Raw genomic sequence first — 114461 nt, forward strand, 5'->3', positions numbered from 1 at the left:
CGGCCCCGGCACGGTGGCGACAATCCCGGCATTGGACAGCGACTGCAGGTGCTTCAGAAGATAGCTCGTGGAAACGCCGTGGAATTCCGCGAGCGCTGCTGCCGACAGCACACCACCTTCGGAAAGCCCCGCCAGCATGCCCACGCTGTGAATGGCCTGTTCAACGCCGTCTCCGAGTTTCATCGGTCTTTCCCACGCTATTGCCTGACTATCATGGATATTATTTATCCATGATTATGTTTTCCTGTCAAGCGGAGGCGTTACGCTCTTCTTTTTCGCAGGTTTTTCACTACCTTGCAGGGGTGAAACACGCCGAATCCCCAACTTCCGGCACGCATGTCGGCACCCTGCCCCTTCCATTCCAGAAATGGTTTGCAGAAAAGGGATGGTCTCCGCGCGCCCATCAGCTGGAGCTGATGGCCCGGGTGCGCGGCGGTGAGAACATGCTGCTGATTGCGCCGACGGGCGCCGGCAAGACATTGGGCGGTTTCATGGCCTCGCTTACCGATCTTGCCGAACGCGGCAAGGTTCCGCCTGGCGCCGGTTTTATCGGTGTGCATACGCTCTATATCTCGCCTCTGAAGGCGCTGGCGGTGGATATCGAACGCAATCTCACCAGACCCGTTTCCGAAATGGGCCTGCCGATTTCCATCGAAACCCGGACAGGCGATACGCCGCAGGGCAAACGCCAGCGACAGAAGATCAAGCCGCCGGATATTCTCCTGACGACGCCGGAGCAGGTTTCCTTGCTGCTCGCCAACAAGGAGGCCGAACGGTTTTTCCGTGACCTGAAATATGTGGTGCTCGACGAATTGCATTCGCTGGTCACCTCCAAGCGCGGACATCTGCTGTCGCTGGCGCTCGCCCGGGTGCGCCGGCACGCTCCGAACGTGCGTTTCATCGGCCTTTCGGCCACGGTGGCGGAGCCGATGGATCTACGCCGTTATCTGGCGCCGCAGGGGCAGGGCGAGCCGCCCGCCGGGCTTATCACGGTCGAAGGCGGGGCAAAGCCGGATATTTCCATCCTGCATACGGAAGAGCGCATTCCATGGTCCGGCCATTCGGCGCGTTACGCCATGAAGGATTTATACGCCGCGTTGAAGGAGCATCAGACAACGCTGATCTTCGTCAACACCCGCTCCCAGGCGGAGCTGATCTTTCAGGAACTCTGGACCATCAATGACGACAATTTGCCGATCGCGCTGCATCACGGCTCGCTGGACACGGCCCAGCGCCGCCGGGTCGAGGCGGCCATGGCCGAAAACCGGCTGCGCGCCGTCGTCGCCACCTCCACGCTCGATCTCGGCATAGATTGGGGCGATGTCGATCTGGTTGCGCATGTCGGCGCGCCGAAGGGCGCAAGCCGCCTTGCACAGCGCATCGGTCGCGCCAACCACCGCATGGACGAGCCGTCAAAGGCGATCCTCGTTCCCGCCAACCGGTTCGAGGTGATGGAGTGTCGGGCAGCGCTGGATGCCAATTACATCGGCGCGCAGGATACCCCGCCGATTGCCGAAGGCGCGCTCGATGTTCTCGCCCAGCATGTGCTTGGCATGGCCTGTGCCGAACCCTTCGATGCGGATGAGCTTTATCGTGAAGTAACGAGCGCCTCGCCCTATGCCGACCTGCCGCGCGCCACTTTCGACCGGGTGGTAGATTTTACCGCGACAGGCGGTTATGCGCTGCGCACCTATGAACGTTATGCCCGTATCCGCCAGATGAAGGATGGCCGCTGGCGTGTCTCCAATCCCGCGGTCGCGCAGCAATATCGCCTCAACCTCGGCACCATCGTCGAGGCGGCGGAACTCAATGTCCGCATGGTCAAGCGTAATGCCAAGGGCACGGTCGGGCGTGGCGGCATGTCGCTCGGCAAGGTCGAGGAATATTTCCTCGAGCAGCTGGTGCAGGGTGATACGTTCCTCTTTGCCGGCAAGGTGCTGCGGTTTGAAGGCATCCGCGAGAATGAATGCCTGGTGTCGCAGGCCTTCTCCATGGATCCGAAGATACCCTCCTATGCCGGCGGCAAGTTTCCGCTGTCCACCTACCTCGCGGATCAGGTGCGTTCGATGCTTGCCGATCCTGCCCGCTGGCATGCTTTGCCGGATCAGGTCCGCGACTGGCTGGCGATCCAGAAGGAAAAGTCGATCATTCCCAAGCGTGAAGAGCTGCTGGTCGAGACCTTTCCCTTCCGCAAGCGCTTCTTCATGGTCATGTATCCCTTCGAGGGACGGCTGGCGCATCAAACACTTGGTATGCTTCTGACGCGGCGGCTGGAACGAGCGGGCGCAAAGCCGATGGGTTTCGTCGCCACCGACTATTCGCTCGCCATCTGGGCCATGGAGGATATCGGCATGCGGCTGAAATCCCGACGCCTGTCGCTGGTCGACCTTCTCGATGAGGACATGCTGGGCGACGATCTGGAAGCGTGGCTCGACGAATCCTTCATGCTGAAACGCACCTTCCGCAACTGCGCCGTCATTTCCGGGCTGATCGAACGCCGTCATCCGGGAAAGGAAAAGACCGGCCGGCAGGTCACGGTCTCCGCCGATCTTATTTATGACGTTCTTCGCAGCCATGAGCCGGACCATATTCTGCTTGAGGCCACGCGGCGCGACGCGGCGGCGGGACTTTTGGACATTGGCCGTCTTGGCGATATGCTGAAACGAATCAAGGGCCACACCACCCACCGCGCGCTTGAGCATGTCTCGCCGCTTGCCGTTCCGGTGATGCTGGAAATCGGCCGCGAGACGGTGGCGGGCGAGGCGATGGACGATGTGCTGGCCGAAGCTGCCGACGAGCTGATCGCCGAGGCCATGTCCTGAGATACGCAATGAAGGAACGATCACAAAAGTGCTGAGCCGGCTGACATTGAGCGACCGATTTTCAAATGGCTTCGAATGCCTTGGCAGCGAAACCGCCATCAATGGCGTTGCCGGCTGGTGCGATCCTTTGGGCGGGCTCTACCTGCCGGACCTGTCACTGCTCGTCGTCTCCGATCTGCATCTGGAAAAGGGCGCGGCCTTTGCCCGGCGCGGACACATGCTGCCGCCCTACGACACCATCGCCACCCTCAAGATTCTCTCCTCCCTCATCAGCCGTTATGACCCGAAGATCGTCGTCAGCCTCGGCGACAATTTCCATGATCGCGTCGGCTCCGAGCACCTGCCGCTGCCGCTGCGTGAACTCATCCGCGAGATGGCCCGTGGCCGCGAATGGATATGGATCAACGGCAACCATGATCCCGACGGTACGGTCGATCTGCCGGGCTCGTCGGTGGATGAAATGTTTTATGGCAATCTCGTTTTCCGCCACGAGCCGAAGCTCGGCGATGCCGCCGGGGAAATCGCCGGGCATCTCCATCCCTCCGCCACCGTGCGGCGGCGCGAAAAGACGGTGCGGCGCCCCTGTTTCGCCACGGATGGTTCGCGCCTCTTGATGCCGGCATTCGGAGTGATGAGCGGGGGCCTGGACTTGCGGCATAAGGCCATGCGCGGCCTGTTCGATCATACCGCTCTCGTCGCGCATCTGATGGGGAGGGACCGCATCTATTCGGTGCGGTTTGCAAATCTGCTCGGCTGAGCGCGTCGACGCTGTTGTCTCTTTGTTTTACGCATTGTCCGGACGTAAAACCGCTACGCACTTTTACTGGAAATGCTCTATTGCCGGTAAACCAGCACCGGTATCTTCGAGTTCTTCAACACCTTGGCCGTGACGCTGCCGAGCAGCATTTCCACGAAGCTCCGGCGCCGGTGTGAGGCCATGGCGATGAGATCGCAACCGCTCCTGTTGGCGGCTTCGATGATCGCCTCGTCGGGCCTTCCCGCCCGCGCCAGCAGCGCTTCGCAATCCAGCCCCATGGACGTTGCCTGCGCCTGCGTATCCCGCAGCAGATGTTCCGCTTCCTCGCAGCGGTGGAATTCTTCTTCGGCAATGGCGGCAATGTCCTCGACATCGCTGGCAATTACGTGAAAGGGTTCCGATACCGTCACGACGGTCACCTTTGCGCCTGCCTCCTTGGCGAGAGCGAACCCTTGGTCGATTGCGATCTGCGCCAGCGGCGAGCCATCGGTGGGAATGAGAATGTGCTTGAACATGACATTTCTCCTTTTCATCCCCGTTACAACCGCACCTACCGCCATAACCTGCGTGCGTGATTGTAACGCCTTGAATTTTACCGCAAAGCGATGACGGAAGCGAATGCTATCTTTGGCGGAAAGGACGGCCTGCGCCCGATTTTGCGGGATGAAAACGATCAGTCCTTGCGGAAGATGATGCTGGCGCCCCAGCCGGTCACGACGGCGAGCAGAACGCAGAGCGCGCCATAGGCAAGCGGTGTCTGATGCGCCGCATCGGTGATCGCCTGCTCCATGCCGGTCTTGACGACGCGCAGTTTCAATTCGCGCTGGGCGATGAATTTGCCGCTCTTGAAGAGATAGGCGCGGGCGGTGTGCACGCCGTTCGGCACGTTGGCGGGCAGGCGAAGCGTCGCCCAGAACAGGCCGGTGCGTTCCAGCCGCACCCCGGTCGTATCATTGCGATAGATGCCGCTTGAGAGCTTGAGCCGACGATAGGCTTCCTGAAAATCGAAGACATTGTCGGGCACGCCCGAGAAAACCGCGCTCTTGAGCGAAAGATGGTCAACGCCGAGCCCCATGGCGCGCAGTGTTCCGGGGGAGGCTATATCGCTGATATTGCGCGTGCTGGCCATGGAATAGGATTCCGGCAGCGGCGTGAAGGTAATGGCGCTGGTATTGATCCAGATGCCCGCCACACGCTCTTTCTTGCGCACGGTCATATAGTCGCTCGGCCCTTCCAGCGTCACGACGATATCATACTGCCCAATGGCCAGCAGTAGCTGGTCGGTATTATTGAGCGCGCCGAAGAGGGTGAAATCCGCCCCGCGAAAATCAGATGCGATGGGAATTTCGGTCGTCGATGCGCCGATTTCAATGTTTTCCTGCAATGGCCGTTGTTGCGGACCGGGCGGCAGGGCAAGCGGCGGCGTCTGCGCCGAGGCTGTTTCGCCAAGGGCAAGGAAGGGCAGCAGAAGAAGTGCGGCAAGCAGCGGGCGGAAGGTCAATAGCCGAGCCCCCCCACGGCCACCGAAAACAGGTCCTCCGGCCGCACCACCAGCGATACCGCAAGGCGAAGCGCGACGGCGAGGACGAGAAGGGCAAGCAGCGCGCGCAGCTGTTCGCCGCGCAGTTTCTGGCCGACGCGCACGCCATATTGCGCGCCGATGACGCCCGCCACCATCAGGATGAAGGCCAGCACCACATCGACGGAATAGTTGGTCGCGGCCTGAACGACGGTCGTATAGGCGGTCACGAAGATGATCTGGAACAGCGAGGTGCCGACAACCACGCTGGTGGGGATGCGCAGCAGATAGATCATCGCCGGCACCATGATGAAGCCGCCGCCGACACCCATGATCGAGGTGAGGATGCCAATGCCGAAGCCGAGGGCGACGATGGGGATGATGCTGAGATAGATCTTCGATTTCTTGAACCGCATTTTCAGCGGCAGACGATGCACCCAGTTGTGGTGACCCGGCCGGCGCAGCGTCACCGTTTCATTGCGTGCGGCGCGGCGAAGCGCCGAAATGCTCTCCTTCAGCATCAGCCCGCCAACGGTGCCGAGCAGGATGACATAGAGCAGCGAAACGATGAGATCGAGCTGGCCGATGCTGCGCAGGAAGGAGAATATCCACACGCCGACCGTCGCCCCGACCAGACCGCCGACAAGCAGCACGCTGCCAAGCTTGACGTCCAGCGTGCCGCGCCGGAAATGCGTGATCGAGCCGGAAACGGAGGAGGCAACCACCTGGTTCGCGCCGGTCGCCACGGCGACTACGGGCGGAATATTGTAGAAGATCAAAAGCGGGGTGATCAGAAAGCCACCGCCCACACCGAACATGCCAGACAGAAAACCGACGGCCGCGCCCATGCCGAGAATGATGAAAATATTCACCGACAGTTCTGCGATCGGCAGATAGACAGTCACGGCTCGGACCTCGGGCAAATGGTTCCGGGCGACAGGGCCTGTCCGGGTGAGGGGGCCGCGCCGCGATTTACACTTTCTGTCTGAAAAGACCGGATATCCCCGGCCTTCATCCGTCATGCCCGCGAGGGCCTGACCTGTCAACATTCAACGGTAAATACGTTGATAATTTGGAAAGATAGCGGCCGTGTGTCGGCAACCGGCCACATTCCTGCGGCGGGTAGGGCAAAAGCGGCCAGGGGGCCGCTTCACCGGTTCTTCAAGGCTTATTTGTTGCGGGAGAGCAGCGCGGTCACCAGCTCGTTGGTGATGCGCCCGTCCGGCGTCTGGCCCACGGACTTCTGGAAGTCCTTGATGGCCGTAACAGTGTTCTTGCCAAGCTTGCCATCCGGCTGGCCGGCATCGAAACCGTTCTTGTTCAGGATCGCCTGAATGTTGCGGATCGCCTTTTCCATATCCACGGAGGCGGTCTTCACGCCCTCCTTGCCGGCCCATTCCTCAGGCGGATTGACGCTGTTGGCGTCTTCCGAAAGCGGCTTGACCTTCCAGCTGTCCACCTTGACCTCGGCGCTCTGAAGCTGCTGCGGGTTCATTGCTCCCGCAACCTCGTCGCGCTTCTGGGCGGCGTCCGCATCGCCATCCTTGGCGGCGATGGCGAACCACTTGTAGGATTCCTCGATGTCCTGCTTCACGCCGCTGCCGCGGGCGTAGAGAATGGCGAGGTTGAACTGGCTGTCACGAACGCCGAGTTCGGATGCCTTGATGAACCATTGGGCGGCGGCGGCGAAATCCGGCTGGCCGGCCGCGTCGGAGGCGAGCAGGACCGCGAGATTGTGCATGGCGCCGGCATTGCCCTGTTCGGCAGCCAGCGTGTAATAGCGCTTCGCTTCCGTAAGGTTGCGCTCGACACCGTTCGCCTTCTCGTAAAGGTTGGCGAGACGATATTGCGCGGGGGCAAGGCCACGATCGGCAGCCAGCTTGTACCACTTTGCCGCTTCCGCACGGTCGGCGGTAACACCGCGGCCGTCAGTGTAACGTGCCGCGATCTCGAACAGCGCCTGGGTGTCGCCCTTGGCGGCCGCTTCGGCAAGAGATGCTGGTTCGATACCGGCGGGAACCGCGATGGCGTCCTGCGCAGGAATAGTCGTGGTGGCAACCGCAGCCGGTTTCGGCAGTTCAGTCTGCGCGACCGTGTCGGACTTTGCGGGGTCCACGGCGGGAACATCGGCAACCGGCGGCTCATCCGGCAGCGGCGCACCGCCGATGGTGCGGTTATCGATGGTGTTTTGCGCCGGCGCGGCGTTTTCAATGCTGTCTGCCGATGCGGCCTGTTCCGGCTCGATGGCAAGATCGGACGGAACGGTCACGGCCTTGTTGCCGGTTTCGGGAAGCGCGGAAACCGGGCCATTCTCCATCTTGTGCTCGATGACCGGCGCGGGGGCTTCCGCGCCGCCGATCAGCGTCTTGACGAGCGGCATGGCCATCATCGCCAGAAGAATGGCGCCGATACCGAGCAGCAGCGGGCGACGATAGCGCGAAAGCGCCGACGTATCGGCCTTGCGGCTCTTCTTGCCGGTGTCCAGCTTCTCCGGCGATGTTTCCATGGCGGCGGCCTGGGCGGCGCGGCGGGCGGCGGCGATGAAATCCGTCCGTCCTTCCGCATCCACGGCCTTGCCGGTGGCGGCGACCTGGCTGGCGCGCACGCGTTCGAGGATTTTCTTGATATCGGGTGCACCCGAACCAGGCTCCAGAAGTTCGTTCTCCTGGCCAGCCGGCAGAACATCGATCGGATCGAGCGAAGGGGCGGGTTCCACCTGCGTGCGGGCGGAGGAGGCCGATACGGGTTCTTCCTTGGCCTTTGCGGGCTTCGCCGTGCTTGTCTTGAAACGTTTCGTCAGGCCGGCGAGCAGGCTCTTTTTTTCCGCCTTTGCTGGCTTGGCAGCAGCCGGCGGTACGATCGCGGTCGCGTCGTTTTCGCTGACATCATCGAGAATGGCCTGCTCTTCGGCGATATAGCCTTCTTCCGGGAAAACGGCGGCCGGCATGGTCACGTCTTCACGGCTGGCGGCAACCGTGTGCTGCGCGACGTTGCGGGAAGCGTCCTGGCGGTAGGCAGGCGCGCTGTCGAGATTGTCCAGACGGCCGGCAATCTGCACCAGCGTCTCATGCAGCGCCTCGAAGGTGCGGTGCGTGCGCTCTTCGGTGTTGCGGCTCAAGGCTTCGAGGCTGCGCAGATCGGTCGCAAGATCGGTCAGCATCGTCATGTCGGCGAGGTTTGCGCCGGCCGAGAGATTATTACGGGTATAGGCGTCGAGAACGGCCTCGGCTGCCTGCCGCGCCGCTTCGATGATATATTCGTCGTTCGACGCCATATAGTCTTCGATCGCCGCCATGCGCGCGTCGAGTTCCGGCGACATGCCGGCTGCCTGCATCTGCACCGGCTGGCTGATCAGCGTGGACAGATGGGCGATCTGGTTTTCGAGGCTTGCCAGCGCATGGCTGTCGGCTGGTGCGGCATGGGCGGTTTCGTCCAGACGGGCGGCGATAGTGCCGAGCCGCTCTTCCAGACGGGAAAAGGCGCTTTCACTCAGGCCCGAAGCCGATTGCGGCTGGCTGTAACGATAATCGAGGTCTTCGATCCGCCGGGAGAGCAGGTCGAGCCGTTCGGCCAGACCGTCATTGACGGCACCGTGATCCAGCGCATCGATCTTGCGGGAGATATCGCTGAGGAAGGACGTCAGCTCCGCCTGCTGGGTGGGGCGCTGCGAGCGCTCCAGCAGCAATGACAGCTGGTCCAGCCGGTCGTGCAACTGGGCGGCGTCGCGGGCGGTGCTGAGCTCATCGATCTTGCCGGAGAGCGCTTCGAGGCGGGTGGTGAGATCGAGCGCCGGTTCCGGCTTGGCGGCAGCGAGGCGATTGATGTCGCCGAGCTGTTCGGCAAGGCCGTTCAGCCGGTTTTCTAGCCGCTGCGCCAGCGCATTATCCGTTGCCTGTGCATTGGCGCGCGTGCCGGTTGCGGCAATGGCACGGCTGATTTCGTCCAGCCGCTGGTCGAGGCCGGAAAACTGCTCGGTAAAGGCGGCTTCGTTGGGCTGCATATGCTTGCCGAGCTGCTCCACGGCGCTGGCAATGGTGATGAGCTTTTCCTCGAGCACGCGCACGGCGGGATTGTTGCTCATGCCGCCGAGCTGCGTCTTGATGTCATCGAGACGATAGGCGAGCGAAACGATCTCATCCTGCAAGGAGGCCGCGTCGAAACCGCGCAGCGTGTCTTCCACATTGTTCCAGCGGCTTTCGATCCGGTGCACGCTGTCTTCGCGCGCAAGTTGGTCGATGGTGAGGCGCAGGTCCTCGAATTCGTTGCGCAGCCCATAGGCGTCAGGAGATGCCAGATTGCCGAGCTGGTCGATGCTGCCGGCAAGCCGTGCGATGTCATCGCGCAGGTCGCCGATGAATTGCTGGTCTTCCGCCACCGCGCGGATATTGCGTATTTCGGCGCGCAGGCCCTGCGCTTCGCGGGCAACGCCCTCGGCAATGTCGTGCTTCAGCTCATGACGCAGATTGACGAGCGCCTGCGCGATCTCCTGCAGGGCTGCGTCATTGCGCTGCTGTTCCTGATAGGGCGGAATGGCGCGGGCACGCGGCGCGGGAGCGGCGGCCTGCTGAGGCTCTCTCTGGCGATATTCCGGCGCGAGCGGCCGGGTAATCGTCCGTTCCGGTCGGGTGGCGGGTTCCTGCGGGCGCTGGAAACTTGCTTCGAGCAGGCGCTGGCGCTGACGGATTTCGTTGACGGGGTCGAGCTGCGGCGGCGTGACGGCGGCGCGGGGTTCACGCGGCGCGGCATAGGCCTCGCTTTTCGCTTCCGGCTGGGTGCTTGCGGCCCGCGGGTCGCGCGGAAACTTCTGGCTCATCAGCCCTTCGATACGGGCTTCAAGGCCTTCAATGGTGCGATTGAGAGCATCAAGAGACGATCTGTCGCTTGGCTGTTGGGTTTTCGATCGCAATCCGTTCATCTTTTCGCTCGCTTCGCTTCCGCCCGCCGTGCCCGGTTATCTGTCGCGACGTTGCCTGTCTGGACACGCCGTCGCCGCAACATGCAGCAATTCCAGAGCCGCCATTTGCCCCCATTGAGGAAAATGCGCCGGAGTACGAAGCAGTTACCTCTTGTCGGGAGAATTCACGAAACGTGGTAAAGAAGTGGTTAACTATGGTCGGAATTTTTTAACTTTTATGGCGGGGACCGAGTTGGCGCCGGGCCGGGCATTGGTTTTGCCAAAAAGGGAGGGCGATATTCCGCGGAAATTTGTTTGACGTTTACGCGCACGTCAAATATTGTCATGCCATATCGGCCGGATTGGCTCCGGCGCCCACGATGCGGAGGAACATCGGTAATGCCTGTTTACAAGGCCCCAGTCAAAGACACGCTTTTTATCCTGAACGACGTTCTCGGCCTGGAGCGGTATAACAACCTGCCCGGCTTCGAAGATGCAACCCCCGATATGATCGAGGCCATCACCGGCGAGGCAGCGAAGCTTGCCGAAGAGCGGCTTTTCCCGCTCAACCTTTCCGGCGACCAAGAGGGCTGCAAGCGCGCCGATGACGGCTCCGTCTCCGTTCCCGATGGTTTCAAGGATGCGTATGACGCCTATTGCGAAGGCGGCTGGATCGGCCTTGCCGTTCCGCCGGAATTCGGCGGGCAGGGGCTGCCCTATACGCTGCATGCCGCTATCGGCGAATATATGTCTTCTGCGAACCTGTCGCTGATGATGTATCCCGGCCTGACGCAGGGTGCGATTGCCGCCATTCTCGTGCACGGCACGCAGGCGCAGAAGGACACCTACCTGCCGAAGATGGTGGGAGGCACCTGGTCCGGCACCATGAACCTTACCGAACCCCATTGTGGTACCGATCTCGGCCTTCTGCGCACCAAGGCGGTGCCGCAGGCTGACGGCAGCTACAAAATTTCCGGACAGAAAATCTTCATCTCCGCCGGTGAACATTCCATGACGGAAAATATCGTCCATCTGGTGATCGCCCGCATCGAGGGCGCGCCTGAAGGCACCAAGGGCATTTCGCTGTTCATCGTGCCGAAATTCCTCGTCAAGGAAGACGGCACCCCCGGTGAACGCAACGGCGTTACCTGTGGTGCCATCGAACACAAGATGGGTATTCATGGCAATGCCACCTGCGTCATGAACTACGATGAGGCGACGGGTTATCTGCTCGGCGCGGAGAACAAGGGCCTCTCGGCCATGTTCGTGATGATGAACGAGGCCCGCCTCGGTGTCGGCCTGCAGGGGCTTTCGGTAGGCGAGATCGCCTATCAGAACGCCGTCGAATATGCCCGCGAGCGTATTCAGGGCCGCTCGCTGTCCGGTGCCAAGTTCCCGGACAAGAAGGCCGATCCGATCATCGTGCACCCCGATATCCGCCGCACGCTGATGACCATCAAGGCCTACAATGAGGCCGGCCGCGCCTTCCTTCTGTGGACCGCGCTGCAATCCGATATCGCCCACCGTGCCGCTGACGAGAAACAGCGGCAGGCGGCGGATGACCTGCTCGGCCTCGTCACGCCGATCCTGAAAGGTGTCTTGACCGACAAGGGCTTCGACCATGCCGTGATGGCGCAGCAGGTCTTCGGCGGCCATGGCTACATCGAGGAACATGGCATGAGCCAATATGTCCGCGATGCGCGTATCACCATGATCTATGAAGGTGCGAACGGCATTCAGGCGCTCGATCTGGTCGGCCGCAAGCTCGGCATGAATGGCGGCCGCGCCGTCATGGCGCTGTTCAAGGAAATCGGCGATTTCTGCGAGGAGAACCGTGCCGACGAAAAGCTCAGCCTTTACACCAAGGGCTTGAAGAAGGGCTTGAACGACCTGCAGGCCGCAACCATGTGGTTCATGCAGAACGCCATGGCCAAGCCCGACAATGCCGGCGCCGGCTCGACCGACTACATGCACCTCTTTGGCATCGTGGTGCTGGGTTACATGCAGGCGCGCATGGCGAAAGCCGCGAGTGAGGCGCTTGCGGCAGGCAGCGCTTCGGACGAGGATTACCTCAAGACCAAGCTTGTCACGGCGAAGTTTTATATGGAGCGCATCATGCCGGAAACGGCGCTGCGCAAGGCCCGCATCGAAACCGGCGCGGACACCATGATGGAACTGGCTGCGGAAGCATTCTGAGACATCTGGCGTTCATAGCGCCACAGGGAGAGAGTTTATGACCGACGTATTTATCTACGACCATGTCCGCACCCCGCGCGGACGCGGCAAGAAGGATGGCAGCCTGCATGAGGTGCCTTCCGTTCGCCTTGCCGCCAAGACGCTGGAAGCCATCCGCGACCGCAACGGGCTCGACACCTCTGCTGTCGATGACATCATCATGGGCTGCGTCGATCCTGTCATGGATGCCGGCGCGGTGATCCCGAAGGCGGCCGCCTTCGAGGCCGGTTATTCCAACAGGGCGCCGGGCATGCAGATCTCGCGTTTCTGCGCCTCGGGTCTCGATGCCATCAACTTCGCGGCCGGCAAGGTCAAGGCCGGTTCGGACGATATCGTCATCGCCGGCGGCGTGGAAAGCATGTCGCGCGTCGGCATGGGCATGTCGGGTGGCGCCTGGTACATGGACCCCTCGGTCAACTTCCCGGCCTTCTTCATGCCGCAGGGCGTGTCGGCCGATCTCATCGCCACCAAATATGGTTTCTCCCGCGACGATGTGGACGCCTATGCCGTCGAAAGCCAGAAGCGCGCGGCGCATGCCTGGGACAAGGGCTATTTCAACAAATCAGTCGTTCCGGTGAAGGACCAGAACGGCCTGACGATCCTCGACCGCGACGAACATATGCGTCCCGGCACGGACATGCAGGCGCTGGCTTCTCTCAACCCCTCCTTCCAGATGCCGGGCGAAATGGGCGGCTTCGAAGCTGTCGGCATCATGGCACATCCGGAAGTGGAGCGGATCAACTACGTGCACCATGCCGGCAACTCCTCCGGCATCGTTGATGGTGCTGCCGCCGTGCTGGTCGGCTCCAGGGCTGGCGGCGAGGCGATGGGTGTCAAACCGCGTGCTCGTATCAGGGCTTTCGCCAATATCGGCTCCGATCCGGCGCTGATGCTGACCGGTCCGGTGGACGTCACCGAGAAGCTTCTGAAAAAGACCGGAATGTCGATTGCCGATATCGATCTTTTCGAACTCAACGAGGCCTTTGCGGCCGTCGTGCTGCGTTACATGCAGGCCTTCGACATCGACCATGGCAAGATGAACGTCAATGGCGGCGCCATCGCCATGGGCCATCCGCTCGGTGCAACCGGCGCGATGATCCTCGGCACGGTGCTGGACGAGCTGGAGCGGCGCGATCTCAACACCGCGCTCGTCACGCTCTGCATCGGCGCGGGCATGGGCACGGCGACGGTTATCGAGCGCGTTTAAGGCAGCGGCAACACTCCCGCTTCCGTCATCCTCGGGCTTGACCCGAGGATCCATGCCAGAGGTGCTGGATGGTCGGGTCAAGCCCGACCATGACGTAAAGGTAGAGTTCGCCGCGTCGCGAAATTCAGGGAAGAGGAATCCCAAATGAGCACTTACACCAATTTCACCATCGAGACGGATGTAGACGGCATTGCGCTTGTCACCTGGGACATGCCGGAAAAATCCATGAACGTCTTCACGTCCGGGGTGATGGACGAGCTGAATGCCATTGTTGACGCGACTGTCGCTGATAGCGCCGTCAAGGGCGTCGTCTTCACTTCCGGCAAGAGCACGTTTTCCGGCGGCGCCGATCTTTCGATGATCAAGTCGATGTTCTCCTTCTACAATGACGAGAAGGCGAAGAACCCGGATCAGGCGGCGGCAAAGCTGTTCGAACTGGTCGGCCGCATGACGGGCCTGTTCCGCAAGATCGAGACCAATGGCAAGCCTTGGGTCTCGGCCATCAACGGCACCTGCATGGGCGGTGCGTTTGAGCTTTCGCTCGCCTGCCACGGCCGCGTGGCCTCCAGCGCCAAGAACCTCAAGATCGCCCTGCCGGAAGTCAAGGTCGGCATCTTCCCCGGCGCCGGCGGCACCCAGCGCGTGTCGCGCCTGACGGATGCTCAATCCGCCTTGCAGATGATGACCACCGGCCAGTCGCTGACCGGCGCGCGTGCCAAGGCCATGGGGCTGGTGCATCAGGTGGTGGAGCCGGATCAGCTGGTCGCGACCGCAAAGCAGATGATCAAGGACGGCCTGAAACCGGTCGCACCCTGGGATGAAAAGGGCTTCAAGGCCCCCGGCGGCGGCATCTGGACGCCGGCCGCAGCCCAGCTCTGGCCAGCCGCCCCCGCCATCCTGCGCCGCGAAAGCGCCGGTAACTATCCGGCTGCACTTGCCATCCTCAAATGCGTTTATGAAGGCCTGCAATTGCCCTTCGATACGGCGCTGAAGGTGGAGCAGCGTTATTTCACCGAAATCCTTCGCTCGAAGGAAGCCTTCGGCATGATCCGCTCGCTGTTCGTGTCCATGCAGGAACTGGGCAAGGGCGCGCGCCGCCCGGCCGGCCAGCCGAAGACGGAGTTCAAGAAGGTCGGCGTCGTTGGCGCGGGCTTCATGGGCGCTGCCGTGGCTTACGTCACCGCCGCAGCCGGCATTCCCGTGACGCTGGTGGATCGCGATCAGGACGCGGCCGACAAGGGCAAGGGCCATTGCGAGGAAAGCGTCAAGGCTGCCATCGGCAAGGGCAGGCTGACGCAGGATGAGGGCAAGGCATTGCTCGACCTCGTCACCCCGACGGCGGATTACGAGGCGCTCGCCGATGCGGATCTCGTCATCGAAGCGGTCTTCGAGGACCGCGACGTGAAGAAGGCGGTCATCGAGGCTGTGGAAGCCGTGTTGCCGGAAGGCGCGATCTTCGCCTCCAACACCTCCACTTTGCCAATCACGGGGCTTGCCAAGAACTCGAAGCGCCCGACCGATTTCATCGGCATCCATTTCTTCTCGCCGGTCGAGAAGATGATGCTGACGGAAGTGATCCTCGGCAAGGAAACCGGCGACAAGGCACTCGCCGTCGCGCTGGATTATGTCGCGAAGATCAAGAAGACGCCGATCGTCGTCAACGATACGCGCGGCTTCTTCGTCAATCGCTGCGTGCTGCGTTACATGGCGGAAAGCTACGACATGCTGATCGAAGGCGTGCCCGCCGCGATGATCGAAAATGCCGCCAAATTCGCCGGCATGCCGGTTGGCCCGCTGGCGCTGAACGACGAGGTGGCGATCGATCTTTCCTACAAGATCCTGAAAGCCACCGTCGCCGATCTCGGCGAAAAGGCCGTCGATCCGCGCCATATGGAGCTGGTGAAGAAGCTGGTGGAAGGCGAGGGCCGTTTTGGTCGCAAGAACGCCAAGGGCTTTTACGATTACCCGCCAAAGCCCGCCAAGAAATCCCTCTGGCCCGGCCTGAAGGATCTCTATCCCCAGCAGAAGCCTGAAGACGTGGATATGGAGGTGCTGAAACAGCGCTTCCTCGTCACCGTGGCGCTGGAAGCCGCCCGTACGGTGGAGGAAGGCATCGTTACCGATCCACGCGAGGCGGATGTCGGCTCCATCCTCGGTTTCGGCTTCGCGCCCTATACCGGCGGCGCGCTGTCCTACATTGACGGCATGGGCGTGAAGAACTTCGTTGCATTGGCCGAGAAGCTCAGCGAAGCCTACGGCCCGCGCTTCAAGCCGACGCCGCTGCTGAAGGACATGGCCGCAAAGGGCGAGACCTTCTACGGTCGTTTCGACCCCTATGCCAGCGCCGCGAAAGCGGCATAAGACACCAAGGCGGACCATGGAACAGGCCCTTCGGGGCCTGTTTTATTATGCGGATGCCATCGCTTTTCGTGCATCCTTTGCCGGGCTGAGGCGTTGAAAAGCGTGACCGGGCAAAACGCCCACAGCCACGCAATCAGCACGCCTCAGGAGACAGCGATGAAAGCACCACTGCGATCCCACGGTTTCGACAAGCCCTCGGACCTCGATGACCATCTGGCCGAACTGGACGAAGAGGCTGAGGCAAGGGCTGCGGAAGCACAGGCGGAAAAACCCGCATCAAAGAGAACGCGTGCTGCCGATGCCATCGACCCGAAGCTGTGCGCCGAACTGGATGAACTTCGCAAAGAGGTCGACAGGATCCGCCGCGATGTCAAACGGCTGGAGGCCGCCCGGCATTCCCGCCACAGGCCCGCACAGCCGCAGCATGAACGCGACCGCGAGAACTCCCGCCTGATGACCGTGGTGCGCTCCGTCGCCGTCACCTCGCTCGCCAGCCGCATCTTCGCGTCCTCGCCCGTCATGGCAGCGCTGGTGGCCGTGGTGCCGTTCGCGCTTGGCCTCGCCATCCGGCGCAGCGAAGGGGCATAGCCGCCACCGACGCGGGCGCCCGTTCGCCCGGATCGGTCTTGCCCGCACCCGGCTGCGGGCGGATGCGTGAGGCCCGGCGGATGCCCGATAGCGGATTTTCCCTTGCAATCCGGCCTTTGCAGGGCACACATTTCAGCCATCCACAGGCACCGTGAAAAAACTGTCAAAAAACTTCGCGATGGCGCTTGCCATGTCCGAACAAGATGTTATAACCCCGCTCACTTTCGGGGCGCCAAACAGCCCTGACCGCCAAAAGCGGAGGTTCTTCAAGGACCTGAAGTGCCCGGATAGCTCAGTTGGTAGAGCAGCGGATTGAAAATCCGCGTGTCGGTGGTTCAAATCCGCCTCCGGGCACCATTATTTCCTCGAAAATAAATTACTTCAGTTTGAATGTTGACTGAATTGCGTTCGTGAAGTCTCCAGCTTTCGCTTAAAAAATTTATAGTTGTTGTTGGCCAAATTCACCCGAGAAAGAAAGCGTCGCGATTAGCTAGAAGCGGTCTATTCGTCGAAGCCTTCCACGTCGGGCGGTATGATAGTCCATTTCCCCCATTCTCTCGGGATCATACGCCGAATCATTTGATGGTCAGCGTTCTTGAGTTCGGACCGGCTGAACGAGCGTTGTGGGGCGTGCTTCGCTAACGCGATAACCTCTTTCATCTGGCTGATGAGCCCCGTATATTTCGCTTGCTCAGTCACAGGGGGGTTCGGGGCCGTCGAGAGACCGCACTGCCTCCATAGACGCGTAGTTAGATAAGCGTCGTCGTTAGGCGGGCTGGAGGCGACCCTGAATAGGCCCTTTTTTAGCTCTTCCTCGGGCACTGCGGAGAAGTACTCATCAAGCTTTATTAGGTCCGCCTTTAGTTCTGCGCCTTGAACCATGAACTGATCCTTCCGCATGAAGAGCGGGGCTATCCGGCGGTGGAGTCTGTCCTCCGATACGAACAGCGTCGAGAAAGGCAGGTAGTAGAGGTACGCTACATCCGTGCGATTGCTTGGCCTGTCGGGCGAAATAATCCTCTTTGTCATGAGGAGATTGAAGAAGATGTCTACTGTCAGGCAGTGCGTAAAATACGGGGCGTAGTCCGGGATTGATTGGTGCCCCTTAGCCTTCCATCTTGCTTCAACGATGCGCCAAAGGTTCGGATCAAGGCCCAAAAAATGGTAACCAAGCTTGAGGTTGAGAAAATGCTGTCCGTCGCGGGTGAGGACATCCCTTGCGATCTCCAAAGCGTGCTCGTGGTTCTTCGGTGAATCTTCGATCTGCAAAGACTTTTTGGTGAGCGTCGCCAGCGCGCCGTTGTCGAAATCCTTGAGCGCAGCGCGCCAGTCCTTCGCGAACTCTCGCTCGACGTCATGGAAGCGTTCCGCCTGCCAACGGTCGAACGCTTTCGACTCATCGGACTGCTCCTTCACCAGTGCAAGCTTACCCTTGTGCATAACAGGCTTTCCGCCGTGGATCGTCGGGAATCCGCGCTGCTCTACTGGAAAGCCTAGCAACTCGTTTAAACAAAGCGTTTGATGCGACACGTTCGGATAAGAGTGAATGACAGGGGTCTTCTTAGCGACGTCGGCGACTACCTTTTCGCGCGTCCGAGTTTTCGGGTCGTCTTTCTCCAAATCAGCGAGAACTTCGACGTAGAATATTGGCGAGATCACCGTCGAAAACATGAGGTCGAACATTGCCGCTTGATCGACGCTGAGCATTTCTATGAAGGACTTATCGAATAACGTTGCTGGTCCCACGCCTCATCCTCCGGATATTTAGCCTAAAGATGCTCCCGATTATCCGTATTCTGCTCCGCCCGGTCCCGATAAAGCGCCGCGCGCCCCAGCAGCATCAGGGAAACCGGCGTCGTCACCGTCATGAAGATGCCGATGAAGATTTCGTGGAAGGCGAAGCGGTCGCCGGAGACGGAGAAATAGATGATCGAGGCCATGACGATGCCACCGGTGCCCCAGCTGGTGCCCAGCGTCGGCGCATGCAGGCGCTCATAGAAGCTGTTGAGCCTGGCAAAGCCGATGGTGCCGATCAGCGTCAGCGAAGCGCCCAGGAGCACGAAGAAGGCCACGAGAGTGGCGGCCCAGAGCGGAAATTCTGCAGCATTGTTCATTCGATCACCTCGCCACGCATCATGAATTTGGAAAGGGCGACGGTGGAGACGAAGCCGAGGATGGCGATGAGCAGCGACGCTTCGAAATAGATGTCGTTGCCGGTGCGCAGGCCGAAGGTCAGAAGAAGCAGCATGGCGTTGACATAAAGCGTATCCACGCCCAGCACGCGGTCCTGCGCGCGCGGGCCGATGGCGATGCGGTAGACCGAGATCGCCATGGCGATGGCGAGCATCAGCTGCGCCAGCGAAAAGGACCAGAAAAGGATAATCGAACTCATTCGAATATCTCCATCAGCAGTTTTTCATATCGGTTCTTGATGAGGCTTATCCACGCCGCCTCATCCACATCGTCCAGAACGTGAAGCAGCAGCGTGCCCTGGCTGGAATTATATTCGAGCCATGCGCTGCCCGGCGTCGAGGTCAGGATCGTCGCCAGAACGGCAAGCGCCATGGGATCGCGAATCTCGAGCGGCACCGCCAGGAAGCCGGATTTGCGGTTTCTTTCGCGCTGGAACAGGATGATCTTCGCGACTGAGAGATTGGACCGGACAATATCGTAAAGCACGATCAGGATCAGCTGCACCAGCCTGTGCCAGTTGCGGATGCGCGGCTTGGCCGGCCGAAGCGACGCCATCGCCCAGGAGGCGATGAGGGCGACACAGGTGCCGAGCAGCAGGTGCCCCGGCGAAAAGCTGTTGATCGTCAGCCAGAAGAGGATCAGCGAGACCGTCAGAAGCGGGTAGGGGAGGAGACGCCTCATCATGGCTCTGCCTCCGGATTGCCGCCCGCTCGTGGCGCGGAAATGACACCCTGAATATAACTTGCGGGCAGGTCGAGAATACGCGCCGTCTCCTGCATGTAACGCATCACCGGTCCCGCCTGCACGGTCATGGCGAGCGTCAGCCCGAGCAGCAGCATGATGGGCGCGATTTCGATGACGAGAACACGCGGCACCGTTCCTTCGATGGAGGCCCAGAAGGTGCGGATGCCGGCGCGGGTCATCGAGATCAGCGAAGCGAAGCCGGAAAAGACGATCAGGAAGACGATCCACCAGGAGAGCGTGGAAACGCTGTCATTGGCACCGAGCCCGGAAGGATTGAGAATGGCGGTCAGCATCGAGAATTTGGCGATGAAACCCGAAAGCGGCGGCAGGCCGGCCAGAAGAATGCCGCAGGCGGCAAAACAGGCACCGAGCACCGCCATGGTGGCGGGCATGGTTACGCCGACTTCTTCCTCCTCTTCTTCCTCGTCGCCTTCACCATAAGCTTCCATGGTCACGGCAAGAACGTTCGCGCCGGCATCCTGCCCGCGTTCGACAAGTTCGATCAGCATGAAGAAGGCGCTGATGGTGAGGGTGGAGCTGACCATGTAATAGAGCGCGCCGGCCGCGACCGTCGGATTGCCGGTGCCCATGGCGGCGAGAAGCGTTCCCGACGATACCAGAACGGAAAAACCGGCCAACCGCCCTAACGCCTGCGACGCCAGAACCCCGATGGCCCCGAAGATGATGGTGGCGATGCCGCCGACCAGCAGGGCGTCATGGCCGAAGCCCGCGGATTCGCCTGCCGTCTGCCCGAAGAGCAGGAAGGACAGGCGGGCGATGACATAAATGCCGACCTTGCTCATGATCGCGAACAGCCCACCAACGGGTGCGGAAGCCGCGCCATAGGCGGAAGGCAGCCAGAAATTCAGCGGCCACATGCCGGCCTTCACCAGAAATGCGATACCGAGGATGGCCGAGCCGGTTTCCAGCAGCATGCGCTGGTCGGGGTTGAGGCCCTCGATGCGGTGGGCAAGATCACCCATGTTGAGCGTACCGGTGACGCCATAGATGAGGCTGACGCCGATCAGGAAGAACAGCGCCGCAACGAGGTTGATGGCGATGTAATGCAACCCGGCCTTCACGCGCTGCTGGCCAGAGCCATGCAGCAGCAGGCCATAGGAGGCAGCGAGCATCACTTCGAAGAAAACGAAGAGATTGAAGAGGTCACCGGTCAGGAAGGCGCCATTGACGCCCATCAGCATCATCTGGAACAGCGAATGGAAATGCGCGCCGGACTTGTGCCATTTCGCCATCGAATAGATCAGTGAGGGAATGGCGAGCAGCGCGGTCAAAAGCACCATCAGGCCGGACAGGCGGTCTGCCACGAGCACGATGCCGAAGGGTGCCGGCCAGTTGCCGAGCAGATAGACACCGCTCGAGACCACGGCCGCGATCTCGGTATTCACCGTCGAGTTCACCTCGCGGAACAGCAGGATCGCGACCACCAGCAACAGCACGGTGGAGGTGAAGCTGATGGCGGCCTTTGCGACGCGCTGGCGCTCGTCGAAGAACAGCAGCAGGGCGGCGGTGATCAGTGGCAGCAGAATGGGGGCGATGACGATGTGGAAGGGGAACGACATCATTTCGTCTCCCTCCCGTCCACATGGTCGGTGCCGGTGAGGCCGCGGGCGGCAAGCAGCACGACGAGGAAAAGTGCGGTGGTGGCAAAGCCGATGACGATTGCCGTCAGCACCAGCGCCTGCGGCACGGGGTCGGCCAGCGTGGAGCTGTCAACGCCGTTCACCAACACCGGCGGTGCATTGGTCTTGATGCCGCCGACGCCGAAGATGAAGAGATTGACGGCATAGGACAGCAGCGAAAGTCCGACGATGACCTGATAGGTACGCGGGCGCAGCACCAGCCAGACGCCCGAACCGGTCATGATGCCAATGCCGATTGCAAGAATGAGTTCCATTACACGTCCTCCGCTTTTGCGGCGTCAGGCGTGCGAACGCGGTAGTTACGCAACGATTGGTGTGCCAGTGCTATCAGGATCAGAACGGTGGAGCCGACGACCAGCGAGAAGACGCCGAGATCGAACAGCAGGGCGGATGCCGTCGGCATTTTGCCGATATAGGGTATCTCCGTATATTGGAAATAGGAGGTCAGGAACGGGTAGCCGAAATACCAGGAGCCGATACCGGTGGCCGCCGCCATCAGTAGGCCGAAGCCCATCCACCGCAGCGGCAGGATGCGGATGCGGTCTTCCGCCCAGCGCGCGCCGCCGGCGAGATATTGCAGCAGGAAGCCGATGGCCATGGTGATGCCGGCCGCAAAACCGCCGCCGGGCATATCGTGGCCGCGCATGAACAGGAAGATCGAGAAGGTGATGATGACCGGGAACATCCACTGCATCACGATCGACGGCACATAGAGATAGTCGCGCACCGTATCGCCATTGCTGCGGTCCGGCCGTTCGGCATCGAAGGCGTTCTGCATCTGCTGCTGTTCTGGCAAACCGATGCTTTCATGCGCGGGACGGAAACGGCGCAGCAGCGCGAAGACGGTGAGCGCCACGATGGCCAGCACCGCAATTTCGCCGAAGGTGTCGAAGCCGCGGAAATCGACCAGGATGACGTTGACGACATTGGTGCCGCCGCCTTCGGTATAGGCGCGCTCCAGGAAATAGGTCGCAATCGCGTTCGGCACCGGCAGCGTCATCACGGCATAGGCGATAACGGACATGCCGATACCGCTGGCAGCGGCCAGCAGGAAGTCCCGGGCGCGGCGAAGCTGCGCCGGCAACTCATCGCTGCTGTCGACCTTTTCGAAGCGTTTCGGCAGCCACCGGAGACCAAGCAGGATGAGAACCGTGGTGACGATTTCCACCAGAAGCTGGGTGATGGCGAGATCCGGCGCGGAAAGCCAGACGAAGGTGAGGCAGGTGACAAGCCCGGAAACGCCGAGCATGACGAGGGCGGCAAGCCGGTGATATTTCGCCTGCCAGGCGGCGCCCATGGCGGCAATCATGCCGATCAGCCACAGGATGGCGAAGATCGGATCGAAGGTCGTCACGCGCGGCAGCGACAGGGAGAATTCCGAAAGGAACAGAGGCGAGAAACCGGCAAGAAGCGCCACGAGGATGAGAAGCCTCAGCTGCGGCTGCAGACGCCGCGTGCCGAGCCTGCTTTCCAGCCACCGCGCCCATTTCCAGGACACGGTGACGAGAATGCGCTCGAAGATGCGCTGGCCCCGCAAATGCCGGAAGACCGGCGGACCGTCATCGCAGCGCGAGAAATAACCACCGAGCAGGGCATAGATCGTCACACCACCGATCAGCGCCACGATACTCATGATCAGCGGCAGGTTGAAACCGTGCCAAATCGACAGGCTGTAGACGGGTGTCTGCGCGCCGAGCACGGACAGCACGGCCGAATGCAGGAACGGGCCGATCGAAAGGCTCGGAACGATGCCGACGATCAGGCAGGCGAAGACGAGGAACTCGATCGGAAAACGCATCCAGCGCGGCGGCTCGTGTGGATGCGGGTTCGGCAGATCGACGGGCTTCGGCCCGAAGAAGACCGTGTGGATGAAGCGCAGCGAATAGGCGACGGCGAAGGCGCCCGACAGCGTCGCGACATAGGGCAGAGCCCGGTCCAGAAGAGAGTCCGCGTGGGTCTCGACCGCCTCGGCAAAGAACATTTCCTTGGAGAGGAAGCCGTTGAACAGCGGCACCCCGGCCATTGCCGCGCTCGCCGCCATGGCAAGCGTCGCGGTCGCGGGCATATAAGTATAAAGCCCGCTTAAGCGCCGCATGTCGCGGGTGCCGGTCTCATGGTCGATGATGCCGGCCGCCATGAAAAGCGATGCCTTGAAGGTGGCGTGGTTGACCATGTGGAAGATGGCCGCCACCGCCGCCAGCGGGCTGCCGAGGCTGAGCAGCGTGGTGATGAGCCCGAGGTGGCTGATGGTCGAATAGGCCAGAAGCCCCTTCAGATCCTGCTGGAACATGGCGAAATAGGCGCCGAGCAAAAGGGTTATGATACCCGCTACGCCAACCAGCCAGAACCATTCCGGCGTACCTGCTAGAACCGGCCAGAACCGCGCGAGCAGGAAAACCCCGGCCTTCACCATGGTTGCGGAATGCAGATAGGCGGAAACGGGTGTGGGCGCCGCCATGGCGTTGGGCAGCCAGAAATGGAACGGAAACTGCGCGCTCTTCGTCAGCGCGCCGCCAAGAATGAGGATGAGCGCCGGCACATAAAGCGGATGGGCGCGAATGGCGGCGCCGGCCTCGATGATCCTGTCGAGATCATAGCTTCCCGCCATGTGGCCGAGGATCAGAAGTCCGGCCAAAAGGCTGAAACCGCCGATGCCGGTCACGGTCAGCGCCATGCGGGCGCCGTCGCGCGCGCCGGCATTCTGATGCCAGTAGCCGATCAGCAGGAATGAGAAGATGCTGGTCATCTCCCAGAAGATCGACAGCAGGATCACGTTGCCGGACAAGACAACGCCGAGCATCGAACCCATGAAGGCGAGAAAGAAGGCGAAAAACCGAGGAATCGGATCTTCCGCCGACATGTAATAGCGTGCGTAGAGCACCACCAGCAGACCGATGCCGGTGATGAGCATCGCGAAAATCCAGGCGAAACCATCCAGCCGCAGGGTAAAATTCAGTCCGAGCTGGGGCAGCCACTCCGCATCATATTTCAGCACGCCGCCGTCGCTGATGGTCGTATAAAGAAAGATGCTGCTGGCGAGGCCAAAAAGGGCCACGGCGCCTGCGACGGAGGCCGGTCCGGCGGCCGCACCCTCGCGCGGCATGAAAGCCGTCAGGAATGCGCCGACGAAGGGCAATGCGACAATAAATGGAAGAATGGTTGCAAGTGTCATATGCGGCGGCGGTTTTCTCTGAAATGGGAGCCTACGGCGGGTTTCCGACGACTCCGATCCCTCAAGGCTCATGGTGAACCGAATGATGAGGACCGCCGGAATGACTAATACATAATATGCGGAGGCGCGCGTGGAACCACGCTGGCAAAGTCTCGGAAAGCTTGTGGCACGATGGCAACAGCGACAAGCAAGGCCTTGGCACTGTCGGTGATGTCGAGGGTCGAAGAGGGGAACTCGTCGGGCCGAAGCCCTGAGGTGGCAAGGCCGGTCTTGCAGGCATAGTCGTTACCGCTACCGCAATCCTTTTCGCGAAGGGAAAGGGAACGGCTGAGATCGACGGTCTGCAATCGCTCCAGGCGGCTGGTCTTGGAAAGGGCCTTGACGCCGGATGGAGCCTGGAAGCCAATCATGACGAGCAGGCTGGCAACCACGAGGCCGATCAACACTTGCGGATGGTGCCTTGAACTGCGGCTTTTCTCCATCCTTGGCAAGTTGGCATCTCCTTGATCGAAAAGGTCTCTTTAAAGCATCACCGTTGAGCGAATATCCTGTTGATTTGTTTTAGGGGAAGGCGCACGCGCTTGTCCAGCGCACGGGCCGGAAAAACCGCCTGAAGGGTCCGATTCCTTTTCGCTTTTGCCAGTTTGCGGCAAAGTGAGGGCGGTAACGGCTAAAAGCTTTTACAAATTTTACCGTTTGACGCGGGCGGACAGGTTTCTTAACTTTCAAGCAAGGAATTAACCATAAAGATTGGTAGTATTTCCACGGCGGAATGGGGTTCTCTCCCCTTCCAGGCATGACGCCGCACTGCCGTACCGGGGCCGATCCGGTATTTTCGTTTCTTGGTTCAGGAAAGTCTGGCAAGCGTCGATGCCGCATCGTCCGCGATGGGTATGTTCGTTCAAAAATCCCCAAAGGGTGCTGACGTTCTGAACCTTGGCCAATTTGGCCGGGTTTTACCGGCCGTCATGTTGTTGGGGACGTCGGTTGGGGCAGGATTTGCCATCAGATCAAGCGCGCAGATCGGCAGGCGGAAGCCTGTCGGGACGGTTGCGTTTTGCTGGCCTCGATGAGACGCAATCCGATTTCCTGCGCAGTTATCGCGGCATGCTGGAGCCTTACGTCAAGGCCGGCCTGCGCGACGTGATGACCCGTTTCCAGTCCATGCCGGACTGTTCCCCGTCCTTTGAAAGCGAAAACCAGCTTGATCGTCTGCACGATCTGCAATCCTCGCACTGGAGTGTGCTGACGGATGCGCGTTTCGATGCGCTTTATGCCGAGCGGGTGAAGGTTCTTTCCGATAATGCCAGCCGCATGGGCCTCGATCCGCGCTGGCAGATCGCCAGCCACGCGGTCGTTCTGGAACATCTTGTCGGCGGGCTGGTGGCCGAACACGCACCGCGCTCCATCCTGCCGGGCAACCGCAGGAAAAACCGCGAGCTGGCGGAAGCCGTGAAGAATGTCGTCCGTCTGGTGATGGTCGATACCGAGATCGCCGTGTCGCTGCGCTTCAACGAACTGCGCCTGCGCCACGGCCGCGAACTCCAGGAACAGCGTGACAATGACCGCTCCGAAGCGGCAAATCTGCTAGGCACGGCACTGACAGCCTTTGCCGCAGGCAATTTGCAGGCCCGCATCGGCAATGACGTGCCCGAAGCCTATCGGGACGTTGCGGTCACCTTCAATACGGCGCTCGAGACGATCGGTGCATCGCTGATATCTGCCCAGAACGGTGTAGGTGAGGCCGAGGCGCTGAGCGCGCGTTTTGCCGATATCGGCCGCTCCATTGCCGAGCGTTCCCGCCAGCAGGCCGAAGCCCTTACCGAAACGTCCCGCGCGCTTCAGGCGATGATTGCGCATGTGGCGGAAAACGGCGCCCGCATATCGGCGACGGAAAAGGCGGTTTCCAGCGCCCGCGACGCGGCCGTCGAAAGCGGCAGGGCAATCGGCGAGGCGATCGACGCCATGTCGGACATCGAGCAATCGGCCGAGCAGATCGGCAAGATCATCGGCACCATCGACGAGATCGCTTTCCAGACGAACCTTCTCGCCCTCAATGCCGGCATCGAGGCGGCGCGGGCGGGGGAAAGCGGACGCGGTTTCGCCGTCGTCGCGCAGGAGGTCCGCGCGCTTGCCCAGCGTTCCGCCGATGCGGCAAGAGAAATCAAGAGCCTCGTCGGCTCCACCAAAACGCAGGTCGAGGGCGGCGTGCGCATGGTCAACCGTACGCAGGAGGCCATCGGCGGGGTGGTCCGGCAGGTGTCAGGCATCAACGACATGATCGCCGAAGTCTCCCGGCATACCGCCGATCATGCCGGCGAATTGCAATCCGTCGCCGCCGATATCGACGAACAGCAGCGGCAGGTCGGCCGGAATGCGAAAGATATGGGCGCCAGCGCTTCCGAAGCCGATGCGCTTCACACCGTCATTCTGGAACTCGGCCGCACCGTTCGCGAATTCCGTATTGCCCGTCAGGAACATTTCGCTGCGGCCGCCGGTGCGGATCGGCAGCACTCATCATTTATGGCCCGTGGGGATAACCGCACGGATAGCAGCCAGGATTACCAACAATTCAGACGTCAGGGAGTCATGTAATGGCAGCCAGAAAAGCAGCTGAGGCGACGCTGAAACTGTCACCGGTGCTGGATCTCAACGAAGCATCGGCGCTGCACGGCAAGCTGATGACGCTGAGAGGAGCACCCTTGTCGGTCGATGCGTCCGAGGTGGAGCGTATCGGAGCCCTTTGCGCCCAGGTCCTCATGGCCGGCGCGAAATCCTGGGAGGAGGACGGCAAGCGGTTCGGTTTTGCCAGCGTGTCCGATGCATTCGACAAGACCATGAAACTGATAGGCGTCGATATCGATCATTTGCTCCTGAAGGAGATGCAAAAGTGAAGAAAAAAGTTCTCACCGTGGATGATTCCCGGACGATCAGGAACATGCTCCTAGTCACCCTCAACAATGCCGGTTTTGAAACCATTCAGGCCGAAGACGGCATCGAAGGCCTCGAAGTGCTGGAACAGAGCAATCCCGATGTCATCGTGACGGACATCAACATGCCCCGTCTCGACGGTTTCGGCTTCATCGAGGGCGTGCGGCGCAACGAGAAGTACCGCGCGATCCCGATCCTCGTCCTGACGACCGAAAGTGATGCGGAAAAGAAGAACCGTGCCCGCCAGGCCGGTGCGACCGGCTGGATCGTCAAGCCGTTCGACCCCGCCAAACTCATCGATGCCATTGAACGCGTAACCGCCTGATACGGGACATTTCACGATGGATATGAACGAAATCAAGGAAATCTTTTTCCAGGAATGCGAGGAGCAGCTCGCTGAACTGGAATCGGGGCTTCTTAAATTGAATGACGGCGACCGTGATCCGGAAACCGTCAACGCCGTTTTCCGTGCCGTTCATTCCATCAAGGGCGGGGCCGGTGCCTTCGGTCTCGATGATCTCGTGGCCTTCGCCCACGTTTTTGAAACGACCCTCGACTGCGTTCGCTCCAACAAGCTGGAGCCGACGCAGGATGTTCTCAAAGTCATGCTGCGCTCCGCCGATGTGCTGGCAGACCTGACCAATGCCGCAAGAGACGGCGGCAGCGTCGATGAAAGCCGCACCCGTGGCCTCGTCAAGGAACTGGAAGCGTTGGCCAACGGCGAAGCCGTTCCGGCATCCGCGCCGGCTCCTGTCGCCGTGAAAGCGCCGGAACCCGTCAAGGCCAAGCCGACGGATGAAAGCGGCTTCGAGCCGATCCCGTTCTCCTTCTCGGATTTTGCCGACGAAACCACGCCATTGATGGAAGCGCCGTCCTTCCAGATCACGTTCAAGCCGCACGCGTCGCTTTATTCGAAAGGCAACGAGGCGGCCCTTCTCCTGCGCGATCTTTCGCGCATCGGCGAGATGAGCATCAATTGCGATACGTCGGAACTGCCTTCACTCGACAAGCTCGATCCGGAAGCCTCCTATTTCTCCTGGACGGTTTCGATCAAGACCGACAAGGGTGAGGAAGGAATCCGCAGCGTCTTCGAATTCGCCGAATGGGATTGCGATCTGGAAATCACCCCGATTGTTTCGGATGCTGCCGTGGAAGAAGAACTTCCGATGATCCCGGTTCCGTTCGATCTGTCTGCTCTCGATAACGGACCGGAAGAACAGCCCGCCGTCGAAGCAGCTATGGTGGAAGAACCCTTTGTTGCAGCAGCCGTCGAGGCGGCCGTCGCGACGACGCAGATCGCCCAGAGCGTCAATGCCGCCATTGAAAAGCGCGAGGCGGCGGCCGCACCCGCAGCCGCGCAGGCAAATGCCAATGCGGCCGCCAATGCGAGCGCCGGCCAGACCATTCGCGTCGATCTCGATCGCGTCGACCGCCTGATCAACCTCGTCGGTGAGCTCGTCATCAATCAGGCGATGCTGTCGCAGAGTGTCATCGAAAACGATGCGAGCGGCACCTCCGCCGTCAATATGGGCCTCGACGAACTGCAGCAGCTGACGCGCGAAATTCAGGACAGCGTCATGGCGATCCGCGCGCAGCCGGTGAAGCCGGTCTTCCAGCGCATGTCGCGTATCGTCCGCGAAGTCGCCGACATGATCGGCAAGCAGATTCGCCTCGTCACCGAAGGTGAGAACACCGAAGTCGACAAGACGGTCATCGACAAGCTGGCCGAACCGCTGACGCATATGATCCGCAATGCGGTCGACCACGGCATCGAAACGCCGGAAAAGCGCGAAGCCGCGGGCAAGAACCCGGAAGGCACGATCAAGCTTTCGGCCAAGCACCGTTCGGGCCGCATCCTCATCGAGCTTCAGGACGATGGCGCCGGCATCAACCGCGAGCGCGTACGCCAGAAGGCCATCGACAACGACCTGATCGCCGCCGATGCGAACCTGACCGATGAGGAGATCGATAACCTGATCTTCGCGCCGGGCTTCTCCACGGCGGACAAGATTTCCGACATTTCCGGCCGCGGCGTCGGCATGGATGTGGTCAAGCGCTCCATTCAGGCGCTTGGCGGCCGCATCAGCATCTCCTCGCGTCCCGGTCTCGGCTCGACCTTCACCATGAGCCTGCCGCTGACGCTTGCCGTTCTCGACGGCATGGTGGTGACCGTTGCCGGCCAGACGCTGGTTGTCCCGCTGACGGCAATCGTCGAAACCCTGCAGCCGGAAGCGAAGAACATTCATTCCTTCGGCGCCAACCAGCGGCTGATCTCCATCCGCAATTCCTTCTGCCCGCTGGTCGATGTCGGTCGTGTCCTGAACTTCCGCCCGACCCAGGCCGATCCGGTGGAAGGTGTCGCCCTTCTGGTGGAATCGGAAGGCGGCGGCCAGCGTGCGCTGATGGTTGATGCCATCCAGGGCCAGCGTCAGGTCGTCATCAAATCGTTGGAAGCCAACTATACCCATGTTCAGGGCATTGCCGCCGCCACCATCCTCGGCGACGGGCGCGTCGCTCTCATTCTGGATGTCGATGCCATTGTCAGCGCCTCGCGCGGACAGCCCCTGAAGCAGGAAATGTCGCTTGCGGCGACAGGTTGAAAGCGGATCATCCATGGCAGCACTTAATTTCAGCGACCAGCGCCAGTCTCCCGACGAGGTTCTTGCCAGCGGTGAATATCCGCTGACGAGACGCGATCTCTCGGAAATCGCGGCGATGATCTATGCGGATGCGGGCATCTATCTCAACGACACCAAGGCGTCGCTGGTCTATTCCCGCCTGTCGAAGCATATCCGCAATCTCGGCCTTTCGGGCTTCCGCGAATATTGCGCATTGGTGTCCTCACCCGACGGTTCGCAGGCGCGGCGGGAAATGCTGTCGCACCTGACGACGAATTTCACGCGGTTCTTCCGCGAGAACCATCATTTCGAACATCTGCGTGACGAGGTCCTGCCGGGCCTCATCGCACGGGCAAAGAGCGGCGGGCGTGTCCGCATCTGGTCGGCCGCCTGTTCCGACGGGCAGGAACCCTATTCGATTGCGCTCACCGTGCTCGCCATGTTCCCGAATGCGGCCGATTACGATTTCAAGATTCTGGCGACGGATATCGATCCGAAGATCCTGGCGCAGGCCCGCGCCGGCGTTTACGACGACAATGCGCTCGAAACCGTGTCTCCCGCCATGCGCAAGCAATGGTTCACGGAGGTCGATGCCGGCGGTCGCCGCAAGTTCCGCATTGACGACAAGGTCAAGCGGCTCATCACCTTCAACGAGCTGAACCTGATGACGCAGTGGCCCTTCAAGGGCAATTTCGACGTCATTTTCTGCCGCAACGTCGTCATCTATTTCGATGAGCCGACGCAGATGCGCATCTGGTCGCGTTTCGCCGGGCTGCTGCCGGAAGGTGGACACCTCTATATCGGCCATTCCGAACGTGTGTCCGGTGATGCCAAGAACCTGTTCGACAATACGGGCATCACCACCTACCGCTTCATTGGCCACGCATCCGGGAGGAAGGCATGAGCGCACTCGCACGGGTACTCGTCGTCGATGACAGCCCCACCATGCGCGGCCTGATTTCGGCCGTCCTCAAGGCTGATCCGGAGGTCGAGGTGGTCGGGCAGGCCGGCAACGCCATGGAAGCACGCGCCGCCATCAAGCAGCTCAATCCCGATGTCGTGACGCTCGACATCGAGATGCCGGAGATGAACGGTCTCGAATTCCTCGAAAAGATCATGCGCCTGCGGCCCATGCCGGTGATCATGGTCTCGTCGCTCACCCATCGCGGCGCGGATGCCTCGCTGGCCGCGCTTGAAATCGGCGCTTTCGACTGTGTCGGCAAGCCGGCGCCGGGCGATGCGCGCCCCTTTGGCGATCTGGCCGACAAGGTGAAGGCCGCCGCCCGCTCGCAACACGCCGCATACCGCGCAGCCCGGCCGGAAGCCGCTGCCGCGCCGCAGCCGGTTCCGATGAGCGAATATCGGGCAGGCCGCAAGGTCGTGGCCATCGGCTCCTCCACGGGCGGCGTCGAAGCACTGATCGCGGTACTGCAGAAGTTCCCCGCCAATTGCCCGCCGACCGTCATCACACAGCATATGCCGCCGACCTTCACCAAGAGCTTTGCCGAGCGGCTGAACCGCATCTGCGCTCCCGTGGTGGAAGAGGCGACGGACGGCGCGCGCCTGCAGACCGGCAAGATCTACCTCGCGCCGGGTGGTGAGCGTCATCTGCAGATCGCCAACCGGTCCGCTCCCTGCTGCCGGCTTCTGGATCGTGATCCCGTCAATGGCCATCGCCCCTCGGTCGATGTGCTGTTCGATTCGGTGGCCGAGCTTGCCGGACGCAATGCCGTTGGTGTCATTCTCACCGGCATGGGTCGCGATGGCGCTGCTGGGCTTTTGAAAATGCGCCATGCCGGTGCCCGCACCGTCGGCCAGAACGAAAAAACATGTGTCGTCTATGGCATGCCCCGCGTGGCCTATGAGCTGGGCGCGGTCGAACAGCAACTGCCCCTGGCCTCCATCGGCGAAGAAATCCTGAAACTAACCACTGCCCGCAAAGAAGGTGCTGACTAATGTCTCTCGCAGAAAAGATCAAAGTTCTGATCGTTGACGATCAGGTGACCAGCCGGCTGCTCCTCAGCGATGCGCTGACACAGCTCGGCTTCAAGCAGATCACCGCCGCCGGCGACGGCGAGCAGGGAATGAAGATCATGGAGCAGCAGCCCCATCATCTCGTCATCTCCGACTTCAACATGCCGAAGATGGACGGCCTCGGTTTCCTGCACGCCGTGCGGGCGAACCCGACCACCAAGAAGGCCGCCTTCATTATCCTCACCGCGCAGGGCGACCGCGCGCTGGTGCAGAAGGCCGCCCAGCTCGGCGCCAACAACGTGCTGGCCAAGCCCTTCACCATCGACAAGATGCGCGCGGCCATCGAAGCGGTTTTCGGATCGCTGAAATGATTGAAGCTGCGGCCAAGCGCGTACATATCATTCAGGGCGAGTATAAGGTCGTTGGTGATCCCGATGTGGTTCTGACGACGATACTCGGTTCGTGCGTGGCCGCCTGTCTGCGAGACCCCGTTGCCGGCCTGGGAGGGATGAACCACTTCCTCTTGCCGGGAACGGGCAATGTGACCGGCGGAGATGCGACGCGTTACGGCGTGCATCTCATGGAACTCCTGATCAACGGCCTCTTGAAACAGGGGGCGCGGCGCGACCGGCTGGAAGCCAAGATTTTCGGCGGTGCGAAGACGATTGCGAGCTTTTCCAATGTCGGTGAGCAGAATGCCATCTTCGCCATGAAGTTTCTGAAGGACGAAGGCATTCCGGTCATAAGTTCCTCCACGGGCGGGGAACATGGCCGCAAGATCGAATTCTGGCCGGTCTCGGGCCGTGCGCGTCAGCATCCGCTCAGCGGCGCGGAAACCCAGAAGACGGTCGCCATGGAAACACGTCCGGTGCCGGCTCCCAAACCCGTCGCCAGCGATATCGAATTTTTCTAGTCACGGAGTTTCCAATGCAGCTTGCAGAGCACACCGCCACCACTCCGTTCGAAGAAGCCCTGCCGGATGTTCTGATGCGGGTGGTATCGGAGCTGCACGATGTCGCCTATCTCATCGAACGCATCGAGCCGCAGCTGCTCGAAGTGACCAGCGGTCAATTGTCGAGCGAAGGCGTCAAGCTGTTGCAGGGCATCGATCTCGCGGTCCAGAAAACCCGCGGCCTTGCCGAATTCATCGATACCATCACCGGCTCCATCCCCGCGGACTGGTTCGTGGATGTCTCCACCGCGCTCAGCCTCGTCAAGCTTGCGGAAATGCAGAAGGCGCTCGGCGCGGCCTTCCGCCATGGCCATTCCCAGCCGCTCGACAAGGCTTCCGGCGACTTCGACCTGTTCTAGACCGCATTTCCGCCGATGTTCCTTTCCTTCGCGGGATGCGGAGGAAGGCAACGCTCGCGCAAGCTTCGCACCCTATTGTCACTACGGGGCCAAAAGGTCTCGGACTCTATGAATGACGGTGCGGAACAGAATGAATCTGTTAAATCAAATCCCTCAGGTCTTGAAGAATGTCGCGTCTCTGGGCCAGACACGGCTGCTGATGCTGGGCGGCGTGGGCGTTCTGTCCATGGCCATTATCCTCGCAGCAGCGCTTTATGTGAACCGTCCTGCTTACGAGACCCTCTATGTGGGTCTTGAAAAAAGCGACCTCAACAAGATCAGCATTGCGCTCGCCGAATCGGGTCTGGACTTTCAGGTGGGGACCGATGGTTCCAGCCTTCAGGTTCCCGTTGGCCTCACCAGCAAGGCGCGGCTGCTTCTGGCCGAACGTGGCTTGCCCGACAGCGCCAATGCCGGTTATGAACTTTTCGACAATGTCGGTTCGCTTGGCCTGACCTCCTTCATGCAGGAAGTGACGCGCGTTCGCGCCCTCGAGGGTGAGATCGGCCGCTCCATCCAGCAGATCGACGGGATTGCGGCCGCACGTGTCCATATCGTCATGCCGGATGTCGGCAATTTCCGCCGCGGCGAACAGAAGCCCACCGCATCGGTCATGATCCGCGCGAGCGCCTCCGCCGGCCGCAAGGCCTCCGCCTCCATTCGTCACCTTGTTGCCTCGGCCGTTCCCGGCCTCGAAGTCGATGACGTGACGCTGCTCGATTCGACCGGCCAGCTTCTGGCTTCCGGTGACGACGTCACCAACGCGGCAATGAACCGTTCGCTGACGCTGGCGCAGAACGTTCAGCAGGAAATCGAAACCAATATCGACAAGGCGCTGGCACCTTTCCTCGGCATGGACAATTTCCGCTCCAGCGTGACGGCGCAGATCAATACCGACAGCCGCCAGATCCAGGAAACCGTCTATGATCCGGAATCGCGTGTGGAGCGTTCCGTTCGCACGGTGAAGGAAGACCAGAAATCCCAGGAAACGCAGCCCGACACGGCCGCGACGGTGGAGCAGAACGTGCCGCAGGCCGCGCCTCAGGGCGGCGGTGGCGGTCCGCAGTCTTCCGACCAGTCGGCCAAGAAGGAAGAGCAGACCAACTACGAGATCAATTCCAAGACGGTCGCCACGGTCAAGAACGGCTATACCGTCGAGAAGATCTCGGTTGCCGTGGTCGTCAACAAGGGTCGCATTGCCAAGATGGTTGGCGAACCCGCCGATCAGGCCAAGGTCGATGCCTATCTCGCGGAAATGCAGAAGATCGTCACCTCGGCGGCGGGCATTTCTTCCGATCGCGGCGACATGGTCACGCTGACGGCGATGGACTTCCTGGAAACGCAGCTGCTTGACGAGGCTGCCAGCGGACCGGGCATCATGGAAGTGCTGAGCCGCAATTCGGCAGGCATCATCAACTCGCTCGCCTTCGTCGCTGTTGCCTTCCTCGTCGTCTGGCTCGGTGTACGTCCTCTGGTTCGCACGGTTACCGGCAATGGCGCGGCTGCGGGTCAGCTCAGCCAGGAAGCCGCCGGTCTGGAACTGCCGGACTTCTCTCCCGGCATGGATGCGGGCGCGGGCGGTCTCATGGAAGGTTTCGGGGCGGACTTCGGCTTCGACAGCACCGACGATCTTCTGGCGGGCGGCGACAGCGAGGGCACATTCAACCGCCGGGTTCGCGAAGGACCGGAACGCAGGCTCTCCCGCATGGTGGAAATCAGCGAGGAGCGAGCCGCCAAGATCCTGCGCAAATGGGCGATCGAAAAAGCAGCATAATGACAAAAAGGCCGGTTTTACCCGGCCTTTTTTCTGTTTTTGGGGTTTTTGCTATGCTTGGCGGGCACATCGTGGCAATCTCGTTTCGGGACAGTGTTTACAAAAAATTCAGCAACGATACAGTTTGCTGGGAATTGGCTGAGAATGCCGTTTATGGATTGAACAGCTTTTCAGTATGTTTTTTTAGCAATAGACGAACAAGGAAATACGTGGAAAGGCTGTTGTCAGGTAATGGCAAATTCCGGTCGGTTCCATAAAATGAAATGATTCGGTCTCCGGGGGCGCGCCATCCCATTTTGGTAAGCTTCTTGAATGGAATGATTCCATCCCGATGTATAATCTCCCGCTGGGAGCAAGAGGGCGTAGGCGATTGAAAGTCGATGTTGATATCCGCAGGCTATCTGCCAAGCCTATGGAGGGCATGGGTAAGCCCTTGCCGCGCGATCAGCTTGCCAAAAACGTCGCAGCCACGGCTGCTGCCGGTAACGTTGCAGGCGCACTGGATCTGCTCGTAACCTATGCCGGCGCCTCGCATTATCTGCTGGCGCGGGACGATCTTCTCGAAGAAACCGGGCTGAAATTCATCGTCACATCCGACTGGCCTTTCGATCTGGTCCGCAGGCTTGGCATTGAACTCGCCAACAGCCAGAACCGGTCGAGCGAAATGGAGAAATGCCTTTCGCTCCTGCAGCCGCGATTGCTTTTCCTTCCGGACGATGTTTCCGTGCCCTACGGCATCGACAGGCAATATTCGGCGCTCTCCTTCTGCGTGGGTCGTATCCGTCTTTCGCTTCTGCTGCTGTTTCCGGAAGAGGCGGTTCCTTCACCGGAGCGCCTGCGTGAAATCGCCCTGCTGACGGGTTATTGCGTCAGCTTCGGCATTGCCAGCGAAGCAAAGGCCGTGCGCGATATCGATCTCACCGAGCGCGAACTCGAGTGCCTGTTCTGGATCGCGGAAGGCAAGACAAGCGATGAAATTGCGATGATCCTTGGCATTTCACGCAATACGATCAATAATTACATCACAAGCGTGATGCGTAAAACCGCCACAAAAACCCGCTCGGAGGCAATTGCCTACGCCGTGCGCAACAACCTGGTATAATGGTCGGACGGATGGTACAGACGAAAGACAATGAGGGTTCAGGTCAAACGGGCATGTTTTACCGCAGCCCTGTCGTGACGAGCCGGTCGGACCTGTTTCCGAAGCTCGTCGCCATGCAGAAGCTGGTCGGCGCGCGCAATTTCGTGGTGACGAAGGCTGCCGCTTCCGGTTTCCCGAACAAGAAGAAGCTGACCTGCGAGCTGGAAAACTGGGGCATGAACGCCGCCGAGCAGAGTGCGCAGTTCATCCGCGCCGTCGGCGACATTCTTCTCGATCATATCGAGACATCGCTCCTGCCGGTCATCTGGCGCAACAAGAATGCCGGCGGCTTTGCCGATCTTCCCGATGTGCCTGCACTCCTGCGCCGCATCGAGAACGACACGTTGCCCTATGCGGGGCTGGCGCTGCCGGTGCGGCTCGGCACCATCGGCAATGGCTACATCGTTTTCTGCGGCACCAACCTCGTTCTCGACAATGAGGTCGTGATTGAACAGCACATCAAATGCTGCGAGATCATGGTGGACATGCTGGCGCTCGACGAACGCAAGGCGGCTCCCTCGGAAGCCCTGAGCGAGAGGGAAATCGCCTGCCTGCAACTGGCGGGAGATGGTCGTATCAGCGAAGAGATCGCGGTGAAGCTCGGGCTTTCGGTGCACACCGTCAATGCCTATCTCGGCTCGGCGACGATCAAGCTTGATTCCGTCAATCGCATCCAGGCGATCGCCAAGGCCATCCGGCTCGGTTACATCCATTAATGGTGGACGGGGTTCTCCCGTCCCCTTAAGCCGGTCAAACGCCGGCTGGGCTTTTGCACTCCCCTAAAAGGCGCCATCGGCACTTCGCGTTTTTTTAACAGTTGCCAACTAGAACTTTTTATAAGTTTGGCTTTGGGGAACTGTTTCATGCACAACCGGCTCTTTAAGTCCGTTGCTGGTAAGGTCGTCGTGCTGACGATCGGTTTGATCACGCTCAGCGTGGCGGCAGTTGGTTTTTCGACCTATATTCGTTTGAAGGATAACATCATCACCACCGCGCTGCGTGATACGCATGGCGCGATGCGCAACATGGCCATCCTTTACGAAATGAAGGTCGGCGGCGTTGCTCTCGAAATGGTGGATGGTGACCTGAAAAGTGTGGGCCGCGCCAGCATCGGAACGATGCGCGACAATGATCTCGTGGACCGCACCGCAGCCGGTAACGGCGGTATCTCTACGGTTTTTGAAGCCAAGGCCGGCGAATTCATTCGACTGACCACCAATCTGAAGAACGAGAAGGGTGAAAGAGCAGCGGGCACCAAGCTTGCCACCGATCATCCGGCTTTCGAAAAAGTCTCCAAGGGTGAGGCTTATTTTGGCACCGCCACGCTGTTCGGCACCAGCTACATGACCGGTTACATGCCTGTCACGAACAAGACCGGCGCACCCGTCGGCATCCTGTTCGTGGGCGTGCCCATGGATGTGTATGATGCCCAGATTTACAGCCTGCGCGATATGATGCTGCTGTGCGGTTCGCTTGCGATGCTTGGCGTCGGCTTGCTCGCCTATTTCGTCATCAAGCGCACGCTTCAGCCGCTCAGCAAGCTGACCGACGCGGTGAAATCTCTTTCGGACGGTAATCTCGAAACACCGATCCCCTATGCGACCAACGTCAATGAATTCGGCAATATCGCCCGCGCTCTGGTGATTTTCCGTGAAAATGCGGTTGAGAAGCTGGCGATCGAGGGCAAAAGTGCTGAGGAACGCTCCGCGGCCGAGTCCGAACGTTACCGCAACGATACCGAAAAGCGTGAACTGGACAGCCAGATCGAGTTTGCGGTGGGCGAGATTGCCTCCGGCCTCGGCAGGCTTTCACGCGGTGATCTGAGCCGCACGATCGAGACACCCTTCTCCGGTCGCCTTGACCGGCTGCGCACGGATTTCAACGAATCCCTGCTCAACCTGCGCGATGCGCTGGGACAGATTCGTGAGCGCACGCTCGTCATCCAGCATAGCGGTCTTGAAATCGAACAGTCGTCCGTCGATCTGTCGAAGCGCACCGAAAATCAGGCCGCTTCGCTGGAGGAGACCGCCGCCGCTGTCGAAGAAATCACCGCAACCGTCAGATCGTCTGCCGAGCGGGCGCGTGAGGCCAATGAGGCCGTGCGGGCCACCAAGCAGAGCGCCGACAGTTCCGGTTCGGTCGTCAGCAATGCCGTCGACGCCATGGGTCGCATCGAAGACGCTTCGCGCAAGATCGAGCAGATCATCGAGGTCATCGACGATATCGCCTTCCAGACCAACCTTCTTGCGCTCAATGCCGGCATCGAGGCGGCGCGTGCGGGAGAGGCTGGCAAGGGCTTTGCCGTCGTGGCGCAGGAAGTACGCGAGCTTGCCCAGCGCTCCGCCGACGCGGCCCGTGAAATCAAGCAGCTCATCAATCAGTCGACCCATGAAGTCAGCTCCGGCTCGAAACTGGTGCAGGAGGCGGGCACGGTTCTTTCCGCCATCAGCCGGCAGATCGTGACCGTCAGCCAGCATGTCGAAACCATCGCGACGGCAACGCAGGACCAGTCCTCCGCGCTTCACAATGTCAACGGCTCCGTCAACCAGATGGACCAGATGACGCAGCAGAATGCAGCGCTTGCCGAGCAGTCGAGCGCCGCCAGCCGGGTGCTTTCCGGCGAAGTGGAAGCGCTGCTCGATCTGGTACAGCGGTTCCAGATGGAACAGGGGTCTGCGGCCGGTTCCGCTCGATTGAACCGGGCGGCCTGATACGTCTGTTTTCGAAGGTCAATGCGGCTCCCGGATCGCAAGGTCCGGGAGTTTCTATTCGGCTGCGGCCCGGGCCGTGCTGGATATCTGGTTGATATAGGCACGCAGGGCCGCCGGCTTGACCGGCTTGTGCTGCACGGAAATCCCGTATTTTTCGGCATCGCTGCGCACTTCCGGGCTGCGATCCGCCGTCACCAGGAGGGCAGGGATCGCCTTGCCGTAAAATGTCCTGATGAGGCGGATGGCGCTGATACCGTCGCCATCGCCCAGATGATAGTCGGCGATGATGACATCCGGGGCTGCGGCCAGAGTGAGGAAGGGTTCTTCCAGCGCCGCCACGGAACCAGCGGGCAAGACCTCGCAACCCCATCCCGTCAAAAGCAACGTCATGCCCTCGAGGATTTTCGGCTCGTTATCTATGCACAGCACCCGGATGCCCTGAAGGCGGTCGCTTGCTGCGGGGCTGATTATTCCGCCCTCTGCTCTGACAGGAGCAAGACGGTCTGCTTCGCGCGGCAGATGGATGCGGAAGGTCGTGCCTTTACCGGGGGTGGAAATGAGTTGCACCGGATGGTGCAGCATGCGCGACAGGCGGTCGACGATGGAAAGACCGAGCCCGAGGCCTGAAGCGGTTTTTGCGCCTTCATCCAGGCGGGCGAATTCCTTGAACACAATACGGAATTTGGAGGCGGGAATGCCGATGCCGGAATCCGTCACCTGAATGACGACTTCGTCGCCCCGGCGGCGCGCGCCGACGACCACCTTACCCTCAAGCGTATATTTGATGGCGTTGGAGACGAGGTTCTGTATCAGCCGCCGCAACAGATTGGGGTCTGAGCGCACCGTGAGCGAGGTGGGCATGACGACGAGATCGAGGTTCTTCTCCTGCGCCATCGGCGCGAAATCGGTCTCGATGCGTTTCAATAGCTCGTTGAGCGGCACGGATGTCATGCGCGCCTTCATCGAACCGGTGTCAAGGCGGGAAATATCGAGAACGGCGCCGAGAATGGTTTCCACCGATTCCAGTGCCGAATCGATATTGTGAACGAGATCGCTTTCTCCCGAGGCGCCAAGTCGTTCGACCAGCGAGGAGGAATAGAGGCGGGCGGCATTCAGCGGCTGGAGAATATCGTGACCGGCGGCGGCGAAGAACCGCGTCTTTCCAATATTGGCCTCATCGGCCGCCGCCCTTGCTTCCGCCAGCGCACGGTTGACGCGGGTCAGTTCGACGGTGCGTTCCTCCACCCGCTGCTCCAGCGTTTCATTCGCCTGTTTCAGCGCCTGATCGCTTGCCACACGCTGGGTGATATCGGTGAAGGTGGCGACGATGCCCTTGTCCGGCATGGTGTTGGAGCGCACCTCGATGATGCGCTCACCACCCGCCAGCACCAGTGAAAAGGGCAGGTCCATGGTCAGGAAACTGGTGATCAGCTCATTCGTGTCGCCGGGGGGCATGTCGCCGCGCTCCTGCAACATGGTGACGATGTCTGTCAGCGGCAGGCCCACCTGCCCGAATTGTTCCGGCAAGTCCAGCAGGGTGCGGAAACGCCGGTTCCAGATGGTCAGCTGCTGCGAACTGTCGAAAACGGCAATGCCCTGATCCATCTGCGCCAGCGCCGTCTGCAGCATGTCCTGATTATATTGCAGGGCTTCGCTTGCCTGATCGAGCAGCCAGGCCGTGTCCGCGCTCGTATCTTCCGCCTTCTGGAGAATGATCGAGAGGACGAGGCGGGCGGAGGAGGAGCCGATGGCGCTGCCTAGCAATTGTTCGGAGAAATGGATCAGCGCCATATCCGCCGGCTGCTCGTCATTCAGTTTCCTGCCCGCCGTCTTTTCATAGGTCGCAAGCGAGCGCAGCATGCGCTCTTCCCCGAGATAACGGGCAATCGCGCTTTTCAGGTCGCCGACGCTGACGCGGGTTTTCCAGCCGCGCGTGGCGAATTGCGATTTCGAATGGCGCTTGACGAAAATGCCAGACTGGATGCGTTCCACCGGCCGGGGATTACGCGAGAGCGAACCCAGCACGAAGGAGAGGCTGTTGACGAGCAGGCTGAGGATGACCGCATTCACGAATGGGTCAGCCTCTGGGCCGTTGAACACCGTGCTGCCGGAGAACAGGAAGCCGAGAATATTCGCCGCGACCTCGGAATTGTCAGGTCCGCCGAAGCTCGGCAGGAACAGCAGATAGGCCCAGACGAAAAAGCCTGAACTGAGACCCGCTATTGCGCCGCGCGCATTGGCACGCCGCCAGAACAACCCGCCGAACAGGGCAGGGGCCATCTGGGCGATGGCGGCAAATGCGAGGAGCCCGATGGAGGCGAGCCCCGTGGCGCTGTCTGCGGCGCGGTAATAACCGTAACCCAGGAGCAGCACCGCAAAGATCGCCGTCCTGCGGATGTTGAGCAGCGTCTTGGCGAAGTCGTCCCGGTGCGGCGAGCGGTTCAGCAGCTTCTGCCGCAGGAAGATCGGCATGACGATGTCGTTGGAAATCATGATCGACAGTGCCACCGAAGCGACGATCACCATTGCCGTCGCCGCCGAAAAACCGCCGATGAAGGTGATCAGCGAAACGACCGGCATCTGGTGATTGAGAGGTAGCTGCAGCACGTAGAGATCGGCATCGCCATTGGCGCCCAGCGTCAGAATGCCGGCGAGCGCGATCGGCAGCACGAAGATGTTGATGGCGATGAGATAGAGCGGCAGCAGGAACCCCGCCATGCGCAGCTCTTCCGGCGTGCGGTTTTCCACCACCGTGACGTGGAACTGGCGCGGCAGCAGGATGATGGCGAAGCCGGAGAGCAGCGTCATCACGATCCAGCGGCTGACGGGCGTGTGATAGGAGATGGCCCGCATGGCCTGTTCATTGTTCGTCGCCAGCTGCCACAGATGCGCTGGGCCATCGAAGAGCACGAAGAGCACGTAAAAGCCGACCGTGCACATGGCGACCAGCTTGACCAGCGATTCCATCGAAATCGCCAGAATGAGCCCGTCCTGGTGTTCGGTGGCATCCGTGTGGCGGGTGCCGAACATGACGGCAAAGCCGGCCATGACGAGGGTGACGACCAGCGGCAGGTCGAGGAAATAAAGATTGCCGCTGCCGATACCGTAATCGCCGGGATCGACCATCGTCGCCACGGAGCTGGAAACCGCTTTCAGCTGCAGCGCGATATAGGGAATGGCACCGACAAGCGCGATGATGGCGACAATCATCGCCACAGTGGAGTTCTTGCCGTAACGGGCAGCGATGAAATCCGCAACCGAGGTCAGCTTTTCCGTCTTGGCGAGATCGACGATGCGTCGGATGATCGGCATGCCGAGGGTGAAGGCAAGGATGGGGCCGGTATAAATGCCGAGGAATTCAAGACCTTTATCGGCTGCAAGCCCCACACCGCCGAAATAGGTCCAGGAGGTGCAATAAATGGCGAGGCTCAGCGCATAGACGAACGGACGCCCCTTTTTCGGCGCGTTTCTTTCACGGCTTTTCCTGTCCCCGTAGCTCGCGACCGCAAACAGCAGCAGGATATAAGCGAAGGCCGAGCCGAATATGATCCACCCAGGAAGCACGCATCCTCCCCATGCAAGAATTCCTGAATATGAGCATAGGCGAATTCCGCAGCGTTGAGAATGAGCGCGGTCTGATCATAAAGTTCAAGATCAGCGTGCAAAAAAGCCAATAAATGCAATCACGCCGGATTCCAAACGAGGCCCGGAACCTATATGGTTCAACCTGTAGGGACAGTCACATAGCTTCAGCTCGCGAAGCAGGAGAGAGGGACAATCTGAATGCTTAACGAATTTAAAACCTTCATCGCCCGCGGCAATGTCATGGACCTGGCCGTGGGTGTTATCATCGGTGCGGCTTTCAGCAAGATCGTCGATTCCGTCGTCAACGATCTCATCATGCCGATCGTCGGCGCTATTTTCGGCGGGTTCGACTTCTCGAACTACTTCCTGCCGCTGAGCGCAAACGTCAGCGCCACCTCGCTCGCCGCCGCCCGTGATCAGGGTGCCGTCTTCGCTTACGGCAACTTTCTGACGGTTCTCATCAACTTCCTCATCCTGGCCTGGATCATTTTCCTGATGGTCAAGGGCGTCAACAAGCTTCGTGATTCGGTTGAACGCAAGAAGGTTGAGGAAAAGCCGGAAGCAGCTCCGCCGCCGGAAGACGTCAAGCTCCTCACCGAAATCCGCGATCTGCTGAAGACGCGCTGAGACCGGGACCAATCCCCGGCGTGATCTGCCGACCCGCATGGCCGGCGGGTTCTGGCCGGGGATGATCCATAAAGAAAATCCATGTTCGCCTCACGGAATATCATGCACATGGCTGGTCCGATGCGATAAGAAGGCACCAAACGGAGTGTCTTTAATGTCCATTTTGAACAGTCTGAGTGCGCGCTCTCTGGCGGCTCCCGAGAGCGGCATTGTCGAAGTCGTGAATTATGCCCGGGGGCGGGACAATCTCCTGCCGCTCTGGGTCGGCGAGGGTGATCTGCCGAGCCCTGACTTCATCAATCACGCCGCCATCGATGGGCTGAACAATGGCGAAACCTTCTATACCTGGCAGCGCGGCATTCCCGAATTGCGGCAGGCGCTGAGCCGTTATTACGAACGGCATTTCGCAACGTCGCTACCGCCGGAGCATTTTTATGCCACCGGTTCCGGCATGCAGGCGATCGTGCTTGCCGTGCAGGCGCTCACCTCACCGGGTGACGAGATGGTGTATCTCTCGCCCACATGGCCCAATATCGTCGCTGCCATCGGTGTGGCAGGCGCAAAGGCGGTTCCGGTCGGCATCGATTTCCGCGATGGCCGCTGGGATCTCGATATCAACAGGCTGGAAAGTGCAATCACCGGCAAGACGAAGGCGCTTTTCATCAACACGCCCTCCAACCCCACGGGGTGGACGGCAACGCGCGATAATCTCCGCGATGTTCTGGCGCTTGCCCGCAAACACGATCTGTGGATCGTCGCGGACGAAATCTATGCGCTTTATCACTATGCCGGCAGCCGTGCGCCATCCTTCCTCGACGTGATGGAGCCCGACGACAAGATCGTCTTCGCCAATTCCTTCTCGAAGAACTGGTCCATGACCGGCTGGCGTGTCGGCTGGCTTGTTGCGCCGCCGGCCATCGGCCAGGTGATCGAAAACCTCATTCAATACTCCACCTCCGGCGTGGCGCAATTCATGCAGCGCGGAGCGGTCGCCGCCCTCGACCATGGTGATGGTTTTATCCGCGAGAATTACGAACGCGCTTTGACCTCCCGTGACATTCTCTGCGACGCGCTGATCGCCACCAACCGTGTGGAAACCCTGAAACCGGACGGCGCCCTTTATGCCTTCCTCAAGATCGACGGTGTCACCGACAGCCGCGCCACGGCGCTCGATATCGTCGACAAGACTGGCGTCGGCCTCGCACCCGGCACGGCCTTCGGTCCGGGAGGCGAACTGTTCCTGCGCGCCTGCTTCCTGCGCAACCCAAAGCAGATAGAAGATGCGGCCGATCGGCTGGCCTCTTACATCCTCGGCAGGTAAGTCTCGATCTTCCTTGCAATGGTTTTCCCTGCCGCGCCGGGTATCGCGCTGCGGTAGGGAAATCGGCAACAAAATCACAGCGAAGTCCTAAAACTGCAACCCCACGGCGCAACCATCGACGTGGAGGATTTTCTGTGATATGCGCATTTTGTTCCACTTATGAGAACATTTTCATAAATAAATAAAAAGCACTTCATTGCGCTAACCAATCGTAAGCCACCTTTTAAATGGGGTCGGGGATCGGTCGCGTATTCGCTGTGCAAGTAATCAATGATGAAGAATTATTGGCTTTGATGGGCTCAAGAAAAACAAACAGGGAAGTAGTGTCATGGCGGTGCTGGTTACCGGTGGGGCCGGTTATATAGGAAGCCATATGGTGTGGGCTTTGCTCGATGCCGGGGAAGAGGTCGTTGTTGTCGATCGGCTTTCCACGGGGTCGCGCTGGGCCGTTGCGCCGGCGGCGCGTTTTTATCTGGGCGAAGCGGCGGATCGCGCCTTGCTCGACCAGATTTTCGAAGAAAACCAGATCGAGACCATCTTCCACTTTGCAGGCTCGGTCAGCGTTCCCGAGTCGATCAGCCAGCCGCTGGAATATTACGAAAACAATACCGGGACGACCCGCGCGCTTGTTGCGGCGGCGGTCCGCAACGGCATCCGTAATTTTATCTTCTCTTCGACGGCCGCCGTCTATGGAAACCAGCCCTTTGACGGCCCCGTTCCTGAAACGGCGATCCTGAGCCCGGAAAATCCCTACGGCCTGTCGAAACTCGCTTCTGAAATCATGCTGCGTGACGTCGTGCAGGCGCATGATTTCAACTATGTGGCGCTGCGTTATTTCAACGTTGCCGGAGCCGACCCGCAGGGCCGCGCCGGGCCTTCACCAACGGGCGTTGCAAACCTCATCAAGGTGGCATGCGAAGCCGCAACCGGCCGTCGCGACCAGGTGGAGGTTTACGGTACGGATTACCCGACCGCCGACGGAACCGGCGTTCGCGACTATATTCATGTCAGCGATCTCATCGACGCGCATATGCTGGCCATGGCGCATCTGCGCGCCGGCGGCGGCACGCGAACGCTGAATTGCGGTTACGGTGTCGGTTATTCGGTGCTGGACGTCCTGCAGGCCGTTCAGCGGGAATCGGAATGCGATTTCCCGATCATCCACCGTCCGCGCCGTGCGGGCGATATTGCGGCCATGGTGGCAGATTCGGCGCGTATCCAGTCGGAACTCGGCTGGCGTCCTCGCTTCAACGATCTGGCGACCATTGTTCGCACTGCGCTGCAGTGGGAAGCTAAGCGTCAGGCCCAGCAAAGCGACAGGATACCACCGATCCGCCGCAAACTGGCGGCCATAGGCTGAGCCACCCTTCGTTCACAAGGCGCGGTTTCTCCTGACGGCAGGATAGAGAGCCGGCCGATCCGATGCGGCGGCGGGGCGGAGCCAGCGGTCTCTGTCGAAAAACTGGCGTGTCAGCTTCACTCCCGGCGATTGTTCGCTTGCAAGCAAGATCACGTTCAGGCGATGCGGTGCGGTCGGCTCCGGTTTTACAGAAACCGAAATACCGAAGTGCTGTGCCTGATAGGGCTGCATCCCGCGTGCCGGCTCAATCATGCTTGCAAGGTCGGCAAAGCGGGTTTGTCCAACGATCATGCTGAGTGCCTCATCGAGCTTGGCGAGAATAGTGGCGCCGTCCGGCGTTTCGGGCGCAACGGCCTTCATCCTGATGGAGCGAACCTCGCCGGATGCCTCGCCCCTGATTTCAAGAAAAAGCGATGCCCGTTCCGCCGGGTCTGCCGCCTTTCCTGCCACGAGATCGGCCATGCATTCGAAGTTGCGGATGTTGACGGGACCGGCATGCCAGCCCTGCGGGTTGGAAAAGCCCGTGGCGGTAAAACGGTCGCAAAGATCCTTGCCGGAAAGAACGAAGTCGCGGGCAAAGGATGCCCTGTCGCCCTTCTGTTCGAATTTCAGCAGGTGCGGTGGCAGATACACCTTTCTGGTGGCGGATTTCTGCCGCTTGGCGGGCTTCGTTTTCGGCGGCGCTTCGGCGGAGCGGGTGACGGGTGCCAGATTGAAATGGGTCAGAAGACTGTTGAGATGTTTACTGTCATTGGCAAGCAGCACCGTCGCCAATATGGCGATACAAACTGCGAATACCGCAAACAGTAGCGCGCCAAGGCTTACTCTTTTTTGCAGGCCTGCGTCCATCATGGGGCCCTAAAGGCTGTCGGGGAGAAGCGTCAGCCGGTTTTGAATATTGCTTGTGGGCTGTGGGCAGCCCCGTGAATAAATTACAAGTGTTAGAGCATTTCGCATTTCCGGATGGAAAGGCTGGGTCCACTCTTCCCGGAAATACGCGAGCTCTGAAAATAATATGCAATCCACCGCCGGAGTTTCCGGCGGTGCCTAAGGTTATTCGGCGTTATTCTTGCCTGTGTCCTGCCCACCGGCGCTGCTTTCATCGTCCGCAACGGGAATGGCGTAGGCGCCATTCAGCCAGCGGGCGAGATCGAGCGAGCGGCAGCGATCCGAACAGAAAGGATAGTCTTCCCGCGTCGACGGCCGGCCGCATTCCGGGCATGGCTGGGATTTGCGAAGCGGCGTGACTTTTCCGGTGCTTTCGGTGGGGGATTTCGCCATGGCCTATCCCTCAAGCCAGCCCGGCGTCACCTCAAATCCTTCGCCGGAAAGAAGCGACATGGTCTCATAAAGCGGCAGGCCCACGACGTTGGTGTAGGAACCGGTCAGCTTCTGAACGAATGCGCCGGCAATACCCTGTATGCCATAGGCACCCGCCTTGCCACGCCATTGCCCGGAGGCGATATAGGCATCGATCTCGCGCGTGGAGAGGCGCTTGAAACGCACCTTGGTCTCCGCCACCTTCTGGCGCACTTTGCCGCCGGGTGTCACGAGGCAGATGCCGGTATAAACCCAATGGCTACGCCCCGAGAGAAGATGCAGCGCCGCAGAGGCATCCTCGGTATATTCCGCCTTGCCGACGATACGGCGCCCCACGGCGACCACGGTATCGGAACCGAGAACATAGGCGTCTTTCCACGCCTGCTCGTTCTTCAGCGCCGCCTGCGCGGCTTCCGCCTTCTGCAATGACAGACGGCGGCAGAGCGTGCGCGGATGTTCGAGCTTCGCAGGTGTCTCGTCGATATCCATCGGCATAAGACGTGCCGGCTCGACACCGATCTGATGCAGCAGTTCCAGACGCCGCGGCGAACCGGATGCCAGAACGAGCTTTTGTTTTGAATTGGTCATTGCGCTGCCCGGGCGTCCGATACGAAAGGTGGATTACTTGAAGCGGTAGGTGATGCGGCCCTTGGTAAGGTCGTAAGGCGTCATTTCAACCAGCACCTTGTCGCCTGCCAGAACGCGGATACGGTTCTTGCGCATGCGGCCTGCCGTGTGGGCAATGATTTCGTGGTCGTTCTCAAGCTTCACGCGGAATGTTGCGTTCGGCAGCAATTCGGTTACGATGCCCGGGAATTCAAGGACTTCTTCTTTTGTCATGTAAGGGTTTTCTTCCTGTTGATAGTGCCGGATGTGTCATGTCCGGGAAAATTGCGCGGAAACTACACAATCCCGGCACATTTGTGAACCTCTAAAGCATCGGCTTGAAAATCAGTACCGATTTTCGCGAGGCGGGGGCTATTTTCAGTCTTTTGAAAGCGTATCCGCCACTGGCTGTTGCCGCCTCGGCAGGCGTTCCGAGATCAGCCTGGCAAGATGGTCCCGTACCTCGCGATAGGCATCGAGAATCTGTTCGCGCGTGCCGGTGACCACCGTCGGATCCATGGTCGGCCAATAGACCACGTCGAGAGAATTCGAGCGCGTCAGTTCCAGCGCGGCGTGATGGGCTTCGGGTGTCAATGTAATGATGAGATCGAAAAAATCATCCTCGATCTCGTCCAGAGTGCGCGGCTTGTGTTTGCCGAGCGAAAATCCCTGCTCTTCCAGCACCGCATCCACGAAGGGATCGCGTTCGCCGGCCCTGACCCCGGCCGACTGTATGTAGATGCCGGGCGCCACCAGCCGTTTGGCGATGACCTCCGCCATGGGGGAACGGATGGAGTTCATGCCGCACATGAAGAGGACCGATTTGGGCGCTCGTCCCTCGTTTGGCGCTGCGGCAGGATCGTTCATCTCTAACCCCGCCAATAAAGCACGCAGACAAGGGTGAAGAGCCGGCGCGCGGTATCGAAATCCACGTTGATCTTACCGGAAAGCCGGTCCATCAGCGTCTGCGAGCCATCATTGTGAATACCGCGCCTGCCCATGTCGATCGCCTCGATCTGGCTGGGCGTCGAAGAGCGGATCGCCTCGTAATAGCTTTCGCAGATCAGGAAATAATCCTTGATGATGCGGCGGAACGGCGTCAGCGACAGAATATGGGTCGCGACATCCTTCTCGTCTTCGGTGCGGATCGAAAAGACCAGCTTGGCATCGACCAGCGAGATGTGCAGCCGGTATGGCCCGCCGGTATGGCCGAGCGGCTCAAAGGTGTTTTCTTCGATCAGGTCGAAAATGGCGACGGCGCGTTCATGCTCCACATCGGGCGTGGACCGGCCGATGCTGTCGTCCAGTACCACGTCGCAGAGCCGGAAATCGCCTGAAGCCATCGCTTAACTTTCCGGATTGAGGCGAATGGAGACCGAGCGCGCATGCGCGTCCAGCCCCTCGGAGAGGGCAAGGGTGATCGCCGCCGGCGCAAGCTGGCGCAACTGCTCGGGCCCGAGCCGCAGGATGGAGGTGCGCTTGACGAAATCCATCACCGAAAGGCCGGAGGAAAAGCGCGCAGAGCGCGCCGTCGGCAGAACATGGTTCGAACCGCCGACATAATCACCGATCACCTCCGGCGTGTGGCGTCCGACGAAGATCGCGCCGGCATTACGGATTTGGGCCATCAGCGCGTCCGGATCGTCGACCGCAAGCTCCAGATGCTCGGCGGCAATGCGGTTGGCGAGCGGGATGGCGTCGGTGAGCTTTTCGACCAGAATAATCGCGCCGAAATCCGCCCAGCTCGCCGCCGCCGTCTCGGAACGAGACAGGCGCTTCAGCTGACGCTCGACGGCTGCCTCCACCGCCTTGCCGAGTTCGGCATTGTCGGTGATGAGGATGGATTGGGCACCGCGATCATGCTCCGCCTGCGCCAGAAGATCGGCGGCCAGCCAGTCGGGATCGTTGTCCTTGTCGGCAATGACCAGCACTTCGGAAGGCCCGGCGATCATGTCGATGCCGACGGTGCCGAAGACCTGCCGCTTGGCGGCCGCCACATAGGCATTGCCGGGGCCGACGATCTTGGCGACCGGCGCGATGGTTTCCGTGCCATAGGCGAGTGCTGCGACGGCCTGCGCGCCGCCGATACGGTAGATCTCCTCGACGCCCGCAATGCGCGCGGCGGCCAGCACGGCCGGATTGACCGCACCGCCGTTCGCCGGCACGACCATGACGATACGTTCGACACCGGCGACCTTGGCCGGCACGGCGTTCATCAGCACCGAGCTTGGATAGCTGGCAGTACCGCCGGGCACATAAAGACCCACGGCCTCGATGGCCGTCCAGCGCGAGCCGAGGCCGACGCCGATATCGTCTTCGTAAATATCGTCCTTCGGCATCTGCCGCGCATGGTGTTTTTCGATGCGCCGGGCTGCGAGTTCGAGCGCCTCGATCACGCTCCTGTCGACGGAGGCAAAGGCCGCATCGATCTCATCCGCCGTGACACGCATCGAAACCCTGGTGAAATCGATACCGTCGAATTTCTGGGAATAATGGGCAAGGGCGGCATCGCCACGATGGCGGACATCGTTGATGATGTCGCGAACGGTCGCGTTGACGTCTTCGGAAACTTCTCTCTTGGTTGTCAGGAAAGCAGCGAATTTCTGTTCGAAATCAGCCGATGCCCGCTCCAGCCAGATTGCCACGCCATTACCCTTTCATTGTCCCCGCGGGCGATCCCGCGAGGTGCACGAACTTGCCGCAGAGAATTGCAGCTCTGGTAAGTGGCATAAATCGAAACGGCAAGGAAAGGCAACCGTTGCGAAGGCTCGCAACGGTTATTCGCCGTCGGGATGATGCGGTTTGGTCGTGGTTTCCCAGGCGCCGCTCACATCGGTCAGCTGCGCCTCGATGCATTCGACATCAAGCGCGATGGTGCCGCCACCCGAAAGCGCCAGCTCGACGAGGCCATCAGGGCCTTCGCCATTCGGTGTGAAGCGCATCGCCAGAAGCGAAAGCACCTGCTCCCTGTCCGTCAGATTGATTGATTGCGAACGAACGGCGGAGACGCGTTTCAAGAAAACCACACTGCGGCAGCGCTCCGGCGGCAGGTTCTTCTTATCGGCGCTTTCCCAGACGAAACGATTGGCAGACAGCGTGAACTGGCCGTGCTTCGGCTCGAAGGCAACGTCCTTCAGCTTGAAGACGCTGTCCTGCATATGCGTCGAAATGACGGAGAGATCTTCGGTATCCAGCGCCAGCAATTTCAGGCCGCTCATTGTTTTCTTCCTTCTTCTGCGGTGCGGACCGCTATTTCCATGACTTACACTGGAAATAGGCAGTCCGGGCCCACTCTGCAACGGGTAGAAAACGGATGAGCGGCGATGAAAAGATCAATCGCTGACGCGTTCGACCAGTGCGCCACAGCGGGTGAGCTTTTCTTCGAGGCGTTCGAAGCCGCGATCAAGGTGATAGACGCGCGAAACCATGGTCTCGCCTTCCGCCACCAGGCCGGCAATGACCAGCGACACGGAAGCGCGCAGATCGGTTGCCATGACCGGTGCGCCCTTCAGGCGGGAAACGCCTTCGATGCGGGCCATCTGGCCGGAGAGCGAAATCTTCGCGCCGAGACGGGCAAGTTCCTGCACATGCATGAAGCGGTTTTCGAAGATGGTCTCGGTAATGTGCGAGACACCCTGCGAACGGGTCATCAGCGCCATGAACTGTGCCTGAAGATCGGTGGGGAAGCCGGGGAAGGGCTCCGTGACGATATCGACCGGCTGGATACCATTGCCGTTGCGCACGACGCGCAGGCCGGTTTCCGTTTCGCTGATTGTCGCACCGGCAAGGCGCAGCGTGTCGAGCGCATTGTCGAGCAGCGATGCGCTCGTGCCTTCCAGCACCACGTCGCCGCCGGCCATGGCGACAGCCATGGCATAGGTGCCGGTTTCGATACGGTCCGGCAGAACCCGGTGGCGCGCGCCGGAAAGCGAGGTGACGCCTTCGATGGTGATGGTGGAGGTGCCGGCGCCTTCGATCTTCGCGCCCATGGCGATCAGGCAGTGCGCCAGATCGACCACTTCCGGCTCACGGGCGGCGTTGTGGATGACGGTGGTGCCGCGCGCAAGGCTTGCGGCCATCAGCATCACATGCGTCGCGCCGACGGAGACTTTCGGGAAGGTGTAGACGGCGCCGATCAGGCCGCCCTTGGGGGCCGTGGCGTTGATGTAACCGCCGTCGATCTCCATCGTCGCGCCAAGCGCTTCAAGTCCCTCGATGAAGAGGTCGACCGGGCGTGTGCCGATGGCGCAGCCGCCGGGCAGGGAAACGCGGGCGCGACCCTCACGCGCCAGAAGCGGGCCGATGACCCAGAAGCTCGCGCGCATCTTCGAGACCAGCTCGTAAGGGGCTGTGGTGTCGACAATGGTGCGGCAGGTGAAATGCACGGTGCGGGAATAGGCCTCGGCCTGGCTTTCGCGGCGGCCATTGACGGAAATATCGACGCCATGATTGCCGAGGATACGGATGAGCTGCTCCACGTCTGCCAGATGCGGCACGTTTTCGAGCGTCAGCGTGTCGCTGGTCAGAAGCGATGCGATCATCAACGGCAGGGCGGCGTTTTTTGCGCCGGAGATGGGAATGATGCCGTTGAGCTTGTTGCCACCCGTAATTCTGATGCGATCCATGCGTCCCTACGGGCCTGTGCCCGCCTTTCTTTATCGTGCCTTGCGGAAATGCGCGTCCTTAGACGAATTTCCACGGCGTTTCAATTTTATGCTGATGAATTCTCTATGAGGATGATTCGTCCGTTTTTGCGGCAGGCAGGCCAATTGTCTCGTCCGCATCGCCTGCGCGGCGCGCACGAACCTGCTGTTTGCGCTTCAGGAGGTTTTCACGAAGCTTCTTCGCCGCCCGTGCCTTGCGCTCCGCCTCGCGCAGGCGCGCCTTTTCGCCGGGACCGGCCTGCATGTTACCGTTTGCCGCCACGGCCGACGTTTCTTGCGAAACGTCCACGGAAACCGCTGCCTTTGCCTGTTTGTCATGATGTTCGTTCATAGATTCAGCAATATCTGAAAAATGCATTTTTCAACAGGGGGCACGGTTTTTTGCTCCGTGTGATGAAGAATATCGTTTTGCGACTTGCGCTCGTCAAAAACCTATGGCAATAGGCCGCCACGCTTGATGCTGAAGCAAACGCTTCGGCACCGGATGCTGCTATAGCTCAGGGGTAGAGCACTCCCTTGGTAAGGGAGAGGCCGAGAGTTCAAATCTCTCTAGCAGCACCATCCTATACCCCGGAAAATACTCATTTTTTGAGCTTTAAGTGTCAGCGACTCTAAGGATTGTCTCTATAGAGCTACCTGTGTCTCTGACGACTCCACAGGTTTGTCTCTAATCAAAATTCAGGCTCATTTTGCGCGGTTTGGAGGCACTCCCTCAACAAGAGACAACATCGAGTTCCGAGTTTTAATGACGCAAGCCGGTTGGTGGTTGCTGTCGTAGAAATGCAATCAAAACGTTCTCAATTGGTTTGCCGGCGTTCTCTGCTAGGTGGCCAACGGACTGCCAAATATTCTCTTTAGTCGCATGTCATCGCTAACAACCGCGTCTGCTTGCCTGATCCTCGTCATCGGTATTGTCTTCTGGCCGACCCAGTTCTCTGGTAGCAATTTGATGACGGCGTCCTCGGGGCCGTTGTAGACGACTTCGCCTTTCAGATTTTCAAGATCGAAGACGAGAAACAGCAAATGGTCAGCGCGGGTGTCCACCATTCGAAAGGCGGGGCCGCGTCCTGTTCCTGTTGCCTTTACTTGCACAGATCGACCGTCCGGTGCGAGGCCGTCGATTCCGGTTCCGTTGCGCGGAGAGAGCTTCAGGCCGAAGAGTTCGGCGGCAACGGCTTCGCCGATGTCGCCTATCAGATTGCCGTCGAGGGTGAAGTCCAAGGCGGCCGACTTGTAGTGGTCCCGGAGGCAGTTGCGGGTCACGACCAAGTCAGTGATGACAGGAGGCAACACGAAAGTCTTGTCCGTGCTTGTCATCCTAAACGACAGCCCTCTCTTCGACCGCCACTACCGCTTCTATCTGATGGCCCGGTATGGGGCGTTTGAAGAGAAGGCAGGAATCGATGCCAACCCTCCTGTAGTGAGGCTTGCTGAGCATCCAAGCATATTCCTTTAGGAGGTCCCTGACCAAGTTGGGATATCGGTCGTTTTCTCGGGTGAATTCAATGGGGAAGAATGGATGCATGGCGTCGAGAGCCTCATCACCCGAGATAACGATTTTGATCACCCTTGGTTCGCCACGGGTCGTCAGCAACGGGACCAGGTCTCCGCGCCCCGCATACTCGAGCAATCGACGGTCAAATTCCGATCCGAGGAAAAGATAGTCGTAGCTCCCCGTAAGTTCCTTCAACGATATAGCGGCATGAACTTGACCTTCTCGGTATTGAAGGCTTCCCTTGCTAATCGAATGGCTGACAAACTCGTCTGTCAGCACATCATTTAGTTCCGGAAAAGCAGCCCTCAGCCACTCGACGCGATCGGCAACTGCCAGTGGCCGCATACCAGTCTCCTGAAGTCTCTCCGCCTCGTCGTCAGTCAGACGTGTTCCGTGGAAGATGCGGACACGGTTGTTCCTGATCCAGTTCAAGGTCGCGTCGATCACCTCCTCGATGTTCGTTGCCACCTCGAGGGCGTCCAAGGCTTCTTCCTTGTACTCAAAGCCCTGTTTCCTCAGGTTGGCTTTGATGTCTGATGGCACCAGTTCGCCAAGCGCGACGTCGAGGTGGGAAATCCAATCGTCATTGTCGAAATCGATGATCAGCGGCATGCACCCCCCTGCTTGAATTATGCGCGGCGACGAGCATCATGCCCTCTTCGTCTGGAAAAAGATCAGCAATGGTGGTCTTCGTTGCCATCTGGGCCGTGAATCGCTGTGAGTGCGAAAGGCTAGCCCGGTTCCATTGTCTCCGGAAGCCCTCTATCATCGAGAATGTCATTTCGTCAGCTTGCAGCTTCCGGTTATCGTGTGGCCCACTCGATTCGCTCGACAGGTCCAAGGGGTCGCCAATGAAGTATTTGTTCGACAGCATACAGCTTCTGCCGTTTGAAATGCGTGATCCCAAGACGCGGAAGGCTGTGTTCCGTGAAGCGGGCAAAAGTTATGCAAAATGGGAACGTGATTTGACCGACAGGCCAGGTACTATCGCTCGACTGCTGGAAATGGCGTTCAGTGCTGGGGTGGCACATGCTGGCGAGACCCCGATGACAGACATCGACACAGCGCTTGTCGTTGCAAGGATGCACGATATTGACGTGCCCTCGCTTTCGAGAGAGGTCTTGGAGGACTTCCGCGGATACCGAGTAGGCTCTAAATCGAGCGGCGTGCCACCTGAACTCGAAAACTATGCTTTAGCGCGTGAATCTGGATCGGGCGTTCCGGGGCGTAAGCGGCGGGACCGTTGGCTGGAGTGCGGTTCAAAATCGGACCGGTCTTATTCGACGAAAGCGATCGGCCCCTTAGTGAAGCTCGGATTGTTCGAAGAAACCGCCTTGGAGTTTTCCGACGGGACCACAGCGGACGGTCTCGTTATCACTGAATGGGGGGTCGAACTGTTGTTGACGGGAGCGACCACAAAACCCGAACACAGGAAAAATGGAAGATCATCGACATACCCGACATATCTGGCCCTAAGCGAACATCGGCCGATACCTCGAACGGACGGGGCTATTACCGTGTGGGAGCTGGATTCTCACGTTGCCGCCTTTGTCATCGATCATAGAGTCAACGGGATCGGACGGCCTGAACGGCTCGAAGGTGGCGCATGCGCAGAGGATATGGCCTATTTTCTGGAGGCCTTCGAGTATCCGGGCGCTCCTACGCCGATCGAGATTTGGAGGCTGTTTCGACCCAATCCGGCGATTAAAACGCACATGTTTGACAGGCTGGTGAAAGAACTTCTGGATGAAGGCATCTTGTTGGCCGAAGACGAGGAACAACTGTTCATTTCGGAATGGGGATATGAGTTGATCCGTAACGGCGAGACGGCGGCCCCCGATAAGAGAGTCGACGGGGCCTCTTCGACGTACCGGGAATACCAAGCGATCCTCACGAGGCATGCCAGATAGAAGGGCATCGAAGGCTGAACTGCCTCCCTAGTCAGGGCCCCGGTGTAAATGCTTGGCGATGGTAATCTTGCGCTGATCGCGAGAGGCTAGCCCTGGAACTGGACCAGATCGTCGACTTGGTGTCCACTGGCTGGATCACGATTTTGAAAGGCACTAATTTCATGCATTCCAATCGCACTAATTTCATGTCTGATGCTTTGTATTAAGTGTGATATCGCCCGATCGGCCACTTTTATGCTCATTCGGTTCCGATACTCCTATCCGATGCTGAGATCGGCATAGTGCGCGGCATTTGGTGATTAATAACGAAAAACAGAACGCGTATTATCCGAATTTTTCGCCTCGACAGGGTAAATCTACCCTTCGATTTTTCCACCCTGTTTAACATAGTCGAACCATGATGACGGAGCCGCAACGTGTCGGCGTCGGCTCATGAGGATGCCAGTAACACCTGATAGACGGCATCCATGACCAGCATATTGACCAATCACGCCGCCATGTCGGCGCTACAAACCCTGCGGTCGATATCCAGCGGACTGCAAAAGACCCAGAGTGAGGTTTCATCAGGGCTGCGGATCGCAACAGCCGCCGACAACGCAGCATATTGGTCGATCTCCACCACGATGCGCTCCGACAAGAGGGCAATCTCCGCCGTTCAGGATGCACTCGGGCTTGGGGCGGCCAAAGTCGACACGGCCTACGCAGGCATGGAAGCTGTCATTGATGTTTTGGTCCAGTTCACGGCTAAACTCGTCGCCGCCAAAGAAGATGGTGTCGACAAGTCGAAAATCCAATCCGAACTGGACCAACTGAAGGAACAGGTTCTTAGCATTGCCGCGTCAGCCAGCTTCAGCGGTCAAAATTGGCTGAACACCGATATCACTGACATCTACGACAGTGCGGTAAACAGATCATCGGTCGTTTCTTCCCTTGTACGCGCCTCGTCAGGCGTTGCCGTCAAGACAATGGATATCGATCTTTCGAGAATATCGCTCTTCAACAGCACGGGTGGCGGCCTTCTTCAGGCGGACGCGCGCGACATCAAGACGATCGGCGGCATCCGATCCCTCGTTTCCGTCTCCGGTCCATCGAATATCGGTGGTGACTATACCCAATACGAGGGCATCGACGGGTCTTCGGGCTACATGCTCCCCGAATGGAATTCCGGAAACGCAGGCAGGGTTTCGCTGCAATTCCCGGATGGAACACCTCTCGATTTCAACACGCCCGGCGCGGAGATCAGTTTCACCATAACCCTGGACCGGGAAGCATCGAACCCCGACGGATACAGCGGCGTTATCGGTGAAAACCAGGAGCTTCCAGGGCCTTATTATGATGGGTACACAACAACCGTTACGATCACCAAGGCCGATATCGATGCCTATAACCCCGGGCTAGGTGGTGTCATCTCGACGAATACCCAGTTCGCTGAGGTTTTGAACGCGAAGCTCTATTCGCACGGAGCCTCCGTAGCTGGAAATTACATCAACGCTTCAACGGGCCTCCATAACCCCACATTGATAACCATCACGACGCGTCAGCAACACGGATACGGCTCCCACGTGGAAATCTCCGCTGTCACCAGCAGCGGAGTAAGCACCGGCGGGCTGAAGACGGACGCCGATTTCGGCTATCGCGGATCAGGACTGGCACTGAACTTCAAGCCGTTCATCGTCCACATGGACGGCAAGGACACGGACGGCATCGATGTGAGCTTCACATTTTCCGTCAACGGCGCTTCTCCACAGGCATATTCCTTCGACCGTGCTTATGTGAACGAAGTTCTGAACCGGGACGACGGCAAGGTTGAAACGAGTGACGACATGGCAACCTTGCTACACTCGCTGCTCGATGACGATTGGCCAGACCTCGTCATAGAGGCTTCCGCAGGCTACGTTGTGATCAAGCCCAACCCGGATGTCGATCGCCAATGGGGGAGTGGTACGCGGATCGCATTCAGCAACATCCGGGTCAGCAACGAACCGCGATCCACCCTGAATTTCCTCGATATAGACATTGCGCAGAACCCCGAGCAGCTCGACACCTATATCACCTATCTGGAAACGGTGACGGCCAACATCATCGATGGCGCGGCGATGCTCGGAGCCGTGCAGACCCGGATAGACCTGCAAAGTGAATTTGCCTCCCGGTTGCCGAATTCGATCGACAAAGGCATCGGACGTCTCGTTGACGCCGACATGGACGAGGCATCCACCAGGCTCAAGGCATTGCAGGCACAGCAGCAACTCGCCAGCAACGCTTTGCAGATCGCCAACTCGGAGCCGCAGGTGATAATGACGTTATTTCGTCAATAAGAACTGACGGCTTCAAAAAGACGATTTACTGACCAGCGCAACACAGCAGCGTGGTCACTTGCCTTTTCTGGGTTTCGACGGAAGAAGGCCTTCACGCTGCATCTGCTTCCGCGCGAGCTTCCTCTGACGGCCAACCGCTTCAGCCTTCTCCCGCGCCTTCTTGATTGATGGCTTCTCAAAAGCCTCACGAAGCCGCATTTCGCGGAAAACGCCCTCGCGCTGGAGCTTTTTCTTGAGAATGCGCAGTGCCTGATCGACGTTGTTATCGCGTACTAAAACCTGCATATGGGCCTCTTGAGGTCGTAAAAAATGGTGCGCCACCATACGCAATTTGACGTCGAATCCAAGATTGCCCATCTCGTTGTGACGGTTTTTTCAGAGGGTCAGGTACAGGAATGCCGAACACTGGCCGTCAAGCCCGTCTGAGCGCGGCTATGTCGCCGCTGCTGAGCGCAGCCAGATTGGCTTCGATTTTCTCTATCGGCCAGTCCCACCAAGCGAGATGAAGCAATTCGCTGATGACTTCACTCGAATAACGCATTCTGATGATAGATGCTGGATTTCCGCCGACAACTGCGTAGGGCGGTACGTCCCGGGTGACGACTGAAGCGGCAGCGACAATCGCGCCCGCGCCTATGTGAACGCCGGGCATGATTGCTGCGTTTTGGCCAATCCATACATCGTGGTTCACAATCGTGTCCTTGACGGGCAGGTCTTTGTAACCAAAGGTCTCTGGCTTGAAGATGCGAAACGGGTAGGTGGTGAAGCCAGTCATTGGATGGTTCGCCGAACTGGTAATGAAATAGCTTCCTCTCGCTATCTGCACGAACTTGCCGATCACCAGTCGTTCGCGGACGCCATGACCGAGATAAGGTGCCAGGATCAGGGCCGTGTCTTCGGGCTTTCCAGCATGCGTGTAATAGCTGAAATCACCAATCTCCATGCGCGGATGATCTATGACGTTCTTCAGATACACCGTCTCCCGATAAACAGTTCCGTCGGGCAGCGTAATCGGATGGATGGCATTTGCCTCGAGAAGAGCCATACAGAACCTTTCGAATGCCAGCCGACCAAGGCGGCACCCTATTAAACCTCGCGGGTGAACTTGTCGCTGTCAGGTTATTTTCCCCCGACCGAGAAATCCATCACGGGTTGCATATCGCTCCAATGAATAGTTTTGATGGCTACCGTCGAAGGTGAGCACATCTGCCTACTACGACGTCTCCGTTAGGGCGCTTTCGTGCAAGCAAGCACATGAAAGTCGCCATGTGTTGCCCGGTGACGATGGGGTCAGGCGATGACGATGATAGTTTGACGACCGCTGAACTGATGGGGTCATCATCTTCTGTCATACTTCTGCCTTGGAAGATCGTTCATGCCATGCCACAAACCCGGAAAGCTCAAGGCTTGACCACAAAAAAGGATAGCAAGATGTCCGAGCGAATCCAGCGACTACTTAATAAACCTGATGGCGGTTTAGTTAACGCGCTAGAAGGGCTGATTAGTCAAGTTGTTACCGACATTGACGAAGGACGCGACACCGCAGCGCAAATAGATGATATTAACAAACTCTCAGGCGGGCAAGATTTCGTCTCCGGGACATTCTTCAAGCTCTACAGTTGGACAAGCGAACGGGAGTTTGCGGAGTTGGCAGCAATGGGACCGCCCCCGCACGTCGTCGACATGGATCAGTCCGATGTAGTCCAGTGTTTATACATTATCAGAAGTGCAGAAGAGCCGTTGGCGAGCTTTTGCCTCAGTATTTTGCAGCGTAGCCTGCCGAACGTGCCAATAACGGACATTATATTTGATCGCGAGGACGACCCGGACGAGGCCGAGCTTGCCGAAGAAATTTTGTCGAAAGCCGCGACTCCGAACATTATTTGTCTGTAAGCGACGCTCCGCCGCCTCCCGGAGTGACCTTTCCACCTGACCTTGCCCTAATACTGATGCCATCGGGGCTGTAGCGATCGGCGTATCCGCTTCGCCGCCTTGCTGAGGTTAAGTGGCCAAGAAATTGACTAAAATGGAACAATAAGGAGATTCTAGTTGGCTACCTCAGACTATCACCTTATGCCGCCACCTCCGGCAGGCCGCGGCCGCGACCTCTGGCTTCAACACGCGGCTGGTCTCATTCTTTTCGAAGATGTGCGCGGGTATGCCCGCGAACGTGTCGATAGAGGGCTTGATGAAGCCGCTCTCCAAGCCTCGTTCAAGGCTATTGATGATGTGTTGTACGGCTTGATGATGGTAATGGATGGTGTCACTGGCCAGCTCACTAATGGTTCAGAGACAGTCCGCCTTACGGTGAACGCGGAACTGGAGTTGAAAGGAGCGCTCATACAAGCGTTGAACCTTCGAGATGAGGGAGATGGAATGTGTATGGGGTTTCACGGCTGGCTCGAAGGAGACTACGGAGAGCCGTTGCCTGCTGCTCCCGCGAGGCGACGCATCGCAGAGGGCGAAGCGAACGAGGCCAGCCAACAGTCACTTAGTGAGAGAAACATATGAGCGAAAGCCAAAACGACTCGTGGTGAAGGCCCTGCGTGTGATTAGGCATGGAATAAGGACCCCGCATTTGGGGTGACCGGCATCAAAATGGGGCTGACGCAATCTCGATGATATCAGGGCGCGCCCACGATACATGCCTCAAGCAAATCGAGCTTCCCGCGACCATACATCTGACACCTGATGAGTTTCAGCTTCGTGATCTGGCCTCTGTCTGGCCGTTCGACCATATTGCCATAACCACTCGTTTCATGAGTGTTCCGGGCGTTGGATATGTCACGGCCGTGAGCTTCAAGGCTGCAGTCGATGACCCAGCGCGATTTAAGAGCTCGCGAATTGTGGGAGCTCACTTCGATTAACACCGCGACGCTTGCAATCTGGTGAAAAAGATACCTGCGTCAACACTCCCCAAAACAGGACCGCAAGGCCAATTTTTCTCTGAGATTCGACGCTGGATAGGTCGCCTGCGTGCCTACTCCAACAAGAGGCTTTTCTTGGTGGCCTGTTCGGCAGTCCTCGAAAACCCGGTCAACTCCGTTGGATGACGACGCCTGATGCACAACATCTCGTCCATCAACGATGGGTGTCTTAGACAAGAAATCAAGTGCGCCATATTTTGCCGAGTTGCGGTATCTTCTCGTCGATTCCGTGCAAGAATACCGAGAGATAAACGTGATGACGTCAGAGAAAACTGTTTCATTCAAATCTGGCGGGCAGACGATTATGGGAACCATACGTCATGCTAAAGCCTCTGAAAACCCGACGTTTTTGCTGCTCCATGGATTTGCAGGCACGCGGAATGAACTTGTGATTCCATCACTCGGTATCGGGATTTTTGAATACGTTGCCGCCGCGTTGGCTGATCTGGGCCACTCTTCCCTGCGAATTGACTTTCGCGGCTCGGGCGACAGTGATGGTTCCACCGAAGAGATGAGCTACTCAACACAGATTGACGACTGCTTGGCCGCCATGGATTTCATCGCCGCTCAACCGAGTCTGGGAAATGGCAAGATTGTCTTACTTGGTTGGAGCCAAGGCGGACTGGTCGCGGCGGCGGCTGCGGGCCGAACCAATCGCCCATCAGGGGTGGCACTGTGGGCCGCTGTGGGAGAACCCCATATTTCTTTCCCCGGCTTGATCGGTCAAGATGCCTATTTGCGAGGTCTGGACAGCAAGGGGCCAACGAAATTGACGTTGCCTTGGGGAGCATCCATCACCCTTGGACCACAATTCTTCTTGGAGGTTGCAAGTTTTGCTCCCGTGCCTGAACTATCCCGGTACGTCGGCCCCGCTTTTATTGCAGAGGGCACCCTTGATGACGCAATACCTCGCGGGACCGCGAAAAAATTCGCCGCAGCTCATGCTGGAGAGAACATTGTCTGGGAGGCCGCCATGGACCATGTGTTCAACACGGCCTCCGGCGTAGAAACCTTGAATAGCTTAATCGGCGCTACAGTCCGGTATTTAAGAAATCATGTGTAATCTCATCGCCACCTTCATCACAAAAATGACTGAGTAAATACTGCCTTTCGCGCGGAAACGGCAGCTCTTGTGACCTTGCCCCCAAGTTTTATCCAGTTTTGAGTTTGCTCCAGCGGTTTTGGGTTGCTGTATTTAGGGCGGTAGCGGCGGGTTGCGGTGCGGAGCCATTCCGGCTGCGCAGCACCGCATCACGTCGCGGGTTGATGGTCTGAGCGAACTCGGCCGGTGTCAGCCAGCCGAGGCCGGAATGCGGTCGATGATCGTTGTAATCGCTGCGCCAGTTTGAAAGTGCCGATCGGGCATGGGGCAGTGACGAGAAGAGCGTTTCATTCAGGAATTCGTCTCGTAGCCGCCCATTGAAGCTTTCGATGAAGGCGTTTTGGATCGGCTTGCCAGGCGCGATGTAGTGCCATTCCACCTTGGCCCGATCCGCCCATTGCAGGATCGCGTTGCTGGTGAACTCGCTGCCATTGTCACTGACGATCATCTTCGGCCTGCCTCGTCCCTCGATAATCCGGTCCAGCTCACGGGCAACCCGCAGGCCGGAAAGAGACGTATCGGCGACGAGTGCCAGGCACTCCCTGGTGCAATCGTCGACGATCGTCAGCACCCGGAACCTGCGACCATCGGTCAGTTGATCCGACACGAAGTCCAACGACCAGCGATCATTGGCGGCAAGCGGGATCAGCATCGGTGCTCGTGTGCCTATCGCTCGCTTGCGGCCGCCGCGCTTGCGCACGGTCAGCTTCTCCTCCCGATAGAGCCGGAAGAGCCGCTTGTGGTTCACAAGGTGACCCTCGCGCCTGAGCAGCACATGAAGACGCCGATATCCAAAGCGGCGGCGTTCATGCGCCAGCGCCTTCATCCGCTCGCGAAGGTCATAGTCATCGATGCGTCTGGTTTCGTAACGGATCGTCATTCGGCAAAAGCCGATGGCTTTACACGCCCGCCGTTCGCTCATCTCGTGGTGACCCATCAAATGCGCGACAGCTTTCCGCCTTGCTGCGGGCGTCACCACTTCTTTCCCAAAAGGTCTTTCAAAGCAGCATTGTCGAGCATCGCGTCCGCCAAAAGCCGCTTCAGCTTGGTGTTCTCGTCTTCAAGCGTCTTCAGCCGCTTGGCTTCGGATACATCCATGCCGCCGAACTTCGCCTTCCATTTATAGATGCTGGCATCGCTGACCCCGTGCTTGCGGCAAAGCTCTGAGACCGGCGTGCCAGCCTCATGCTCCTTCAGAATGCCAATGATCTGTTCGTCCGTGAAACGGTTACGCTTCATTCTCTGGTCCTCTCAATGGGACAGAGCTTACTTCAAAATGGATTATTTTAACGGGGCAAGGTCAGCGACGTGATCATGCGCGCACCATGCCGACGGCAGCAAATGTGGAAAACCGCGCCTCTTGCGAAGCGCGGTTTCCTGTCCGAATATTCTGTTGCTGCCAGAGCGGGACGAAACCGCCCGTAGCCATCGGGCGCCGCTTACTGACGGAATAGCGACAGGATATTTTCGGAGCTGGTATTGGCGATGGAGAGCGACTGGATCGCCAGCTGCTGCTGCGTCTGGAGAGCCTTGAGCCTTGTGGATTCTTCATTCATGTCCGCATCAACGAGACGGCCGATGCCGCTGTCGATGGAGTCGGTCAACTTCGAAATGAAGTCTTCCTGCAGATCGAGGCGCATCTTGATGGAACCGAGATCGGCGCTCGCGCTGATAACCGATTCCAGTTGGGTGTTAACAAACTGGATCATGTTGTCGAGGCCGTCATTGTCGGTCAGCGCTTGACCGTTGGCATCCGTCAGTCCGCTGAGGTGTTTGGTGATGTCGAGGTCGATCAGCGAATAGTTGAGCTTCTGGGCCATCTGCGAATCGGCGGCAGCTGTTTCGAGATAGATTTCGTTGTTGGACGAGCCACCCGTACCGATTGCGGTTACAGTGGTGCCGGCAGCGGGGGCAGTGTTGTTTGCCTTGACATACAGGGCTTCACCGGCGGAGTTTTCACCGATCTTGAAGTAGGTGCCGTTATCTTCTGTTGCTGTTGCTGCAGCGACGGTAACAAGACCGGTCGTTGCATCCACAGTCGAAACCGTGGTTGTCGTGCCCGACGGGAAAGCCAGCATTTGGGCTTCGGTAAACACCTTTGCGGTATGAAGTGTGGTTGTGGATACGCCGGCAGTTGTCGTGGTGATCGTGAACTGCTTCAGAGCGCCGGTGTCGGAATAATAAGCGGCACTGTCGAGAATGCCATTTTTCGTCGTACCCGTCGTCGTGTCGAAAAGCGCGGTCTTGTTGTCGACCTGAATATCGATGGTCTTGACCGCGACATTGCCTGCGCTATCGCGGATAAAGGAACCTACAACCTGCTTGGTGATCGGCGTCAGATTGCCGGTGGCGTCGCTGATCTTGCCCTTCAGCCAGTTCTCGCCGGAGAAGGAAGCGGATTCGCCGATGCTCTTCAGCTGATCCTGAAGCTGGCTGATTTCTTCCTGGATTTTTGCCTTGTCGACACCGGCTTCGCGAGCCGCAACCAGCTTCTTGCTGATTTCCTTGACGACATCGACCGTGGTTTCCATGGCGGAATAGGCAGTGTCAACCTTTGCGGCGCCGAGGCCGAGGGCGTCCTGTACGGCGGAAAGCGCACCATTGTCAGAGCGCATGGTGGTCGCGATCGACCAGTAGGCGGCATTGTCGGAGGCCGTCTTGACGCGCAGGCCGGAGGAGACCCGCGACTGCGTTTCTTCCATGCTGCTGCCGATGGCGCGAAGGGTCTGCAGGGCGGCCATTGCCGCGACGTTCGTCAAAATGCTGGTCATAATTATTTGCCCCTTGATTGGCTGAAATGAAAAGGGACATTCCGGATTGTCACCGGGAACGATCGCGCGGCTTGATGCCTGTTAACCTCTTTTTCGTCTTGGTTAACCAATCGTTTCGATGACAGGGTTTTAGGCGGCGAATGGTTAACAAAGCCTAAATCAATGAAGGGAAAAATTAAGGAACGATAATTTTTCTTAACAATAACGGAAAAAGCCGCGCTGGGAGCGCGGCTTTTCAGTCTTGAACGGTCTCTTCGGATTAACGGAAGAGCGACAGGATGTTCTGCGAGTCGCTGTTTGCGATGGAGAGCGACTGGATCGCCAGCTGCTGCTGCGTCTGCAGAGCCTTCAGCTTGGTGGATTCTTCGTTCATCTCGGCGTCGACGAGGCGGCCGATACCGCTGTCGATCGAGTCGGACAGCTTGGAAACGAAGTTTTCCTGCAGCTTAAGGCGAGAGGACACAGCACCCAGGCCTGCGGCTGAGCTTGTTGCTGCTTCGAGCTGGCCATCAACATGCGAGATCAGCTGGTCGAGAACGTCTTCGTTGCTTGCGGTCGCAGCCAGGCCGAAGGCGGTCTTCATGGTGTCGAGCTTGGTGATGTCCAGGCTGACAACCGAGGTGCCAGAAGCATAGACGGTTGCGATCGTCGTCAGTGCGGCAGGAACGGCAGCGTCAAGCGTTGCGCCAGTGGCGTCGGTTGTCTGCAGCCACTTGTTTTCGCCGACCTGCTTGTAGAAGTCCGTGCCGTCGCTCCAGACGCCGTTTGCGCCTTCCGAGAAAGTGTTGGCCAGCGTGGTCGTTGCGGTGCGGAAAGTGCCGTCGCTCCATTTTGCGACGTCGGCGCGCAGCGCGTCGGCATCGAGAATGCCCTGCTTGTTGCCGCTGACATCGACGAGAACGTTCGAACCGTCCAGAGCGATATCGATGGACTGAACCTTGACGTTGCCGTCAGAGCTGCGGGTGAAGGAACCGACGATCTGCTTGTTGATGGTAACGCCGGTTGCGAGGTCGCCAGCCGTTGCTGCGGCTTTGCCGATAACGCCCTTGAGCCAGTTTTCACCGGAGAAGGAAGCCGAGTCGGTGATGGACTTCAGCTGGTCCTGAAGCTGCGTGATTTCTTCCTGGATCTTGGCGCGGTCTACGCCTGCTTCGCGCGAAGCAACCAGCTTGTTCTTGATTTCCTTGACGACGTCGATCGAGGACTCGAGGCCGGCATAAGCGGTGTCAACCTTTGCGGCGCCGAGGCCGAGAGCGTCCTGAACTGCGGAAAGAGCGCCGTTGTCGGAACGCATGGTGGTCGCAATCGACCAGTAAGCGGCGTTGTCGGAAGCCTCGCCGACGCGGAGGCCGGAGGAAACGCGGTCCTGAGTGGCTTCCATGTTCTGGCCGATGGAACGCAGCGTCTGGAGAGCAGACATAGCCGCGATGTTGGTAAGAATGCTAGTCATGATAGATGTGCCCCTTGAATGGCTGATTAAAGAAGGGACATTCCGGTCTCACCGGGAACGGCGCACAGCGTCATGCCTGCTAACCGGCTGATTTTTAAATGGTTAGCTCACCGTTCGATGGCCTTAGCTAATCCCGCTTTGGTTAATGAAGCCCTAAGCTGAGGGTAAAAATGCACATCTTTTGATTTAATTTTTCAACCATCGCGCGTGCGCGCGCATACAGCAAAGACCTTAAAAAACAGATAAGGCCGCATCCTTTCTCAAAGATGCGGCCTTTTGTCTGTATGGTCGGCTCAGCCTCCAACCATTTGTTTCCCATCGTACCAGATGCCCGGTCAGCCCCCGTGCACCTGGTCTCGATATTGGATCCCCCAGCCCCGAAGGGCTATGAGACGTCGTCTCTTAACGGAAGAGCGACAGGATGTTCTGCGAGTCGCTGTTTGCGATGGAGAGCGACTGGATCGCCAGCTGCTGCTGCGTCTGCAGAGCCTTCAGCTTGGTGGATTCTTCGTTCATGTCGGCGTCGACGAGACGGCCGATACCGCTTTCGAGCGAGTCGGACAGCTTGGAAACGAAGTTTTGCTGCATGTCCAGTCGCGAAGATACGGCACCCAGCTTTGCGGCAGCGCTTGTTGCTGCTTCGAGCTGGCCATCAACATGCGAGATCAGCTGGTCGAGAACGTCTTCGCTGGTTGCTGTCGCACCCAGGCCGAAGGCGGTCTTCATGGTGTCGATCTTGGTGATGTCCAGATTGACAACCGAGGTGCCAGAAGCATAGACGGCTGCGGTCGTCGTCAGTGCGGCAGGAACGGCAGCGTCAAGCGTTGCGCCAGTGGCGTCGGTTGTCTGCAGCCACTTGTTTTCGCCGACCTGCTTGTAGAAGTCCGTGCCGTCGCTCCAGACGCCGTTTGCGCCTTCCGCGAAAGTGTTGGCCAGCGTGGTCGTTGCGGTGCGGAAAGTGCCGTCGCTCCATTTTGCGACGTCGGCGCGCAGTGCGTCGGCATCGAGAATGCCCTGCTTGTTGCCGCTGACATCGACGAGAACGTTCGAGCCGTCCAGAGTGACGTCGATGGACTGAACCTTGACGTTGCCCTCGGAGCTGCGGGTGAAGGAACCGACGATCTGCTTGTCGATGGAAACGCCGGTTGCGAGGTCGCCGGCCGTTGCCGCGGCTTTGCCGATAACGCCCTTGAGCCAGTTTTCACCGGAGAAGGAAGCCGAGTCGGTGATGGACTTCAGCTGGTCCTGGAGCTGCGTGATTTCTTCCTGGATCTTGGACTTGTCAGCCGTCGATTCCTGGGCGGTGATGAGCTTGTTCTTGATTTCCTTGATGACGTTGATCGAGGATTCAAGACCGGAAGAGGCGGTGTCGACCTTTGCGGCGCCGAGGCCCATAGCGTCCTGTACCGAAGACAGAGCAGCATTGTCCGAACGCATGGTGGTCGCAATCGACCAGTAAGCGGCGTTGTCGGAAGCAGTGCTTACACGCTGGCCGGTCGAAATACGGCTCTGCGTATCTTCCATGCTGGAAGAGATCGAACGCAGCGTCTGAAGAGCGGACATTGCGTTAATGTTGGTGAGAATGCTTGCCATAATAAATGTGTCCCTTGTTTTTACGAGATACTGGAGTGGGGACATTCCGGACTTGGTATTACCGGACACAACGTTTCGGCTTCATGCCACTCGGTTCAGAATTATCACGTTCTGGAAACCAAACACGCTGCGTGTGAATTGCAGTTTCCCAGCGAAAAATTGCGCAATTCTTAATTTCAGTGTTTGGTTTTGTGATGAATTACTTATGGTTACTTGAATATTTCTAAAAATAGTTACTTAAAGACTGAAAAATATAGTTATCCACATGCTAGCAAAACTGGTAACCAGAGCGTTAAGACGCGAAAACCCCGCGGCCTTGGGCGCGCGGGGTTAAAAAACGGGGTTAACGAGTGTCAGTCCGGCACAAATGCCCGTCAGTTGAACGATCTGACGAGGCTGCCGACAAGCAGGTTCCAGCCGTCAATCAGCACGAAGAACAGGATCTTGAACGGCAGTGAAATCGAGGTGGGTGGCAGCATCATCATGCCCATGGCCATGGTGATGGTGGCGACGATGAGGTCGATGACCAGGAACGGCAGGATGATGAGGAAACCGATCTCGAAACCGCGCCGGATTTCCGAGAGCATGAAGGCAGGAACCAGCACGCGGTAGTCGACGACATTGTCGGTCATCACTTCCTGGCCGCGCTCGCGGGCGATGTCCACGAACAGCTTCAGATCCTTGTCACGCGTATTGGCGTTCATGAAGGTGCGGAAGGGTTCGGCAATGCGCTGCACGGCCTGCTGTTCGTTGATCTGGTTCTGCAGCAGCGGCTGCACGCCATCGGTCCAGGCTTTGTCGAAGGTGGGCGACATGACGTAGAAGGTCATGAACATCGCCATCGACAGAAGGATCATGTTGGACGGGGTCGAGGCCAGTCCCATGCCCGACCGCAGGATCGAGAAGGCGATCACGAAGCGCGGAAAGCTCGTGACCATGATCAGGATGCCGGGCGCGACGGAGAGAACCGTCAGAAGACCGAAGGTACGGATGATCCATGCCGCGACGGAACCGTCTATCTGCGTATTGAACAGATCGGTCGGAAATTGCTGGGCATTGGCAAGGCCCGGCAAGGCGAGGAGGACGGCGATGGTTACAAGAAATCGAATCATTCGATGACAAAGGTCCGGAACATGACCTTGGATACGCGCCCTTGAGAGCGCAGGTCAACTCGTTCCTGAATGTCATCCTTAAGATATTGAAAGCCGCGCGGCCCTTCCAGCTGCTGAAGGGAAACGGTGCGCACATAGGCCATGATGTCCTGGTGGATTTCCTCCGCCAGACTGACCTCGACCGGCCCCTTGAACATCAGCGCCACTTCGAGCCGCACCCAGTTCGTCGAGGGATAGGCGAGGTTGGTGGTGATGGGGTCGAGCTGGACGATGCCGTTCGCCTCGGCCTGGATTTTCTCGATGCCTTCGCCCTTCTGTTCGCCATGGCCGCCTGCGGCAGCCGTGGCATGCGCCTCGGCGCCGGCGATCCTGGGGGCGATCATGCCGCCCACCAGCCAGCCGCCACCCACGCCGAGCAGGGTGAGGATCGCGACCCCCGCAATGGTCATCACCAGCGGGGAGGATTTTTTCTTGACCTCGGTCTGTTCGTTTTCCATGGCTCAGCCCCGCTTTCGCATATCGGCGTCAGAGCGGCGAGAACAGGTCGACGACCTGCTGGCCGACCGGAGGCTGCTGCACTTCCGTCAGACGTCCGCGACCGCCATAGGAGATGCGCGCTTCGGCGATGCGCTCGTAGGAGATCATGTTCTGGGCATCGACATCCTGCGGCCGGACGATACCGCCGACGTTGAGGATGCGGATTTCGTGGTTCACGCGCACTTCCTGCGAACCGCTGATGATCAGGTTGCCGTTTTCGAGAATGCCGGTCACCACGGCGGCCACCAGCAGCGTCAGCTTTTCGGAGCGCTTGGTCTTGCCCTTGGCCTGGGTGTCGGTGTCGGAGCCGTATTTGATGCTGGAATCCGCATCCGGCGTCCAGCCGAAGATCTGTGCCTTGGCCTTCCAGTTCAGGCCGCTGGCATTGGTGCGGTTACGCTCTGTCTCGTTGTCGAAATCGGCCTTGTCGTTGATCTGGATATTAACGGTCAGGATGTCGCCGATGTTCAGCGCACGCAGATCCTTGAACAGCGCGCCCTGGCTGTCGCTCCACAGCGAATAGCCGCTGGCCATGTGTTTCGGCTGCTTGGGATACATGCCCATCTGAGGGGTCTGGCTGAATTGCAGGCCGCTGCCGATCGGGCTCATCGCGGGCGCGTTGCCGATTTCCTTCAGGGTCTGGTTGTTCTGGCAGCCGGCGAGCAGGGCAAGCGGCAGGAGGAGGGCCGGAAGACGACGCGTGCTCATGAAGGATCCTTCGAAGTGTTTTTATCGGTTGCCTGAGACATGATGCCGGCGACGGTTGCCGCTTTCTGTGCATCCATCTCGCTAAGAATGAGGCCCGATTGGCGCGGTGGCAGCTGCATGATGATGGCGGCGGCGATTTCCACATGCATCTTTTCGAGCTGGGGTGCTGCGGCATCCGCCTTCATCGTTTTGTAGATGTCGACGAGATTGCTTTTCGCCTGGTTGAGGAAGTGCTCGCGGCGCGCCAGCCAGTCCTCATATTCCGCCTTGCGGTCTTCCAGCACGGCAATACGCTCGTTGACATCGGCCTGAAGCTTTTCAAGCTCCTGCTTCTGCATCAGATAACGCTGGTCGCGCGCCGCATCGGCGATGTTGGTGCAGAATTTCTGGATTTCGTCCTGCGTGCTGAGTTCCGAAACCACGTTCTGTTGGCTTTCCGCGCCGGCAGCCGGCAGCAGGAAAAGCAGCGAGGCAACGGCGGCGAAGCGAACGAGGCCATTCGAGAGCGGATTTTTGATCTGAGGTTCCATCATTGCAGCACGAGCTCCGCCTGAAGGGCACCGGCGGATTTGATGCCTTGCAGAATGGCGATGATGCCGTCAGCCTTAAGCCCGATGCTGTTGAGACCGGCAACCAGCGTGCGAAGGTCTGGCCCTTCGACGATGGCGACCTTGCTGCCTTCCTGCAATGCCATGATATCCGTCTGCGGCTGCACCGCCGTCTGGCCGCGCGAGAAGGGCTCGGGCTGGATGACCTGGGGCGATTCCGTTACCTGCACGGTCAGCGTTCCGTAGCTGACGGCGACGCGGGAGATGCGTACGTCCGCGCCGATGACGATCGTGCCGGTGCGCTCATTGATCACGACCTTGGCGGGCGTATCCGTTTCCACCGTCAGGTTCTCTATCTCCGCCATCAACCGGGTGAGGTCCGCGACACGGGGTTTCTGCACCGCGATTTCCTGCGAATCGCGCGGTTCGGCGATCGGGTCGCCATAACGGGCGCGGGCAAAGGCGTTGACGACATCGGCAACGCGCACGGCGGTCGAAAAATCCGGGTTGCGCAGCTGAAGGACCAGATTGACCGAATCCTTGAACTTGGACGGCAGCTCCCGCTCGATGATCGCGCCGTTGGGCACGCGGGCGGATGTGGTCACGCCCTGCGTCAGCGTTGCGGCATCGCCCTGGGCCGAAAAGCCGTTGACGATGAGGGCGCCCTGCGCAACCGCATAAATCTGCCCGTCCGCGCCGGAAAGCGAGGTCATGATGAGGTTGCCGCCGCGCAGTGACGAAGCGTCGCCCAGCGAGCTGACCGTCACGTCGACACGGCTGCCGGGGCTGGCAAATGGCGGCAGGTTGGCCGTCACCATCACGGCCGCGATATTCTTGGCGTTGGACTGGCCGCCCTGCGTGGTGATGCCGAGGTTCTGCAGCATGGCGCGCATGGATTGCTCGGTAAACGGCGAGGAGCGCAGGCTGTCGCCCGTGCCCTGAAGGCCGACGACGAGACCGTAACCGATCAGCTGGTTGTCACGCCCCGCCTGCAGCGACGCGATATCCTTGATACGGGATGTATCGGCATGGGCTGCCGGGACGGAAAGGAAGGGCTGGGCCGAAAACAGGATGGCCGCGGCTATGATACGAAGCACTCTCATTTCGCCATCACCTGAATGGTTCCATCCTTCATGACCGTGCCGTTGACGATGACGCCGGAATCGATGTTGCGCACCCGCACGATTTCGCCGAGCGAGCCATCGGTCATCGGCGTTCCCGAAGCCATCAGCGTCATGTTGCCGATGGTGAAGACAAGTTTGACGCTGGTACCGCGCACCACCAGCGATGGTTCACGCAAGGCGGCAACGGGAATGGTGCGGCCGGGAAGCAGGGTCTGCTTGGAGATCATGCCTTCCACTTCGCTGATATCGCTCGCATAACCCGCGGAAATATTGGGATTGGTCACCTCCACCGGCTTCACCTGTTCGGGCGTGATGGTCTCGCCCGGATAGATGGTGCGCACGGGAACGAGCGCCATTGGCGCCTGAGCCAGAGCGGGCGCGAAGGCGCCCAGTGAAAAGGCAGACGCAAGGCACATACGGACAAGCGCCGTTCTGCTGCTGCTATTGTTCCGGCCAAACCTCATGTTCGCCTGCCTTTCCGTTCTTACTTCAGGTTCTTGCTGACAATCGACGCCATTTCGTCAGCGGTGGTGATGACCTTGGAATTCATCTCATAGGCGCGCTGCGCCGTGATCAGGTCGGTGATTTCCTTGACGGCGTCGACGTTCGAGCCTTCAAGGTAGGACTGCTTGATGTAGCCGTAGCTCGGATCGTCCGGCACGCCGATCACCGCATCGCCGGATGCCGGCGTCTGGGCGAAGAGGTTGTCGCCAAGCGGCTTCAGACCCGCCTCGTTGGCGAAGTTGGCGATGGTGAGCTGACCGAGTTCGGTGAATTCGGCGGCATTGCCGATACGGGCCGTTACCTGGCCGGTGCGGGTGACGGTGATGTCCTGCGCGTCGGTCGGGATATTGATGTTCGGAATGACGTTGTAACCGTCGATCGTCACCAGATTGCCGTCGGCGTTCTTGTTGAAGGAGCCGGCGCGGCTGTAGAGCGTCGAACCGTCGGCCGCCTCGATCTGGAACCAGCCCTGTCCGATGATCGCGACATCGAGCTTGTTGCCGGTCTCGATCAGGTTGCCCTGGGTGTGGATGTTGCGCACGGCCGACGTCTGCACGCCGAGGCCGATATTGGCGCCTTCCGGCACGATGGCCTGGTTGGCGCGGTTCGGCACACCCTGCATGCGCTCGGTCTGGTAAAGAAGATCGGTGAACTCCGCACGCGCGCGCTTGTAGCCGGTGGTGTTGATATTGGCGATGTTGTTGGCGATGACTTCCAGATTGGTCTGCTGGGCGTCCATACCGGTGGCAGCGATGGCAAGAGCTCTCATGTCAATATTCCTGCTGGGCTAGATCTGCATCTTGGTAATGTCGAGATAGGCCGACACGATCTTGTCGCGCAGCGCGATGGCGGTCTGCAGCGATTGCTCGGCCGAAAGCACGGCATCGACCACTTCACGCGTGTTCGCCTTGCCCTGAATGCCTTCAAAGGAGGCGACTTCCGCCTTCTTCAGGTTGTTCATCGCATCGATCGATACGTTGCCGAGAACGCTTGCGAAGCTTGCACCCGTCTGCTGGGCGGGCGTTGTCTGCTGGCTGCCGAAAACGCTTTCCGTCAGCGAGGAGATGCCGCTTGCGCCGCGCGTGAGCGAAAGGGAGCTGAGTTGTTTGATGCCGTCGATCATTGCGAAGCCTTCAGAAGGTCGATGGTGGAGGCGACGAGGTCGCGTGTCTGGCGGATGACCTGAAGATTGGCATCGTAGCTGCGATTGGCTTCGCGCATATCGGCCATTTCGATCAGGATGTTGACGTTCGGCATCTTCACCATGCCGTTGCTATCGGCGGCCGGATTGCCGGGGTCGTATTCGTTGACGAAGTCGCCGCGGTCGACACCGAGCTTCTTCACCGTCACGCGCTCGACACCGCTGACGCGGTCGAGTTCGGAACCGAAGGTGACTGTCTTGCGGCGATAGGGGTCGGCGCCGGGGGTGTCGCCGGTCGATCTGGCGTTGGCGATGTTTTCGGAGACGATGCGCAGGCGCGTGGACTGCACTTCCAGGCCGCTGCCGGCGATCTTGCTCGCCGCACTCAAGGGATCCATGGCTTACCTCTTAACCGTCATCAGCATCATGCGATGGAAGGATTTGACGAGATTGGCGTTCAGGTCATATTGCCGCTTGATCTCGCCGGTCTTGGTCATTTCTTCCGCAAGCGCGACCGAATTGCCCGATTCCTGCATGCCGATCTCGTTGTTGACCGGGTTGTCGCGCACCGCGATATTGTCGCTGAGCGTGCTCTCGCCGAAGTGGGCAGGGTTGGTCCTTGCCATGCCCATCTGCTGGCTGGTGGCCTGCATGACCGCTTCGAAAGGGCTTACATCCTTGGCGTGGAACTTGGGTGTGTTGGCGTTGGCGATGTTGGTCGCCACGACTTCCTGCCTCACGCTCAGCCATTCCGCTTGGCGGGATGCCAGATCGAACAGTTGAATCGGTTGCATAGACTTCTCCATCTCGTATGGCCCGAACCTACGGGGCTAATCTTGCGTCAGACTTGCGGGGAGGGCGGAAGGCGCAGGCCAGGAGCCGGAGGCGGGACGGAAGAGGGACAAAGAAGGGTCTGCCGGAGAAAAAAGGTCACACCTTCGCCTTGAATGATTGCATGCAAGATCCTGCTGTCACGCCGGACCGGGTGTCATCCCACAAGTGCCGGCCAGTGGCTTTTGGAAGCGGTTTCCATCCGTCTTGAACGCAGCCAGATATTAGCGCTACAGTGGTGGAAACGGAGGGAGACAATCATGGATCTGGTAATTCCCAGTGTGGCCAATCTCGGCCTGTTCGTCAGCGCCACGCTGGTGCTGCTTCTCGTGCCCGGCCCAGCAGTCCTTTATATTTTCGCGCGTTCGGTCGAGCAGGGCCGCTCCGCCGGCCTCGTTTCGATCCTTGGCATCCATACGGCGACACTTGTTCATGTCGTCGCTGCCGCCGTTGGACTGTCGGCGCTTCTCGCCTCGTCCGCGCTCGCCTTCAGCGTGGTGAAATATGCCGGCGCGGCCTATCTGATCTGGCTTGGTCTCAAGAAGCTTTTTGGCCCGTCGGACATTCCCGATGTCGAGGGCGGTTTGCCGACGCGCAGCCGCATGCGCATCTTTCGCGAGGGCTTCATCGTCAACCTCCTCAATCCGAAGACAGCGCTGTTCTTTCTGGCCTTCCTGCCGCAGTTCGTCGAGGTTGACCGGGGCCATGTGGCGATGCAGATCGCTTTCCTCGGGATTCTCTACACGGTGATCGGCATTTTGACGGATGGAACCTATGCGCTTGTGGCCGGCACCGCCGGCAGCTGGCTGAAGCGCAGCCCCGTTTATCTGAAAGCCGAACGCTGGGTCAGCGGTTTCGTCTATATCGGCCTTGGTGTGACGGCGGCTTTTGCCGGAAACCAGAGGAAATAGCCCAGGCGAAGTAGCCGCAAGTAGCATCCCCGACGGCTGTCAATGCAATATCGTCGCAAAGGGGCTCTTTGCGACGATCATCGAGAGTTTTGCTGTGGGGTGTTTCTCGTCGCCGAGATGGGCGGCGCGGCCTTGCGCTCGAGGGCGGCTGGACTATTTTTCAGGACGATAGGTTTTCCCGGAGGATGTCTCGATCAGCCATTCGCCGTTGCGCTGCTCGATCTTTGTCAGCAAGGCATTGTCCGGCAGGGTCGAGCCGACCCTGACCATATACATGCCCGAACCGTCTTCGATCAGGGCACGGCCGTTGGAGACATGCAGCAGGCGGAAGGAGGTCTGGCCGGGGAAGGGCTGGTCCTCGATCCCGGCCGCCAGATCGTTCTGTTTTTCCTTGCCGCCTGCGCTGACGGTCGCCGTCGTCAGCATGTCGGGCAGCTCCGCCGGCGGCGGGGTGTCTTCCTTGTTGCGGTTGGTCATGGCCATGGGCGAAACGCTGAAGACTTCGCGCGGCCCGGTATGGGGCAGATCACGGGTGCGGTCGCCGCCCGCTACCCTTATTCCGAATTTTTCTTCATTGAAGAACACGTACCAGGGGAAAAAGGCTGCGGCGGCCGCAAGCCCTATGCCTGTCCATGTCAGAATACGGTCCGGCGTGAAGAAAACAGGCTGTGGCTGCACGTCGTCGACGCCGCTATTGTCGTTCCGTTGCTTTTTCACGGTCAGCCTCTCATTCTCGGGTTTACCTGCGGCTGGTTGTTCTGTGCACCGCCGCGCAGCGCGGTTGCGAGGTCCGCATAGGCGTCCTGTGCCGCCGGTTCGTCCGGAAGCTGTTTCAGCGTTTCGTAGATGATCGGGACCTGCTTCACCGCCATGTCGAGGTCGGGATCGGTGCCGGGCCGGTAGCCGCCGATGAGGCGCAGATCCCGCGTTTCCTCGAAGCGGTGCACCAGCGCCTTGAGGCGCGAGACCAGCTTTTCCTGATCCGGCGTCCAGGCCTTCTTGGCGAGACGCGAGATAGAGGCGAGCGGATTGATCGGCGGGTAGCGGCCTTCTTCGGCAAGGCTGCGATCCAGCACGATATGGCCGTCGAGAATACCACGGGTCGAATCGGCAATCGGATCGTTGTGATTGTCGCCATCCACGAGAATGGAGACGATGGCGGTGATGGTGCCGGTGCCTTCGGCGCCCGGTCCCGCCCGCTCCAGCAGGCGCGGCAGTTCGGTGAAGACCGAGGCCGGATAACCGCGGGCCACCGGCGGTTCACCCGAAGCGACCGCCACTTCGCGGATCGCATGGGCAAATCGCGTCACGCTGTCGATGATGAGAAGGACATTGTCGCCCTGATCGCGGAAATGTTCGGCGATGGTGACGGCGGAAAGCGGCGCCATCTTGCGCAGCATCGGGCTCTCATCACTCGTCGCGACGACGGCGATGGACTTGCTCATATTCTCGCCCATCGTGTCTTCGATGAATTCGCGCACTTCGCGGCCGCGTTCGCCGACAAGCGCAATCACGACCTTGTCGAAGGCGTCGGCCTTGGCAAGCATCGACAGCAGCGTGGATTTGCCCACGCCGGAACCGGCGAAAATGCCGAGACGCTGGCCGAGGCAAAGCGGCGAGAAGATATCGATCGCCCGCACACCGGTCTTGAAGGGCGTTTCCACCCGCTTGCGCGTCATCGAAGGCGGCGCATTGTTGGAAATAGAACGGCGCTCGGTGCCGGAGGCGAGCGGACCCTGGCCGTCGATCGGTTCGCCGAGCGCATTGATGGTGCGCCCGCACCAGCTATCGTCGGGCGCGACACGGAAGGCGCCCTTGCGGATGACGGTGTCGTGAATGCCGATCGGTTCGCCGGGTTCGATGGGGCAGACGTAACAGATATCCGGTTCCACGCGCACGACTTCGCCGAGATGAATGCCGGTCGCGCTGCGATGGGCGACGAATTCACCGAGCCGCACATGCCGCGACAGGCCGGACACGGTGTAGTGCCCAGCCGCAATGGTGCGGACGTGCCCGCCATGCGCCACCGAGAATTCCGGATCGGCATAATGTCCGGCAAGGCTGGCGAGCTGGGCGAGTTTCGGTGAAATGGCCTCAGCCGAGAGCGTGGGGTCCGGCATTGTCATCACTCAGTTCCTTAACGCGCGCCGCCAAGCGTCTTGATGCCTTCGCCGAAGGTCGATTCGGTGTCGCGCATCAGCGAAGAAATGCTTTCGAAGGCACGGTTGACCTGAATGAGCTGCGTCATTTGGGAGATGCCGTTGACGTTCGACTGCTCGAGGTAACCCTGAACGACACCGACCTCGTGATTGTTGACCACCGGAACCGGCTGCGCCACGGGCTTCACGCCGCTATTGGGATGACGCAGGAAGCCCTGCGAAAAATCCGCCTGGAAGATGCCGAGCGTGGCGACGATGTTTTCGTTCTGCCTGATGGCGCCGTCGAGGCCGACGGTGATCGGGCCGCCATTCGGATTGAGCTGGATCGGGCCGCCGCCGGCATCGAGGACGGGATAACCGCTGGACGAGATCAGCGCGCCGTCCGGACGCATGGTGAAACGGCCGTCGCGGGTCAAGATCTGGCCGTCGGGCGTATCCAGCGAGAACCAGGCATCGCCCTTGATGGCGAAATCGAAGGAATTGCCGGTCTGCTCGAAGGCGCCCTGGCGGGTGGAGAGATAGTCGTTGCCCTGCGAAACGAAAGCCACCTTGGCATTCATGTCATTGTGGTTCTTGGCGACCATTTCATCGAATTTCACTTCGGAGCCGCGGAAGCCGACCGTGTTCACATTCGCCATATTGTCGGAAATGGTGGTGAGACGGCGCTCCAGCGCGATCTGCGAAGACAGGGCGACATATAGTCCGGATTGCATATCATTTGCCTCCGAGTTTCAGGGAGTTGATGGAAATCAGCAGGTCCGGGGAAATGCCGTAGCCGCTGGAGGAGCCGAAAACGGCGAGAGGGTCATAGGTCGTCGAGGGGTTCTGCATTTCCCACATGATGGTGAAACGCTCGAGCAGCTTGCCGACCTTTTCAGGATCCTTCAGATCCTTGATATCGATGGTTTTTTCGATGAGCGCGGCCTGTTTTTCGACGTCTGCCGCGGCAAATTCGTCGGGCAGGTTGTAGGCCGTGCGGAACACCTGTGCGAGCGCATCGTCGGCCAGAAAATCGAGCCCGGACTTGATCGTCGACGCCTTGCGCTCGAAATAAAGGGCGAGGCGGACGCCGTTATTGTCGTCGCCCGCTTCCTGCTCCAGCGTCTGGCGGGTGTATTTGGTAATGATGCCCGATTGGGCCGCGTCGACCGAAGTCGCCGCCGCACCCAGATCCGCGAAATTCAGCGATTTGGCGAAATCCGCATAACGGCTGTCGGAGAGCTTGTTGGCGAAGGCGTCCTTGTTGGTCGTGCCTTCCGTCAGCACCTTGCGGATGAAGGCTTTGGCATAGGCCATGTCCTCGAGCCCATGGGCTTTCAGCGCGTAATTATAAAGACGCGTATCGGCCATGAAGTCGTCGATGGATTTCACCTCGCCGATCTTCGCGCGGTAATATTCGGTTTCGCGCGCCACGTCGGGCTGCTGCGACACCCGCTCGAGCGATTTGCCGATATCCTGACTGATCAGTCTGTAGCTGGTATAGGTGGAAGTCACTGAACCGCCGCTCTCGTTTGATCCCGATCTCAAGGCGCACGTCCGCCTTTGCCGGCATAGTGACGCGGCTTGCTTGTGCGAAACTGGTTGCTGGAAGCGCTTGAAAGGGGTCTCGCGGACAGGTTCACGCAAGCCACATTTTCTAGACATGGCGGCATGGAACACTGTTCGAGCGTGGTCGATCAATGAATATTGTAATTGGACTTATAATCACCTTCGGCTGCATCATCGGCGGCTATATGGCGATGGGCGGTCATCTGGACGTGCTGATTCAGCCGTTCGAATTGATGATCATCGGCGGCGCCGGTCTCGGCGGCTTCATCATGGCGAACCCGATGAAGGTCGTGAAGGATTCGGGCAAGGCGCTCGGCGAGGCCTTCAAGCATTCGGTTCCGAAGGAACGCAACTATCTCGACGTGCTCGGCGTGCTTTATTCGCTGATGCGCGACCTGCGCACGAAGTCGCGCAACGAGATCGAGGCCCACATCGACAATCCGGAAGAATCCTCGATCTTCCAGAGCGCACCCTCGGTCCTGAAGAACAAGGAACTGACCTCGTTCATCTGCGATTACGTTCGCCTCATCATCATCGGCAATGCCCGCAGCCACGAAATCGAGGCGCTGATGGATGAGGAAATCGAGACCATCCTTCATGACAAGCTGAAGCCTTACCATGCGATCACCACCATGGGCGATTCCTTCCCCGCCATCGGTATCGTCGCGGCGGTTCTCGGCGTCATCAAGGCCATGGGCAAGATCAACGAATCGCCGGAAGTGCTGGGCGGCCTGATCGGCGCCGCACTCGTCGGCACCATGCTCGGCATCATCCTGTCCTATTCGATCTGCAACCCGCTCGCGTCGCAGGTCAAGATCGTCCGCACCAAGCAACACCGCCTCTACATCATCGTCAAGCAGACGCTGATCGCCTACATGAACGGCTCGGTGCCGCAGGTCGCGCTTGAATATGGCCGCAAGACCATCTCCAACTACGAACGTCCGTCCATCGACGCCGTCGAGCAGGAAATGATGAATCCCGGCGGCGAAAACAAGGCGGCATGATCATGGCAAAAGCTGCAGCGCAAAAAGCCCCCGCCATCGATACCGCCCTGCTGGCAAAGCTCACGGGAGGGCTTTCCGACCGCAGGACGATCGCCAGGATCGGTTCCGATATCGGTCATCTCTACAGCGAATTCCTGCCGGATATTTTCCACAGCGAAACCGGCATCGCGATCGACGTCGAATATGTCGGCTCGGAATCGGGGCTGATGACCGATCTCATCGCCAATGCCGGGCAGAATGTCTCGGTTGCCGATTGTTCGCTGCGCAACTGGTGCCCCAATTTCATGATGACGGTCGGCAACGGCTTCGTTATCGCACTCATGGAGCGCATGCTGGGCGCATCGCCGGATACCATCGGCGAGCCGGATGAGCGCAGCCTCTCCCATATCGAGCTCGATCTCGCGGCCATGGTTCTCGGCCGCATCGCGGGTGTGCTGCGCTCGGGCGTCAACGCGCCGGGCGGCTTCGAGGCGACGATAGAGCCGCCATTCAATGCCAACGGAAAAAGCGCCTTCGACGAGATGATCGCCGGCCTTTACGGCGTGACCATCCGCATGAAGATCGATATCGGCAAGGTCTCCTCGGAATTTTCGCTCATCGTGCCGCAGCGGCCTCTGCTCAAGACCTCCATCGTCGCCCCCAAGGCTTCAGCCCAGGCGCTGAAGAAGCAGGAGGAATGGATGGATATGATCTCGCAGCAGGTGAAGAGATCGCAGGTCACGCTTGAGGCGCGCATCAAGCTCGAAACGCTGACGTTGCGGACGATTTCCAAACTGGTGGCCGGCGACGTCATTCCGTTCCAGGATCTGAAGCAGGACGATATCGGCGTTGAGGTAAGCGCCAACGGCTCCAAGCTCTATAATTGCGAATTCGGCAAGTCCGGCGACCGCTACATGGTTCGGGTGAAGAACAATGTCAGCACCGACGACGAGATTTTACGACATTTGATGGGTTAAAATCCTGCCCGCCTTTTGAGGGGCTGGGCAGGCTGACGCAAGTTTCAAAGGGAATAATCAGCGCATGGCTACGAAGAAAACACCTGTGACCGATGATGTGGCGTTGCCGTCGTTCGAAGACGGCGCCGACCTCGACCAGGCTATCGGCGATCTGCGTGGCGTCCTCAAGACGGATGCGGAAGGTTCGCTGTCCGATTTTGGCGACTTCGGCGATTTCGGAAGCACGGACGAGGTTTCGACAGACAACGACCTTTCCGCCTTCGGTGGCGGAGCGGCCGATTTTGCGATGGACGATTTTGCCGCCGCCCCGCAGGTTGCGGGCGTGAAGGCGCCGCTTGGCAGCGGTCTGTCCGAGAATATGGAAATGATCATGGACATCCCGATCGATGTCCAGATCGTTCTTGGCACCAGCCGCATGCTGGTTTCGGGGCTGATGAGCCTCGAAGAAGGCGCGACGATCGCGCTCGACCGCAAGATCGGCGAGCCGGTGGAGATCATGGTGAATGGCCGCCGTATTGCGCGCGGTGAAATAACGGTTCTGGAAGACGACGATACGCGCTTCGGCGTAAAATTGATTGAAGTACTGAGTACGCGAAAAGCCTGATCCCTGTGGGGACGGAGAGGAAAGACCATGATGGACTTCGAGGATTTCGGTAACCCCCTTGCGGGCAAGCCGTTGTCTCAGGCCGACAAGGCGGCCGCGGTGCTGCTTGCCATGGGCAAGGGCGTCGCCGGCAAGCTGCTGAAGTTTTTCACGCAGCACGAATTGCAGATGATCATTTCCTCGGCCCAGACGCTGCGTGTCATTCCTCCGGATGAACTCGCGCAGATCGTGGCGGAATTCGAAGACCTGTTCACCGAGGGAACGGGCCTGATGGACAATGCCAAGGCTATCGAAAGCATTCTCGAAGAAGGCCTGACCCCTGAAGAGGTCGACAGCCTGCTCGGCCGCCGCGCCGCCTTCCAGGCCTATGAAGCGTCGATCTGGGACCGTCTGCAGGAAGCCGAGCCGGAATTCGTCGGCAAGTTCCTGCTGCGCGAGCATCCGCAGACCATCGCCTATATCCTCTCCATGCTGCCTTCCTCCTTTGGCGCCAAGGTGCTCCTGACCATTCCGGAAGAACAGCGCGCCGATATCATGAACCGCACGGTGAACATGAAGGAAGTCAGCCCGACAGCCGCGCAGATCATCGAGAAGCGCGTCGTCAACCTCATCAACGAGATCGAAGCCGAGCGCAATGCCGGCGGTTCCACAAAGGTTGCCGATCTGATGAACGAACTGGACAAACCGCAGGTCGACACGTTGCTCAGCTCGCTCGAAACGCTCAGCAAGGAAGCCGCCAACAAGGTCAAGCCGAAGATCTTCCTCTTCGACGACCTCATGTTCATGCCGCAGCGCAGCCGCGTCCTGTTGCTCAACGACGTTTCGGCGGATGTTCTGACCATGGCGCTGCGCGGCGCCACGGCGGAAATCAAGGAATGTGTGCTCTCCAGCATCAGCCCGCGCCAGCGCCGCATGATCGAATCGGACCTTGCGGTGCCGCAGGCCTCGATCAACACCCGCGAAGTGGCGATTGCCCGCCGCGCGGTGGCGCAGGAGGCGATCCGGCTCGCCAATTCCGGCCAGATCCAGCTGAAGGAAGCCGCCGCGGACGAACAGTCGGCCGCCGCTTAAGCGGAAGCCGGTTGATAACCCGCCCCCAAGGCGGAGCCGGCCATTGCGATGGCCGGCCACGGACGCTAGTTTCGGGATGACGGCCTGCCGGGATCGGCGGGCCTTTTTTATTTCGGGAACGTGCCTTGGCAGACGATCAGGACAAGGACAGTAAAACAGAAGTCCCGACGGAGAAAAAACTCCGTGATGCGGCGGAAAAGGGCAATCTTCCCTTTTCCCGTGAAGTGCCGATCTTTGCCTCCTCGCTTGCCTTTTATTGTTACCTGGTCTTCTTTCTGCCCGATGGCGCCGGTCGCATCGGCGAAACGCTGAAGGATCTGTTCGGCCAACCCGAACAATGGGACCTCAGCACCCGACCGGATGCCCTGTCGCTGCTTTATTTTCTCGGCACCTCCATGGCCTATCTGCTCATGCCGGCCATGATCATGTTCATCGTTTTCGGGCTTGCGTCGTCGTTTCTCCAGAACCTGCCGTCGCCGGTGCTGGAGCGGGTGCGCCCGCAATGGTCGCGCGTCTCTCCGGCAAAGGGTTTCACGCGCATCTACAGTAAACAGGGTTTCGTGGAATTCGGAAAATCCCTGTTCAAGATCATGATCGTCTCGGTCATCATGTTTTTTGCCCTGCGAGGCGAATTCTATAGCCTCATCGATCTGATGTTCTCCGATCCGCAGGTCATTTTCGTCAAGGTCGTCGAAATCGTCAAAAAAATGATGGTGGTGATTCTGCTGTCGACCGCACTACTTGCCGCCGTCGACCTTTTGTGGACGCGCCATCACTGGTTCAGCCAGCTGAAAATGACGAAGCATGAGGTGAAGGAAGAATACAAGCAGTCCCAGGGTGACCCGGTGGTCAAATCCCGCCAGCGTTCGATCGCCCGTGATCGTGCCCGCCGCCGCATGATCAACAACGTGCCGCGTGCGACGCTGGTCATCGCCAACCCGACACACTTTGCGGTAGCGCTGCGTTATGTGCGTGAGGAGGGTGACGCGCCGGTCGTCGTCGCCAAGGGCCAGGACCTTATCGCATTGAAAATCCGCGAGATTGCGGAAGAGAACAATATCCCCGTTTTTGAGGACCCGCCGCTTGCACGCTCCATGTTTGCGCAAGTCTCGGTAGATAGTGTGATTCCACCAGTCTTTTACAAGGCTGTGGCTGAGCTCGTTCACCGGGTTTACGCCATGAAGTCATCGAAAATACGGGTTCAATAAAACCAATGAAAAAATCCGCCTATTCCGAACAGCGGGAGATGATCGTCGCAGAGGCGATCAACCCGATCGCCACCGAATTACGATTGCTGGATCCGGCCGACCTGATTTCACTGCTCAGGTTCGAGTGCTATGGCAGTATCGCCGATCTCGTTTCGTCGGCGGCGGAGCTTTATTACCACCCCGGTACGATCAATTTCGGCGCCGGTGGTGAATATAAGCTTGAATGGGAAGGTGCGCCGGAGATCGTCCTCGATCTCGAAATCAAGCCGAAGGGCGCCACGGTCTATGCGCGGCTGGTTCTTGCCAATGAACATGCGGCAATCGAGATCAATCACGTCTCGTTTCAGAACCCTTCGGAAAATCCGGACGAGAACACCGAATTTCTCCGCAGGAGCCTGATGGCGGCCCGATTCGTTCCGACCCGTCAGGGCGAAGCGGCCTAGCTGATCGCCCGCCATATTTTCTCTCATGTTCGTTACGTCCGCTGAAATCGCGGGCGTAACGATTTCGTGCCGGTGCGTTTTAACCCGAGCTTGCCTGAAGCCTGCCGATTTATACGAAAGCCAATCGTGCAGACGAGGAACGCCTTGCAAATCAGCCTCGTTGTTTGTTACCTATCGCATTAACGATTTGTTAACGAACGGCAGGTCGCGGTGGCCGGTTTAAGCCATTGCCGATGCGCATGATGCCCCTGCTCGTTTTCGGCGCAGCGCCGGATTTCTTCTTACATTTTGAATTGGGTGGAACCCATGACCAGTATTTTGACCAATGCGGCGGCAATGGCCGCGCTGCAAACTTTGCGCATGATCGACAAGAATCTGGAAACCACCCAGGCGCGTGTCTCGTCCGGTTATCGTGTTGAGACCGCAGAGGACAACGCGGCCTACTGGTCGATCTCAACGACAATGCGCTCAGACAATACTGCGCTCTCGGCCGTACAGGATGCGCTGGGTCTCGGTGCTGCCAAGGTCGATACGGCCTATGACGCGCTTGAAAGCACGATCGAGGTCGTCAAGCAGATCAAGGCGAAGCTGGTCGCGGCTTATGGAGTCGGGGCTGACCGTGGCAAGATTCAGGATGAAATCAAGCAGCTTCAGGAACAGCTGAAGAGCATTTCCGAATCGGCGTCGTTCTCGGGCGAAAACTGGCTGCAGGCCAGCATCAGCAATAATGGCACGCCGCCGGTAGACGAACCCATCACGAAAAAGATCGTCGCATCCTTCACCCGCACGGGCTCGGGCAATGTCGGGGTCACCACCGTTGATTATGTGCTCGACCGCAGCACCGTCCTTTTCGATCTCAGTGGCGGCAAGCTCGGAATTCTCGACAAAAACGCTGTTTTTGTCGGTAAGACGGAGCATGAGATCACGCAAATTTCGACGACCGCCGGCAAGGTAACGGAAGCGGGTCACGTCGTTGAGAAGCTGAGCGATGCGGAAATCGGCGCGCTGAATGCGGCGACGGCTGATACGAATCCTGATCCGACCGTCTACGGTAACGGGACGGATAATTATCTCCGCCTCGCGGAAAATGTATGGGTCAAGGTAACCTCGGTGGACCCGTCGCCCGCGGGAACGACTATTTCGCCCGCCTATCGCGATACGGGTGCCAACGACTGGTTCTACGATACCAGCGGCGGTCAGACTTCGGCCAGTCGCTCCCTCAGCTTTTCCGTATCCACGCTCGATCTCGGCAATCTCGATGTTGTTGCCGCAGCGATGAGTGGTTTTGCCGGCAGCGGCACGACCTATACCGACGCCGATGCCATCGACGTGATGATGTCCTTCGTCGACAAGCAACTGGAGGCCATGACCAGCACGGCGTCCAGCCTCGGCTCGCTGCAGAGCCGTATCGATATGCAGGAAAATTTCGTCTCTAGCCTGATGGACGTGATCGACAAGGGTATCGGTCGTCTTGTCGATGCGGATATGAACGAGGAATCGACCAGGCTGAAAGCCTTGCAGACGCAGCAGCAGCTCGGCATCCAGGCGCTGTCCATCGCCAATGCCAATGCGGAAAACATCCTCCAGCTCTTCAAATAACGGGTTTCGATCGGCGTGGGCGCGCGGATGAATGGGGGCAGGCTTCCTGATCCCGCCCGCCTTCATCCTCGCACAAGTTTGAACACCTAACGTCGGGGCAAGATCGGGTGGATCGCATGGCGTGATCCGGCCGGGAAACGTGGAAGAGACGGGCAGGGTAGCAAGGATGATGGTGGTGCCGCCAAACGGCTTAGAGCATTTCCAGGAAAAGTGGACCCCGGTTTCCCGTTGGGAAATGCGGGGAGGTTTTCGCGATTCGAGGAAAAGCGAAAATGCTCCGGATCGCAGGCAAGGAAACATGTCTCGCCCCTTTGGTCTGTTTTGCCGGGGGCAGGCATGAGCGCGTCCATTGCACGATTTCTCAAGGATTTCGGTGAGGCCCAACCGCCTTCACCGGCCTTTGGCGACCCGTTGGCCGATGCCGATTTCGCGTCCGGTTTTGCCGATGTTGCTTCCGGCTTCGACGAATTTGCCCCCGTCGACGTGGAGAGCGAAAAACAGGCGGCCTATGCCCGTGGCCACGACGATGCGACGCGCGAGCTCACCGAAAAGATGCAGGCCGAGCGGGAAGAGCTGCTGGCTGCCCATGCGGCCGAGCTGGAGAACCTTCGTTCTGTCTATCTCGAGGAAACCGCCATTTTCCTGTCGCGTCGTTTGCGCGAGGGTATCGACGCAATCGCCACCAATCTCAGTGAGCAGACGGCCAATATCCTTGCACCGCTTCTGACGGAAAAACTGTCGTTGAAGGCGGTTTCGGCGCTGGCGGATGTGGTGCGTGCTTCCATGCCGGATGGCGAGGCGGTCACGCTTGTCGTGAAGGGTCCGAACAACCTGTTCGAGCAGTTGAAGACCCAGCCGGGCTTTGAAGAAGAGACGATGAAATTTACCGAGACCACCGATATCGATCTTTCCATCGAATTGGGTGAAAGCGTGTTCGTGACGCGCATGTCCGCCTGGGCATCCAGTCTTCGCAAGGTGATGAAATGAGTGAAGGCGAAAATCACCACCACGGCAAGAACGAGATCATCATCGTCAAACGCCACAAGGGCGGGCACGATGGCGCCCATGGCGGCGCGTGGAAGATCGCTTATGCCGACTTCATGACGGCGATGATGGCGTTCTTCCTCGTCATGTGGCTGGTCAATGCCGCCAATGAGGAGACCAAGGCCTCGGTCGCCAGCTATTTTAACCCGATCAAACTCTCCGACGAGAAACCCTCGTCCAAGGGTCTGGAAAAGCCGGTGGACAAGGAAGAGGGCGTCCAGAAGAAGGACCAGTCCAACATCCAGGCGGAGAAAGTGACCAAGGGCTCCGCCGCGGCGACGGGCGAGGACCTGACATCGCAGACCGGCGAACAGTCGAATTTCTCCGAGGCCGACTTTTTCGAAAATCCCTATTCCGTGCTGGCCGAAATCGCCCAGCAGGTCGGGCAGCAGGCCAATGTCAGCGCCAAGGGTGAGGGCGGCGCGGCCGATTCCGGTCCGGCGACGGGTGCAAGCGGCGGTGAAGCCTATCGTGATCCCTTCGATCCGGATTTCTGGACCCAGCAGGTGAAAATTACCCGCGCCGACCAGAAGCAGGTTCCGACGGAGCCCGCGCAATCTGCCGATGGCAAACAGCAGGATGTGGTGGCCAAGGAGGCCGACAAGAGCGCCGAGGCCGTTGCTCTCGTGCAGGCCGGCGCACCCGCCGACAAGGCGGAAGACGGCAAGCCGATGGAAATCGCGGCGGTGGTGCCGCAGCAGCGCCCGGATGCGAGCGAGCAGGCAGCCCTCACCAAGCCCAATCCGGATGAGGCAAGCAAAGCCAGCGATGCCGAATGGGAAAAGGCCGATACGCTGCGCGAAGAAATCGAGAAACAGATATCCGGCATCACCGGCAAGCTTTCCGAAGGGCTGGTGGTAACGCCGGCCGAAGGCGGATTGCTGCTGACCATTTCCGACCAGACGGAAACGCCAATGTTCAATATCGGATCGGCCGTTCCCCGGCGCGAAATGGTCCTGGCCATGGAAAAGATCGGCAAGCTGCTTCAGGAGCGCGGCGGCAGCGTGGTCATTCGCGGCCATACCGACGGCCGGCAGTTCAAGGGCGAGGCCAATGACAACTGGCGGCTCTCCATGGATCGCGCCCACAGCGCCTATTACATGCTGGTGCGCGGTGGCCTTTCGGAAGAACGGGTGAAACAGGTTTCGGGTTTCGCGGACCGCAGATTGCAGGTGCCGTCGGACCCTCTGGCGGATGCCAACCGCCGTATCGAAATCCTGCTTGAGGCTGATCGGGGGTGAGTGTGACGAAGACCTCGAAACGCTGGCTTCTTCTTGCGGCGACGCTTTGCGGTCTCGGTTCCGAGCCGAGCAAGGCGTTTTCGCAGTCGCAAGACAATCTCATGCCTTACGCCATGCTGCGCTCCCTGCAATTCGTGCAGGATTCTGTCGCCATGGGGGATCATTCCGCCTCCGAAATGCAGCGCTTTCTGCTGCAGACGATCGATGAGCGGCTGAAGAGCGCGCCTTCGGCGATCTTCAAGGACCCGCGCAATGTCGATGCGGCGCTGATCTATGCGATGAGCGGCGGCAACCCGGCCACGCTGGAATTGCTGGTTGCGCGTGATGTCGACGGCAATTTCGACAGCCGTGTCGCCGATATCCTGCGCAAGTACCTTTCCGGCAAGGGTACGCTGGTGGCGCAGAGCATCGCGGCCATGGTGCCGGAATATCGCGGCACGCGGATTGGCGCCTATCTGGCGCTGATCGGTGGCAATGTGACGATCCCGCGCGATCCACTGGCGGCACTCACCTTTTACGACATCGCCCGGCTCGAAGCGCCCGGCACCATCGTCGAGGAGGCGGCTTTGCGCCGCTCGCTTGCGATTGCGGTGGAAGACGGCGACGCGACGCGGGGCGTTGAATATGCGCAACGTTATGCGCGGCGGTTCCTGCATTCGCCCTATGCCAGCCAGTTCGCGGATCTTCTGGTTTCGCTGGTGGTCAAGCGCGCCGATTCCATCGGTGAGGAGGCGATACAGGAAACCTTCGCCATGATGGATACGGAGAGGCAGAAGGAAGCCTATCTGCGGCTTTCTCGTCTCGCGGCGATCAGCGGCAAGGATTCGCTCGCGCGCATGGCGGCGTTAAAGGCGAAGGCGCTCGCTCCGGCATTGCCGGGTGCGCCGGAAGTGCAGGCAAATCTTTATGAAAGCCTTTCCAACATCGGCACGCCCGATGTGGTGAGCGCGATCGAGACGATCGGGCAAATTCCCGAAGCGCAGCTGTCGGATCGGGACAGGGCCCTGCGTGATGCGGCGAGGGCGATTGCCGACCAGGTGGTGCGTCCCCCTTCCGTGGAACCCGGCGTCGGTGCCGAGGCCGCGGCGACAAAGGATCCCGGGGGCACAGCGTCCGGAAAAGAGACGGCGACCGCTGCCGAGACAAAAAGCATATGGCGGGTTGAAACCCAGAAGGCTGACGACGAGGGCGATAACGTGCGGCAACTCGTGACGAGCGGCCGCAGCAAGCTCGATGAAATCGACAGCCTGTTGAAGAAAGGCGAGGGGGCACCATGATCGACGCAACCATCAACGCGATAATGAATGCGCCAGCACCCGATCCGCGCGCCGGCAGCGCCAATGTGCGGGACGACGCCAGGGGCGGCAGTTTCGGCGATGCGCTTTCCACGGTCCGGGACGAACGCCCGCCCCAGGCGCCGCACGCACGGCATCAGCAGGAAGCGGGCCCGGATGAAGAGCAGCATGCGCAGCCGGATGGTGAGGCGGACAAGGTGGATGTTCCGGTCAAGCGGCCCGCAACCTTTCTGAATGTGATCGTCAACGAGCATGCCGGAGAACGCGGCCACGAGACGGTGGCAGAGTTTCAGAACGCCGTGAAAACGGCGCGCACATCGCCTGGAGAGGGCAAGCCCGGCAAGAAGCTCAAGGACGATGCCGACAAGGACGCCGAGGTGACGGTCGATGCGATCGATCCGAAACTGGCGGAACTGCAACTGGTAACGGCCAACGCCGGCGATATCGCAACGGCGAAGACGCCACTTGAGGAAATTGCACAGGCGATTGCCGGCAAGGTGGATACGGTGAAATCCGACAGGGCTGAACCTGTTCGTGGCAAGGCCGAGCATTCGATCAAGGACATGCCAACAGGCATCGCTGCTGCCGGGAACGAGGCGGGTTCGGCTTCGGAAAACGAGGGCGATGCTTCGGCATTCCGCTTCTCGTCTCCGCGTTCGGGTGCGTCCCGCGCTCTCGATATGAGCACGGTTCAGCGTGAAGGCCGCGTCGAGTTCGACGCGCGGGAAAGCACCGGAAAAGCGACCGATACGATCACGGTTCTCGACTCGCGGCGTTTCATCGGCCTTGCGCCTTCGACCAACGCTTCGGCCCTGACCGGGCTGATCGTCAACGATCCCGAATGGGTCAGCGCCATGCAGCCCGGTTCGTCGCTGTCCAATGCGGCGGCCCAGAGCAGCACGGGCAAGGTCGTGCATACGCTGAAGCTGCACATGACGCCGATCGAGCTCGGATCGGTGACGATGTCGCTGCGCCTTGCGGGGGACGAGCTCGCCGTTCACATGACGGTGGAGAGCGTGGCGGCCTATAAAAAGCTCCAGGACGACAGCAAAAGCATCCTTGAAGGTCTCAAGGCGCAGGGTCTGACAGTCGATAACATCACCATCAGCATCGCTTCTTCCGACAAGAGTGACCAAACGGGCACACAAGCCAACAATCAACAAAATCAGCAGGCGCAGCAGCAGGGCCAGCAGGCCGCCGCCGGGCGCAACCGTGACGAGTCCGGAGCACGAGGCGACCGCCAAGGCAACGGCGATAATTTGGGGGTGCATAATGAAGGCATGGATGGCGCTCCTGGCTCTGCCCGTTCTTCTGCTGACAATGGCGTCTACCTCTGAAAACGCGTCGGCTTCGGCAACATCCGGTGTCTGTGAAAGAGAGATCCAGTCGGCCGCCCGCAAATATGGCGTGCCGGAGGGAATTCTTTATTCCGTCGGCCTGACCGAGACGGGCCGCAAGGGGCGGCTCGACCCCAATGCCATGAATATCGAAGGAAAACCGGTATTTGCGTCCTCCACGGAGGAGGCCTTGGTGACTTTCGAGGCGGCGAAACGAAACGGCGCCAAGCTGATCGACCTTGGATGCATGCAGATAAATCATTATTTCCACGGCGAAAACTTCACATCCGCGCGGGAAATGTTCGATCCGCGCCGCAATGTCGAATATGCCGCCATGTTCCTGCGCAATCTCCATAACAGGCATGAAACCTGGACGATGGCGGTCGCCCGTTATCATGCCGGCCCGAATAATGACCCGGCACAGAAGAAATATGTCTGTCGCGTCATCGCCAATCTCGTGGCGACGGGCTACGGGAAATGGACTCCCAACGCGAAAAATTTCTGCGACGGTTAGCAACCTGGAATTGCTTCTGAAGGCCTCGGGACTCGCAATTTGAAATGTGGCGAGAGAAAGCCCGAAAAAAGGCATTTCAAGCTGTTTTTTGCGATTTTCAAAATTCTTACACAAAAATTTTGTGCCATATATGGTTAATAACCACTATATGTAGATCAAATCGGCACAAAATGGTTAATCAATTATTAATAACTATCGATGATTTCCTACAGTTGTCCGTGAATCCTCCGATTCGTACCAATGCCACATTGGAAAACACCACACTGATTCGGAGGCGGACGAATGATCGTAGTGGTTGATGAGCGCGAGCTCGTTAAAGACGGCTATACATCTCTATTTGGGCGTGAGGGCATTCCCTCGACCGGGTTCGATCCGGTCGAATTCGGGGAATGGGTCTCGACGGCCGCGGAAAGCGATCTTGCGGCCGTGGAGGCCTTTTTGATCGGCCAGGGCGACCGGAGCTTTTCCTTGCCGAAGGCGATCAGGGATCGCACGACGGCCCCGGTGATCGCGGTCAGCGACCAGCCCTCGCTGGAATCGACGCTGGCGCTTTTCGACAGCGGCGTCGACGACGTCGTGCGCAAGCCGGTTCACCCCCGTGAAATCCTGGCACGTGCGGCGGCGATCCGTCGCCGGCTGCAGGTCATCTCGAACTTTACCGATGCCGGGCCGATCCGGGTTTTCTCCGATGGCCGTGATCCGGAAGTCGGTGGTGAAGTGTTCCCATTGCCGCGCCGTGAGCGCCGCATCCTCGAATATTTGATCGCCAATCGCGGACGCCGCGTTTCCAAGGCGCAGATTTTCAATGCCATCTACGGCATCTTCGATGATGACGTCGAAGAAAACGTCGTTGAAAGCCACATCAGCAAGCTGCGCAAGAAACTGCGCAAGAAGCTCGGCTACGACCCGGTCGATTCCAAGCGTTTCCTCGGCTACAGCATTGATTGGCAATGATTTTCATTGACCCGCGTGGTCTTTTTCAAACGCGGTATTTCCGACAGCTTCACGCAAGCCAAACGCTTTACCTTCTCCCTGAAAGATGACCACGAGGGTTTTTGAATGAGTATTTTCGGCACTATGCGAACCGGTGTGTCCGGCATGAATGCACAGGCGAACAAGCTGGGCACCGTGGGCGACAACATCGCCAACGCAAGCACCACCGGCTACAAGCGTGCATCGACGTCGTTCTCCTCGCTCGTTCTGCCCTCCTCGTCGGGCAGCTATGCTTCCGGCGGCGTGCAGTCCAACGTTCGCTACAGCATTTCGGAGCAGGGCAACCTCTCCTACACCACCTCGAGCACCGATCTTGCCATTCAGGGTAACGGTTTCTTCGTGGTCCAGGATGGTGCAGGCACGCCTTACCTCACGCGCGCCGGTTCCTTCGTGAAGAATGCGGAAGGCTACCTGGAAAACGCGGCCGGCTTCCAGCTGATGGGTTACCCCTACGGCTCCAACCCGCCGGCAGCTGTGGTCAACGGCTTTACCGGTCTTGAGGCGATCAACGTCAACAATTTCGGTCTGACGGCATCTCCCTCCACGCAGGGCAGCTTCCCCGCAAACCTCAATCGCGACGATAAGGCCGCGACGGCGCCGCTTCCGAGCACCAACTCCGCAACTGCGGCGTTCGGCAACAAGACGTCGTTGACGGCATTCGACAGTGGCGGTGCGAAGGTTCTCTACGATTTCTATTACACCAAGACGGGTGACAACACCTGGGAGGTGTCGGTCTATCGTCAGGATCAGTCGACCAATGGCGGTTTCCCTTATACGGCGACTGCACCGGCAACCCTTGTTAAGGAAACGGTGGATCTGGAGTTCGATCCCGCTACCAACAAGCTCACGACCGCATCCCCGAAATCGATCACCATCAATGACGACAACAGCGGCGTGGCGCAGGCGATCAATATCGACCTGTCGGAAATGACGCAGTTCTCCACGAAATTCACGCCCGGCACCGCGATCCTGGATGGCAACGGCCCGAGCCAGATCAAGGATGTCGAAATCGGCAAGGACGGTGTGGTGACGGCGGTTTATCAGGATGGCGGCCGTCGCAACATCTACCAGCTGGCTCTCGCCACGGTGCCGAGCGTCGACAATCTCAGCCCGCAGAACGGTAACGTCTACCTGCCCAGCAACGAGTCGGGTGTCGTCACCATCGGTTTCCCGCAGTCGGGAAGCTTTGGTTACGTTCAGAAGGGTGCGCTGGAGGGCTCGAATGTCGATATCGCCAGCGAACTTACCGACATGATTGAATCCCAGCGTATCTACACAGCGAATTCGAAGGTCTTCCAGACTGGGTCGGATTTGATGGACGTCCTGATCAATCTGAAGAGATAATATTCTCACGAGGACAGATGAATGTCGCTCACGTCAGCAATGAATACTGCGCAGTCGATTTTCAATAATACAGGTAAGCAGACGGACGTTACCTCGAAGAACATTGCCAATGTCGGCAATGCGAATTACGTCAAGCGAACCGCCATTCTCGGCACGACCATGGCCGGAGCGAGTATCGTCTCCAATGGCCGTGCCCAGAATGAAAGTCTTCTCAGGCAGACAATCTCCAGTTCTTCCCTCGCTTCGGGCCAGAAGACCGTTTTGACCGGTCTTGAGGAGATGAAGAGCATTTTCGGCGGGAATGACTACGAAAGTTCTCCTTCCACCTATATGAAGGAATTGCTCAAGAGCCTTGTTGGTTATGCAGCCAAGCCGAGCGATTCCGCTTTGGCCGCGACGGTGGTGACCGCCGCCACGGACGTTGCCAGTTCCCTGAACAAGGCTTCGGCCGAATTGCAGTCGATGCGCCTGCGCGCCGACAAGGAAATCACCCTTCAGGTCGACAAGCTGAATGATCTGCTTGCGAAATTTGAAGAGGCCAATAACGAGGTCAAGGCGCAGACGGCGATTGGCGGCGATCCGAGCGACGCCCTCGATCAGCGCGAAGCGCTTGTTAAGGACATCTCGTCCATTATCGGCGTCAATGCCGTCACGCGTCCAAACAATGATGTCGCGCTCTATACGACGGATGGTGCGACGCTGTTCGAGATCGTACCGCGCAAGGTGACCTTCAACCAGCAGCCGGGCTACGACGCGACGACGACCGGCAACGCAATTTATATCGATGGCGTGGCGCTCAAGGCGGGCACCGGCAGCAACACGACGGCGGAGGGTTCGCTTCAGGGCCTGATGCAGCTTCGTGACGATCTGGTGCCGACCATGCAAAGCCAGCTCGACGAGATCGCGCGCGGTCTGATCACCATGTTTGCGGAAAAGCCGGCTGATGCAACCGCTGGCCTGCCGAACATGCCGGGCCTGTTTACCTATGGCTCTCCCCCGGCGACGACCATTCCGGCGGATGGGGTTGTCTCTCCCGGGCTCGCCGCCAGCATTACCGTCAACCCGGCGTTAATTATTTCTAAAGGTGGCAATCCGGAATTGTTGCGTGATGGTGGTATCAACGGTACCGATTATATCATCAATAGCACGACTTCGGGCGGAACCGGTTTCTCCGCGCTGATCGACAGTTATGTCACTGCTTTCGACGCACCCATGAATTTTTCCGCGTCGACACGTATCGATACGAATACCAGCATCCTGAAATACGGCACCAACTCGATGGGGTGGCTCGAACAGGAACGTTCCGGTGCGACTTCGGCAAACGAGGCGAAAAGCGCGCTTTATGAGCGCTCGTCCACTTCCTATTCGAACAATACGGCGGTCAGCCTGGATGAGGAGCTCTCGCTGCTCATGGATATCGAACAATCTTACAAGGCGGCCACGAAGCTGGTGACGACAGTGGATGAAATGCTCAAGTCGCTGATGGACATGGTGAGGTAAACGATGAAAACGTCCTTCATTTCATCGCTGGCAATGCAGAACAGCATGCGCAGCACCATCCTCAAAGCCCAGCTTGAGATGACCAATCTCAATACGGAGCTGACGACGGGCAAACATGCGGATCTCGGCGTGACGCTGGGCGCCAATACGGCGCGCAGCCTCGATCTCAATCGCGATGTCGACCGTCTCCAGTCAAACATCACCATCAATGCATTCGCCACTCAGCGTCTTGAATCCTCTCAGGCCGCTCTGACGTCGATGGCGACGGCGGCTAACAAGATCCAGAGCGTCGTGTTGACCACCAACGGAGCGGAGGCCCCGACGACGGCGGTCGTGCTCCAGACCATTACCGACGCCTACAAGACCTTTACCGGTTTTGCCAATACGGCGGTCGGGGGTGAATACCTGTTTTCGGGTATCAATACCGATGTGCAGCCGGTCGATGACTATTTTGCAGAAGGATCGACGCTGAAAACGGCCTATGATGCCGAGTTGAACGCTTTCCTCGCGACGGCCGGTGTGTCCAAGCCCTCGGACCTGACCAAGGACCAGGTCAGCGCATTCATGACGCATATCGAGGGTGTCTTTAACGGCACCACCACCGTGACGAACCCGCCGCATACCGGCCTGGACGGCACCCAGAATTACGATTTCTGGACGACTTTCGGTTCCAAGGCGAGCGACACGAACATGACGAGCCGCGTCAGCCAGAATGAGGTGGTGCAAAGTTCGACGAACAGCAATTCCCAGGGAATGCGCTATTTCGCAATGACGGCTGTCACCGCCATGACTTTTCTCGACAGCAGCGTGAGCAGTGAGATTCGCGCCATGGTGGCTTCGCAGTCCGGCACGAATATCGGTAAGGCCATTGACGGCCTGAACCAGCAGGCGAGTAGCCTCGGCCTTTCCCAGGAACGCGTCAAGAAGTCGAACGACTCCCTGGCAGCGCAGAAAAAGATCATCGAAACGCATCTGCTGGATATTGAGGGGATCGATACTTACGAGGCGAAGACCCGTCTCGATCTGCTGCAGCAGCAGATCGAAATCGCATACAGCCTCACGTCGCGTCTGCAAAAAATGAGTCTGGTGAACTACCTCTGATGAACAGGGGTGGCGGCAGATAAAGGATACATGAATGTACCAGTTTTCCTACGCCGAAATCATGGAGGATGGTGTCGCAAACGCGAAAGATCGCGAGCGACAGGCGTTGAACAAATCGATCGAACTGCTTGTGGAGGCAAAGGATAGCTCTTCCCAGCGCCATACGATCGAAGCACTTTTTTACACTCGGCGGGTCTGGATCCGCTTCATTGAGGACCTCAAGCAGCCGGATAACCAGCTGGCCATGGAGCTGAGGGCCAATCTGATCTCGATCGCGATCTGGATTTTGAAAGAGTGCGAACTGATCCGGAAACGTCAGTCGACGAATTTCCAGGGCATAATTGACGTGACAACCATCATCAGGGATGGACTGAAATGAAAAGTACACTTCGAATTTCGCTGAAATCGGGCGAAAAGATTTTCATCAACGGCGCGGTTCTGCGTGTGGATCGCAAGGTCGCGCTCGAATTCCTGAACGATGTCACCTTCCTGCTCGAAAACCACGTTCTGCAGCCCGATCAGGCGACGACGCCGCTCCGGCAGCTTTATTTCATCGCGCAGATGATCCTCATCAACCCGGAAGGGCGCGAGCAGTCCACCAACATGTTCCGCAAGTCGGTGAGCATGCTGCTGAACTGCTTCCAGCATGACGAGGTTCTGGCGGAACTCAAGCGGATCGACGGCCTGGTCGCCTCCGGCAAGGCTTTCGAAGCGCTGAAGGCCATTCGTGGTCTTTATCCGATCGAGGAAAAGATCCTCAACAATCAGGAAATGACCCCGGCAACGATCGAACAGATTCGCAAGGAGATCGCACCATGGCGGTAGATGCAGTCAACTCGGCAACCGCTAACCCCTGGGCCAATGCCGGTGCGAGCAGCAGTGACAAGAATGCGGCCTCGCTGAACTATGACAGCTTCCTGAAGCTCCTCATCGCCCAGATGAAGAACCAGGATCCGACCAGCCCGATGGATGCGGGCCAGCAGATGTCGCAGCTCGCGAGCTTCTCGCAGGTCGAGCAGACGATCAAGACCAACACCCACCTGAAGAGCATGCTGCAGGCGGAAGCCCTGACACGCGCGTCTGATCTTGTCGGCAAGACCGTCATGAGCGCCGACGACAAGGTTACCGGTGTGGTGAAGGAAGTCGAAGTCTATTCGGACGGCGTCATCGCCATCACCGAAGCTGGTGACAAGGTGCTGCTGCAGGCCGGTGTCACCTTCTCCAACGGCCCGATCAAGAGTACATCTGGTAACGGAACCGATTCGAACAACTCGGCCGGTTCGTGAATATGAAGAGGCGGCATCACGCCGCCTTTCAGGAATAAGGATGCGACGATGAACGAGGCCGATGCGCTTGATATCATGCAGGCGGCAGTCTGGACCGTTCTCGTCGCGGCCGGTCCGGCGGTTCTCGCCGCCATGATCGTCGGTGTCGCCATTGCCTTCATTCAGGCCCTGACCCAGGTTCAGGAAATGACGCTGACCTTCGTTCCCAAGATCGTCACGATCATGATTGTTCTCGGTGTCGCCGCCCCCTTCGTGGGCGCGCAGATATCGCTTTTCTCCAATCTCGTCTTTTCCCGCATCCAATCCGGCTTCTGACGCCGTTTCCTCGATATGCCACCCTCGCGCAAGCTTCAGCGGCTAGGGATAGGCTGAAGCATCGGACCGACTTGCGTGAGCGATTGTCGAAAGCCGATGCCGTGGAACCGTGCGGCGGCTTTCCGTCGCCCTTCTCATGAAGAGACAGGACGAATTTTATGGCGCAACCACCAGTCATTTCCCTGCCCAAGGTCAGTCCGAGCACGCGTGATATCGGCTTTGCACTGGGCATCGTGGCGATCCTCTGCGTCCTCTTCCTGCCTATTCCGGTCATGCTGGTCGATATCGGCCTGGCGTTCTCGATCGCGCTCTCGGTCCTCATCCTCATGGTGGCGCTCTGGATCCAGCGGCCGCTGGATTTCTCGTCTTTCCCGACCGTGCTGCTGATCGCGACCATGATCCGCCTGTCACTGAACATTGCGACGACACGCGTCATCCTGTCCCACGGCAATGAGGGGCCGACGGCGGCCGGCGGCGTGATTGCCGGCTTTTCCAGCCTCGTCATGTCCGGGGATTTCGTGATCGGTCTGATCGTCTTCCTGATCCTGATCACCGTCAACTTCATCGTCATCACCAAGGGTGCGACGCGTATCGCCGAAGTCGGCGCGCGCTTCACCCTCGATGCCATTCCCGGCAAGCAGATGTCGATCGATGCGGATCTGTCCGCCGGCATCATCGACGAAAAGGAAGCGCAGCGCCGCCGCCGGGAGCTGGAAGAGGAAAGCTCCTTCTTCGGTTCGATGGACGGTGCTTCGAAGTTCGTGCGCGGCGACGCGATCGCCGGCCTCATCATCACCGCGATCAACGTCTTCGGCGGCATCATCATCGGTTATTTCCGCCATGGCATGCCGATCGGCGAAGCGGCTGATGTTTTCGTCAAGCTTTCGGTCGGTGACGGTATCGTTTCGCAGATCCCGGCCCTGATCGTATCGTTGGCAGCCGGCCTTCTGGTGTCGCGCGGCGGCACGGCCGGTTCGACCGATCAGGCGGTGGTCAACCAGCTGAGCGGTTATCCGCGCGCGCTGATGGTTTCGGCCATGCTGATGGGTCTGCTCGCCATCATTCCGGGCCTTCCGTTCCTGCCCTTCATCTTCCTTGGCGGCATCATGGCCTTCGGCAGCTGGTATATTCCGCGCCAGGCGGAGGCCGAAAGTGCGCTTCGCCGTCAGGAAGAAGAGAACAAGGTTCTCCAGACTACCGAGGCGGAAAAGGACTCGGTCAAGCAGGTGCTGAAGACGGCCGAGATCGAGCTGGCGCTCGGCAAGCAGGTCTCGACCCGCCTGCTCGGCGCGCATCAGGAACTGGCCTTTCGCGTCGGCAAGATGCGCAAGAAATTCGCGGCCCAATACGGCTTTGTGGTGCCGGAGATCAAGGTCTCCGACGACATCATGATCCAGGAGAAGGCTTATCAGATCCGCGTCCACGGCACGACGATCGCGTCGAGCAACCTGCGCGTCGGCGATGTTCTGGTCGTGACCGGGGCAGGGCGCAAACCGAGCATTCCGGGCGACGAAATCCGCGAACCCGCCTTCGGCATGCCCGCCGTCTCGATCCTCGAAACCTTCACCGAGGATCTGAAACGCGAAGGTTTCCACCCGATCGACAACGTCTCGGTGGTGCTGACGCATCTGAGTGAAGTCATCCGCAACAACCTGCCGCAGCTCCTGTCCTACAAGGACGTCAAGATCCTCATCGACAGGCTCGATCCCGAATACAAGAAACTCGCCGATGAAATCTGCTCGTCGCATATGTCCTATTCCGGCCTGCAGGCGGTGCTGAAGCTGCTGCTTGCCGAGCGCGTATCGATCCGCAACCTGCATCTCATTCTCGAAGCGGTTGCCGAACTCGCACCGCATGTGCGCAAGACGGAACAGATCGTCGAACATGTTCGGGTGCGCATGTCGCAGCAGCTCTGTGGCGATCTGGCGGATAATGGCGTGCTGCGCGTCCTGCGCCTCGGCAACAAGTGGGACATGGTGTTCCATCAGGCGCTGAAGCGCGACCAGAAGGGCGAAATCGTCGAATTCGATATCGATCCCCGCCATCTCGAGGAATTTTCCGAGCAGGCGTCCAAAGTTATCCGTGAATTCATGGATCGTGGCCTGCCCTTTGTCCTTGTAACCTCGCCGGAAACGCGGTCCTATGTGCGCATGATTATCGAGCGACTCTTTGCGACCCTGCCGGTTCTTTCGCATGTGGAACTTGCCAAGGGTCTGGAGATCAAGATTCTGGGCGCCATTTCATGATAACCGACCCGCAAGGGACAATTATCGCATTGTTCCTTGCCGTTTGCCGCATCGGCGCCTGTTTCATGACCATGCCGGGCTTTTCCAGCTCGCGCATTTCGCCGCAGATCCGCATGTTGCTCTGTGTGGCGGTGTCCATGGCGCTGCTGCCCGTCTTGTGGGACACGATCTATCCGAAGGTTTCTGGCGCAAGCCAGGGCACCGTTGTCGGCCTTATCTTCACCGAGATCCTCATCGGCGCCATGTATGGGCTGATAGCACGGTTCTATACGCTCGGCTTTCAGTTCACCGGCTCGCTCATCGGCGCTTCCATCGGCCTCAGCGCGCCGGGTGGGGCCGATGTCATCGAAGACGTGCAGGAAAACCAGATATCCAATTTCATCACCTTTGGCGGCCTGCTGGTGCTGTTCATGCTGGATTTTCACCATATCGTCCTGAAGGCGCTGGTGGATTCCTACAGCGCCACGCCGGTCGGCGCGCTTATCAGCAGCCAGAAGATGCTGATTACGCTGACCGATACGCTACGGGCGTCCTTTTCGATCATGCTGCGGCTGGCGAGCCCCTTCGTGATCTACGGCCTGATGTTCAACGTCGCCGTCGGCCTCATAAACAAGCTCGCGCCGCAGATTCCCGTCTATTTTATCTCGACGCCCTTCGTTCTCGCGGGCGGTCTTTTCATGCTCTATTTGTCGGTCGCGGCCCTCATCCGGCAATTCGTGGATGGTTTCGGCCCGGTCTTCATCGGCTTTTGATCTGGAGAAAACGCGATGGCTTCGGACAAGCGCTCCGCCAAGCTCAAACGTCTGGTCACCGTCCAGCGGCACATGGAAAAAATGGCCGAGGTGGAATTGGCCGACACCACCCGCACCCGGAGCGAGGTGGCGCAATCCATGGAGAGCACGCTCGAGGCCATGAGTTCGATGGAGCCTGTGCATCAGACGTTCTCCCGGCATTATTCGGATCGTTATGGCCGCCTCGTCGTCCAGGACCGCCAGCTGGCCGGTGTGCAGCAGTTTCAGGAAAACAAGGTGCTGAAGGAAAAGACCAAGGCCGACAGGCTGGAGGACCGGATGCATATTGCCCGCGATCTCGAGGATCGCGAGGCCGATGATAATGCAATCTATGATTTGTTAGAAATTACGAATGTTTCCCACACACCAGCCTCCAGCAAGGTTGGCGATCCATAGTCTATCCCATTGTTGCATCGCGGACGTTTTGAAGGCGTCTTCGGCGATGTTTCTTGATTGAACGAACGCGCCGGTTTTCGTCCGGTACGTTCGTCAGCTCGGGAGTTCGGGACGTGGCGATATCGGTTATAAGCGATCTGGTGATGGATGTGGTTCGCGCGGCGGACCCCCAGGAAGTACAGGTCGCCCAGGAAAAACTGAAGGCGAACAAGGCGGCTTTCGCGGCCACCAGCCTTGCCGATGCCGGCAAGGGCTTCGGTGCCGCTGTCGATATGCTGGATGGCGCTTCCTCGAAGGCCGGCCTTGGCGACACGAATATTCGTGCGCACCGTACCGAAATTCCCGAAACATACCGTAAATATGAAGCCTCGGTGCTCCAGACCTTCGTTGCCAACATGCTGCCGAAAGACAGCGAGGAAGTATATGGCAAGGGTAATGCCGGCGAGATCTGGAAAAGCATGATGGCGGAACAGTTTGCCGATACGATTTCCAGAAATGGCGGCGTCGGCATTGCGGAGCAGGCTTACAAGGATGCGCTGCGGAAAGCCGAAAGCAAAGGCATTACCGACGTATCGATGAATGACAAAGACCATAATGCTGCAATTCGGATGGTGGCGGAGTTCGAGCGGCAGGTCCTCGGCGTTTCCAATGATAAAACGGACGAGGCTTGAGAATGAAAAACCCTAACGAGGAGACAAGCATGGACCTTATGTCGAACGACCACCGTATCCAATCCGTTCTCGGCCGCCTTGAGATGATCATCGACAATGAGAACGACAATATCGGTAAGGACCCGCAGTTCGACTTCAAGGTCTCCAACGCCCACAAGAGCCGTTGCCTTTATGAGCTGACGATGCTGGTCCGCGATACGCCGCGCGAGGAAATCGCCGCCGGTTACATGGATCAGGTCAAGGGCATCAAGTCCAAGCTCGCCACCAATGCCAGCCGCGTCGAAGCGCATCTGAATGCGGTTCGCGCTGTTGCCGATCTGCTCAAGAGCGCGATCCAGGAGGCCGATACGGACGGCACCTATTCGCAGGAACAGTTCCTTTACGGCGCAGCCTCCTGATGTTGAAGCTTCTTCTCACCGGCGTCTGGGTTTGCGCCGTCACGCTCGGCGCGGTGTATTTCTCCGTCCAGATGGCGACGGCGCCTTCGCCGGATGAGGCGGGAGCGAAAAAGGCCAATCTGCAGCTGGTCAAGGGCGAAAGCATCACCATTCCCGTCATCAATGATGGCGGGGTTAACGGTTATTTCCTCAGCCGGATTTCGCTGCGTGTCGACAAGGACAAGATGGCGAAGATCGAGCTGCCTGCAACGCAGCTGATGACCGATGAATTGTTCACGCTTCTGGCGGGTTCTTCCATGGTCAACATCGCCAATATTTCCACCTTCGATCCCGAAGCCTTCAAGCAGCGTATCCGTGAGGGGCTGAACAAGCGGCTCAACGACGAGGTGGTTGAGGATGTGCTGATCGAGCAGCTCGATTATCTGTCGAAAGCCGACATTCGCGAGCAGAACGGTAACGGCACGCCCCGCTCGGTCAAGCTTGTCGAGGGCGAGAAGGCCGAAGCCGGAAAAGAGGCGGCTGCGGCGCCAAGCCACTGACGGCGGGCTTTAGCGGCACAAAAGCGTGCCACCCTGCTGGTTAATCGTCTCTTTCGACCTCCCGGAGCATTTGAGAGATTGCTTTCAAGCTAAATTCAACCTGCACCTGTATAACAAACCCATGAACCACCGTTTCGCAGGTCATGCGTGAGATCGGTGGTGATGGGTATGCATTTGGGGGTTGGCAAATGGGGTTCGCGTCAGGTTTTGCGCGGTCGGGGTCGCAGCGGAATATCCACGGATTGGGCGTCTGTGATCTTGAATGGAATGGCGCGCTGGAACTGGTTTCCGGCAAGGCTTCGGCCTGTGAAGGGCACACCATGCTCTCCTTTCTCACCATCGAGAAGGCGAAGCTTTCCCTGAAGGACAACGCCTATCGGCAAATTCTGGAAAGCTGCCTGCTCCTGCCGCAGGGCAAGGGAATGAAGGCCGCGGCACGGGCAGAACATGGCGAACCTCTGCCCGCCACCATCGACGGCGTTGCCTTCGTCATGGCGCTTCTGACCTATATGGCGGTGCCGAAACGCATCGGCGTTGCCGGAGATGATGCGGTACAGATCGGCGAGGTGCTTGCCCGGCTGCGTGCGCATGCACCCTGGCACGATTTCGTCATGCTGAACCGGGATGCATCGGGCGTTAAGGTGGATGTTCTGCTGGCCGGAATGCTGAAGGAAAATCAGGAAAAATGGCTGCACCGCACCGTCAGCCATGAGGATGCGCGTGTTACCATCGCGGTCGGCCCATTGTTCAAGGTCCTGTCGTCCGAAGTGGCCGGCATGCCGGAGATTTTCCGCAAGCTGCATATGAGCTGGCTTTACAGCCTTTGCGCCGAACCCTGGCACATCGCACTCGGCAAGAGCTGAAACCAGGCCTGCCAAGCCTCGCGTTAACCATTTGTTTGCCACGATCCTTTAACCTCTCGTAAGGTTTTGACAGTCGCCCGTTGCGGGCGGCACCGAGGGCGGCAGACGGCTTCAGATGGTTGATGACAATCCGGATATGATGGCGATCCGCCCCGAGGGGGATGATGTCGCCGCGCCCTCGTCGCAATGGCGCAGGCATTGTCTGCGGCTCCTGACGGCAGGCTGCGTCGCGGCGGCAACGCTTGCGGGTGCTGCCATTCCGTTGTTCCTCATTGATTCTGGTTTTCGCGGTTATGTTTCGCAGGCCCGGATCGAGGTTACCCAGACCGCTTATGATGCCCCGGATGCGACCCGTTTTCTGGCGATGGCGCGGCGGACCCTGCTTTCGCCCTCCGGGCTTGAGCGGGTAACCGCCGATCTGAAGCTGAAACCCGCCGATATGGTCGGTGTTCGCAATCAGGGTGAGCTTGGCCTGCTTCTCGATCTCCTGACCGGTGGACATGCGCGCGTGGTCTCCCCGCGTGAGGCGCTGAACGGCGCCGTGGGCGATGCGATCCGGCTGGAACTGACCCCCGACGAAAATATGCTGATCGTGACCGCCAAGGCGGCGACGCCTGAAATGGCGATGCGGCTGACGGACTATCTTTCGATGCGCGTGATGGCGGATGGCAAGGCCGGCACGATGACGCCCGCCATGCGCGAGACGGAGAGAGCACGGAAGAAGCTGGACGAGGCGGAAGCCGCCGTAAATGGTTTCCAGATGCGTCATGGCGATGCCGTGATGACCGAAGCGCAGCAGCTCGAACAGCAATTGCGTGACGTAAACGACAGTCTGGCGCGCGCCACCCGGCAGCAACAATCTCTCCAGGCCGATCTGGCTGCCGCCTCAGCTCTGAAGCCGAATGACGTGTATTCCAAACCACTGCCGGCCGGCACGGCATTTTCGGCGCTTGAGGATGTCAGGCAGAAACAGGCGAGTGCCAGCATGGCGCTTGCCGGTGTTTCGGTGGATTACGGCCCGAAACATCCCCGCCGCATCGCCGCCCAGAATGCAATGGATGCCGTGCAGGCGCTGGCCGCCCCCGCATTGCGCCAGTTGCTTGACGGGCTGCGGGCGGATGAAAAGCGCGTCAATCAGGAGATCGCCACCGTCACTGGCGAGCAGAAGACATATCTCGACCGCCTGAATGCCCTCGGTGTCGCGCCCGGTGAATTCTCCAGATTGCAGGCTGAGCTGGAAACGGCGCGAAATACCTATCTGGAGGCCAGCGAACGCCGCGACCTGACCGTCTCGGCAACGCCCGCCATTGAAACCCGCCTGGCCAGGAAGGCAGCACCCGGCGAATTGTCCCGGGACCTGACGCAGGCCGCGATGCTGGCGGGCGGCGGTGCGCTGATCGGCCTGTTGAGCAGCCTCTACCTCCTCAGCTATCGTCGCCATGACGAGGAAGAAGAGGCGGAAGCGGTATTGGCCGTCGAAACCACCGAGGAACCGCTCTCCCCCGCTGTCGCGCCGGAATTTTCAGAATTCGAGCCCATCGAGCCAGCCGTATTTGACGATCTCTCGCCGCTTGCCGCGGAGGCGGATGTCGAAGCGGCGGCGGAGGAAGACAGCTTTGCCGATTATTACGGCGAGGCCGCAAATGACGCTGACGATATGCCGCTGGACGAGCGTGTGCGGCAGGTTCTGATGGGCAATCGCACCGTCAGAACGGCCGATCCCGCCGCATCAGCACTGCCACCGCTGCTGGCTGAAGCCCTTGCCGGACGCTTCGATCACGCCGAGGCCGAAGCCGAGGAGCTGATGGAATTGCGACGGGAATTGGCGTTCCTGAGAGAGCGTCTCGCCGATTACGCCGATCGCCGCGAAGACTACCGCAAAACAGCCTGAAAACGCCGCATTTTAGCTTGCATTCCTGCGAAGGGGGCACCATACGGAGCCTACGTAACCCAGCAGGAGCAGGACGCATGGCAGTTGTGATTGACGGGAAGGCGAAGGCAGCTTCGGTAACGGAGGCGGTCCGCAAATCGGCAGAAGCGCTGGAGGCGGAAAAGGGCGTGAAGCCCGGTCTGGCGGTTGTCATCGTCGGAAATGATCCGGCCAGCCATGCTTACGTGAACTCCAAGAGCAAGATGGCGAAGCAATGCGGTTTCAACTCCATCCAGCACACGCTGCCGGAAGAAACCACTCAAGCTGACCTCCTGAAGCTGGTTGGCGAAATGAACGCCGATGCGTCCATCCACGGCATTCTGGTGCAGCTGCCCCTGCCGAAACATTTCAATTCGGATGAGATCATCCAGTCGATCCTGCCCGAGAAGGATGTCGACGGTCTCAGCGTCTTGAATGCCGGCAAGCTGGCAACCGGCGATCTCGCCACTGGCCTCATCTCCTGCACACCCGCCGGTGCCATGCTGCTTGTGCGCGGCATTCACGGTGACGACCTTTCCGGCCTCAATGCCGTTGTCATCGGCCGCTCCAACCTCTTCGGCAAGCCCATGGGCCAGCTTCTGTTGAATGCCAATGCCACGGTGACCATGGCGCATTCGCGCACCAGGGATCTCGCCACCGTCTGCAAGACGGCCGATATTCTCGTTGCGGCAGTCGGCCGCGCGGCGATGGTGAAGGGCGACTGGGTAAAGCCGGGCGCAACCGTCATCGATGTCGGCATCAACCGTATTCCTGCTCCCGAAAAGGGCGAAGGCAAGTCGAAGCTGGTTGGCGATGTCGCCTTTGACGAGGCAAGCGCCGTTGCTGCCGCCATTACCCCCGTGCCCGGCGGTGTCGGCCCGATGACGATCGCCATGCTGATGGCCAACACCGTCATCGCCGCCTATCGCGCTCAGGGGCTGACGGCTCCGAAGTTTTAAGAGTCGTAGACAGCAAAAAGGGGATACTTCTCCTCATTCCTGTGACGAGCACAGGAATGAGAGTGGAGGGGGCGCTCAAGCGAGAAACGCCTTGTGCCAGCGATGTGTCCGGCTTCAGCCGCAGCACATGCATCAAGACCATCCGCCTTACGCCTTCGGAGCTGGCCCCGTCGAAGCGCGCACCACCAGTTCCGCCTTCCAGAGTTCCTGATGGGGTTCCGTCTGGTTAAGCTTGATGCGATTGATCAGGCGCTGGCCCACGCGCACCCCCGCTGCCCTGAGTGATGAGCGAGTGGTGGTCAGCGGCACCGAAAAATTATCGGGCTTCAAAAGTGGCAGCACGTCGTCATGGGCGATCAGCGAGATATCCCTGCCGGGTTTCAGGCCCCGCTGGTTGAGTGACCGGATCGCACCTAGTGCCAGCGCGGTACTGGCGCAGAGAATGGCGGTCGGTGTTTCCGGGTGTGACAGCAGAGCCTCCATGCCGAGATACCCTTCCTCATCCGTCATGCTGCTGTGCCGTTTATTCTCAGGGTGCAGGGAAAGCCCATTGGCCGCCAGCGCCTTTTCCACCCCGAGACAGCGCCGGTAGGTGAAATCATAACCTTCCGGGCCATTCAGCAGCCCGATGCGCGTATGGCCAAGCTGCAGGAGAAGCTGGGTCGCATCGCGGAAGGCGCCTTCATTATCCACGTCGAGATAAGGGTAATCCTCCTCCACGCCGACGGAGCGGCCATGCACGAGGAAGGGCAGGGAGAGCGACTGCATCATGGCGATGCGTGGGTCGTTGTTCTTCATGTAGGCGAGATAGATGCCGTCGACGCTGCCGCTCGCCGCCAGTCCCCGCAGGGCCTCGCGCTCCTTTTCCGGTTCTGTCGGCATGATGACGAGGTGAAAGCCGCTGCGCGAGGCTTCCTCACCCAGCCCGCTCAGGAATTCACCGAAATGCACGTCGGAGCGATGGTGTTCACCAATCGGCATCACAAGACCGATGGAACCGACCTTGCCCGTTGCCAGCCGCTGTGCCGCGGCATTCGGGCGATAACCGGTCTTTTCGGCCGCCTCCATGACGCGGCGGCGGGTTTCCGCGCTGACCTCCGGATAGCCGTTGAGCGCCCGGCTGATGGTCGTCTGCGAAATCCCCAGCAGTTGCGACAACTGTTTCAGGTTCATGTCTGTCATTTCCTCCATGCGTGCGCTCGGGAAAAGGCCAAAAGCCGCTCCTCACATTCCCAAAGCGCTTTAGATTTTTATCAGCCCCATGCGCTTTTCTCAATCGAAAATGATAGCCGCCTTCCGAAATAAATATGACTATTCCCAAGGCCCTGCAACGTTTCCGCAGAAAGAGCCTCTTGACTCGGTCTCGATGACAATGAGATGAATAGGCAGCCAAAGCGCTTTGATTGAGAGAGGACGCTTTGAGCCTTTTATGTGATGGGAGGTAAATCACATGCGGAAGACTCTTTTGGCGACGGCGGCCTCGATGGTGCTGCTGTCGGGTTCGGCCTTTGCTGCCGATCTGAAATTCGCACCCGGCGCAGATGCCAAGTTCAACTGGAAAAGTTACGAGGACTTCAAGGCGGCCCATGCCGACCTGAAAGGTCAGACACTGACGATTTTCGGCCCCTGGCGCGGTGAGGATGAGGCGCTGTTCCAGTCGGTGCTCGCCTATTTCGCTGATGCGACCGGCGTGAATGTCCGTTATTCCTCGTCGGAAAATTACGAGCAGCAGATCGTTATCGACACGCAGGCGGGTTCGCCGCCCAATATCGCCATTCTGCCGCAGCCCGGCCTTCTGGCCGATCTGGCCGCCAAGGGTTTCCTTGTGCCGCTCGGCGATACGACCGCCAGCTGGGTCAAGGAAAATTACGGCGCGGGCCAGTCCTGGGTCGATCTCGGCAGCTACAAGGGCAAGGATGGCAACAAGGCCTATTTCGCGTTCCCCTTCAAGGCGGACGTGAAGTCGCTCGTCTGGTACGTGCCTGAGAACTTCGAGGAAGCGGGCTATAAAGTGCCCGAGAGCATGGAAGACCTGTTCAAGCTGACCGACCAGATCGTCGCCGATGGCGGCACACCCTGGTGCATCGGCCTCGGTTCGGGCGGCGCCACCGGCTGGCCGGCCACCGACTGGGTGGAAGATCTGATGCTGCGCACGCAGCCGCTGGACGTCTACCAGAAGTGGACGACCAACGAAGTCAAGTTCACCGATCCGGCCGTGGTTGCGGCGATCAACGAGTTCGGCAAATTTGCCAAGAACGAGAAATATGTGAGCGGTGGTGTTGCGGCCGTGGCCTCCACCGACTTCCGCGACAGCCCGAAGGGCCTCTTCGACATTCCGCCGAAGTGCTACCTGCATCATCAGGCGTCTTTCGTGCCGTCCTTCTTCCCGGAAGGCACCAAGGTGGGTACGGATGTGGATTTCTTCTACATGCCGACCTATGCCTCAAAGCCTGAACTCGGCAAGCCGGTTCTGGGCGCCGGCACGCTCGTCACCATCACCAAGGAAGCGCCGGCTGCCAAGGCATTCGTCGAATTCCTGCAGACCCCGATCGCCCATGAAGTGTGGATGGCGCAGTCCAGCTTCCTGACGCCGTATAAGGGCGTGAATGTCGACACCTATGCCAACGAGCAGATGAAGCGCCAGGGCGAAATCCTGACGACCGCGACGACCTTCGGTTTTGATGGTTCCGACCTGATGCCCGGCAAGATCGGTGCCGGCGCATTCTGGACCGGCATGATCGATTTCGTCGGTGGCAAATCCGCCGATCAGGTCGCCACCGACATCCAGAAGGCCTGGGACGGCCTGAAGTAACGGCATGTAGATCAGGCCCGGCTTCCGGCCGGGCCCATTTACCAAGGGAAGGGCCGACGACCGCATAAATCAGCGCGGCGCGGAGAGGATCAAGGGAGGGAACATGGCTCAACAACTCGTGTCTGCCATAGGCGTCATGGTGGCGGGCGTTTTTGCCTGCGCTGCCTATTATTGGCTATCCGACAAGGTGCTGCAGGCGATCTTTCCCGTCCGCTCGGGAGACGTCATTCACGCATCCCGCAACCTCAACCGCCGCGCCGCCGTCCGGCCATGGTTGTTCATCGGCCCGGCGCTGATCCTTCTGCTCGTTTATCTGGTCTATCCCGTCATCGCCACGCTGATCCTGTCTTTCTATGACCGGACGGGCAGCGAGTTTGTTGGCCTTGCCAATTATCGCTGGGCGTTTTTCGATGCCGGTTTCCGCCAGTCGATCTTCAACAACATTCTCTGGCTGGCCGTCGTGCCGGCTGCCTGCACCTTCTTCGGCCTCGTCATCGCCGTCATGACGGACCGTATCTGGTGGGGCAACATCGCCAAATCCATCGTCTTCATGCCGATGGCGATCTCCTTCGTCGGCGCTTCCGTCATCTGGAAGTTCATCTACGAGTACCGCGCCGAGGGCCAGGTGCAGATCGGCCTGCTGAATGCCGTCGTCGAGTTTTTCGGCGGCAATCCCGAGGTCTGGATTTCCATGCCCTTCTGGAACAACTTCTTCCTGATGGTCATCCTCATCTGGATTCAGACCGGCTTTGCCATGGTCATCCTCTCTGCTGCGCTGCGCGGCATTCCGGAAGAAACCATCGAGGCGGCCGTGATCGACGGAGCAAACGGCTGGCAGATCTTCTGGAAGATCATGGTCCCGCAAATCTGGGGCACCATTGCCGTCGTCTGGACGACGATCACCATCCTCGTGCTCAAGGTCTTCGATATCGTGCTGACCATGACCAACGGCCAATGGAACACCATGGTTCTCGCCAATCTCATGTTCGACTGGATGTTCCGCGGCGGTGGCGACAGCGGCCGAAGTGCGGTCATCGCGCTCATCATCATGGCGGCCGTCACGCCGATCATGGTCTGGAACATCCGCCAGGCGAACCGCGAGATGGAGGGCCGCTGAGATGAATATCGTCAAACGCCTTCGCCGCGTCGGCCTGCCGCGCCTCATCGTCCATGCCAGCGTCCTGGTCGTCGTGCTTCTCTGGCTCTTGCCCACGCTCGGCATTCTCGTCAGCTCGCTGCGCGACAAGGACCAGATCACCGTTTCCGGCTGGTGGACGGCCTTTTCGAGCTCCGAACAGACGGCGGCGGTTCGCCTCGCCGATGCCTCCGTGCAGAAGCAGGACGGCAGCCGTTATGTCATATCAGGCAATGTTTTTGAAAACGGCGCCGGCGGAAAGGTATCCGCCTTCGGCGTGCGTGTTCAGGAACCCAGGGCCTTCAACGCCGGGGAACCTGCCGATATCGGCGATGGCGAAACCCTGCTCGTCAATACGGACGGCACTTACGAATATAGCAGGGCTTCCAGCTTCGAGGGTTCGCGCGGCAAACGCGTCTACATCTCCGTCGCGACGCCGCCCGTCTTTACGCTCGACAATTACCGTACGGTTCTGACCTCGGAAGGCATCGGCCAGTCCTTTGTCAACTCGCTGACGGTGGCCGTGCCCGCAACCGTTATCCCCATCCTCATCGCCGCCTTTGCCGCCTATGCCCTGTCATGGATGAACTTCTCCGGCCGCAATCTGCTGATTGCCATGGTGGTGGGCCTCATCGTCGTGCCGTTGCAGATGTCGCTGATCCCGCTTCTGCGGCTGTATAACGAAATCGGCACGATCTTCGGCGTGCCGTCCAAGACCTATGCCGGCATCTGGCTGGCGCATACCGCCTTCGGCCTGCCGCTCGCCATCTATCTGCTGCGCAACTACATTTCCGGCCTGCCGAAAGAGATCATCGAGAGTGCCCGTGTGGATGGCGCAAGCGATTTCGAAATCTTCGTCAAGATCATCCTGCCGCTCTCTTTCCCGGCGCTCGCCTCCTTCGCCATCTTCCAGTTCCTGTGGACCTGGAACGACCTGCTCGTCGCCATGGTCTTCCTCGGCACGCAGAAGGACGAGCTGGTGCTGACCGGTGCCTTGAACGCGCTGCTCGGTTCGCGCGGCGGCAACTGGGAAATCCTCACCGCCTCGGCCTTCGTCACCATCGTCGTGCCGCTCTGCGTCTTCTTCGCTCTTCAACGTTATCTCGTGCGTGGCCTGCTCGCGGGCTCCGTCAAGGGAGGCTGATCATTCCATGAACGCCCATACCAGACAGGACACTTCCATGACCGCTTCGGTGACTTCCGCTTTGACGCCCAACAAGGACTGGTGGCGCGGCGCTGTTATCTATCAGATCTACCCGCGCTCCTATCAGGACTCCAATGGCGACGGCATCGGCGACCTCAAGGGCATCACCGACCGGCTGGCGCATATTGCCGGTCTCGGTGCCGATGCGATCTGGATTTCGCCGTTCTTCACCTCGCCGATGAAGGATTTCGGTTACGACGTCTCGAATTATGTCGATGTCGATCCGATGTTCGGCACGCTCGCCGATTTCGACGGGCTGATCGCCGAAGCCCATCGTCTCGGCATCCGCGTCATGATCGATCTCGTCATGTCGCACACCTCCGACCAGCATCCGTGGTTCGTGGAAAGCCGTGCCAGCCGCAACAATGCAAAATCGGACTGGTATGTCTGGTCTGACGGCAAGCCGGATGGCACGCCGCCCAATAACTGGTTGTCGATCTTTGGCGGTCCGGGCTGGCAGTGGGACCCGACCCGCATGCAATATTACATGCACAACTTCCTGACCTCGCAGCCGGACCTCAACCTGCATAATCCGGAAGTGCAGGAAGAGCTGCTGAACATCACCCGTTTCTGGCTGAAGCGCGGCGTTGATGGTTTCCGCCTCGACACCATCAACTTCTATTTCCATGATCTGGAATTGCGCGACAACCCGGCGCTTGCACCGGAACGCCGCAACGCCTCCACGGCTCCTGCGGTCAATCCCTATAACTTCCAGGAACATCTCTACGACAAGAACCGCCCCGAAAACATCGCCTTCCTGAAGCGCTTCCGCGCCGTGCTGGACGAGTTCCCTGACATCGCCGCCGTCGGCGAAGTGGGCGATAGCCAGCGCGGTCTCGAAATCGTTGGCGAATATACGTCCGGCGATGACAAGATGCAGATGTGCTACGCCTTCGAATTCCTCGCACCCGACGCGCTCACCCCGCAGCGTGTAGCCGATGTGCAGGCGGATTTCGCGCGCGCCGCGCCGGAAGGCTGGGCCTGCTGGGCTTTCTCCAACCACGATGTCGTGCGCCATGTCAGCCGCTGGGGCGAGCATGTCGAGGACAAGGACGCCTTCGCCAAGGTGCTTTCGGCACTCCTGATGACGCAGCGTGGTTCCGTCTGCATCTATGAGGGCGAAGAACTCGGCCTCACCGAAGCCGATATCGCGTTCGAGGATCTGCAGGATCCCTATGGCATCCAGTTCTGGCCGGAATTCAAGGGCCGCGACGGTTGCCGCACGCCGATGGTGTGGGATGCAGGCCATGCGCAGGCCGGTTTCTCGACTTCGGACAAGACCTGGCTGCCCATCCCTGCCGAACACAAGCAGCGTGCCGTCAGCGCCCAGCAGGGCAATGAGGCGTCCGTGCTGGAGCATTACCGCCGCTTCCTCGCTTTCCGCAGGCAGCATCCGGCTTTCGCCAAGGGCGGCATCGAATTCCAGCCGGTTGAGGGCGAGGTGCTGAGCTATACCCGCAAGCTCGGCAACGAAACCGTACTGTGCCTCTTCAACCTGTCGGCAACGCCGGCAAAAGCCACGCTGCCGGAAGGGAACTGGGAGGTTCTCGAAGGCCACGGCTTTGCAAGCGGCCTTGAGGGCAGAAGCGTAGAACTTCCGGCATGGGGCGCTTTCTTCGCCCGTTACGCCTGACAGAACAGGGAGGAACACCCATGACAAGTCTCGTTCTCAAGGATATCCGCAAATCCTACGGGCAGGTGAAGGTCCTGCACGGCATCGATCTTGCGATTGAACAGGGCGAATTCATCGTTTTCGTTGGCCCGTCCGGCTGCGGAAAATCGACACTTCTGCGCATGATCGCCGGTCTGGAGGAGATCACCGGCGGTGAGATGTTCATTGACGGCCAGCTCGTCAATGAAATCCCGCCCTCGCGCCGGGGCATTGCCATGGTGTTCCAGTCCTATGCGCTTTATCCGCACATGACGGTTTACGACAACATGGCCTTCGGCATGAAGATCGCCAGGGAAAGCAAGCAGGAGATCGACCGCCGCGTTCGCGCCGCCGCCGAAATTCTGCAACTGACACAATATCTGGAACGTCTGCCCAAGGCACTCTCCGGTGGCCAGCGCCAGCGTGTCGCCATCGGCCGCGCCATCTGCCGCAATCCCAAGGTCTTCCTGTTCGATGAGCCGCTGTCGAACCTTGACGCTGCCCTGCGTGTCGCCACCCGCATCGAGATCGCCAAGCTCAACGAGCAGATGGCCGATACGACGATGATCTACGTTACCCACGATCAGGTGGAGGCGATGACGCTGGCGGATCGTATCGTGGTTTTGAATGCGGGCCGTGTGGAACAGGTTGGCCCGCCGCTCGAACTCTACGAAAGACCCGCCAATCTCTTCGTGGCGCGTTTTATCGGTTCGCCCGCCATGAACATCATCTCGGCGAAGATCGTCGGAACCGGCGAACGCACGTCGATCGAGCTGGCTGGCGGCAAGACGTTGGCCGTCAATGTTCCGACGCCTGCCACCGAACAGGGCAAGGCTGCAAGCTTCGGGGTCCGGCCGGAGGATCTGAGCATCGCCACGGGTGACGACTATCTTTTTGAAGGAAAAGTGTCGATCGTCGAAGCTCTGGGTGAAGTGACGCTGCTTTATCTCGAAGCGCCGAAGGGTCAGGAGCCCATCATCGTCAAGGCGCCGGGCATCGTTTCCGTCGGCAAGGGCGAAACCCTCAGATTTGCCGCGCCGCAGGAAAAGCTTCACCTCTTCGACGCTGCGGGCAAGACCTACCGCCCATAACGACTGCGATCTTAAAAATATGCCCCGGAACATCCTTGTTCCGGGGTTTTTCGGGCCCTTTTACCCTTGTGGAAAAACGCCGAAAATGTCCCGCTTCCGGCCTGTTTAAGACAACTCTGA

General features: G+C 59.3%; 108 protein-coding genes, 2 tRNA genes and 3 pseudogenes (1 of these 113 cut by a window edge). 66 read left to right on the forward strand and 47 right to left on the reverse strand.

Annotation, left to right across the window (positions count from 1 at the left end; genetic code table 11):
* Positions 1 to 183, reverse strand: the 5' end (the start) of a protein-coding gene (locus O3S81_RS07135; RefSeq protein WP_269341873.1) for an RrF2 family transcriptional regulator. 321 nt of this gene lie to the left of the window's left edge; only the first 183 of its 504 coding nucleotides appear in the window; its start codon is at positions 181 to 183; the stop codon falls past the left edge of the window.
* Between the two features lie 47 nt (positions 184 to 230).
* Here O3S81_RS07135 and O3S81_RS07140 point away from each other — a divergent pair, with 47 nt between their 5' ends.
* Both O3S81_RS07140 and pdeM read left to right on the forward strand, forming a co-directional pair.
* Positions 231 to 2822 (forward strand): ligase-associated DNA damage response DEXH box helicase, encoded by a 2592-nt coding sequence (locus O3S81_RS07140; protein WP_269341876.1) that lies wholly within the window; start codon positions 231 to 233, stop codon positions 2820 to 2822.
* Positions 2823 to 2850: 28 nt separating this feature from the next.
* The gene (pdeM, locus tag O3S81_RS07145; protein WP_269341878.1) at positions 2851 to 3579 is read left to right on the forward strand and encodes a ligase-associated DNA damage response endonuclease PdeM; all 729 of its coding nucleotides are present in this window, start codon (positions 2851 to 2853) and stop codon (positions 3577 to 3579) included.
* A 77-nt stretch (positions 3580 to 3656) separates the two neighbouring features.
* Here the strand turns inward: pdeM and O3S81_RS07150 are convergent, their stop codons facing one another.
* The 4 genes from O3S81_RS07150 to podJ form a co-directional block, all read right to left on the reverse strand.
* Positions 3657 to 4094: a universal stress protein gene (locus O3S81_RS07150; RefSeq protein ID WP_003522788.1), complete on the reverse strand. Its 438-nt coding sequence runs from the start codon at positions 4092 to 4094 to the stop codon at positions 3657 to 3659.
* 158 nt (positions 4095 to 4252) lie between these two features.
* Positions 4253 to 5080: a TIGR02186 family protein gene (locus tag O3S81_RS07155; RefSeq protein ID WP_269341881.1), complete on the reverse strand. Its 828-nt coding sequence runs from the start codon at positions 5078 to 5080 to the stop codon at positions 4253 to 4255.
* Entirely contained in the window at positions 5077 to 6003 is a 927-nt protein-coding gene (locus O3S81_RS07160; protein ID WP_269341882.1) for a sulfite exporter TauE/SafE family protein, read from the reverse strand. The genes O3S81_RS07155 and O3S81_RS07160 overlap by 4 nt, the downstream gene beginning before the upstream one ends.
* Before the next feature lie 263 nt (positions 6004 to 6266).
* Positions 6267 to 10013 carry a cell division protein PodJ gene (gene podJ, locus O3S81_RS07165; protein ID WP_269341884.1) on the reverse strand — a complete coding sequence of 1249 codons (3747 nt, stop codon included), beginning with the start codon at positions 10011 to 10013 and terminating at the stop codon, positions 6267 to 6269.
* Positions 10014 to 10391: 378 nt separating this feature from the next.
* Between podJ and O3S81_RS07170 the strand changes: the two genes are divergently transcribed.
* The 5 genes from O3S81_RS07170 to O3S81_RS07190 all read left to right on the forward strand — a co-directional run bounded on the left by O3S81_RS07170 (position 10392) and on the right by O3S81_RS07190 (position 16740).
* On the forward strand, positions 10392 to 12188 hold the full coding sequence (locus O3S81_RS07170; RefSeq protein ID WP_269341886.1) for an acyl-CoA dehydrogenase C-terminal domain-containing protein: 1797 nt from the start codon (positions 10392 to 10394) through the stop codon (positions 12186 to 12188).
* A 37-nt stretch (positions 12189 to 12225) separates the two neighbouring features.
* Positions 12226 to 13434 carry an acetyl-CoA C-acetyltransferase gene (locus O3S81_RS07175; protein WP_269341888.1) on the forward strand — a complete coding sequence of 403 codons (1209 nt, stop codon included), beginning with the start codon at positions 12226 to 12228 and terminating at the stop codon, positions 13432 to 13434.
* A gap of 144 nt (positions 13435 to 13578) precedes the next feature.
* Complete coding sequence (locus tag O3S81_RS07180; protein ID WP_269341890.1) at positions 13579 to 15795, forward strand: 3-hydroxyacyl-CoA dehydrogenase NAD-binding domain-containing protein; 2217 nt, start codon at positions 13579 to 13581, stop codon at positions 15793 to 15795.
* Positions 15796 to 15951: 156 nt separating this feature from the next.
* Entirely contained in the window at positions 15952 to 16383 is a 432-nt protein-coding gene (locus tag O3S81_RS07185; RefSeq protein ID WP_269341891.1) for a hypothetical protein, read from the forward strand.
* 281 nt (positions 16384 to 16664) lie between these two features.
* Positions 16665 to 16740, forward strand: a tRNA-Phe gene (locus tag O3S81_RS07190).
* A gap of 144 nt (positions 16741 to 16884) precedes the next feature.
* Here the strand turns inward: O3S81_RS07190 and O3S81_RS07195 are convergent.
* The 8 genes from O3S81_RS07195 to O3S81_RS07230 form a co-directional block, all read right to left on the reverse strand.
* Positions 16885 to 18129, reverse strand: a complete 1245-nt coding sequence (locus tag O3S81_RS07195; protein ID WP_269341893.1) for a hypothetical protein — start codon at positions 18127 to 18129, stop codon at positions 16885 to 16887.
* Positions 18130 to 18152: 23 nt separating this feature from the next.
* A complete protein-coding gene (mnhG, locus tag O3S81_RS07200; protein WP_269341895.1) occupies positions 18153 to 18497 on the reverse strand; it encodes a monovalent cation/H(+) antiporter subunit G in 345 nt (114 codons plus the stop codon).
* Positions 18494 to 18775: a K+/H+ antiporter subunit F gene (locus tag O3S81_RS07205; RefSeq protein WP_046800546.1), complete on the reverse strand. Its 282-nt coding sequence runs from the start codon at positions 18773 to 18775 to the stop codon at positions 18494 to 18496. Before O3S81_RS07205 ends, mnhG begins: the two co-directional genes overlap by 4 nt.
* The gene (locus O3S81_RS07210) at positions 18772 to 19260 is read right to left on the reverse strand and encodes a Na+/H+ antiporter subunit E (protein ID WP_269341899.1); all 489 of its coding nucleotides are present in this window, start codon (positions 19258 to 19260) and stop codon (positions 18772 to 18774) included. Before O3S81_RS07210 ends, O3S81_RS07205 begins: the two co-directional genes overlap by 4 nt.
* Positions 19257 to 20903, reverse strand: coding sequence for a monovalent cation/H+ antiporter subunit D (locus tag O3S81_RS07215; RefSeq protein WP_269341902.1), 1647 nt, complete (start codon positions 20901 to 20903; stop codon positions 19257 to 19259). Before O3S81_RS07215 ends, O3S81_RS07210 begins: the two co-directional genes overlap by 4 nt.
* Complete coding sequence (locus tag O3S81_RS07220; RefSeq protein WP_020810384.1) at positions 20900 to 21235, reverse strand: Na+/H+ antiporter subunit C; 336 nt, start codon at positions 21233 to 21235, stop codon at positions 20900 to 20902. The genes O3S81_RS07215 and O3S81_RS07220 overlap by 4 nt, the downstream gene beginning before the upstream one ends.
* Positions 21235 to 24153, reverse strand: coding sequence for a monovalent cation/H+ antiporter subunit A (locus O3S81_RS07225; RefSeq protein ID WP_269341906.1), 2919 nt, complete (start codon positions 24151 to 24153; stop codon positions 21235 to 21237). The genes O3S81_RS07220 and O3S81_RS07225 overlap by 1 nt, the downstream gene beginning before the upstream one ends.
* Positions 24154 to 24257: 104 nt before the next feature.
* Positions 24258 to 24635, reverse strand: a complete 378-nt coding sequence (locus O3S81_RS07230) for a hypothetical protein (protein WP_269342422.1) — start codon at positions 24633 to 24635, stop codon at positions 24258 to 24260.
* 517 nt (positions 24636 to 25152) lie between these two features.
* On the opposite strand from O3S81_RS07230, the gene O3S81_RS07235 reads away from it, so the two are divergent.
* The 13 genes from O3S81_RS07235 (at position 25153) to O3S81_RS07295 (ending at position 38652) form a co-directional block, all read left to right on the forward strand.
* Complete coding sequence (locus tag O3S81_RS07235) at positions 25153 to 26748, forward strand: globin-coupled sensor protein (protein ID WP_269341908.1); 1596 nt, start codon at positions 25153 to 25155, stop codon at positions 26746 to 26748.
* Positions 26748 to 27047 (forward strand): STAS domain-containing protein, encoded by a 300-nt coding sequence (locus tag O3S81_RS07240; protein ID WP_004439868.1) that lies wholly within the window; start codon positions 26748 to 26750, stop codon positions 27045 to 27047. Before O3S81_RS07235 ends, O3S81_RS07240 begins: the two co-directional genes overlap by 1 nt.
* Complete coding sequence (gene cheY1 / locus O3S81_RS07245; RefSeq protein ID WP_003493773.1) at positions 27044 to 27409, forward strand: chemotaxis response regulator CheY1; 366 nt, start codon at positions 27044 to 27046, stop codon at positions 27407 to 27409. Before O3S81_RS07240 ends, cheY1 begins: the two co-directional genes overlap by 4 nt.
* A gap of 16 nt (positions 27410 to 27425) precedes the next feature.
* Positions 27426 to 29684 (forward strand): chemotaxis protein CheA, encoded by a 2259-nt coding sequence (locus tag O3S81_RS07250; RefSeq protein WP_269341914.1) that lies wholly within the window; start codon positions 27426 to 27428, stop codon positions 29682 to 29684.
* Positions 29685 to 29697: 13 nt separating this feature from the next.
* Positions 29698 to 30606 carry a protein-glutamate O-methyltransferase CheR gene (gene cheR / locus O3S81_RS07255; RefSeq protein WP_269341916.1) on the forward strand — a complete coding sequence of 303 codons (909 nt, stop codon included), beginning with the start codon at positions 29698 to 29700 and terminating at the stop codon, positions 30604 to 30606.
* Complete coding sequence (cheB, locus tag O3S81_RS07260) at positions 30603 to 31658, forward strand: protein-glutamate O-methylesterase CheB (RefSeq protein WP_080826306.1); 1056 nt, start codon at positions 30603 to 30605, stop codon at positions 31656 to 31658. The genes cheR and cheB overlap by 4 nt, the downstream gene beginning before the upstream one ends.
* Positions 31658 to 32047, forward strand: a complete 390-nt coding sequence (gene cheY2 / locus O3S81_RS07265) for a chemotaxis response regulator CheY2 (protein WP_003503467.1) — start codon at positions 31658 to 31660, stop codon at positions 32045 to 32047. The genes cheB and cheY2 overlap by 1 nt, the downstream gene beginning before the upstream one ends.
* A complete protein-coding gene (gene cheD / locus O3S81_RS07270) occupies positions 32044 to 32589 on the forward strand; it encodes a chemoreceptor glutamine deamidase CheD (RefSeq protein WP_269341919.1) in 546 nt (181 codons plus the stop codon). Before cheY2 ends, cheD begins: the two co-directional genes overlap by 4 nt.
* A gap of 14 nt (positions 32590 to 32603) precedes the next feature.
* Entirely contained in the window at positions 32604 to 32987 is a 384-nt protein-coding gene (cheT, locus tag O3S81_RS07275) for a chemotaxis protein CheT (protein WP_269341921.1), read from the forward strand.
* Positions 32988 to 33117: 130 nt separating this feature from the next.
* Complete coding sequence (gene fliF / locus O3S81_RS07280; RefSeq protein WP_269341922.1) at positions 33118 to 34800, forward strand: flagellar basal-body MS-ring/collar protein FliF; 1683 nt, start codon at positions 33118 to 33120, stop codon at positions 34798 to 34800.
* A gap of 370 nt (positions 34801 to 35170) precedes the next feature.
* On the forward strand, positions 35171 to 35902 hold the full coding sequence (visN, locus tag O3S81_RS07285) for a transcriptional regulator VisN (protein WP_269341923.1): 732 nt from the start codon (positions 35171 to 35173) through the stop codon (positions 35900 to 35902).
* A gap of 53 nt (positions 35903 to 35955) precedes the next feature.
* The gene (gene visR, locus O3S81_RS07290; RefSeq protein ID WP_003522758.1) at positions 35956 to 36657 is read left to right on the forward strand and encodes a transcriptional regulator VisR; all 702 of its coding nucleotides are present in this window, start codon (positions 35956 to 35958) and stop codon (positions 36655 to 36657) included.
* 147 nt (positions 36658 to 36804) lie between these two features.
* Complete coding sequence (locus O3S81_RS07295) at positions 36805 to 38652, forward strand: methyl-accepting chemotaxis protein (RefSeq protein ID WP_269341924.1); 1848 nt, start codon at positions 36805 to 36807, stop codon at positions 38650 to 38652.
* A gap of 54 nt (positions 38653 to 38706) precedes the next feature.
* Here the strand turns inward: O3S81_RS07295 and O3S81_RS07300 are convergent, their stop codons facing one another.
* Positions 38707 to 42216, reverse strand: a complete 3510-nt coding sequence (locus O3S81_RS07300) for a hybrid sensor histidine kinase/response regulator (RefSeq protein ID WP_269341925.1) — start codon at positions 42214 to 42216, stop codon at positions 38707 to 38709.
* 219 nt (positions 42217 to 42435) lie between these two features.
* Between O3S81_RS07300 and mscL the strand changes: the two genes are divergently transcribed.
* The 3 genes from mscL (at position 42436) to galE (ending at position 45545) form a co-directional block, all read left to right on the forward strand.
* Entirely contained in the window at positions 42436 to 42864 is a 429-nt protein-coding gene (mscL, locus tag O3S81_RS07305; protein WP_269341927.1) for a large conductance mechanosensitive channel protein MscL, read from the forward strand.
* Positions 42865 to 43018: 154 nt separating this feature from the next.
* Entirely contained in the window at positions 43019 to 44185 is a 1167-nt protein-coding gene (locus O3S81_RS07310) for a pyridoxal phosphate-dependent aminotransferase (RefSeq protein WP_269341929.1), read from the forward strand.
* A gap of 328 nt (positions 44186 to 44513) precedes the next feature.
* Complete coding sequence (gene galE / locus O3S81_RS07315) at positions 44514 to 45545, forward strand: UDP-glucose 4-epimerase GalE (protein ID WP_269341931.1); 1032 nt, start codon at positions 44514 to 44516, stop codon at positions 45543 to 45545.
* 12 nt (positions 45546 to 45557) lie between these two features.
* Here galE and O3S81_RS07320 read toward each other — a convergent pair whose 3' ends face one another.
* The 10 genes from O3S81_RS07320 to O3S81_RS07365 all read right to left on the reverse strand — a co-directional run bounded on the left by O3S81_RS07320 (position 45558) and on the right by O3S81_RS07365 (position 52466).
* Entirely contained in the window at positions 45558 to 46394 is an 837-nt protein-coding gene (locus O3S81_RS07320; protein WP_269342423.1) for a DUF6030 family protein, read from the reverse strand.
* A gap of 204 nt (positions 46395 to 46598) precedes the next feature.
* Positions 46599 to 46826 carry a DNA gyrase inhibitor YacG gene (gene yacG / locus O3S81_RS07325; protein ID WP_269341933.1) on the reverse strand — a complete coding sequence of 76 codons (228 nt, stop codon included), beginning with the start codon at positions 46824 to 46826 and terminating at the stop codon, positions 46599 to 46601.
* Positions 46827 to 46829: 3 nt separating this feature from the next.
* Positions 46830 to 47453 carry a Maf-like protein gene (locus tag O3S81_RS07330; RefSeq protein ID WP_269341935.1) on the reverse strand — a complete coding sequence of 208 codons (624 nt, stop codon included), beginning with the start codon at positions 47451 to 47453 and terminating at the stop codon, positions 46830 to 46832.
* Between the two features lie 33 nt (positions 47454 to 47486).
* Complete coding sequence (gene infA / locus O3S81_RS07335; RefSeq protein ID WP_003503453.1) at positions 47487 to 47705, reverse strand: translation initiation factor IF-1; 219 nt, start codon at positions 47703 to 47705, stop codon at positions 47487 to 47489.
* Positions 47706 to 47849: 144 nt separating this feature from the next.
* On the reverse strand, positions 47850 to 48338 hold the full coding sequence (locus tag O3S81_RS07340) for an arsenate-mycothiol transferase ArsC (RefSeq protein ID WP_269341937.1): 489 nt from the start codon (positions 48336 to 48338) through the stop codon (positions 47850 to 47852).
* 2 nt (positions 48339 to 48340) lie between these two features.
* The gene (locus O3S81_RS07345) at positions 48341 to 48814 is read right to left on the reverse strand and encodes a UPF0262 family protein (protein WP_269341939.1); all 474 of its coding nucleotides are present in this window, start codon (positions 48812 to 48814) and stop codon (positions 48341 to 48343) included.
* Between the two features lie 3 nt (positions 48815 to 48817).
* Complete coding sequence (gene hisD, locus O3S81_RS07350) at positions 48818 to 50116, reverse strand: histidinol dehydrogenase (RefSeq protein ID WP_269341941.1); 1299 nt, start codon at positions 50114 to 50116, stop codon at positions 48818 to 48820.
* Between the two features lie 132 nt (positions 50117 to 50248).
* Positions 50249 to 50689: a DUF2948 family protein gene (locus O3S81_RS07355; protein ID WP_269341943.1), complete on the reverse strand. Its 441-nt coding sequence runs from the start codon at positions 50687 to 50689 to the stop codon at positions 50249 to 50251.
* Positions 50690 to 50803: 114 nt separating this feature from the next.
* Positions 50804 to 52096 carry a UDP-N-acetylglucosamine 1-carboxyvinyltransferase gene (gene murA, locus O3S81_RS07360; protein ID WP_269341945.1) on the reverse strand — a complete coding sequence of 431 codons (1293 nt, stop codon included), beginning with the start codon at positions 52094 to 52096 and terminating at the stop codon, positions 50804 to 50806.
* 103 nt (positions 52097 to 52199) lie between these two features.
* On the reverse strand, positions 52200 to 52466 hold the full coding sequence (locus O3S81_RS07365; RefSeq protein ID WP_269341946.1) for a hypothetical protein: 267 nt from the start codon (positions 52464 to 52466) through the stop codon (positions 52200 to 52202).
* 155 nt (positions 52467 to 52621) lie between these two features.
* Here O3S81_RS07365 and O3S81_RS07370 point away from each other — a divergent pair.
* Positions 52622 to 52696: transfer RNA gene (locus O3S81_RS07370), tRNA-Thr, on the forward strand.
* Positions 52697 to 52957: 261 nt separating this feature from the next.
* Here O3S81_RS07370 and O3S81_RS07375 read toward each other — a convergent pair.
* Positions 52958 to 53452: a DUF6998 domain-containing protein gene (locus tag O3S81_RS07375; RefSeq protein WP_269341947.1), complete on the reverse strand. Its 495-nt coding sequence runs from the start codon at positions 53450 to 53452 to the stop codon at positions 52958 to 52960.
* Position 53453: 1 nt separating this feature from the next.
* Entirely contained in the window at positions 53454 to 54242 is a 789-nt protein-coding gene (locus O3S81_RS07380) for a hypothetical protein (protein WP_269341948.1), read from the reverse strand.
* A 239-nt stretch (positions 54243 to 54481) separates the two neighbouring features.
* Here O3S81_RS07380 and O3S81_RS07385 point away from each other — a divergent pair, with 239 nt between their 5' ends.
* The 3 genes and pseudogenes from O3S81_RS07385 to O3S81_RS26620 all read left to right on the forward strand — a co-directional run bounded on the left by O3S81_RS07385 (position 54482) and on the right by O3S81_RS26620 (position 57855).
* Positions 54482 to 55540: a hypothetical protein gene (locus O3S81_RS07385; protein ID WP_269341949.1), complete on the forward strand. Its 1059-nt coding sequence runs from the start codon at positions 54482 to 54484 to the stop codon at positions 55538 to 55540.
* A 467-nt stretch (positions 55541 to 56007) separates the two neighbouring features.
* Positions 56008 to 56550 (forward strand): annotated as a pseudogene (locus O3S81_RS26615) (flagellin N-terminal helical domain-containing protein); the annotation flags it as partial.
* 813 nt (positions 56551 to 57363) lie between these two features.
* Complete coding sequence (locus O3S81_RS26620; protein WP_442864894.1) at positions 57364 to 57855, forward strand: flagellin; 492 nt, start codon at positions 57364 to 57366, stop codon at positions 57853 to 57855.
* Between the two features lie 54 nt (positions 57856 to 57909).
* On the opposite strand, the gene rpsU is transcribed toward O3S81_RS26620, so the two are convergent.
* Both rpsU and O3S81_RS07400 read right to left on the reverse strand, forming a co-directional pair.
* Positions 57910 to 58140: a 30S ribosomal protein S21 gene (gene rpsU, locus O3S81_RS07395; protein WP_080826245.1), complete on the reverse strand. Its 231-nt coding sequence runs from the start codon at positions 58138 to 58140 to the stop codon at positions 57910 to 57912.
* A gap of 127 nt (positions 58141 to 58267) precedes the next feature.
* Entirely contained in the window at positions 58268 to 58900 is a 633-nt protein-coding gene (locus tag O3S81_RS07400) for a CatB-related O-acetyltransferase (RefSeq protein ID WP_269341951.1), read from the reverse strand.
* A gap of 209 nt (positions 58901 to 59109) precedes the next feature.
* On the opposite strand from O3S81_RS07400, the gene O3S81_RS07405 reads away from it, so the two are divergent.
* The 4 genes and pseudogenes from O3S81_RS07405 (at position 59110) to O3S81_RS07420 (ending at position 61845) form a co-directional block, all read left to right on the forward strand.
* A complete protein-coding gene (locus O3S81_RS07405; RefSeq protein ID WP_269341952.1) occupies positions 59110 to 59748 on the forward strand; it encodes a hypothetical protein in 639 nt (212 codons plus the stop codon).
* Positions 59749 to 59904: 156 nt separating this feature from the next.
* Positions 59905 to 60366: a hypothetical protein gene (locus O3S81_RS07410; RefSeq protein ID WP_269341953.1), complete on the forward strand. Its 462-nt coding sequence runs from the start codon at positions 59905 to 59907 to the stop codon at positions 60364 to 60366.
* A 242-nt stretch (positions 60367 to 60608) separates the two neighbouring features.
* A pseudogene (locus O3S81_RS07415) lies at positions 60609 to 60754 on the forward strand (transposase); the annotation flags it as partial.
* Positions 60755 to 61038: 284 nt separating this feature from the next.
* Positions 61039 to 61845 (forward strand): alpha/beta hydrolase, encoded by an 807-nt coding sequence (locus O3S81_RS07420; RefSeq protein ID WP_269341955.1) that lies wholly within the window; start codon positions 61039 to 61041, stop codon positions 61843 to 61845.
* Positions 61846 to 61933: 88 nt separating this feature from the next.
* Here the strand turns inward: O3S81_RS07420 and O3S81_RS07425 are convergent.
* The 14 genes and pseudogenes from O3S81_RS07425 to flgB all read right to left on the reverse strand — a co-directional run bounded on the left by O3S81_RS07425 (position 61934) and on the right by flgB (position 74166).
* Positions 61934 to 63123 (reverse strand): IS3 family transposase gene (locus O3S81_RS07425; RefSeq protein WP_269341957.1). Its coding sequence is split into 2 segments (ribosomal slippage): positions 61934 to 62874 and positions 62874 to 63123, totalling 1191 coding nucleotides; the frame shifts between segments, so codons are not numbered across the junction.
* Between the two features lie 200 nt (positions 63124 to 63323).
* Positions 63324 to 64655 carry a flagellin N-terminal helical domain-containing protein gene (locus O3S81_RS07430; protein ID WP_269341959.1) on the reverse strand — a complete coding sequence of 444 codons (1332 nt, stop codon included), beginning with the start codon at positions 64653 to 64655 and terminating at the stop codon, positions 63324 to 63326.
* Between the two features lie 259 nt (positions 64656 to 64914).
* Positions 64915 to 66105, reverse strand: a complete 1191-nt coding sequence (locus O3S81_RS07435; protein ID WP_269341960.1) for a flagellin N-terminal helical domain-containing protein — start codon at positions 66103 to 66105, stop codon at positions 64915 to 64917.
* 402 nt (positions 66106 to 66507) lie between these two features.
* Positions 66508 to 67698, reverse strand: a complete 1191-nt coding sequence (locus O3S81_RS07440; RefSeq protein WP_269341961.1) for a flagellin N-terminal helical domain-containing protein — start codon at positions 67696 to 67698, stop codon at positions 66508 to 66510.
* 374 nt (positions 67699 to 68072) lie between these two features.
* On the reverse strand, positions 68073 to 68810 hold the full coding sequence (gene fliP, locus O3S81_RS07445; protein WP_269341963.1) for a flagellar type III secretion system pore protein FliP: 738 nt from the start codon (positions 68808 to 68810) through the stop codon (positions 68073 to 68075).
* Entirely contained in the window at positions 68807 to 69307 is a 501-nt protein-coding gene (locus O3S81_RS07450; protein WP_269341965.1) for a flagellar basal body-associated FliL family protein, read from the reverse strand. Before O3S81_RS07450 ends, fliP begins: the two co-directional genes overlap by 4 nt.
* Before the next feature lie 28 nt (positions 69308 to 69335).
* On the reverse strand, positions 69336 to 70055 hold the full coding sequence (flgH, locus tag O3S81_RS07455) for a flagellar basal body L-ring protein FlgH (RefSeq protein ID WP_269341967.1): 720 nt from the start codon (positions 70053 to 70055) through the stop codon (positions 69336 to 69338).
* The gene (locus O3S81_RS07460) at positions 70052 to 70588 is read right to left on the reverse strand and encodes a MotE family protein (protein WP_269341969.1); all 537 of its coding nucleotides are present in this window, start codon (positions 70586 to 70588) and stop codon (positions 70052 to 70054) included. The genes flgH and O3S81_RS07460 overlap by 4 nt, the downstream gene beginning before the upstream one ends.
* A pseudogene (locus O3S81_RS07465) lies at positions 70585 to 71640 on the reverse strand (flagellar basal body P-ring protein FlgI); the annotation flags it as partial. The pseudogene O3S81_RS07465 and the gene O3S81_RS07460, both read right to left, overlap by 4 nt.
* A 62-nt stretch (positions 71641 to 71702) precedes the next feature.
* Complete coding sequence (gene flgA, locus O3S81_RS07470; RefSeq protein WP_269341973.1) at positions 71703 to 72191, reverse strand: flagellar basal body P-ring formation chaperone FlgA; 489 nt, start codon at positions 72189 to 72191, stop codon at positions 71703 to 71705.
* Between the two features lie 20 nt (positions 72192 to 72211).
* Positions 72212 to 73000 (reverse strand): flagellar basal-body rod protein FlgG, encoded by a 789-nt coding sequence (gene flgG, locus O3S81_RS07475; protein WP_269341974.1) that lies wholly within the window; start codon positions 72998 to 73000, stop codon positions 72212 to 72214.
* Between the two features lie 18 nt (positions 73001 to 73018).
* The gene (locus O3S81_RS07480; protein WP_269341976.1) at positions 73019 to 73354 is read right to left on the reverse strand and encodes a flagellar hook-basal body complex protein FliE; all 336 of its coding nucleotides are present in this window, start codon (positions 73352 to 73354) and stop codon (positions 73019 to 73021) included.
* A complete protein-coding gene (gene flgC, locus O3S81_RS07485; RefSeq protein ID WP_003503422.1) occupies positions 73351 to 73770 on the reverse strand; it encodes a flagellar basal body rod protein FlgC in 420 nt (139 codons plus the stop codon). The genes O3S81_RS07480 and flgC overlap by 4 nt, the downstream gene beginning before the upstream one ends.
* A 3-nt stretch (positions 73771 to 73773) precedes the next feature.
* Positions 73774 to 74166, reverse strand: a complete 393-nt coding sequence (flgB, locus tag O3S81_RS07490; RefSeq protein ID WP_269341978.1) for a flagellar basal body rod protein FlgB — start codon at positions 74164 to 74166, stop codon at positions 73774 to 73776.
* 297 nt (positions 74167 to 74463) lie between these two features.
* On the opposite strand from flgB, the gene O3S81_RS07495 reads away from it, so the two are divergent.
* On the forward strand, positions 74464 to 75114 hold the full coding sequence (locus tag O3S81_RS07495; protein ID WP_269341979.1) for a LysE family translocator: 651 nt from the start codon (positions 74464 to 74466) through the stop codon (positions 75112 to 75114).
* Between the two features lie 153 nt (positions 75115 to 75267).
* Here the strand turns inward: O3S81_RS07495 and O3S81_RS07500 are convergent, their stop codons facing one another.
* The 4 genes from O3S81_RS07500 to O3S81_RS07515 are packed head-to-tail and all read right to left on the reverse strand — an operon-like array spanning position 75268 to position 78767.
* Positions 75268 to 75792 carry a hypothetical protein gene (locus tag O3S81_RS07500; protein WP_269342426.1) on the reverse strand — a complete coding sequence of 175 codons (525 nt, stop codon included), beginning with the start codon at positions 75790 to 75792 and terminating at the stop codon, positions 75268 to 75270.
* Positions 75793 to 75833: 41 nt separating this feature from the next.
* Complete coding sequence (fliI, locus tag O3S81_RS07505; RefSeq protein WP_269341981.1) at positions 75834 to 77240, reverse strand: flagellar protein export ATPase FliI; 1407 nt, start codon at positions 77238 to 77240, stop codon at positions 75834 to 75836.
* An 11-nt stretch (positions 77241 to 77251) separates the two neighbouring features.
* Positions 77252 to 77986, reverse strand: a complete 735-nt coding sequence (flgF, locus tag O3S81_RS07510) for a flagellar basal-body rod protein FlgF (protein ID WP_269341983.1) — start codon at positions 77984 to 77986, stop codon at positions 77252 to 77254.
* A gap of 1 nt (position 77987) precedes the next feature.
* Positions 77988 to 78767 carry a DUF1217 domain-containing protein gene (locus tag O3S81_RS07515; RefSeq protein ID WP_269341985.1) on the reverse strand — a complete coding sequence of 260 codons (780 nt, stop codon included), beginning with the start codon at positions 78765 to 78767 and terminating at the stop codon, positions 77988 to 77990.
* A 185-nt stretch (positions 78768 to 78952) separates the two neighbouring features.
* On the opposite strand from O3S81_RS07515, the gene motA reads away from it, so the two are divergent.
* From motA to O3S81_RS07660, 29 genes are all read left to right on the forward strand, one after another.
* On the forward strand, positions 78953 to 79825 hold the full coding sequence (motA, locus tag O3S81_RS07520) for a flagellar motor stator protein MotA (protein ID WP_004439982.1): 873 nt from the start codon (positions 78953 to 78955) through the stop codon (positions 79823 to 79825).
* Positions 79822 to 80781 (forward strand): FliM/FliN family flagellar motor switch protein, encoded by a 960-nt coding sequence (locus tag O3S81_RS07525; RefSeq protein ID WP_269341988.1) that lies wholly within the window; start codon positions 79822 to 79824, stop codon positions 80779 to 80781. Before motA ends, O3S81_RS07525 begins: the two co-directional genes overlap by 4 nt.
* A gap of 64 nt (positions 80782 to 80845) precedes the next feature.
* Entirely contained in the window at positions 80846 to 81385 is a 540-nt protein-coding gene (gene fliN / locus O3S81_RS07530; protein ID WP_269341990.1) for a flagellar motor switch protein FliN, read from the forward strand.
* A gap of 27 nt (positions 81386 to 81412) precedes the next feature.
* Positions 81413 to 82456 carry a flagellar motor switch protein FliG gene (fliG, locus tag O3S81_RS07535; protein ID WP_269341992.1) on the forward strand — a complete coding sequence of 348 codons (1044 nt, stop codon included), beginning with the start codon at positions 81413 to 81415 and terminating at the stop codon, positions 82454 to 82456.
* A gap of 125 nt (positions 82457 to 82581) precedes the next feature.
* Positions 82582 to 83664 (forward strand): flagellar biosynthesis protein FlhB, encoded by a 1083-nt coding sequence (gene flhB, locus O3S81_RS07540; RefSeq protein WP_269341994.1) that lies wholly within the window; start codon positions 82582 to 82584, stop codon positions 83662 to 83664.
* Between the two features lie 5 nt (positions 83665 to 83669).
* Complete coding sequence (locus tag O3S81_RS07545) at positions 83670 to 84107, forward strand: hypothetical protein (RefSeq protein WP_269341995.1); 438 nt, start codon at positions 83670 to 83672, stop codon at positions 84105 to 84107.
* Between the two features lie 306 nt (positions 84108 to 84413).
* Positions 84414 to 85706 carry a flagellin N-terminal helical domain-containing protein gene (locus tag O3S81_RS07550; RefSeq protein WP_269341997.1) on the forward strand — a complete coding sequence of 431 codons (1293 nt, stop codon included), beginning with the start codon at positions 84414 to 84416 and terminating at the stop codon, positions 85704 to 85706.
* Positions 85707 to 86042: 336 nt separating this feature from the next.
* Complete coding sequence (locus O3S81_RS07555) at positions 86043 to 86693, forward strand: hypothetical protein (protein WP_269341998.1); 651 nt, start codon at positions 86043 to 86045, stop codon at positions 86691 to 86693.
* Complete coding sequence (locus O3S81_RS07560) at positions 86690 to 87991, forward strand: MotB family protein (protein ID WP_269342000.1); 1302 nt, start codon at positions 86690 to 86692, stop codon at positions 87989 to 87991. The genes O3S81_RS07555 and O3S81_RS07560 overlap by 4 nt, the downstream gene beginning before the upstream one ends.
* Positions 87988 to 89268 (forward strand): chemotaxis protein MotC, encoded by a 1281-nt coding sequence (gene motC, locus O3S81_RS07565; protein WP_269342002.1) that lies wholly within the window; start codon positions 87988 to 87990, stop codon positions 89266 to 89268. The genes O3S81_RS07560 and motC overlap by 4 nt, the downstream gene beginning before the upstream one ends.
* A complete protein-coding gene (gene fliK, locus O3S81_RS07570) occupies positions 89265 to 90623 on the forward strand; it encodes a flagellar hook-length control protein FliK (RefSeq protein WP_269342004.1) in 1359 nt (452 codons plus the stop codon). Before motC ends, fliK begins: the two co-directional genes overlap by 4 nt.
* A complete protein-coding gene (locus tag O3S81_RS07575) occupies positions 90571 to 91137 on the forward strand; it encodes a lytic transglycosylase domain-containing protein (RefSeq protein ID WP_269342006.1) in 567 nt (188 codons plus the stop codon). Before fliK ends, O3S81_RS07575 begins: the two co-directional genes overlap by 53 nt.
* Positions 91138 to 91419: 282 nt before the next feature.
* Complete coding sequence (locus O3S81_RS07580; RefSeq protein ID WP_004432529.1) at positions 91420 to 92091, forward strand: response regulator transcription factor; 672 nt, start codon at positions 91420 to 91422, stop codon at positions 92089 to 92091.
* A gap of 105 nt (positions 92092 to 92196) precedes the next feature.
* Positions 92197 to 93474, forward strand: a complete 1278-nt coding sequence (locus O3S81_RS07585) for a flagellar hook protein FlgE (protein WP_269342009.1) — start codon at positions 92197 to 92199, stop codon at positions 93472 to 93474.
* Positions 93475 to 93495: 21 nt separating this feature from the next.
* Positions 93496 to 94974, forward strand: coding sequence for a flagellar hook-associated protein FlgK (flgK, locus tag O3S81_RS07590; protein WP_269342011.1), 1479 nt, complete (start codon positions 93496 to 93498; stop codon positions 94972 to 94974).
* Between the two features lie 3 nt (positions 94975 to 94977).
* Positions 94978 to 96075 carry a flagellar hook-associated family protein gene (locus O3S81_RS07595; protein ID WP_269342012.1) on the forward strand — a complete coding sequence of 366 codons (1098 nt, stop codon included), beginning with the start codon at positions 94978 to 94980 and terminating at the stop codon, positions 96073 to 96075.
* Positions 96076 to 96109: 34 nt separating this feature from the next.
* Complete coding sequence (gene flaF / locus O3S81_RS07600) at positions 96110 to 96454, forward strand: flagellar biosynthesis regulator FlaF (protein WP_269342014.1); 345 nt, start codon at positions 96110 to 96112, stop codon at positions 96452 to 96454.
* Positions 96451 to 96900, forward strand: a complete 450-nt coding sequence (gene flbT, locus O3S81_RS07605) for a flagellar biosynthesis repressor FlbT (RefSeq protein WP_004432543.1) — start codon at positions 96451 to 96453, stop codon at positions 96898 to 96900. The genes flaF and flbT overlap by 4 nt, the downstream gene beginning before the upstream one ends.
* A complete protein-coding gene (gene flgD, locus O3S81_RS07610) occupies positions 96891 to 97361 on the forward strand; it encodes a flagellar hook assembly protein FlgD (protein ID WP_269342017.1) in 471 nt (156 codons plus the stop codon). Before flbT ends, flgD begins: the two co-directional genes overlap by 10 nt.
* Positions 97362 to 97409: 48 nt before the next feature.
* Positions 97410 to 97676: a flagellar biosynthetic protein FliQ gene (locus tag O3S81_RS07615; RefSeq protein ID WP_269342018.1), complete on the forward strand. Its 267-nt coding sequence runs from the start codon at positions 97410 to 97412 to the stop codon at positions 97674 to 97676.
* A gap of 158 nt (positions 97677 to 97834) precedes the next feature.
* Positions 97835 to 99922, forward strand: coding sequence for a flagellar biosynthesis protein FlhA (gene flhA, locus O3S81_RS07620; protein ID WP_269342019.1), 2088 nt, complete (start codon positions 97835 to 97837; stop codon positions 99920 to 99922).
* Complete coding sequence (fliR, locus tag O3S81_RS07625) at positions 99919 to 100674, forward strand: flagellar biosynthetic protein FliR (RefSeq protein ID WP_269342021.1); 756 nt, start codon at positions 99919 to 99921, stop codon at positions 100672 to 100674. Before flhA ends, fliR begins: the two co-directional genes overlap by 4 nt.
* A 15-nt stretch (positions 100675 to 100689) precedes the next feature.
* The gene (locus tag O3S81_RS07630) at positions 100690 to 101109 is read left to right on the forward strand and encodes a hypothetical protein (RefSeq protein ID WP_269342023.1); all 420 of its coding nucleotides are present in this window, start codon (positions 100690 to 100692) and stop codon (positions 101107 to 101109) included.
* 113 nt (positions 101110 to 101222) lie between these two features.
* Positions 101223 to 101780: a rod-binding protein gene (locus O3S81_RS07635; protein ID WP_269342025.1), complete on the forward strand. Its 558-nt coding sequence runs from the start codon at positions 101223 to 101225 to the stop codon at positions 101778 to 101780.
* 29 nt (positions 101781 to 101809) lie between these two features.
* Positions 101810 to 102178, forward strand: coding sequence for a hypothetical protein (locus O3S81_RS07640; protein ID WP_269342027.1), 369 nt, complete (start codon positions 101810 to 101812; stop codon positions 102176 to 102178).
* A complete protein-coding gene (locus O3S81_RS07645) occupies positions 102178 to 102717 on the forward strand; it encodes a flagellar basal body-associated FliL family protein (RefSeq protein WP_269342029.1) in 540 nt (179 codons plus the stop codon). The genes O3S81_RS07640 and O3S81_RS07645 overlap by 1 nt, the downstream gene beginning before the upstream one ends.
* Before the next feature lie 188 nt (positions 102718 to 102905).
* Positions 102906 to 103580 (forward strand): WecB/TagA/CpsF family glycosyltransferase, encoded by a 675-nt coding sequence (locus tag O3S81_RS07650; RefSeq protein ID WP_331284186.1) that lies wholly within the window; start codon positions 102906 to 102908, stop codon positions 103578 to 103580.
* Positions 103581 to 103695: 115 nt separating this feature from the next.
* Positions 103696 to 105471, forward strand: coding sequence for a GumC family protein (locus O3S81_RS07655; protein ID WP_269342032.1), 1776 nt, complete (start codon positions 103696 to 103698; stop codon positions 105469 to 105471).
* A gap of 77 nt (positions 105472 to 105548) precedes the next feature.
* The gene (locus O3S81_RS07660) at positions 105549 to 106448 is read left to right on the forward strand and encodes a bifunctional methylenetetrahydrofolate dehydrogenase/methenyltetrahydrofolate cyclohydrolase (RefSeq protein ID WP_269342033.1); all 900 of its coding nucleotides are present in this window, start codon (positions 105549 to 105551) and stop codon (positions 106446 to 106448) included.
* Between the two features lie 147 nt (positions 106449 to 106595).
* On the opposite strand, the gene O3S81_RS07665 is transcribed toward O3S81_RS07660, so the two are convergent.
* Positions 106596 to 107621: a LacI family DNA-binding transcriptional regulator gene (locus O3S81_RS07665; RefSeq protein WP_269342034.1), complete on the reverse strand. Its 1026-nt coding sequence runs from the start codon at positions 107619 to 107621 to the stop codon at positions 106596 to 106598.
* 277 nt (positions 107622 to 107898) lie between these two features.
* On the opposite strand from O3S81_RS07665, the gene O3S81_RS07670 reads away from it, so the two are divergent.
* The 5 genes from O3S81_RS07670 to O3S81_RS07690 all read left to right on the forward strand — a co-directional run bounded on the left by O3S81_RS07670 (position 107899) and on the right by O3S81_RS07690 (position 114341).
* Complete coding sequence (locus O3S81_RS07670) at positions 107899 to 109260, forward strand: ABC transporter substrate-binding protein (protein ID WP_269342035.1); 1362 nt, start codon at positions 107899 to 107901, stop codon at positions 109258 to 109260.
* Positions 109261 to 109363: 103 nt separating this feature from the next.
* Positions 109364 to 110377, forward strand: a complete 1014-nt coding sequence (locus O3S81_RS07675; protein WP_269342036.1) for a carbohydrate ABC transporter permease — start codon at positions 109364 to 109366, stop codon at positions 110375 to 110377.
* Between the two features lies 1 nt (position 110378).
* The gene (locus O3S81_RS07680; protein ID WP_269342037.1) at positions 110379 to 111539 is read left to right on the forward strand and encodes a carbohydrate ABC transporter permease; all 1161 of its coding nucleotides are present in this window, start codon (positions 110379 to 110381) and stop codon (positions 111537 to 111539) included.
* A 37-nt stretch (positions 111540 to 111576) separates the two neighbouring features.
* A complete protein-coding gene (bglA, locus tag O3S81_RS07685) occupies positions 111577 to 113232 on the forward strand; it encodes a beta-galactosidase BglA (RefSeq protein ID WP_269342038.1) in 1656 nt (551 codons plus the stop codon).
* Between the two features lie 20 nt (positions 113233 to 113252).
* Positions 113253 to 114341 (forward strand): ABC transporter ATP-binding protein, encoded by a 1089-nt coding sequence (locus tag O3S81_RS07690; protein ID WP_269342039.1) that lies wholly within the window; start codon positions 113253 to 113255, stop codon positions 114339 to 114341.
* The last annotated feature ends 120 nt before the right edge of the window (positions 114342 to 114461 follow it).

Source organism: Agrobacterium sp. SOY23, assembly GCF_027212525.1.
GTDB classification, from domain to species: domain Bacteria; phylum Pseudomonadota; class Alphaproteobacteria; order Rhizobiales; family Rhizobiaceae; genus Agrobacterium; species Agrobacterium tumefaciens_I.

What these genes read in the sequence shown, in the direction of transcription:
- O3S81_RS07650 (WP_331284186.1), top strand. Translation starts at nt 102,906, where the DNA reads ATGGGGTTCGCGTCAGGTTTTGCGCGGTCGGGGTCGCAGCGGAATATC.
- O3S81_RS07630 (WP_269342023.1), top strand. Translation starts at nt 100,690, where the DNA reads ATGGCTTCGGACAAGCGCTCCGCCAAGCTCAAACGTCTGGTCACCGTC.
- O3S81_RS07555 (WP_269341998.1), top strand. Translation starts at nt 86,043, where the DNA reads ATGAGCGCGTCCATTGCACGATTTCTCAAGGATTTCGGTGAGGCCCAA.
- O3S81_RS07220 (WP_020810384.1), bottom strand. Translation starts at nt 21,235, where the DNA reads ATGGAACTCATTCTTGCAATCGGCATTGGCATCATGACCGGTTCGGGC.
- O3S81_RS07365 (WP_269341946.1), bottom strand. Translation starts at nt 52,466, where the DNA reads ATGAACGAACATCATGACAAACAGGCAAAGGCAGCGGTTTCCGTGGAC.
- O3S81_RS07615 (WP_269342018.1), top strand. Translation starts at nt 97,410, where the DNA reads ATGAACGAGGCCGATGCGCTTGATATCATGCAGGCGGCAGTCTGGACC.
- fliI (WP_269341981.1), bottom strand. Translation starts at nt 77,240, where the DNA reads ATGACAATGCCGGACCCCACGCTCTCGGCTGAGGCCATTTCACCGAAA.
- O3S81_RS07250 (WP_269341914.1), top strand. Translation starts at nt 27,426, where the DNA reads ATGGATATGAACGAAATCAAGGAAATCTTTTTCCAGGAATGCGAGGAG.
- flgK (WP_269342011.1), top strand. Translation starts at nt 93,496, where the DNA reads ATGTCGCTCACGTCAGCAATGAATACTGCGCAGTCGATTTTCAATAAT.
- cheT (WP_269341921.1), top strand. Translation starts at nt 32,604, where the DNA reads ATGCAGCTTGCAGAGCACACCGCCACCACTCCGTTCGAAGAAGCCCTG.
- cheD (WP_269341919.1), top strand. Translation starts at nt 32,044, where the DNA reads ATGATTGAAGCTGCGGCCAAGCGCGTACATATCATTCAGGGCGAGTAT.
- O3S81_RS07380 (WP_269341948.1), bottom strand. Translation starts at nt 54,242, where the DNA reads ATGCCGCTGATCATCGATTTCGACAATGACGATTGGATTTCCCACCTC.
- O3S81_RS07480 (WP_269341976.1), bottom strand. Translation starts at nt 73,354, where the DNA reads ATGATCGACGGCATCAAACAACTCAGCTCCCTTTCGCTCACGCGCGGC.
- flgB (WP_269341978.1), bottom strand. Translation starts at nt 74,166, where the DNA reads ATGCAACCGATTCAACTGTTCGATCTGGCATCCCGCCAAGCGGAATGG.
- fliN (WP_269341990.1), top strand. Translation starts at nt 80,846, where the DNA reads ATGGCTACGAAGAAAACACCTGTGACCGATGATGTGGCGTTGCCGTCG.
- cheB (WP_080826306.1), top strand. Translation starts at nt 30,603, where the DNA reads ATGAGCGCACTCGCACGGGTACTCGTCGTCGATGACAGCCCCACCATG.
- O3S81_RS07545 (WP_269341995.1), top strand. Translation starts at nt 83,670, where the DNA reads ATGAAAAAATCCGCCTATTCCGAACAGCGGGAGATGATCGTCGCAGAG.
- O3S81_RS07320 (WP_269342423.1), bottom strand. Translation starts at nt 46,394, where the DNA reads ATGGACGCAGGCCTGCAAAAAAGAGTAAGCCTTGGCGCGCTACTGTTT.
- O3S81_RS07450 (WP_269341965.1), bottom strand. Translation starts at nt 69,307, where the DNA reads ATGGAAAACGAACAGACCGAGGTCAAGAAAAAATCCTCCCCGCTGGTG.
- O3S81_RS07460 (WP_269341969.1), bottom strand. Translation starts at nt 70,588, where the DNA reads ATGATGGAACCTCAGATCAAAAATCCGCTCTCGAATGGCCTCGTTCGC.
- O3S81_RS07140 (WP_269341876.1), top strand. Translation starts at nt 231, where the DNA reads ATGATTATGTTTTCCTGTCAAGCGGAGGCGTTACGCTCTTCTTTTTCG.
- bglA (WP_269342038.1), top strand. Translation starts at nt 111,577, where the DNA reads ATGACCGCTTCGGTGACTTCCGCTTTGACGCCCAACAAGGACTGGTGG.
- O3S81_RS07225 (WP_269341906.1), bottom strand. Translation starts at nt 24,153, where the DNA reads ATGACACTTGCAACCATTCTTCCATTTATTGTCGCATTGCCCTTCGTC.
- cheY2 (WP_003503467.1), top strand. Translation starts at nt 31,658, where the DNA reads ATGTCTCTCGCAGAAAAGATCAAAGTTCTGATCGTTGACGATCAGGTG.
- O3S81_RS07580 (WP_004432529.1), top strand. Translation starts at nt 91,420, where the DNA reads ATGATCGTAGTGGTTGATGAGCGCGAGCTCGTTAAAGACGGCTATACA.
- O3S81_RS07230 (WP_269342422.1), bottom strand. Translation starts at nt 24,635, where the DNA reads ATGGAGAAAAGCCGCAGTTCAAGGCACCATCCGCAAGTGTTGATCGGC.
- yacG (WP_269341933.1), bottom strand. Translation starts at nt 46,826, where the DNA reads ATGGCGAAATCCCCCACCGAAAGCACCGGAAAAGTCACGCCGCTTCGC.
- motA (WP_004439982.1), top strand. Translation starts at nt 78,953, where the DNA reads ATGAATATTGTAATTGGACTTATAATCACCTTCGGCTGCATCATCGGC.
- O3S81_RS07210 (WP_269341899.1), bottom strand. Translation starts at nt 19,260, where the DNA reads ATGATGAGGCGTCTCCTCCCCTACCCGCTTCTGACGGTCTCGCTGATC.
- flgH (WP_269341967.1), bottom strand. Translation starts at nt 70,055, where the DNA reads ATGAGCACGCGTCGTCTTCCGGCCCTCCTCCTGCCGCTTGCCCTGCTC.
- O3S81_RS07645 (WP_269342029.1), top strand. Translation starts at nt 102,178, where the DNA reads ATGTTGAAGCTTCTTCTCACCGGCGTCTGGGTTTGCGCCGTCACGCTC.
- O3S81_RS07560 (WP_269342000.1), top strand. Translation starts at nt 86,690, where the DNA reads ATGAGTGAAGGCGAAAATCACCACCACGGCAAGAACGAGATCATCATC.
- O3S81_RS26620 (WP_442864894.1), top strand. Translation starts at nt 57,364, where the DNA reads ATGGCAACCTTGCTACACTCGCTGCTCGATGACGATTGGCCAGACCTC.
- O3S81_RS07595 (WP_269342012.1), top strand. Translation starts at nt 94,978, where the DNA reads ATGAAAACGTCCTTCATTTCATCGCTGGCAATGCAGAACAGCATGCGC.
- flbT (WP_004432543.1), top strand. Translation starts at nt 96,451, where the DNA reads ATGAAAAGTACACTTCGAATTTCGCTGAAATCGGGCGAAAAGATTTTC.
- O3S81_RS07525 (WP_269341988.1), top strand. Translation starts at nt 79,822, where the DNA reads ATGATCATGGCAAAAGCTGCAGCGCAAAAAGCCCCCGCCATCGATACC.
- fliG (WP_269341992.1), top strand. Translation starts at nt 81,413, where the DNA reads ATGATGGACTTCGAGGATTTCGGTAACCCCCTTGCGGGCAAGCCGTTG.
- O3S81_RS07640 (WP_269342027.1), top strand. Translation starts at nt 101,810, where the DNA reads ATGGACCTTATGTCGAACGACCACCGTATCCAATCCGTTCTCGGCCGC.
- rpsU (WP_080826245.1), bottom strand. Translation starts at nt 58,140, where the DNA reads ATGCAGGTTTTAGTACGCGATAACAACGTCGATCAGGCACTGCGCATT.
- visR (WP_003522758.1), top strand. Translation starts at nt 35,956, where the DNA reads ATGTTTTACCGCAGCCCTGTCGTGACGAGCCGGTCGGACCTGTTTCCG.
- O3S81_RS07550 (WP_269341997.1), top strand. Translation starts at nt 84,414, where the DNA reads ATGACCAGTATTTTGACCAATGCGGCGGCAATGGCCGCGCTGCAAACT.
- O3S81_RS07680 (WP_269342037.1), top strand. Translation starts at nt 110,379, where the DNA reads ATGAATATCGTCAAACGCCTTCGCCGCGTCGGCCTGCCGCGCCTCATC.
- O3S81_RS07690 (WP_269342039.1), top strand. Translation starts at nt 113,253, where the DNA reads ATGACAAGTCTCGTTCTCAAGGATATCCGCAAATCCTACGGGCAGGTG.
- O3S81_RS07440 (WP_269341961.1), bottom strand. Translation starts at nt 67,698, where the DNA reads ATGGCAAGCATTCTCACCAACATTAACGCAATGTCCGCTCTTCAGACG.
- flgF (WP_269341983.1), bottom strand. Translation starts at nt 77,986, where the DNA reads ATGCAATCCGGACTATATGTCGCCCTGTCTTCGCAGATCGCGCTGGAG.
- O3S81_RS07495 (WP_269341979.1), top strand. Translation starts at nt 74,464, where the DNA reads ATGGATCTGGTAATTCCCAGTGTGGCCAATCTCGGCCTGTTCGTCAGC.
- O3S81_RS07295 (WP_269341924.1), top strand. Translation starts at nt 36,805, where the DNA reads ATGCACAACCGGCTCTTTAAGTCCGTTGCTGGTAAGGTCGTCGTGCTG.
- O3S81_RS07205 (WP_046800546.1), bottom strand. Translation starts at nt 18,775, where the DNA reads ATGAGTTCGATTATCCTTTTCTGGTCCTTTTCGCTGGCGCAGCTGATG.
- podJ (WP_269341884.1), bottom strand. Translation starts at nt 10,013, where the DNA reads ATGAACGGATTGCGATCGAAAACCCAACAGCCAAGCGACAGATCGTCT.
- O3S81_RS07575 (WP_269342006.1), top strand. Translation starts at nt 90,571, where the DNA reads ATGGCGCTCCTGGCTCTGCCCGTTCTTCTGCTGACAATGGCGTCTACC.
- flhA (WP_269342019.1), top strand. Translation starts at nt 97,835, where the DNA reads ATGGCGCAACCACCAGTCATTTCCCTGCCCAAGGTCAGTCCGAGCACG.
- murA (WP_269341945.1), bottom strand. Translation starts at nt 52,096, where the DNA reads ATGGATCGCATCAGAATTACGGGTGGCAACAAGCTCAACGGCATCATT.
- flgA (WP_269341973.1), bottom strand. Translation starts at nt 72,191, where the DNA reads ATGAGGTTTGGCCGGAACAATAGCAGCAGCAGAACGGCGCTTGTCCGT.
- O3S81_RS07355 (WP_269341943.1), bottom strand. Translation starts at nt 50,689, where the DNA reads ATGAGCGGCCTGAAATTGCTGGCGCTGGATACCGAAGATCTCTCCGTC.
- O3S81_RS07215 (WP_269341902.1), bottom strand. Translation starts at nt 20,903, where the DNA reads ATGATGTCGTTCCCCTTCCACATCGTCATCGCCCCCATTCTGCTGCCA.
- O3S81_RS07310 (WP_269341929.1), top strand. Translation starts at nt 43,019, where the DNA reads ATGTCCATTTTGAACAGTCTGAGTGCGCGCTCTCTGGCGGCTCCCGAG.
- fliK (WP_269342004.1), top strand. Translation starts at nt 89,265, where the DNA reads ATGATCGACGCAACCATCAACGCGATAATGAATGCGCCAGCACCCGAT.
- O3S81_RS07660 (WP_269342033.1), top strand. Translation starts at nt 105,549, where the DNA reads ATGGCAGTTGTGATTGACGGGAAGGCGAAGGCAGCTTCGGTAACGGAG.
- mnhG (WP_269341895.1), bottom strand. Translation starts at nt 18,497, where the DNA reads ATGAACAATGCTGCAGAATTTCCGCTCTGGGCCGCCACTCTCGTGGCC.
- O3S81_RS07655 (WP_269342032.1), top strand. Translation starts at nt 103,696, where the DNA reads ATGGTTGATGACAATCCGGATATGATGGCGATCCGCCCCGAGGGGGAT.
- flgG (WP_269341974.1), bottom strand. Translation starts at nt 73,000, where the DNA reads ATGAGAGCTCTTGCCATCGCTGCCACCGGTATGGACGCCCAGCAGACC.
- O3S81_RS07340 (WP_269341937.1), bottom strand. Translation starts at nt 48,338, where the DNA reads ATGAACGATCCTGCCGCAGCGCCAAACGAGGGACGAGCGCCCAAATCG.
- O3S81_RS07330 (WP_269341935.1), bottom strand. Translation starts at nt 47,453, where the DNA reads ATGACCAATTCAAAACAAAAGCTCGTTCTGGCATCCGGTTCGCCGCGG.
- O3S81_RS07670 (WP_269342035.1), top strand. Translation starts at nt 107,899, where the DNA reads ATGCGGAAGACTCTTTTGGCGACGGCGGCCTCGATGGTGCTGCTGTCG.
- cheR (WP_269341916.1), top strand. Translation starts at nt 29,698, where the DNA reads ATGGCAGCACTTAATTTCAGCGACCAGCGCCAGTCTCCCGACGAGGTT.
- O3S81_RS07405 (WP_269341952.1), top strand. Translation starts at nt 59,110, where the DNA reads ATGAAAGTCGCCATGTGTTGCCCGGTGACGATGGGGTCAGGCGATGAC.
- mscL (WP_269341927.1), top strand. Translation starts at nt 42,436, where the DNA reads ATGCTTAACGAATTTAAAACCTTCATCGCCCGCGGCAATGTCATGGAC.
- O3S81_RS07240 (WP_004439868.1), top strand. Translation starts at nt 26,748, where the DNA reads ATGGCAGCCAGAAAAGCAGCTGAGGCGACGCTGAAACTGTCACCGGTG.
- flgC (WP_003503422.1), bottom strand. Translation starts at nt 73,770, where the DNA reads ATGGATCCCTTGAGTGCGGCGAGCAAGATCGCCGGCAGCGGCCTGGAA.
- fliP (WP_269341963.1), bottom strand. Translation starts at nt 68,810, where the DNA reads ATGATTCGATTTCTTGTAACCATCGCCGTCCTCCTCGCCTTGCCGGGC.
- O3S81_RS07175 (WP_269341888.1), top strand. Translation starts at nt 12,226, where the DNA reads ATGACCGACGTATTTATCTACGACCATGTCCGCACCCCGCGCGGACGC.
- fliR (WP_269342021.1), top strand. Translation starts at nt 99,919, where the DNA reads ATGATAACCGACCCGCAAGGGACAATTATCGCATTGTTCCTTGCCGTT.
- O3S81_RS07675 (WP_269342036.1), top strand. Translation starts at nt 109,364, where the DNA reads ATGGCTCAACAACTCGTGTCTGCCATAGGCGTCATGGTGGCGGGCGTT.
- fliF (WP_269341922.1), top strand. Translation starts at nt 33,118, where the DNA reads ATGAATCTGTTAAATCAAATCCCTCAGGTCTTGAAGAATGTCGCGTCT.
- O3S81_RS07170 (WP_269341886.1), top strand. Translation starts at nt 10,392, where the DNA reads ATGCCTGTTTACAAGGCCCCAGTCAAAGACACGCTTTTTATCCTGAAC.
- O3S81_RS07665 (WP_269342034.1), bottom strand. Translation starts at nt 107,621, where the DNA reads ATGAACCTGAAACAGTTGTCGCAACTGCTGGGGATTTCGCAGACGACC.
- O3S81_RS07430 (WP_269341959.1), bottom strand. Translation starts at nt 64,655, where the DNA reads ATGACCAGCATTTTGACGAACGTCGCGGCAATGGCCGCCCTGCAGACC.
- flaF (WP_269342014.1), top strand. Translation starts at nt 96,110, where the DNA reads ATGTACCAGTTTTCCTACGCCGAAATCATGGAGGATGGTGTCGCAAAC.
- infA (WP_003503453.1), bottom strand. Translation starts at nt 47,705, where the DNA reads ATGACAAAAGAAGAAGTCCTTGAATTCCCGGGCATCGTAACCGAATTG.
- O3S81_RS07375 (WP_269341947.1), bottom strand. Translation starts at nt 53,452, where the DNA reads ATGACAAGCACGGACAAGACTTTCGTGTTGCCTCCTGTCATCACTGAC.
- O3S81_RS07180 (WP_269341890.1), top strand. Translation starts at nt 13,579, where the DNA reads ATGAGCACTTACACCAATTTCACCATCGAGACGGATGTAGACGGCATT.
- O3S81_RS07150 (WP_003522788.1), bottom strand. Translation starts at nt 4,094, where the DNA reads ATGTTCAAGCACATTCTCATTCCCACCGATGGCTCGCCGCTGGCGCAG.
- O3S81_RS07435 (WP_269341960.1), bottom strand. Translation starts at nt 66,105, where the DNA reads ATGACTAGCATTCTTACCAACATCGCGGCTATGTCTGCTCTCCAGACG.
- O3S81_RS07420 (WP_269341955.1), top strand. Translation starts at nt 61,039, where the DNA reads ATGACGTCAGAGAAAACTGTTTCATTCAAATCTGGCGGGCAGACGATT.
- O3S81_RS07385 (WP_269341949.1), top strand. Translation starts at nt 54,482, where the DNA reads ATGAAGTATTTGTTCGACAGCATACAGCTTCTGCCGTTTGAAATGCGT.
- O3S81_RS07585 (WP_269342009.1), top strand. Translation starts at nt 92,197, where the DNA reads ATGAGTATTTTCGGCACTATGCGAACCGGTGTGTCCGGCATGAATGCA.
- O3S81_RS07185 (WP_269341891.1), top strand. Translation starts at nt 15,952, where the DNA reads ATGAAAGCACCACTGCGATCCCACGGTTTCGACAAGCCCTCGGACCTC.
- galE (WP_269341931.1), top strand. Translation starts at nt 44,514, where the DNA reads ATGGCGGTGCTGGTTACCGGTGGGGCCGGTTATATAGGAAGCCATATG.
- O3S81_RS07400 (WP_269341951.1), bottom strand. Translation starts at nt 58,900, where the DNA reads ATGGCTCTTCTCGAGGCAAATGCCATCCATCCGATTACGCTGCCCGAC.
- flgD (WP_269342017.1), top strand. Translation starts at nt 96,891, where the DNA reads ATGGCGGTAGATGCAGTCAACTCGGCAACCGCTAACCCCTGGGCCAAT.
- O3S81_RS07345 (WP_269341939.1), bottom strand. Translation starts at nt 48,814, where the DNA reads ATGGCTTCAGGCGATTTCCGGCTCTGCGACGTGGTACTGGACGACAGC.